Source organism: Streptomyces sp. NBC_01288 (assembly GCF_035982055.1).
GTDB lineage: Bacteria > Actinomycetota > Actinomycetes > Streptomycetales > Streptomycetaceae > Streptomyces.
This window is the reverse complement of the sequence record NZ_CP108427.1, coordinates 569,647-684,989: the sequence shown is the minus strand read 5'-3', so window position 1 is coordinate 684,989 and position 115,343 is coordinate 569,647. Positions and strand designations below refer to the sequence as shown.

Genomic DNA, 115,343 nt, shown 5'->3' with positions numbered 1-115,343 from the left:
GCCATCTCTCTCCGGAAGAGGGGGAGTTGGTCCGAGTGCGCGCACTCCGTGTGTACGGCGACGAGATCCGCGCCCACCGCGTGAGGGACCGCGGCGCCCTCCTCCCGCCCGAGCACGGCGGAGCGTACGACAACAACTACGGCCCGATCTCCCTCTCCTTCCTCGCACAGGCCCACATCGTCAGCGGCGAGGACGTCTTCGCCGAGGACGGGGAGGCGCTGGCCCGCTACATCGACGCCCGCCTCACCAACGGCGGCTTCGACAACGGCGGTCCCCGCTACAGCGAACAGCACTCCGCCTTCGAATCGGTCCTCGGCCTGCGCTACTTCGGCAGCCGTATCGGCTCGGACATCGGCCGCTACCGGGGCGACAGCCGCTGGGCCCGGCACGCGGTCAAGCCCGACGGGGGAGTGGACGGGCACTTCGCGTGGATGCTGGTCTGGCAGATCCAGGACACCACGCGCTGGCACCGCACACCGTCCACGACCGCCGCCCGGCATCAACTCCGTTCGGGAACCGTCTCGGTGGCCTTCGACAGCAAGATGACTCCGTCACTGGTCGAGGCGGACGGTACGTACTACCTGCCCGCGGCCGTGAACCGGCAGCACGGCTTCGGCCCGGTGCTCGACGGCTTCCTGCTGTGCCGCCCGATGGGCGAGGTGCGGGTCCGTGACCTCCAAGTCGACGGCCTGACCGCCAAGTTGGTCACCAAGCCGGTCGTCGGCCGCGACCACGTCCTGCGGCACATCCAGTCCCTGTACGTCACCGACGGCACGCGTCTGTGGATGACGGTGATCCTCGAACGCCTCGACGGAGCACCGTACTTGCTGGCCGGGCTGCCCTACGCGGCGGACGACGGGGGCCGGGTGTGCAGGACGGCCGAGGGCGACGTCACCTCCGCGGGCACCCTGCGTCTCACCCACCCGACCGGCGAGGGCGTCGACCACTTCGACGCCCGCTCCGAACTCACCCAGGAACAGGCGGCGTTCGCCCTCGCCGCCGACCCGCGCGGCTACGGCAACCCCGACGAGGGCTGGAGCCACCTGGTCGGCTCCACGGCACTGGAGGCCGACCCGGCACCGGGCGCGCCGGAGAACCTGCACGTGTTCGCCGTACGGTACGGCCCGGGAGCAGGGGAGTTCACGCCCGCCTTCGAGACCGGCGAGGACGGTCTGACGCTGACCGTCCGCACGGAGGCGTTCACCGCGGTGATCGGCGACCCGGCGGGCGATGCCCACGCCGAGCCGGAGCTGACCCTGCGGGCCTGAGGGCCCCCTCAACTGCCTGCCCGCGCCGCCGAGTTATGCTCCGGCGCGGGCAGTGCACCGACTCGCACGACCAGGTCCGCCCGGTCCCGGGTCGCCGCCACCAGATCGGCGTTGCGCTGATCGGTGCCCGACACCCAGGCCACCGCGGTCTCGTGGTCCTTGCCGAACTCCTCGTGCCGGGCGACGAGTCGGCGGACGCGCTCGTCCTCGTCGACCTCGCAGAACCACACCTCGTCCAGGCACGGCCGTACCCGCGCCCATGAACCCGCCTCCAACAGAAGGTAGTTGCCCTCCGTCACCACCAGCCGCGCGGTGGGCAACACCGGGATCGCACCGGCGATGGGCTGTTCCAGCACCCGCTCGAAGCCCGGCGCGTACACGACCTCGTCGGTCTCCTCGCGCAGCCGCCGCAGCAGCGCCGCGTAACCGGCCGCGTCGAAGGTGTCGGGCGCGCCCTTGCGGGCGCGGCGGCCGAGGCGGTCCAGTTCGACGTCGGCGAGGTGGAAGCCGTCCATGGGGACGTGCGCGACCCATGGTTCTGCGCTGCGCCCGTTCAGCGTCCGCACCAGGCGCTCGGCGAGGGTCGTCTTGCCCGCGCCCGGGCTGCCGGCGATCCCGAGGACGGCACGTCGGCCGGGGACGGCGAGGGCGGTGGCACGGGTGAGGAGGTCGTCGAAAGTCAGCGGCACACGGAGAGTGTGCCATCCGTCTCGGTTGCCCGGCCGGGGCGATGATGTGCGGAAGATCGGGGAGTCGACCGAGTAGAGAGACCATGGAGTGGGGGACAGGAACAGGAGCCGTCCATGACCGACGACGCGACACAGATCCGCACGCTCATCACGGGCTGGGCCGAGGCCGTCCACCGCGGCGACCTCGACCGTGTCATGGCGGACCACGCCGAGGACCTCGTCATGTACGACGTCCCGCCGCCGCACGCCGGCATCCACGGCCTCGCCGCCTACCGCGCCACCTGGCCGCCGTTCTTCGACTGGCAGGCCCAGGGCGCCTGCTTCGACATCGACTCCCTCGACATCACGGCCGGCACGGACGTCGCCTACGCCCATGCCCTGCTCCGGTGCGGCACCCCCGAGGAGTTCGCCGAACACCCCACCCTGCGGCTACGGCTCACGTTCGGCCTGCGCAAGGAGCGGGGCCGGTGGCTGGTCGCGCACGAACACCACTCGTTCCCGCACGACTGAGGCCGGCTGGGCGCTCAGGTCGATTTCCCGATCAACTCGTCGGCGACCCAGCGTGCTGCGCCGGCGGGGTAGGGCGCGGGGAGTCCGAGGACGATGTGGTGGAAGCCCGCGTCGAGCGCCTCGCGGATCGCCGCTCGGGTGGCCTCGGGACGGTCGTAGGAGACGGAGAGGTGGATGGAGCGGGTGATCGTGGCGGGGTCGCGGCCGATCTCGGCGCAGTAGCGGTCGAGGAGTGCGCTGCGGTTCGTGGCGTCCTCTATGTCGCCGCCGGGGATGTTCCACAGGTCGGCGTGCTCGGCGACCACGCGCAGCGTCGCGGCCGAGCGGCCGCCGATGAGGATCGGCGGGTGGGGGCGCTGGACGGGCTTGGGGCTGCCGAACGCTCCGGTGAGGTGGTGGTGGGTGCCGTGGAAGTCGAACGGTTTCTCCTCGGTCCACAGCCGCCGGATCACCGTGCAGGCCTCGGCGAGGCTCGCCACGGCGTGTGCGGAGTCGTGGAAGGGGAGGCCGTGCGCCTCGTACTCCCGCCGGGCCAGTGGATGATCCGGGCGTGAGCCGACGCCGATGCCGAAGTCCAGCCGTCCGCCGGAGACGATGTCGACGGTCGTCGCGATCTTCGCCAGCATCGCGGGCGGCCGGAAGCGGTTGCTCGTCACCATCACGCCGAGGCGGAGTCGCCGGGTCTGCGCGGCGAGGGCGGAGAGCAGGGTCCAGCCCTCGAAGGCCGGGCCGCCCGGGTCGCCGCCGATCGGCATGAGGTGGTCGAACAGCCAGGCGTGCTCGATCGCCGGGACGGTGTCGGCTTCCTGCCAGACACGGAGGAGGTCGGGGTACTTGACCTGCATGGGGGCGGTCATGATTCCGAAGCTGGTTCGGGATGTGCGGGGCATGGCGCCTTCCGCCCTTCGGTAGCGCGTGGTGGCAGGCGTGGCTTGGCCGTCCGGCTGCCGCTCTGGCATCATAGGCAAGCGGAACTGTGTTCCGGAAAACGATACGGAACGGCGTTCCGTTTATCAAGTTCTAGTGGTGGAGGAACTGCGCGGTGGGCGACAACGAGGCGGAAGCGGGCGGCGCGGTCCAGTCCAAGCGGGCCGACGCGCGGCGTAACAAGGAGACCCTCCTCGACGCCGCCGCCAAGGTCTTTGTCGCGTCCGGTGTCGATGCCCCGGTACGTGACATCGCGCGCGAGGCCGGCGTCGGACTCGGCACGATCTACCGGCACTTCCCGACGCGCGCGGATCTCGTCATCGCCGTCTACCGCCACCAGGTCGAGGCCTGCGCCGAAGCCGGTCCGGCGCTGCTGGCGAGCGGTGTCACGCCGTACGCCGCACTGCGTGAGTGGATCAATCTGTTTGTCGACTTCCTGGTGACCAAGCACGGACTCGCCGCGGTGCTGCGGTCCGACACCGCCGGTTTCGAGGCGCTGCACGGCTACTTCCTGGACCGCCTGTTGCCCGTGTGTGCCGAGTTGTTCGACGCGGCCGTCGCCGCCGGTGAAGTCCGGTCCGACCTGACCGCCTACGAGATCATGCGCGGGGTCGGTAACCTCTGTGCCGGGGCGGAGGGTGACGACCGTTATGACGCGCTCCGGCTGGTCGATGTCCTCATCGCGGGCCTGCGGCGCTGATCCCGGCTCGTTCATGTGCAGGTGACCGGCGCGCCACCTCTTGCTCATCCGGTGCTGAGACGTTCACTCTGTCGAAAAAGTTGGCTATACAACTTGGCGAGAGAGTGATGGAGATGTCGCAGTCCGTAGAAGATCTGCCGCTCACCTGGCTTCGGGACAACTGCCCCTGCCCCCGGTGTCGCGACCCGCGCAACGGGCAGAAGCTGTTCCAGATCACCGAACTGCCCACCGGCCTCGCGTTGGACGCCGTGCGGCGGACCGTCGACGGTGTCGAGGTCGACTGGGCGCCCGACGGGCACCGTTCCGCGTACTCCGCGCAGTGGCTGACCGCCAACCGACCCGCCGCCGGAGACGGTTCAGGGGACCGGCGTGGTGAGAACGGCAAGACCCTGTGGGCCGTCGCCGACCTGAACGGTCGTCTCCCCGAGACGAGTTGGGCGGAGTATTTGGGCGACCCGGTGGTCAAGGCGCGGGTGCTGGAGTCGGTTCTCGGGCTCGGGTTCGCGTTGCTGCGTGATGTGCCGTGTCGCGAGGGGCAGGTCCTGGAGGTCGCGGAGACCTTCGGGTATGTCCGTGAGACCAACTACGGGCGGCTCTTCGACGTACGGGTCGAACCTGACCCCAACAACCTCGCCTTCACCGGCGCCCGGATCACCCCGCACACCGACAACCCGTACCGCGACCCGGTGCCCACCCTCCAGCTCCTGCACTGTCTGTCGAACGCGGCAGTCGGCGGTGACTCCGGACTGGTGGACGGATTCAAGGCCGCCGCGCTGCTGCGTGCCGAGGACCCGGAGGCGTTCGCCGTACTGACGCGCACGCCGGTGCCTTTCCAATTCAGCGACGCGCAGACCGAGTTGGCCGCCGACCGGCCGTTGATCGATGTGGACGGCCGGGGCCGGATCCGCGAAGTGCGCTTCAACAACCGTTCCATCGGCACCCTGTTGCTGCCCGCGGCCGAACTGGAGGCCTTCTACCGGGCCTACCGCACCTTCGCCGAGATCACCCTGCGCCCCGAACTCCAGCTGGAATTCAGGCTGTTGCCCGGCGACTGCCTGATCTTCGACAACGTACGGCTGCTGCACGCGCGGACCGCCTTCGAGGAGAGCGGTGCCCGTCACCTCCAGGGCGCCTACGCCGACATCGACGCCCTTGCCGGCACGTTGGCGGTACTGCGTCGTGAACGGGCCGCAGCGGGCGCGGAGTTCGTGGACGAGCTGGCCGAACTCTTCGCGGGCGAGGGTGCGAGCGCCTACCTGGGGGAGGAGGTCACGATGGCGCAGCACATGCTCCAGGCGGCGGCGCGTGCGGAGGAGGCCGGTGCGCCCGACGCGTTGGTCGCCGCCGCGTTGCTGCACGACCTCGGGCACTTCCACGGGCCGGTCACCGGCGAGGAGTTGATGGAGGGCACCGACAACCGGCACAGCCACACCGGGGCGGACCGGCTGGCCGAGTGGTTCGGTCCCGAGGTCACCGAGCCGATCCGGCTGCACGTGGCGGCCAAGCGGTATCTGTGCGCGGTCGAGCCGGGGTACTTCGGCCGGCTCTCCCAGGCCTCGGTGTACACGCTGGAGGTGCAGGGTGGTCCGATGTCTCCGGCTGAGGTCTCCGCGTACGAGGCGAATCCCTACGCGGCCGACGGGGTCGCGGTGCGCCGCTGGGACGACGAGGGCAAGGACCCCGAGGCGCCTACCCCGGACTTCACGCACTTCCGGCCGCTGCTCACGGCCTTGCTGCGGAGCACCTGAGGTCAGGCGTCGTCGGCCGGGCGGCGGGCCAGTGAGCCGGCGGCGGCCGAGCTGTGGACCGTGAAGGCCACGGTGTCCGGAAGGTACCGGTCCTCGGACCATTCGACCGGTGTGCCCGCCGGATCCGTACTGCACCGGCGCTCGCGGAGGAGCGGGTCGCCGGGTCGGCAGCCGAGCAACCGGGCGTCCTCCTCGTCGGCCCGGCACAGGTCGATCGTGTGCTGGGCGTCCGCGATCAGCACGCCCGACTCCTCCAGCGCCACGGTGTGCGACACGGTGTCGGGCGGCAGCTCGGCGATCAACTCGCCCACGGCGGACGGGTATACGGTTCGCTCGATCATCACGGGTCGTCCCGAGAGGGTGCGCAGCCGCCGTACCTCGTAGATCTCCGCCCCGGCCGGCAGGCGCAGGTGGTCCCGCTCGGTCGCGTCGGCGGGGCGGGTCTCCACGGTGACGGTCCGGCCGCCCGGTTCCTCGCCCGTGGAGCGGGCCCAGCGGGTGAAGCTGAGGAGTTCGCCGAAGCTCTGCGGGCGGGGCGAGCCGATCACGACCCGGCGGGTGCCGCGCCGCGAGGCGATCAGGCCCTCGGTGCGCAGAAGGGCCATCGCCTGGCGGACCGTGCCCCGGGAGACGCCGTACCGCTCGGCGAGTTCGCCCTCGGTGGGCAGCCGACCGCCCGAGCCGTAGCGGCCCTCACCGATCTCACGGCCGAGGTCGGCCGCGACCTTGCGGTACATCGCCGGGGGTTTTCCCGTGCCGGCCGGGCCGTCCGTCACCGTGCGCGTCTCCCTGGGTGCCGAGGCCGTCAGTCGTTGTCGGCGTTCTCGGCGTCCTTCTTGTTCTTGATCCGCTCGGCTTCCTTGCGGACCTCGGCCTGGGTGGCGCGCTCCTTCTCCAGCCACTCGGGGCCGTCCTCCTTCAGCGCCTCGATCTGCTCGGTGGTGAGGGGCTCGGTGACCCCGCCGCGCGCGAGACCGGCGATGGAGACGCCGAGCCTGGCCGCGACGACCGGGCGCGGGTGCGGGCCGTTGGCGCGCAGCTCGCGCAGCCACTCGGGCGGGTTGGCCTGCAACTCGTTCAGTTCGGCGCGGGAGACCTCGGCCTTCTGGAACTCGGCGGGGGTGGCCTCTAGGTACACACCCAGCTTCTTCGCCGCCGTGGCGGGCTTCATGGTCTGGGCGGTCTGGTGCGACTTCATACCGTCAAGAGTATCGACCGCGTTCGAGACCTCCGACCACGGCGGGTAACCTTGCGGGGTGACAGGCTCGGAAGCATCCCCCACGTTCCGGCTCGCGTACGTCCCCGGGGTGACGCCCGCCAAGTGGGTGCGGATCTGGAACGAGCGCCTGCCCGACGTCCCCCTCGTCCTCGTACCGGTCCCGGCCGCCGAGGCGGCCGATGTGCTGCGGCGCGGTGAGGCCGACGCCGGACTCGTACGACTGCCGGTCGACCGTGAGGTCTTCAGCGCGATCGCCCTCTACACCGAGGCGACCGTGGTCGTGGCCCCGAAGGACCATGTCGTGACGGCGGCCGAAGAGGTGTCCCTCGACGAACTCGCCGACGAGGTGGTCCTCCACCCCCTCGACGACGTCCTCGACTGGGAACAGCCGCCGGGGGAGGCCGCGTTCGAGCGTCCCGCGACCACCGAGGATGCCGTCGAACACGTGGCGTCCGGCATCGGCATCCTGTACGTCCCCCAGTCCCTGGCCCGGCTGCACCACCGCAAGGACCTCACCTACCGGACCGTCGTCGACGCTCCCCAGTCGGACGTCGCCCTCTCCTGGCCCGAGGACGCGACCACGGAACTGGTCGAGGAGTTCATCGGCATCGTCCGCGGTCGCACGGTCAACAGCACGCGGGGCCGCACTCCGACACCTCCTCAGCCGAAGACGAAGGCGAAGCGCACCGAAACCCCCGCGCGCCGCAAGCCCGCGGCAGGCAAGGCGACCGGCAGGACCGGAAACACCGGCAAGAACCCTCGCGGCTCCTCCGGTGGCACCAAGGGAACCAAGCGCGGCAAGCCCCGCGGCCGCTGAGTGATGGTCGACGAGGTCCGCTCAGGCTGACTCAGCCGTCGAACCCCGCACCACGAGACGCGGCTCCAGCACGACCTGCCTCACGGGCCGCCGGCCGTGCCTCGCCGAGCCGCCTCACCCTGCGCCCCCGGCCAGGAGATCGCGCAGCGCCCTCTCCTCCTCGGGGCTCAGTCCGCTCACGAACTGCTGGAGCGCGCCGATCGGATCCGGACCCCGGTCCAGCGCCTCGTGCATCGCCTCGGCGGTCAACTCGGCCGCGTTCTTCGCCGGCCGGTACGCACCGCGCCGCCCGTCCGCGTCACGCAGGACGAGCCCCTTGTCGTAGAGCCGCTTGAGGATCGTGTGCACGGTGTTGTAGGCGAGCGGGCCGTCGATTCCGGCCTGGATCTCGGCCGGTGTCAGGGGGCGGTCGGTCGCCCACAACGAGGCGAGGACCTCGCTCTCCAGCTCACCGGCGCTGCGCCGCGCCGCCCGGACCTGCGGGTCTCTGCCAGCCATGGCGCTCACCTTACAGCGTGTAGGGCGTAACGTGCCTGGCGTTGGGGCTCTGACCAGGCTCTTCGGCGATATGTGTCGGTTGGTGAGGGCCTTCCCGCGCTCGCCGTGGACGGCCAACGCGGGACCCTTGGCGGTTGCCTCAGCGTGAGGTGAGTTTCCACAGGTGGTCGGCGGTGCCGTTGTCCGACCATTGCAGGACCTGGGCGCCGGAGGTGGTGCTCATCTGGTCGACTCCGAGCAGGAGGCCGCTGTTGTAGTTGGCGATCTTGGCGTAGCCGTTGCGGGCCGGGATGATCTGCCAGAGGTGGTCGGCGGTGCCGTTGTCGCCCCAGATCAGGGCGGTGCCGCCGTTGCCGGTGCGCGCGCTGGTGATGCCCAGCAGCAGGCCGCTCTTCTGGTTGACGATCTTGTAGAGGCCCTGGCCCGCGGCCACGAGGGTCCAGTTCTGGTCGGTGCCGGTGGTGGACGTGGCCTGGACGACCGAAGTGCCTTGCGCGGTGGCCGCGTTGAGGGTGTCCAGGGCGAGGCCGCTGTTCTTGTTGGTGATCTGGTAGCGGCCGGCCAGGGATGTCGAGGTGCCGCTGGGGGTGATCGTCAGGTGGTAGCCGTCGGCGGCGTTCATCGTGACCGGCACGGTGATCGAGCCGTTCGAGACGGCGTAGTCCGCGTCGGAGACGGTGATCGGGCCCGGGGAAGCGGTGGTGCGGCCCGTGTCGGGGCTGTACTCCAGCTTGACGTGGACCGTACTGCCGTAGGCCGACAGGGACGAGAGCCCGTTGACCGTGACGGCGCAGGAGCCGGTGCAGCCGCCGGCGATGACGCTGATCTGGTTGCCCGCGCTGTTGAGGGAGGCGAGACCGTCGATGCCGGTCTGCGCGGGCGGTGTGGTGGTGAGCATGTTCCCGGACATGTCGCCGTACCACTTGTACGTCCAGTAGGAGCCGTTGGGCGAGCCGCCGGTGTCGGTCAGGGTGTCGCCGAGGGTGCCGTAGTGGTTCCAGAAGGCCAGCTCGGCGTCGCGGACGCCCGCGCGCTCGAACTTGGCGGCGTAGCCGATGAGGGCACCCGAGTTGCCCATTTCCGTGGGCGTGCCGTACTCCTCGATGTCGATCGGGCGCGGGCTGATGCCGAGGCTGCTCTCCAGCGAGCGGTAGGCCGCGACATGGGCGGCGATGCCGGAGCTGCCCTGGAGTTCGTGCCAGGCGATGACGTCGGGGACCGTGCCGCTGGCCTTGGCGTCGGTGAGGAACGTGGTCATCCAGGACTGGTTCCACACCGAGTGGCTCGGACCCTGGATCGGGGTTGTGGTGTCCTTGGCGCGGACCTCTTTGAACGTACGGGCCCAACCCGCGTCGAAGGCGCCGGCGTTGGTGGTGTCCCAGGTCCAGTCCGGCTCGTTCCACAGCTCGTACGCGCCGATGTTGGTGGCGCCGGAGGACTTCACCGCGGCTACCTGCTGGTCGACCGCCGAGAGCCAGTTGCTCCAACTCACCCACTGGTAGGGGAAGTTCGGATACCAGTCCGGCATCCGTACGACGACCTCGGCCCCCGCGGCCGCGGCCTTCGGGGTGACGACCAGGGCGTCACCCGCGGGCGCGGGCTCTCCGTTGGGGAGTTGGCTGCCGCCGGGCGCCATCTGGACGAACGTGTTGGGCTTCAGAGCCTGTACGAGGCTGTTGCCGGGGGTGCTCGCACTGGCGAGGCCGTAGAGGCTGCCCGTGCCGACGTGCGTGACGGACCGCAGGGTCTGCGCGGCGTTGACGACCAAGGTGGTGGCCGACGTGGGGGTGGCCTGGGCGGGGGTGCCCGTCAGGACGAGGGCGGTGGTGGCCAGGGCGGTGGCCATGACGGCGGCGCCGACGCGGCCGAGGGGCGCTCTGGGGCGGTGATGGTGGCTCAGGTATGACATCAGCGGCTCTCCTGAGGAAGGGAGGGGGACTTGCCGAGTGCTTGGTGACGGGTGTCGGTTCTGCGTGACGGGCGAACGGGGCCACGGCGGAGCGCGGGCCCGCCCGACCGGTGGGCCCGAGGCGGCCTGCACCGTGGATCAGTCCTTGACCGCGCCGGCGGTCACGCCCGCGGCCACATAGCGCTGGGCGAGGACCAGGAGGACGGCCGCCGGGATCGACGCGACGACGGCGGTGGCCATGATCGCGTTCCACTCCTGGTTGTTGTTTCCGATGTACTTGTAGATGCCGAGGGTGATCGGCCGCCAAGTGCCGCCGCCATCAAGGGTGTTGGCGAAGACGAAGTCGGACCAGGCCCACAGGAAGCTGAAGAGCGACACGGTGACCACCGCGTTGCGACTGACCGGCAGCACGACGGACCGGAAGGTGCGCCAGGTGCCGGCGCCGTCGATGCGGGCCGCGGAGATGAGTTCGCCGGGGATGCCCGACATGAAGGCGGTGAAGATCATCACGCCGAACGGCACGGCGATGGTGGAGTCCGCGACGATCAGTCCCCACCAGGAGTTGAGCAGGCCGAGGTCGAGGAAGATGCCGTAGAAGCCCATCGCCATGACGATGCCGGGGATCATCTGGGCTACCAGCAGGGCGAGTCCGAGGGTTCCGCCGCCCAGGGGGCGCAGTCTGGCCAGGGCGAAGCCGGCCGGGGCGGCGAGGACCAGGGTGAGGGCGACCGTGCCCAGGCCGATGAGGAGGCTGGTGCCGAGGTAGGGCAACTGGTCGTTCAGGACGGCCCGGTAGCCCTCGAAGGTGGGGTGCAGGGGCAGCAGGTCGGGCGGGGTCTTGCGCATGTCCTGCTGCGGGGTGAGGGACACGTTGATCATCCAGTACACCGGGAACAGCATCAGCGCGGTCAGCAGGACGCCGATGACGGTGTAACGACGCCTTCCCGTACGGGACTTCACGCTTCCTGCCTCCTCTGGACGCGGATGTACAGCAGGCCGAAGACGAGCGCGATGAGGATGAGGATGGTGCCGACGGCGGCGCCGGGGCCGAACTTCGGCAGCAGTGTGCCGAAGCCGAGCTGGTACGACCAGGTCGCGAGGGTGGACGACGCGTCGCCCGGACCGCCCTTGGTCATGATCCAGATCAGGTCGAACACCTTGAGCGTGTAGACGAGTCCGAGGAGCAGAGTGATCGCCGACACCGGACGCAGGAGCGGGAAGGTGATGCGGCGGAACTGCTGCCAGACGCCGGCGCCGTCCAGGGACGCGGCCTCGTACAGCTCCGCGGGGATGTTCTGGAGCCCGCTGTAGAGGATGACGAGGTTGAACGGGATGCCGATCCAGATGTTCGCGATGACGACCGAAGTCAGCGCCCAGTCCGGCGAGTTGAGCCAGTCCACCGGGGACACGCCCACGAAGTGCAGGGCGTAGTCGATGACACCGGACTCGCTGTTGAACATCCACGACCAGGTCGACGCCGACACGATCAGCGGCAGCAGCCAGGGGATCAGGAACAGGGCGCGCAGGGTCCCGGCCAGCCGGAAGTGCCGGTTGAAGAAGACCGCGAGGGCGAGCCCGGCCACGTACTGGAACGCGATCGACGCGAAGGTGAAGACCAGGGTGTGGCGCATCGCGGGGCCGAACGTGGGGTCGTCCAGGACGGTCCTGAAGTTGTCGAGGCCGGCGAAGGGCGCGTCACCCTGCACGAACGACCGGACGGTGTAGTCGCGCAGGCTCAGGTCGAGGTTGCGGTAGAGCGGATAGAGGTAGAAGGCGGCGAGGTAGACGAGCAGCGGGGCGATGAAGGCCAGCGCGGTGAGCCGGCTCCTACGACGTTGTCGGCGCCGGAGGTTCGACGTGTTCGTCCGTTGTCCGGTGCCGGTCGCCCGGGACCCGGCCGGGGACCGCCGCGAGTCGCGGTCGACGCGGGCGATGGTCATGGGTACTCCTGGATGCGGGTGGCGTGTCCGGGCCGGCGGTGGTGTCCCGGCGGTGGCGATGCGGTCTCCGGAGATGCGCGGAGGCCGGTGTCAGCCCTTGCTCGCGGCCGTCTGGGCGGCGTCGAGGGCCGCCTGCGGGCTCTTGCCGCCCGACAGGGTGTTCTGCACGGCGGTCCACAACGGCTGGGAGATCGTCGGGTACTTGGTGCCCAGACCGCCGCTGGTACGGCCGCGCGCCGCGGCCACCGCGCCGACCCACGGCTTCAACTCGGGCTTCTGCTTCACCTGTTGGGCCTGCACCTGGGCGGTGGGTGCCACGTACGTCAGGGTCGTGTCGGTGGTCAGCAGGTTCGTCGAGTTGGTCAGGCAGGTGACGATCTTCTTGCTGACGTCGTAGCGGGAGGTGTCCTTCTGCACCGGGACGGTGACGAACTCGCCGCCGGTCGGCACCGGCGCCGAACCGCCGTTCTCCCCGGGGATGTTGAGGACGCCGTACGGGAAATCGGCCTTGTCCGCGTTGCCGAGCTGCCAGGTGCCGTTCTCGCTGAACGCGTAGTCGCCGGTGGCGAACTCCTGCCAGCTGGTGGTCTGGGTGTTCTGGAGCACGTCCTTCGGCGCGTATCCGCCGTCGACCCACTGCTTCCACAGCGACAGCGCGGCGACGCCCTTGTCCGAGTCGAGCTTGGTGAGGTCGCCGCCCGCGCCCCAGAACCACGGCAGGAACTGGAAGCTGCCCTCCTCCGTGTTGATCGCGGAGAACGTGATCCCCTTCTTGCCCGCGGACTTGACCTTCTTCAGGGCCGCCGTGAGCGAGGCCCAGTCCTTGACGGACGCGGGGTCCACGTGGGCCGCGGTCAGGATCTTCTTGTTGTAGTAGAGCGCGAGGGTGTTGGCGCCGATCGGTACACCGTAGGAGGCGTTGTCGATGACGCCCGCGCCGAGGATGTTCTTCTGGATCGACGACGTGTCGAGGCCGAGGTCGCTCGTCTTGTTGAGGATCCCCGCCTCCACGAGCGTGGAGACGACCGGATTGTCCACCAGCATCACATCGGGGGCGTTGCCCTGCTGGGCGGCGAGCAGCGCCTTGTTTCCGAGGTCCGTGGTGTCCATGCTGGTGCGCTTGACCTTGACCCCGGCGTCCGTGCCGCACTTGGTGACGAGCTTGCCCCACGCCGAGGAGGCGTCGAACTGCGGGTACGGGTCCCAGAAGTTGTACGTCCCGCCGGCCTTCCCGGAACCGGACGCGGAGGAGTCGGAACCGCCCCCGCAGGCGGCGACAGAGGTGAGCGCGCCGACGGCGGCTATGGCGGTGAGGAGGATGCGGCGGGTGTTTCTCACGGTGACCTCGTTGTCTTGGTGCGGCTCGTAGGAGGGAGGCAGAGGGTGGAGGCGGCGGGTTCAGGAGGTGGGCAGCCAGACGCGCATGGCGCCGTCCCGGCGGTTGGCCCACGCGTAGTAGGGGATCGCGGTGAGCTCGACCGGATCGCCGGTCGGAGCGGCGTCGGGTGCCGGGGCCCGGTACGGCCACCAACTCCCGTCGTCCGCAAGGCGCCTGCGGTATCCGGCCGCGACGACGGTGGTGACCCCGCCGAGCAGATCCGGGCGGTGCTTCACGGCGAGCGGGCGTGCGGTGTCGAGAACGATGTCGTCCAGGCCGCCGCCGGGGACGTCCACTTGCTCCAGGCAGTACACGAGCGGCCCGCGCTCGATCGCCGCACAGCCGCGCACGGCGTCCACCCGCGGGTCGGCGGCGGTCAGCCGGGGTTCGAGCACCAGCTCCAGGACGACCGAGTCGCCCCGCGCCCAGGTCCGTTCGAGGCGCAGCCACCCGTCCTCGACCGGCGCGTCCGTCTGGTCGTACGACAACTCCCCGACGCGCACCCGGAATTCACGGCACCACTGCGGGACGCGCAGGGACAGGGTCCACGGCCGGTCGGGGGTGTCCTCGACGGTGAGGGCGATGGTGCCGTGCCAGGGGTAGTCGGTCTCGGCGCGGACGGACATCCCGCCGTAGGAGTAGCGGCCGGTGATGAACTGGTGGATCTGTAGGCCCTGTTCGTCGCCGGACGCGAGGTAGTGCTCCAGCGAGGCCAGCAGTCGCATCACGTTCGGCGGGCAGCAGGCGCAGCGGAACCAGCGGGTGCGGCGAGCCGACTGGTCGCCACCGGGGTCGGTGTGGCCGTCGCGGACCTGGAGCGGGTTGACGTACAGCCAGCGCTCGCCGTCGAGCGAGACTCCGGCCAGGAAGCCGTTGTACAGGGTGCGCTCGATCAGGTCGGAGTAGCGGGCCTCGCCGGTGAGCAGGGCCAGGCGCCAGCTCCACTGGACCGAGGCGATGGCGGCGCAGGTCTCGCAGTAGGCACGCTCGTTGGGCAGTTCGTACGGGTCGCCGAAGTCCTCCTCGTCGTGGTGCGCGCCGAGGCCGCCGGTGAGGTGGGTCTTGGTGGCGGTCATCGCCTGCCACAACCGCTCGCCCGCTGCCCGGAGTTCGGCGTCACCGGTCTCGGCCGCCAGATCGGCCGCGGCGGCCAGCAGGTACAACTGCCGTACGGCGTGGCCCTCCACGGTGTCCGCCTCGCGCAGCGGTACCCGGTCCTGGCAGTACGCCTCGCCGCCCAGCAGGCCGTGGCCGAAACGGTCGACGAAGTAGCCGGCCAGATCGAGGTAGCGGCGCTCGCCGGTCTCCCGGTACAGCTCCACCAGGGCTGTTTCCACCTCGGGGTGGCCGTCGATGCCGTCGATCTCCTTGCCGCTGCCGGGCGGGCCGAACACGGAGTCGATATGGTCGGCGAACCTGCGGGCCACATCCAGGAGTTGGGGCCGGCCGGTGGCCCGGTGGTGGGCGACCGCCGCCTGGATGAGATGGCCGGCGCAGTACAACTCGTGGCCCCAGCGCAGGTCCTTGTACCGCTCGCCCCCCTTGACCAGTTGGAACCACGTGTTCAGGTAGCCGTCGGGCTGCTGCGCGGCGGCGACCAGGGCGATGATCCGGTCGACCTCCAACTCCAGCTCTGCGTCGGGCTGTTGGGCGAGCTGCCAAGCGGCGGCCTCCAGCCACTTGTAGACGTCCGTGTCCACGAACGGGTACGCGCCCCGGAACTCGCCCTCGACCGTGCCCGCCGCCAGCCGCAGGTTGTGCAGATTCCCCGCCGACTCCAGCAGTCCGGGGCCCTGCGGGAGCGATACACGCGCGTTCACCTCGCGGCAGGTGCTCCAGAAGCCGGCGCGCACCTCGACCGCGGCGGGCGCGAGTGCGGCCTTGGCGCCCGGTCCGGGGCGGACCGGTCCGGTGGACGTGGCTGCCTGTTCGGACGGGGCCGGGGCCGAGGAGGAAAGCGCGGTGGAACGTGGGCGGGGCATGGCTCTCCGGAGAGGTAGGCGGGAAGCGGGACGGGGACCCGGCGTGCGACGTGCGTCAGGGCGTCCCTGAGGTCGGACGGGCGTTGCTCCGTCTCTCGAACCCGTTTAGGAAAACGTTTTTCTGCCGGGAAAGGTAGGAACGGGACCGAGTGCGCGTCAAGAGGTCTGCGCGAACATTCTCTTCGCCTGGTCGGGGCTGGCCAGCTGCCGCGAACGGTGTCAGGATGCAGCAGTCGACGTCCTCTAGGAAAAGGGTTGCGCGTGACCGCCGTTCCAAGTCTTCCGCCCACCGGGCGGGCGAAGCTCGCCGACGTGGCCAAGCTGGCCGGTGTCAGTGTCGGGACGGCCTCAAAGGCGCTGAACGGCAGCGGGAGCATGCGCCCGGAGACCCGGCAGCGGGTCCTGGACGCCGTCGAGGAGCTCGGCTTCCGGCCCAATCAGCAGGCGCAGAGCCTGCACACCGGCCGCAGCTGGACCGTCGGGCTGATGACGACGGACGGGATCGGCCGCTTCAGCACGCCCGTCCTGCTCGGGGCCGAGGACGCGCTCGGCGCCGGAAAGATCTCTGTGCTGCTGTGCGACACTCGCGGCGACGCCATCCGCGAGCAGCACCACCTGCGCAACCTCATGGACCGCCGGGTGGACGGCATCATCGTGACCGGCCGAAGGACGGACCCGCGCCCGCCGCTGAAAGGCATCGAGCCGATCCCGACGGTCTACGCGCTCTCGCCGTCCACCGACCCGGACGACATCTCCGTCGTGTCCGACGACCGGAGCGGAGCCCACCTGGCCATCGAGCACCTGCTGGCCACCGGCCGCACCCGGATCGCGCACATCACCGGCCCGGCCCACCACGCGGCGGCCCGTGACCGCGCCCGACACACCCTCGACCAGTTCAAGCACTCCGCCATGGAACTCGCCACCGGCCGGGTCCACTTCGGGGAGTGGAGCGAGGCGTGGGGCCGCCGCGCCGCCGAAGCGGTCCTGCGCACCTCACCGGACACGGACGCCTTCTTCTGCGGCAACGACCAGATCGCCAGAGGCGTCGCCGACGCGCTGCGCGAGAACGGCCTGGACGTCCCCGGCAGCGTGTCGATCGTGGGGTACGACAACTGGGACGTCATGGCCCTGGCCTCCCGTCCACCCCTCACCACCATCGACATGGACCTCTCGGAGGTCGGCCGCCGGGCCGCCCTCCTGCTGCTGGACGCCATCGACTCCGAGCCGGCGCGCGGACTGCACAGCGTTCCCTGCCGACTCGTCGTTCGCGAATCCACCTGAGTTCTTTGGCGAGTTGGGATCCTGCGAGCAGTTCCGGACGTCAGTCGTACTTGCGCGCAGGTGCCGTGGACCAGCCGCTGAGGGCGCCGCGCAGTGTGGCCACGAGGCGGGACGCCGTCTCGTCCTCGGTGGTCCGGCGGAGGGGTTCGGTGAGCGACTCCGCCTGGGGAGCGAGGTGGCCGGTGTTCTCGCGCAGCCGCTCCAGGTAACCGCGGTGCGAGCGCGTCTGGGCCATGGCGGTGCCGTGTTCGAGGACGAGCGATACCTGGTGACGGGACACCGTTTCGAGGTGCTGCATGCCCCGGGTGGTCTGCTCCGCGCTGAAGTTCCGTAGTTCTGAGCCGACTTGGGCGCGGAAGGCGTGCAGGACGTCCTGGACGGGGGAGAAGTGCAGGTAGGCCGCCTCGGCGCGCTTGGCGATCTCGGTCAGGCTGACGGGAGTTGGTGAGTTCTCGAACAACTCCGCGGCGTCCTTGATGAGTTGCCTGCGGTTGCGCCCGCTGAGTGTCACTGCGCATGGGTCGACTCCCCGTTCGCGTCGCGGCGGTGTTCAGCGCAGGACCGAGAGGCCGTGGGGCAGACGACGGACGCCCCCGGGACGCGAGCCGCCGGAGCGGAACCCGCGCGGACAAGCCTCCCGGGGTGTGACGCCCTCGATCGCGGCCGGGTGGGTCAGCGCAGTCCGGCGAAGAGGTCGTTCTCGGGTAGGGCCGCGTCGGTGGTGTCCTGGACGCGGACGAAGGTCTCGACGCCCATCAGCTCGCCGAACCTCTCCTTGCCCAGCTTGAGGAAGAAGATGTTGTCGCCCTGACTGGCGTGCGCGGCCAGCGAGTCGAACTTCTGGCCGCTGAACGCGGTGGTGTCCACCCAGGTGGTGATCTCGTCGTCGGGGAGGCCCATCTTGGCCATCTCGGCGGCCTCGGCGGGGTCCGGCTCCGGCATCTCCGGATGGAACTCGCGCATGATCTCGCCGAACCGCCGCATCCCCGAGCGGGGCATCGTCGTCCAGTACACCTTCGGTGTCAGCCCGCTCATCTCCACCGCCGCCATCGTGATGCGGTGGGCCTGGATGTGGTCGGGGTGGCCGTAGAAGCCGTTCTCGTCGTAGGTGACGACCACATCGGGTCGGTAGTGCCGCATGAGGTCGGCGAGCCGGGCCGCGCCTTCCCGCACGGGGGTCTGCCAGAAGGATCCGGGGGCGTCGTTGCTCGGCCAGCCCATCATTCCGGAGTCGGCGTAGTCCAGCGTCTCCAGATCGCTGATCTTCAGGACGTCACAGCTCGCTTCGAGTTCCTGACGGCGCATGACGGTGACCGCAGCCGGGTCGTGGCCGGGATCGCCCGGCTTGACACCCCCCGGTCCGTCACCGCAACTGCCGTCGGTACACGTCACGAGCACCGTGCGGATGCCTTCCGCCGCATACCGCGCGAGGACCCCTCCGGTGCTGGTGGCTTCGTCGTCGGGGTGGGCGTGCACAGCCATGAGCGTCAAGGGCCGGTCAGTCATGAAAAAGTCCTCCTGCGGAAATACGTCGTGGTTCGAGTGCGCGGCGGGCGTACCGCGATCCCGGGGCCCGGAACCCGGTGGGGCGGACGACCTTGTGGTCTCCGTGTTCCCCGCCCGTGCGGCGCCGGTCCCTCGACGGGTGCAACCGTGGCGGATGGACCGGCTGTTCCCGGCGTGACCGTTCGGCACTCCGGACGTCGGCGTTTCGACGCGATCAAGGTACAGGCACGCCCCGCATGTCCTGGCGCCACGCCGGAAGTCGTCCTCCGACATCCGACCGGGGTTTTCGACAACGATCCCGGCCGCCCGAGGGAGCGGGCCGGGGCGCAGGCCGCCTACGGCCGCTGGCCGGTGGCTTTGGGGGCGGGGACAGGATGTCCGGTGGGCCGGGGCGCGGTCATGTCGAGCAGGAGCAGGGCGTCGTGGTCGGAGCTGCCGGGTTCCGCGGTGTAGACGGTGATGCGCTGGCCGGGGGTGCCTTCGATGTGCAGGGACTGCGAGGTGAGGGTGAGGGTGCCGACCTGGGGGTGGTGGAACGTCTTCTGCACGGGCTTGCGTCCGGTCACCTCGTAGCGCTCCCACAGCCCGGCGAAGTCGGGGCTTTTCAGCAGCAGTTCGCCGACGAGATTGGTGAGGTCGGGTGCGTCCGGGGCGGTGCCGGCGATGGCGCGCAGGCGCGCGACGCAGCCGGTGATCTGCCGGTCCCAGTTGTCGGCGAACAGGTCACGGGCCGCTGGGTGCAGGAAGAGATAGCGGGCGAGGTTGCGGTGCTTGGCCGGCCACTCCTCCAGGCCCGCGTACAGGGCCAGACCGCCGGGGTTCCAGGCCAGCACGTCCGTGCTGCGGCTCATGACCAACGCCGGGTTCGGGCGCAGGGATTCGATCAGCAGCTTGAGATGGGGGCGCACGGTACGGCTGGGCGCGGGCGGCGGTTCGGGGGCGTAGCGGGCCGCGCGGGCGGCGAGCTCGCGCAGGTGCTGGTGCTCCTGGTCGTCCATGTGCAGGGCGCGGGCGAGCGCGTCGAGGACGGCGGGGCTGGGGCGGGTCTCCTTGCCGCGTTCGAGCCGTACGTAGTAGTCGATGCTGATGCCGGAGAGGGTGGCCAGCTCCTCGCGGCGCAGGCCGGGGGTGCGCCGGATGCCGGCGCCGACCGTGAGGCCGACGTGTGCGGGGCTGGTCTGGGTGCGGCGGGCGCGCAGATAGCGGCCCAGCTCGGCGCCCTCGCTGTGCGCGCTCTCGGATGGCATGACTCCAGTCTCACCCGCACCCGTTCCGGTGAGCCGGTGGGAGGGGGGTCCTGTCACTACCCCCGAAGATCCCGCCCTGCCACGGGGGCCCCGTCCGGGCGAAGCTGAAGGGGCAAGACACCGACGCCCCGGATCCCGCCGGGGGCCCGACAGACACGAGTCGCCGGGCAGGGCGGGAGTGAAGGCACCGGGCGGCGCCACGACGCGGAGAGGACGACATGCGTTACATCAAACTGCGTGACCTGGAGGTTTCCCGGATCGGCCTGGGCGCGATGGGAATGTCCCACGCCTACTCCGGCTCCGGCACCGACGATGCCGAGTCGATCAGGACCGTGCACCGCGCGCTGGAGCTGGGCGTCACGCTCATCGACACCGCCGAGATCTACGGCCCGTACACCAACGAGGAGTTGATCGGTCGGGCGCTGAAGGGGCGCCGGGACCAGATGGTGCTGGCCACCAAGTTCGGCATGGTCTCCCACGGCGGAGAAGGTACCTGGAACGTGGACTCCAGCCCGGCGAACATCCGTACCGCCGTCGAGGGCTCCCTGAAGAGGCTGGGCACCGACCACATCGACCTGTACTACCAGCACCGGGTCGACCCGAACACGCCGATCGAGGAGACCGCCGGCGCGGTCGGTGAGCTGATCGCCGAGGGCAAGGTGCGCGCCTTCGGTCTCTCGGAGGCCGGCCCGGACACCATCCGGCGCGCGCACGCCGTCCAGCCGGTCACCGCGGTGCAGTCCGAGTACTCGCTGTGGACCCGCGGGATCGAGGAGCGCGTCCTGCCCGTGCTGCGGGAGCTGAACATCGGCCTGGTGCCGTTCTCCCCGCTCGGCCGCGGCTTCCTCACGGGCACGGTGCGCTCCCTCGACCAGTTCGACAAGGACGACTTCAGGCGCGACAACCCGCGCTTCACGGGCGAGAACTTCCGGCGCAACCTGGCGCTCGCCGACGAGGTCAAGGCCCTGGCCGACGAGGTCGGCGCCACGCCCGCGCAGGTCGCCCTGGCCTGGCTGCTCGCCCAGGGCGACGACATCGCCCCGATCCCCGGCACCAAGCGCGTCACCCGGGTCGAGGAGAACACCGCCGCCGACGCCGTCACCCTGACCGCCGACCGGCTCGACCGGCTGAGCAGTCTGCCGCCCGCCGCCGGTGACACCCACACCGAGGCCCAGGCGCGCCTGCTCGAACGCTGACCTTCCGCACCGCCCCCCCCGCATTCCCCGTTTGGAGTAGTGCCTCTCATGCGCGCAGCCGTGATGTACGGAGCCGGAGACGTCCGTGTCGAGGACCGGCCCGACCCGAAGATCGTGAAGCCCGCCGACGCCGTGGTGCGGGTCGTCGCCGCCTGTGTGTGCGGCAGCGACCTGTGGCCCTACCAGGCGATGCCCGCCACCGACACCGGGCGTCCCATGGGACACGAGTTCCTCGGCGTCGTCGAGGAGACCGGCACGGACGTGACCGGTCTGAAGACGGGCGACCTGGTCGTCGCCCCGTTCACCTACAGCGACAACACCTGCGACTACTGCGCCAAGGGCCTGCACATCTCGTGCCGCAACGGCGGCCGCTACGGATTCGACGGTGTCGACGGCGGGCAGGGCGAGGCCGTCCGCGTCCCGTACGCGGACGGCACGCTGGTGAAGCTGCCGGTGGCCGCCGACTCCGCGCTGCTGCCGTCACTGCTGGCGCTGTCGGACGTGATGACCACCGGCCACCACGGCGCCGTCACCGCGGGCGTCGGCCGCGGCGACGCGGTGCTGGTCGTCGGTGACGGCGCGGTCGGCCTGTGCGCGGTGATCGCCGCGAGGCGGCTCGGGGCCGAACGGATCGTGCTCGCCGGCCGCCACGAGGCCCGCACCGACCTGGGCCGCGACTTCGGCGCCACCGACGTGGTCGCCGAGCGGCGCGAGGAAGGCATCGCCCGCATCCGCGAGCTGACCGGCGGCGTGGACAAGGTCATCGAGGCCGTCGGCACCCGCCAGGCACTCGACACCGCCCTCGGCGCGGTCCGGGACGGCGGCACCATCAGCCGCCTGGGAGCGCCCCAGTACGAACTGGGGCCGCTCGGCCGGGCCGAGTTCATGCGCAACATCACTCTGACCGGCGGTGCGAGCCCCGCACGCGCCTACATCGAGCAGCTGCTGCCGGACGTCCTCGACGGCACGATCGCCCCCGGCCGCGTCTTCGACCAGACCTTCACCGTCGACGGGACACCCGACGCCTATCGGGCCATGGCCGACCGCCGGGTCCTCAAGGGACTCATCACCCCCTGACCCAGCAGCCGCGCCCGCACAGCAAAGGGACGTCCCCCATGCGGTACGTGACCCTGAACAGCGGCATGGAGATGCCGCTTCTCGGCTTCGGCGTCCCGGACGGTGCCGCCGCGAGCGCCTCAGGTCCGGTGCTGCTTCCGGTATCCGTCCAGGACGTCCTGGCGGAGCAGGAAGCCGAAACCGGCGGACTCCAGCCGTAGGCCCAACTGATCGGCGCTGAGGCCGAGTTCGGCCGCGGTGTCCGCGAGGTGCCAGTCGTGGGCGGCGAGTCTGCTGAGGAGGTGTCCGCGGCGGACCTGGCTCTCCGAGAGGCGGAATGTCTTGAGGTAGGTGATCCGGCCGCTGTCGTCGGTGATGGCCTCGCCGATGTGGTTGCCCTGCTTGGGGCGGAACCGCGGCAGGAAGCGGGAGAGGGTGAAACGCCCCATCCGGTGGACCGACTGCCAGGTGTGCTCCTGCTCCAGCAGCTCGGCCGCCATGGTGGAGTCGTGGAACTGGGCCCAGCCGCGCTCCTGTTCGGCGACCGCCGTGCGCAGATCGGCCAGGGAGCGGATCCCCGCGTCGGGGACACGGGCCCAGAAGTCCTGTACCGGCGGCATCAACAGGGCGTAGTGGTGGATCAGTTCGCCGTACAGGTCCTGGAGGAGCGACGAGTGCAGCGCCCGGTAGTCCTCGGGATGCGGGACCACGAACGAGGCCGCCAACGCGTCCGAGACGTAGACCAGCACGCCGCACTGGCCGGGGTGGATCTCGAAGACGCGCAACGCGTCGGCGAGACCGCGCACTTCGGCACCCGCGTAGGCCTCCTCGACGCGCGGGGAGAGGCCTTGGCGGATCGCGCGCTGCGACCATTCCTCCCAGGCGATCGTCGGGCCGCCGAAGTGCAGTGCCAGGTAGCCCTCCAGCGCGAGGTGCATGGGGAGGAACCGCAGGCGGTGCTTGGCCTCGCGGCGGGCCATCCTGCGGTGGATGCGCAGGCCCATCGTGGCGGTCGGCACCGGGTCGGCGTCGGCGGAGAGCTGGGTGCCGTAGGCGGCCGCCGGTGTGCCGTCGCCGGTCCAGGTGGCGACGAAGCCGTGCGGGACGTAGGAGACGTAGGCATGCCGCGGGCCGACCTCGACGATGCCGACCGTGTCGCCGTAGAGGCGCGGGTTCAGACGGAGGTCGACGACGGGCTCGTCGCGTACGAGCGGTACGAGGCGGACGCCGCCCCAGACCTGGGAGGGACGGGTGGCCAGGCCGGTCAGGTCGAGTGTCGTCATCGCGACCGCTCCTGGTGGGTGGCGTCGAGCATGCGGGTCGCCCGGGTGTCCATGTAGGTGATGAGTTCGGCCAGGCCGGTCCGGCCTTCCGCGAACTGGGCGAGTTCCACCAGCGCGGGCAGGTCCTCGGCGTCACGGACACCGGCGGTGGGCACGGTCGGGGACAGCCGCCGTACGTCGAAGTCGGCAGCGTCGTAGACCGGGTTGAGGTGCACGACGCTGGTGCGGCGCTCGGGGTCGAGCCGGGTCCTGAAGACGCGCAGCACCTCACCGGCGAGGCCGGGAGGCGCGTTGTCCCAGCCGTCGGAGACGATCACCAGTCGGGACGGCGCGGTGTCCAGCGCGTCCAGGATCCGGCGGCCCAACGGCGTCGGACCGTACGGACGGGCCAGCAGCGCGTCGGTCAGCCCGGACGTCCACAGCCCGGTGTAGTCGTCGGCGAGGGCCGCGAGCAGATGGTGGCAGGCCAGGGCGACGGCCAGTGGCCGACGTCGCTTGTGGACCGAGCCGAAGGTGGAGAAGCTGTCGTCCAGTACGGCGGTGACCTTGCCCCAACTTCCCCGGTGCCGTCCGGCGACCCGGCCGGCGGCCGATTCCAGGGCGTGGGTCAGCTCGGCGCGCCGGAGCAGACGATCCTCGACCGGCAGCGACAGCACATAGGTGGCCAACCGGGTCAGCGGCATCCGGGCCAGGTCCGCCGGTGTCCCAGTGACGCCGATCCGGTGCGCGGATTCCCGCAGCCGTAGGGTCTCCAGGCGGGTCATCCGCGGGGCGATGCGCTCCAGGAACACCTTCCGGGGGATGCCGTGCTTGGCGGCGAAGCCCTCGGCGGCCGTGTAGGGCAGCTCGTACAGTGCGGCCTGCTCGTAGTGCGCGCGGCGCCAGGTCTCCAGGAGGGGTGCCTCGTACCGCTTGCGGGTGTGGGGCGCGAACACGAACGTCCCCAACTCCTCGGTGGCGGGCGCGAGATGGGCGTGACGAAGGGCCCGCTTGAGGCCGCCGCGGTACTTCACGGCGTCGAACGCCGCGTCCGGGCGGGCGGACAGCCAGTCACGCATGATCGCGCGGCAGCGACGGTTGTTCACCCGGGCCCGGCGCAGGGCGTCGAACAGCCCGTACACGCGCTGCGGCGGCAGTGTCGCCAGCCGGGCCGCGATCAACCGGCCCTCGCTGCGCCGCTGGTCGGCGGTGGCCTCACCGGCGGTCTCCAGCAGGTGCCGGATGACGAGGACCGCGTTGTGGTCGTTGATGTCGAGCGCGAGAACACCGGAATACAGGTCTCGGTAGTTCCCCAGCATGTACGCGTGGAGAAAGTCCAACGACAGCCGCTGCTCGCCCGCGTCGCTGTGGAATTCGCGCTGGCCGGTGGAGGTGATCGCCGCGTTGACGAAGAGCAGGACGTCGTCGGCCGCGATGAGGTCCCCGTACGAATCCATCCGACTCTTCCCCCGTGGCTGTCCCCGTAGCTGTGGACGCCGGCCGGGGAATGGGGGTACGAGCTGCGAATCATTGCTTCATAGGCAGGTTCCGGAAGTCGCACCGGAGTCCCGCGGCCGGCCCCAGGACCGTAACAGAGCTGGCCACAAGCCCTCCACCGGCTTTACTAGGGTGTTGTGGTGACTGTTGTCGAGGCTGTGGCACGTGTACGAGTCGGTGGCGGGCGGAAGGTCGGGCGGTTGGTCTGCCATCCACGGCTTCCTCTCGTCGCCGGCCTGGAGTCGGAACGTCCGGTGGTCCACATCTGGGACTGCGGTGCGGGTCGGTTGCGTGAACTTGCCTCTGTCGCCGCCGAGTTGAGTGGGTACGACGAGGCCGTCGACCGGAACCGGGCGCGGGAATCGCCCGCTGTGGCCTGGCATCCGCACGAGCCGCAGCTCATGGTGGCGGGCGCGGGCAGGGTGGTGCGGTGGTCCCCGGCCGAACCCGCCGAACCTGCCGAACCTGCCGAGCTGAACGGGCCTCCCCGTACGGCCTGTTACCGCGGTCTGGCGTTCAGCCCGGACGGTCGGACGCTGTGGGCAACGCCGTCGTCGGGCGACGAGGACAACGCGTGGGAGAGTTCCGACGTCCTCGATCCGGTGTCGGGGACGGTCGGTTCCGGCCCGCGTTGGGACACCGGGATCGCGGAACATCCTGGTGGCGGACTGGTGGCGACACTGCGCAGCGATCAGGGCGCGACGTACGTGCTCTTCGCGCGGGTCGACCACGAGACCGCGCCCGCCGCCGCGATGCGGGTGCTGCGCCGGGCGTTGATCCTGGACGTCGACGGGTACGAGACGCCGGTCTTCAGCGCGGACGGACGCCACCTCGCCGTTCGAGGCAACGCGTACGAGAACTCGCTGGAGGTGTTCGCGTTCCCCTCGCTGCGCCGCGTCCTGGCGACGACGCTCGGCGAGCCCAGCCCGGGATACCCCTACCCGCAGGAGTGGCTCGACGGGATGCGCGCCTGGTCACGGCAGAACATCGCGTTCGGGCCCGAGCCCGGCGTGCTCTGGGTCGGAACGCCCACCGGGACTCTCATCGAGGTCGACCTCGAAACGGAGGCCGCGGTCGCGCACGACGTACTGGCCGGCTCCCCGGTCTCCGGGCTGAGCCGCACGGCGGCAGGCGAACTCGTCGTCGCCGGCGCGGGAGGCGACCTTGTCCTCCTGTCCGTGCGCGGCGACTCCCCGAAGATCCGAGGCCCGCACTCCGATACGGCGAGGGCCGCGGTCACCGCGTTCTTGGACGCCACCTCCGAGGTCCCCGAGGTTCCCGACGGCGACGACCTGGAGAACCACCTCGTGGTGACCGACGGGACCCGCACCTGGGAATCGGACGATCTGGCGACAGTGGACACCGCGACGGAAGCGGATCCGACCTGGCTGCGAATCCGCGCAGCGCTCAACAACGCACGCGATCAGGCCAATTGACCGCTGGGAAGGACACCTGCGGCTTCGCCCCGGAAGTGGACCTGGAGAGCGCGGGGGCCTCCGCCGAGGAGCCGTGCAGCGTGCGGGGCCGTCAGTCGCTTGGCTGAATCACAGGCCGCAGTTCCGTCTGCCGCGAGGTAGTTTGTCCATGTTTTCCCTGGCTCCCGCCTTCAGAACCACTGGCTGTAGGGTGCAGGAAACCCTACAAACTGTAGGGGGATGGGTGGGCAATGTCCGACAGCGCGTACGCCACACTCGCCAGGACGCGACGGCTCGGACCGCCGACCGCGTCCCGCCGCTCGGAGTACCCGCTCGCGGCCGTGGCGGGTGCCTTCACCCTGGCCCAACTGGTCCTCGTACGGCCCGGGTTGGGCCTCGGCTGGGACGAGACCGTCTACGTCAGCCAGCTCAGCGCGCACGCCCCCGCCGCCTTCTTCAGCGCACCCCGGGCCCGCGGCATCTCGCTCCTGGTCGCCCCGATCACCTCCTGGTCCTCGTCCACCACCCTCCTCCGCGTCTACCTCGCCGTCCTCTCCGGCCTGGCCCTCTTCCTCGCACTCCGCGCCTGGCGCGGCCTGTTCCCGGTCCGCGTCCTCGCCCTGGCGGGCGCCCTGTTCGCCTCCCTCTGGGTGACCCTCCTCTACGGCCTCCAGGCCATGCCCAACTACTGGGTCGCCGTGGGCGCGCTCGCCGCCGCGGGCTGCTGCCTGCGCGCCCGGGCCGACCGCTCCGACCGGGCCGCCCTGTGGGGCCTGGTGGCGAGCGCGTCCCTGATGGCGTGGATGAGGCCGACGGACGCGGTCTGGGTGACGCTGCCACTGCTGGCGTTCCTCGTGGCCGTCCGTCACTGGCGCCTGCTCGTCGCCCTCCTCGCCGGGCTCGCGTCCGGCGCCGTGGAGTGGGTGATCGAGGCGTACGTCAGTTACGGCGGCCTGACGGAGCGGTTGCACGAGGCCTCGGCGATCGAGGGCGGACTGGGCTGGAATGTCGCGGTCCTCGACCAGTTGCGCAGCCTGGGCGGACGCGCGCTGTGCCGCCCGTGCACGGCGGAGATGCCCAACCCCGTGGTCGACGTGTGGTGGCTCGTGCTCCCCGTACTCGCCGTCGTCGGTCTGGTCGTCGCGGTCCGCGCGCGGCGCACGACGGCCACCGCCGTCCCCCTCGCCTGCGCCGCGACGGCCGCCTTCCCGTACCTGTTCATGATCGGATACGCGGCTCCCCGCTTCCTCCTGCCCGCCTACGCGCTGGTGGCGATCCCGGTCGCCGACGCGCTGATCCACCTGGTCACCAGACCCACCGGAGCATGGCGCCGGCTCGCGGTGACTCTGCTCGCGATCGGCCTCGCCGGTCATCTGGCGATCCAACTCGCCGTCCTGGAAAGGACGGTGGACCGCACGAACACCCAGCACCGCGACTGGTCCCGCACCGCCGCCGAACTCCACCGCCTCGGCGTACGCAAGCCCTGCCTGCTCACCGGCCAGGACGCCATCCCGATCGCCTTCTACACGGGCTGCGCCTCGGCCGCGACCGGGGGCCACAACGCCAACACGTCCCGCACGACCCTCGACCGGACGGCGCGCCGCATGCCCGTCGCCGACATCACACCGGTCGGCAGCCGCCCACCCGCGTACGCCCGCGACTGGCCCGCCCACCGCTACGACGGCCTGGACCTCCGGGTGGCCCCGAGCACGGAGGGCGGTGACGACGGATGACGGCACGGTTCGCCTCTGTCCCGACGGCGATGCGCGGGCGGGTCTTGCACTGTGGCGCGCTCGACCTCCGTGTCGTCCCGTTGCCGGGGACGGGTTGGAGGGGCACGGCGGAAGGGTCTGCTTCTGACCCGACGACGATGCGCGGGCAAGTCTGCTGCTACGGCGCGCTCGGTTTCCGTGTCGTCCCGGAGCCGGGGACGGGCCGGAGGGGCGTGACGGCAGGGTCCGCCTCTCTCCCGAAGACGACGCGCGGGCATGTCTGTCGCTACGGCGCGCTCGGTCTCGGCGTCGCCCCGGCCCCGGTGGATGGCGGCGGCGCATGACGGCACCGCCCGCCCCCACTCCGACGACGACTCCCACACCCACCCGCCGCCGACGCGCCTACTGGCAGACCGCGTTGACCCTCGCTGTCCTGGTCGCGGTCGTCTGTATGGTGCGGCGGCACTGGCCCGTGCTCGCGAGCGGGGCCGGGCGGCTGGCCGCCGCCGACCAGGGGTGGATGTTGGTGGCCGCGACGGCCGCGCTCGGGACGTGGGTGTCCTCGGCGGTCGCTCAGCAGGGTGCCGTGCCCCAACGGCTGCCCGGGAAAAGGCTGGTGGCCTCGCAGCTCGCCGCGTCCGCCGCCAATCATGTGCTGCCCGCCGGGCTCGGCGCCGGTGCCGTCAATCTGCGGTTCCTGATGCGCTGCGGGCTGCCGGTCGGCCGCTCGGCGAGTGCTCTCGCCGTGAAGGCGACCGCCGGTGTGGCCGTCCGGATCGTGCTCATCGGCGTTCTCGCCGCGGTCTGCCCGGGTGTGCTGCGCGTCCCTGACATCTCCGTGGGCGTGGTGGGCGTCGTCCTCGCGGTCGTCGTGCTCGTCGCCGTGTTGCTCAACTGCCCGTTGTGGCCCCGGTGTCGGCGCGCCCTCGGCACGGTGCTGACCGACATCCGGGCCGTGCACGTCCGGCCGCACCGGGCGGCTGCCCTGTGGGGCGGCTCGCTGGCCTTCGCCGCGCTGAACTGTCTGGTGCTGATCTGTGTCACCCAGGCCGTCGAACTGCCCTTGTCCCCGGCCCGGGTCGCGCTCCTGTATCTCGCGGCAAGCAGTGCCGCCGCGCTGCTGCCGACACCGGGCGGCATCGGATCCCTCGACGCCGCGCTGGTGTTCGCGCTCACCGCTTCGGGGATCACGGCGTCGGCCGCCGCTTCCGTCGTCCTCGGCTACCGGCTGCTCACCGTGTGGCTGCCGCTGATCCCGGGCCTGTTGGTCCTCGGGGTGCTGGTCCGGCGCAAGGCACTCTGACCTCAACCGCGTTTCCCGCCCGGCCGGTTCAGGTAGGACTGCGGTATCCGGCAGCGCGCGAGGGGGAGTTGTATGGCTGAGTCTGAGACGAGTGGCCGGTTGGCTGACGAGTTCTTCACTCCCGGGACCTCATCCTTCACCGAGTTCCTCGCGGCACACCGGCCCGCACTGCTGCCGACCCGCCGTCCCCTACCGGAAGGCGTCCGCGTCGGCGCCGATCAATTCCCGCACGGCACCACGGTGTTGGCCCTCTCCTACCGAGACGGCGTGCTGATCGCAGGCGACCGCAGGGCCACCATGGGCAACGTCATCGCGCAACGCGACCTGGAGAAGGTGCACCCCGCGGACGACTACACCGCGGTCGCCTTCGCCGGCACGGTCGGGCTCGCCGTCGACATGGTGAAGCTGTACCAGGTCGAGCTGACGCACTTCGAGAAGATCGAGGGCACCCCGATGACCCTCAACGCGAAGGCCACCCGCCTCGCGGGACTGCTCCGCCAGAACCTCGGCCAGGCCATGCAGGGCCTCGCCGTCGTACCGCTGCTCGTCGGCTACGACCCCGCCGCCCCCGAAGGCGCCAAGGGCCGTATCTTCACCTTCGACGTCGTCGGCGGCACCTACGAGAAGTCGGACTTCCACGCCGAGGGCTCCGGCTCCCCGTACGCCAGAGGCTCTCTCAAGAAGCTGTTCCACAAGGGCATGTCCCGGCGCGACGCGGCCCTTGCCGCACTTCAGGCCCTGTACGACGCGGCCGACGACGACTCGGCCACCGGCGGCCCGGACATCAACCGCCGTATCTTCCCCGTCGTCTCGGTCCTCACCGAGGACGGTTTCGAGCGGCTGCCCGAGCCGGAGACCGAGGCCCTGACCCGCGAGATGGTCGAGCAACGCCACAGCCACCCGGACGGACCGACCGTCGCGCCCTGAGCGACCAGGGTGGCTGTGGCATCCGGTCAGACGGCGGGAGCGGGGGCCGGGTTGCCGTAGTAGGCGTCGGGGCCGTGTTTGCGGGTGTAGTGCCGGGCCAGCAGATGCGGGGGCGGCGGGGCCGTCGGGGACAGGGCCAGGGTGTTGATGGCCATTTCGGCTACGGCCTCGCAGATGATCGCGTGTTCCAGGGACTTGCGGGCGGTCGCGCCCCAGGTGAAGGGCCCGTGGTTGGCGACGAGGGCGGCCGGGACCTCGGTCGCCCGTTGGTCGTCGCCCTTCAGCATGTCGACGATCACCCGTCCGGTGTTGTACTCGTAGTCCTTCGCGCACTGGTCGGCCGTGAGGTCCGGGGTGCACGGGACGGGCCCGTTGAAGGTGTCGGCGTGGGTGGTGCCCAGCACCGGTATGTCACGGCGGGCCTGCGCGAAGGCCACCGCGTGAGGGGAGTGGGTGTGGGTGACACCGCCGATGGACGGGAACGCGAGGTAGAGGCAGCGGTGCGTCTCGGTGTCGGTGGAGGGGCGGAGGTCGCCGTCGACCACCTTGCCGTCGGACAGCCGGACGGTCACCAGATCGTCGAGGACGAGGTCCTCGTAGGGCACCCCCGAGGGCTTGATGACGAAGACCCCCGCCTCGCGGTCGACGCCGCTCACATTGCCCCAGGTCAGCGTCGCCAGACCGACCTGGGGGATGGTCAGATTGGCGTCCAGTACCTCTTGCCGCAGGCCGTCACGCACTCGCGCGGTCATCGGTGTTCTCCTTGCAGATCGATCAGGATCACGGGTGTCACAGGGCCTGGGCGAGCCGGTGATAGGCGGCGTTCCAGCGGATCTCCTTGGTGAACTGCCCGGTGCTGGTGGTCTCGTCGATGGTCAGCAGCTCCACGCCGGCCATGGCCGCGTAGTCCGTCAGCGTCTCGGTGTCGACGGCCGAGCTGAGCACGGTGTGGTGCGGGGCGCCGGCCAGCAGCCAACTCTCGGCGGACTCCGCGAGCGAGGGACGCGGCTTCCACACGGCCCGGGCCACCGGCAGGCGGCGCAGGGGCTCGCTCGGGGTGACCACGTCGACCGTGTTCGCGGTCAGCCGGAAGCGGTCGCCCAGGTCGGAGAGGCCGACGACCACTGCGGGGCCGGGGGCCGCGTTGAAGACGAGGCGGACCGGGTCCTCACGGCCGCCGATGGACAGGGGGTGGATCTCGCAGCTGGGGCGGTCGGCGGTCACCGAGGGGCAGACCTCCAGCATGTGGGCGCCCAGGATGCGCGGGGTGCCCGGGCCCAGGTGGTAGGTGTAGTCCTCCATGAAGCTGGTGCCGCCGGGCCGGCCCGCGCCCATGACCTTCATCGTGCGCAGCAGCGCCGAGGTCTTCCAGTCGCCCTCGCCACCGAAGCCGTAGCCGTCGGCCATCAGGCGCTGGACGGCGAGACCGGGCAACTGGCGCAGCCCGCCCAGGTCTTCGAAGTTGGTGGTGAACGCGGTGAAGCCGCCCTCGGTGAGGAAGGTGCGCAGGCCGATCTCCTGGCGGGCCGCGTAGAGGAGGGAGTCGTGGCGGATGCCGCCGGGGCGCAGCGCCGGGACCACGTCGTACAACTCGACGTACTCGGCGGCGAGTTCGGCGGCCTCCTTGTCCTCGACCTCGTCCACGACGGCCACCAGGTCGTTGACCGCGTACGTGTTCACCGAGTAGCCGAACCGCAGTTGGGCCTCCACCTTGTCGCCCTCGGTCACGGCGACATCGCGCATGTTGTCGCCGAAGCGGGCCAGCTTCAGGGTGCGTGAGGCGTGTCGGCCGACGGCGGCACGGGCCCAGGCCGCTACGCGCCGCACGACCCTCTGGTCGGTGGCGTGACCGGCGACGATCTTGCGGTCGATGCCGAGCCGGGACTCGATGTGCCCGAACTCCCGGTCGCCGTGGGCCGCTTGGTTGAGGTTCATGAAGTCCATGTCGATGCTGGGCCACGGCAGCGACAGGTTGTACTGGGTGTGCAGATGCAGCAACGGCCGGTCCAGGGCGCTGAGTCCGGCGATCCACATCTTGGCCGGCGAGAACGTGTGCATCCACACGATCACGCCCACACAGGTGTCGGAGGCGCTCGCCTCCTGGCACAGCCGGCGGATCGCGTCGGCGTCGGTGAGGACCGGCTTCCACACGATCCTGACCGGGATCTTTCCCGGGCCGCCGAGGATCTCGGCGATGCTCCGGGACTGTTCGGCGACCTGGTGCAGGATGTCGTCGCCGTACAGGCCCTGGCTGCCGGTGAGAAACCAGATCTCCTGGTCGGGGTAGGGCGTGGCGTTGCTGTCCATGAGGGTGCCTTTCAAAGGGAGTTGACCACCGAGCGGGGGAGGTGTGCCGCTCAGGCGGAGGCCTCGGCGCGGAGGTGGCGCAGCCGGTGCATGACCTCGTTGGCGCCGCGGCCGAAGTAGTCGTGCAGGAGCCGGTATTCGGCGTAGAGGCGGTCGTACGCGGCGGCCCGCTCGGGGTCCGGCTGGTACACGGCCGGGCGGGCCTTGGCCATCGCGTGGGCGGCGGCCCGGATGTCGGGGTACACGCCGGCCGCGACCGCCGCGTGCATCGCCGAGCCCAGTGCGGGGCCCTGCGTCGAGTCGATGACACCGAGGGGGAGGCGGGTGACGTCGGCGTAGATCTGCATCAGCAGCGGGTTCTTCATCAGGCCGCCCGCGACGATCAGTTCGCGCACCGGCACGCCGGACGTCTCAAACGCCTCGATGATGGTGCGGGTGCCGAAGGCGGTCGCCTCCAGCAGAGCCCGGTAGATCTCCTCGGGGCGTGTGGAGAGAGTCAGCCCGACCAGGACACCGCTCAGGTCGTGGTCGACGAGCACGCTCCGGTTGCCGCTCTGCCAGTCCAGAGCGATCAACCCGTGCTGGCCCACCCGCTGTTCGGCGGCCAGTGCGGTGAGGTGCTCGTGCGGGTCGCGGCCGAGCGCGGCGGCCTCCTCGGCGTACGACGCCGGGAACCCGGTGCGCACGAACCAGCCGAAGATGTCGCCGACGCCGCTCTGTCCGGCTTCGTAGCCCCAGAGCCCAGGCAGGATGCCGCCCTCGACCACCCCGCACATGCCCGGCACTTCGGCCCACTGGTCGCTGCTCATCACATGGCAGGTGGAGGTGCCCATGATGGCGACCATCCGGCCGGGTTCGACGGCGGTGGCCGCGGGGGCGGTGACATGGGCGTCGACGTTTCCGACGCACACGGCGATGCCCTCGGGCAGGCCCGTCCACGCGGCCGCCTCCGCGGTCAACCCACCGGCGCGGTCGCCGAGTTGGCCGATCGGCTGGTCCAGCTTGTCGATCACGAAACCGGCGAAGGCGGGGTTGAGCGCGGCCAGGTACTCGGAGGAGGGGTAACTGCCGTCCTGGAGCTGGCCCTTGTACCCGGCGGTGCACGCGTTGCGGACGTAAGTGCCGCTGAGCCGCCAGACGATCCAGTCGGCGGCCTCGATCCAGCGGTCGGTCAATTCGTAGAGCTCGGGGTCCTCTTCGAGCAGTTGCAGCGCCTTGGCGAACTCCCACTCCGAGGAGATCTTCCCGCCGTACCGCTGGAGCCAGGGCTCCTTGCGGGCGGCGGCCAGGGCGGTGATGCGGTCGGCCTGGGCCTGTGCGGCGTGGTGGCGCCAGAGTTTGACGTAGGCGTGCGGGCGGCCGGTGAGGTCGGGGAGTTCGCACAGGGGCGTGCCGTCGGCGAGGACCGGGAGGACCGTGCACGCGGTGAAGTCCGTGCCGATACCGACGACTTGGTCCGGGCGCACGCCGGAACGGGCCAGTGCCTCGGGTACGGCGATGCGCAGGACGTCGATGTAGTCCGAGGGCACCTGGAGCGCCCAGTCGGGCGGCAGCGGGGTGCCGTCGGGGAGGGTCCGGTCGAGGACGGCGTGGGTGTACGGGTGCTCGGCGACGGCCAGTTCGGCGCCGTCGGCGACACGGACCACCACGGCCCGCCCGGACAGCGTCCCGTAGTCGACTCCGATGACGTAGGTGTCGGGATGGGTGTGTTCGCTGTTCTCGGCGTTCACCACCGGGCCGCCCTTCTGTTCTATATTTCAGTCATTGTTCGACATGTCGAATGTAGTGGAGAATGAATCTCTGGGATGGAACCCCCGGCCGGGGCCCGGCACAAGTGCCCGGGCCCCGACCGGAGTCGGCGGTCAGCCGGAGACCGGCGCGACCGTGATGCGGTCGATGTTGGGTGCGTAGGCGCTCGCGTTGGCGAAGCTGATCGTGTTGGTGCCGGCCGTGAGGGTCACCGGGACGGGCAGGTCCCAGTAGCTGGACCAGCTGTAGTTGTTGCGGAACATGACGGTCTGCGCGGTACCGCCGTTGACGGAGATCTGGGCTGCCCGGGAGACGACGTTGGTGTTGTAGTTCCCGGAGCCGGAGACCTGGTCGTTGGCGTAGCGGACGTTCATGACGTACCGCCCGGCGCTGGCCGCGGTCACCTGGAAGGTGAGCGTGTTGGCCGAGCCGTTGCCGACGTAGCCGACGTACTTGCCGCCCGAGGCCCAGCTGTCCGAGGTGGCGGCGGCGGTTCCCGCGAGGGTCGCGCTCTCGGCCTCGTAGGCGGAGACGCCCGTGGTGTCACCGCTCGCCGCCACGCGCAGATCGCGCACGGTCAGCGTGGTGGAGCCCGAAGTGGCCGCCGTGATGCGGTTGTTGCCCGCCGACAGGTACAGCCGCGAACTCTTGTCGGTCAGCGTGCCGCTCGTGGAGGCCAGCGTGACGGCGGTCGCGCCGTCCAGGGTGAGGGTGCCGGACCCGTTGGAGGAGTAGTCGGTGTGCACGGTGTAGTAGCCGTCGGTCGGCGCGTAGACGTCGAAGGCGGCCGAGGTGCCCGAGGTCAGGGCCAGCGCACCGGCACCCGTCGTACCGGACGCGGTGTAGTTGTACGTCGGCGAACCGGTGATGTCCGCGTACGTGGCCGGGTAGGAAGTGTCCGCGCTGGAGGCCGGGGTGAGGTCGATCTTGTCGAGGGTGACCTCGTTCGTGCCCTTGGCCAGAGTGATCGTGTGCGTGCCCGCCGTCAGGGACACGGAGGCGCTCGCCGTGGAGCGGTAGGTCCAGTTCAGCGTCGGCGTGTAGGTGACCGTCTGGGAGGAGCCGCCGTCGACCGTGAGGGTCTGGGTCGCCGGGCCGCCGGACTGGTTGCCGTAGAAGACGTTCAGGTTGTACGTGCCCGCGGTGGGAGCGGTGACGGTGAAGGCGACCTTGCTGTCCGACTGGTTGAGGCTGCCGACGTCCTTGGTACCCGAAGTGGCGTACCCGTAGGCGTTGGTGACGCTGCCCTGGGTGTAGACGGTGCCGTCGGTGATGGTCGCGCTCTCGGCCTCGTACGACGCCGTCGCCGGGGTGCTCGCGGCGGTGGGCGTGCCGGTGCCGGCCGGGTTGACGACGATGCGGTAGGCCGACATCGGGTCGAGGCCGGCCAGCGGGACGGTGATGCTGCCGTCGGAGGCGACCGTGTACGTGCTGCGGGCGAGCACCGTCGGCGCCGGGCCCGCACCCTCGTAACCGCTCCAAGCGGTGCGCTCCACCGAGACGTTGACGGTGCTGCCGAACGACGACGGTATGTTCTTGATGACCGTGTTCGCCGAACCGGAGGTGCCGCCGCCGAGGAGGACCTGCGCCTGCTTGCGACCGGTGTCGAGGGACGCGATGCCCTGGAGCGTGTCGGTGACGTTGGCCTGCGGCGGGGTCACCTTGGTGGTCTGGCCGGTGAGGCCCGCGTACCAACGCAGCAGCCACCAGTCGCCGTTGGGGATGTTGGTCTGGCTGACGTTGCCGTCCAGGTTCCCCGCGATGTCCCAGTACGCCTGGTCGGCGTAGACCTTGTTCCGCTCGAACATGGACATCCACTGGACCATCTGACCCGGCACCGAGAGGTCGCGGCGGTCGCCGTACTCATTGATGTTGACCGGGCGGGCGGTGATGCCCGCGTTGGTCTCGATGGTGCGGTAGGCGGCGAGGTTGCCCTCGAAGTTGGAGAGGGAGGTCGGGTCCAGCTCGTGCCAAGTGGTCATGTCCGGCAGGACGTTGTTGGCCTTGGCCCACGGGTAGAAGTCGCCCATGAGACGGGCGTCGTAGTGCGTCTCGTTCGGGCCGGCGATGCGCGCGTTCGGGATGATCGAGCGGATCTTGTTGTACACCGTCGTCCAGTCGCTCTCGAAGCTGGCGAGCGCGCTCTGGTACGTGGCGGTGGTCGAACTGCCGAGCCCGGTGTACCAGTTGCCGTCCGGCTCGTTGAACGGTACCCACACGAACGTGCTCGCGTCCGAGCGGGCCGCGACCTTGGTGACCATCGTGGTGACCTTGGTGAGGTAGTCGCTCAGCCCGAGGTTCTCGTACGGCCACGAGGCGTAGATGTCCTGCATGTAGATGAGGTTGTCGCCGCCGCCACCGCGGGCGAACTCCGGCTGCACGACCAGTGCGTCACCGTTCGGGTGCTGGGTGCCGTCGGGTGCCTTCTGGGCAATCGACGTCATGTGCAGGGGAGTTACCAGGTTGTCGCCGGGGACTCCGTCGTCGCTGAGGCCGTACAGGGCGCCGTTGGCTCCGTGCATGACCGCGCCGGTGGTGGTGCCGAGGTCGACGCTCAGCGTCGGGGTGGCCGCCTGCGCGGCGGGGACGGTCAGGGCCGTGCCCAGGAGGGCGGCGGTCACCACGGTCACGCCCATGAGGGCGCGAACGGAACGGGATCTACGGGGTGTTCGAGGCATGGCTGTCCTCCTCCTCCCGCGGCGTTGCGGGAGGCTGTCGGGTACTTCGGGGTGACCGGGGCGGCTCAACAGGCCCGGCCCGGGGGCTACTTGACGGCGCCGCTCGTGATGCCGGAGACGATGCGGCGCTGCGCTATGACGAAGACGAGGACCATGGGGAGGCTCATCATCACGACGTAGGCGAAGATCAGGTGCCAGTTGTTGAGGTACAGCTGGGCGTTGGCGACCTGGTAGAGGTTGAGCGGCAGGGTGGCCTTGTCGCCTCCGCCGAGGACGAAGAAGGCGTAGAAGATGTCGCTCCAGGCGTAGAGCATCACCATGATCGTGGCGGTGGCGATGACCGGGCGCAGGAGCGGCAGGATGATGCGGAAGAAGACGCGGATCGGGCCCGCGCCGTCCATGCGGGCGGCCTCCTCCAACTCCTCGGGGAGGGCGCGGATGAAGCCGGTCATGAAGAAGATCGAGGTGGACAGGTACATCCCGGCGTAGACGCCGATCATGCCGGGTCGGGTGCCGGCCAGGCCGAGTTGGCGCAGTTCCATGACGATGGTGATCACCGCGGGCGGCAGCAGCAGGCCGCTGATGCTCAGCGCGTACAGGGTGTTGACCAGGCGGCCCTTGCGGCGGGCGAACACCCAGGCGGCGCCCGCTCCGAGGAGCAGGACGAGGACGACGGACGGGGCGACGACCAGGAGGCTGTTGACGAAGCCCTGGACGATCTTGCCCTCGTCGAAGCTCTGCTTGTAGTTCGCGGCGGCCTGGACGTGGTGCGGCAGCGAGAGGTTGGGCTTGATCGCCTCGGCCTGCGGTTTGAACGAGGTGACCGCGACCAGCCAGAGCGGGATGCCGATGGTGACGCCGGCGATGATCAGGACGACGAGCGGCTGGACCCAGCGCAGCGGGCGCCGGTGCGCGGGGGCGAACGCGGTAACGGTGGTCACTGGTTGTTCTCCCTGCGGCGCAGGCCGACGATGACGGGCACGGCGAGGACGACGACGATGAGGAAGAGCACCAGGCTCATCGCGGACGCCTGCGCGTACAGGCCCTGGCCGAAGATGCGGAACATGTAGATGTTGAAGACCTCGGTCTCGCTGCCGGGACCGCCTCCGGTGGTCGCCTGCACGATGTCGAAGGTGTTCATGGAGCCGATCAGCGCGGTCGTCACGTTGAAGGTGACGGCGGGCGCGAGCAGCGGGAACCTCACCGACCAGAAGGTGCGCCACCAGCCGGCCCCGTCGATCCGGGCCGCCTCCAGGACGTCACCGGGCATGCTCTTCAGGCCCGCCAGATAGATCAGCATGGCCAGGCCCATCCACTTCCAGCCGTGGATGAGGGTCACCACCACCAGCGTCCAGGTGGTCGAGCCGAGCCAGGGGGTGTCGACATGGTGTCCCGCGAGCGAGGACAGCACGCTGTTGAGCGCTCCGTCCTGGGCGAGCAGGGCGCGGAAGATGTAGCCGACGGCGAGCGCGGAGATCAGTACCGGGAGGAAGAACACCGCGCGGAAGAAGCGGTTGAAGCGGGTGTCGCGCTCCAGCAGCAGGGCCAGGGCGAGACCGAAGCCGTTCTGGAAGACGGCCACGAGGACCGCGTACTCCAGGGTGATGCGGATGTCACGGGCCATCGACCCGTCATGCAGGATGGTGCTGAAGTTCGACAGTCCCACGAAGCCGATCTGCGAGTGGAACGCCGACCAGTCGGTGAACGGGTAGACGAAGTTCAGCAGATTCGGCAGCAGGAAGAACACGCCGAACACGGCGAGCGCGGGCAGGGCGAACCACCACGGCTGGTTGGCCTTGCCGCGGAGCCGGTTACGACGGGACGGCCTGTCCTGGGCGCTGTCCCGGTCTCGGTCCCGGTCCTTCGCGCGCGTGGCGTCGAGAGCGTCCATCGTGGCGGTGTCCACCACTTTCTTACCTCCGGTACGGCCCCGGGCACGCCGCCGACGGGCGGCCCGGGGGGAAGGGCTGGCTCAGTGGCGCCGGTCAGAAACCGGTGACGCCGCGTGCCTTGAGGACCTGCTTGAACTGGTCCTCGGCAGCTTGGGCGACCTGGAGCGGGGTCTTCTTGCCGTAGATCATGTCGGCGAGCGCGAGGTGCAGGTCCGGGGCGGTGAGCGCCTTGACCTGGAAGACGCCCTGGGCGCTGGACAGGGCCTTGGCCTGGGCGATCGCGGTCTGCGGCAGGCCGTCGGGGTTGGCCACCGAAGGCTCCACCGACACCAGCTTGTTGGCCTTGATGTAGGCCGGGTAGTCCGGGCCGAGCCAGAAGGACATGAACTGCCGGGCCGCGTTCTGCCGCTTGGTGTCACCGGTGTTGAAGGCGACGACGCCGTTCGTCTGGTCCGGCGAGTACTCGGCCTTCGCGGAGCTGTTGGCGATGGGGAACCAGCCGAGCTTCTTGTCCATCTCCGCCGTGGTGGAGGTGGCCTGGATCTCGGACTGGAGCGCGGTGACGTTGACGGCCATCGCGGCACTGCCGTCCATGATCGCCTTGCCCTGGTCGACGAATGTGGCCGTCTTGTAGTTCTTCTGCGCCAGACCGCCGTCGAGGACCTTCGTCTTGTACTTGGTGATCGCGTCGACGATGGTCTTGTTGGTCCAACTGTCCTTGTTCTTGTTGAGGTTGTCCCAGAACGACTGCGGCAGATCCGTCATCTGGGCCTGCACCTGCCACTGGAGCGGCCACTTGTCGCCGCCGACCTCGAAGAACGGGGCCACGCCCGAGACCTTCGACTTGATCTTCGTGGCGTCGGCGAGCAGCTCGTCGTAGCTGCTCGGCATGGTGGTGATGCCGGCCTTCGCGAAGACGTCCTTGTTGTAGTAGACGCCGAGCACGGCGGGGCTGGTGACGATGGCCGCGTAGCGGTGACCGTCGACCTGGCCGAGGGTCTTCTCCGTGGTGCCGAGCTTGGCGACCCAGTCCTCGTTGTCGAGGGTCAGCAGGTTCTTCGCCGGCTGGACGAACGGCAGGGTGCTGCCCGTGGGCTGCCAGAACATCAGGTCCGGCTTGACGCCCGAGGCGAGCTTGGTCGGGACGTTCGACTCGTACGGGTCCGGTATGACCTCGGTGCTGATCTTGGCGCCGGTGGCCTTCTCGAACGCCTCGATGGCCTGCTTGGGCTCCGAGACGCTGTTCTGGGCGACCCACATGGTGAGCTTGACGCCCTTGAGGGAGGCGGTCGGGTTGACCGAACCCTCGGGTGCGGCGGTCGTGGCGCCACCGGTGCTGTCACTGCACGCGGTGGCGGTCAGCCCGAGGACACAGGCGGTGGCAAGGACGGAGACGGCTCTTCTCATGGCGGATCCTTGTTCGTACGCGGAAGGAAGGCAGGGCTGTGCTGCGTTGATGTGCGACGACTGCGGGGAAGACGGCTGACGGATACGGCGAGGGCGGGTACGGCGGACGTGACGGACAGGGCGATGACGGACGTCCGGCTCAGGCCTCCCGTGGCCCCGAGCTCTCCCGGAGGATGAGGGTGGGTTCGGCCGGTACCGGCGCCGACTCCTGCTGATCGGTGTCGAGTTGGGCGCGCAGCAGCCCGAACGCGGCGCGGCCGAGACCGTGGAAGTCCATGCGGACGGTGGTGAGGGACGGGGTGACGAATCCGGAGTGCGGGGCGTCGTCGAAGCCGATGACGCTGACGTCCTCCGGTACCCGTCGGCCCGCGTGATGCAGGGCGCGCAGCACACCCAGTGCCAGGTCGTCGTTGCCGCACAGGATCGCGGTGACGTCCTTGTTCCGGGCGAGCTTCTTCCCCGCCTCGTAGCCGGCTTGGGCGTCCCAGCCCTTGCCGGACGGCGGGGGCGGGGTGATGCCGGCCGCTTCCAGGGCCTGGCGCCAGCCCTCGGCTCGGGGGCCCGCCAGGCGCCGGGTTCCGGTCGAGGCGGGAATCGCTACGTAGTGGACGTTCGCGTGCCCGAGCGACAACAGGTGCTCGGTGGCGGCACGGGCCGCCTCACGGTCGTCGGCCCACACCGCCGGCCGGCCGGGTGTCCGGCCCGGCGCCGGTGCCTCCACCAGCGCCGCGCACGGCACATGTGCCGGTACGCGGTCCAGGGCGGCGGCACCGATGCGGTCGTAGCCGATGACCACCAGGCCGCCACCGGTGTCGGCGGCCGCGGCGATCGTCCGGTCCAGGTCGTCCTCCGGGGTCACCACCCGCACACCGAGCGCGTATCCGGCGGCGCGGGACGCCTCCTCCAGGCCTTGCAGGGTGGCCGCATAGCCGTAGAGGACGGTGTTCGACGTGATGACCGTGACCGATCGGGTGACCCCGCTGGCGAGGGCGAACGCGGTGGCGTTGCGCCGGAAGCCGAGGGTCTGGATGGCGGCGTCGACGCGCTTTCGGGTCTCCTCCTTGACGTTCGGGTGGCCGTTGATGACCCGCGAAACGGTCTGGTAGGAGACGCCTGCGGCAGCCGCGACGTCGCGGATACTGGCGGCTTTCTGCGGCCCCTGAGGGGGGTCGCCGTGGCCGCCGAAGCTTGTGTGACCGGTCACATCCATGCGAGGATTGTGAGCGGTCACAACGTGGGCGTCAAGAGACCGTAACTGGGGATTTACCTTTCGAACACACCGGCCGGAGCGGAGAGTTCCCGCCTGGCGGGTGAGAAGCCCCAGTTCAGCGCCTGTACGAGAGCCGCAGGACCGAACTGTCCCAGAAGGGGAAATTGTGTTGACCAGTGTCGTCGAAACAGCCGAGAGGTCCCGTATCTGGTCGCACCCGGAGCTCGGGTTGCATGCCGTCCTGGACGCCAACGGGTCGGTGAGACTGGGAAATCCCGACCAGGACTGGGATCGCCTGGTCCCCCTCGTCGAGGTCACCGCGACCGGTCACGGGCGCCTGTGGTCGGGGGAGCGTTTCATCGAGACGGCCATCGGCGAGCGCCTGGCCTACCGCAGCCATGACACGCGGACACTGCGGGACGGCGGCCTGGAGCGTACGACGATCCGGCTCGTGGACCCGGTGACCGGACTGGCCGCCGAGGTCACCCTGGAGGCGAGCCCCGGTGCGAGCTTCCTGCGCTCGCGGGTGCGGCTGGTCAACGAGGGTGCCGAGCCGCTCCGGTTGGAGAGCGTGACGACCCTGACCCTCGGCGGGATCACCTCCTCCGTCGCCGAATCCTCCGTTGTCGAGGACGGCCTCGACGGGCTGACCCTGCACTGGGCCGACAACGACTGGCTCGCCGAGTGCCGTTGGCATCAGGCCGAACTCCGCGACGAGGTCGTGCCGTTGAGCCGGTTCGCCCACGGGCGCGAGGGGCGCGGCTGCTTCGAGCGCTCCTCACAAGGGAGTTGGTCCACCGGCCGGCACCTCCCGGTCGCCGCCCTCACCGACCCGGAGGGCAACGCCTGGCTGTGGCAGATCGAGTCCAGCGCGGGCTGGCGCTTCGAGACCGGCGAACGCGAGGGCGGGGCCTACATCGCCCTGTTCGGCCCCGACGACGCCCACCACCAATGGCACCAACTCCTCGCCCCCGGCGAGGACTTCCACACCGTCCCCGCCGTCCTCGTCCGCGCGGAGACCGGCGGCCTGGACGCCGCCTTCGGCACCCTCACGGACTACCGCCGGGGCATCCGCCGCGACCACCCCGACCACCGCACCCTCCCGGTGATCTACAACGACTACATGAACACCCTGAACGGCGACCCCACCACCGAACGGCTCCTGCCGCTCGTCGAGTCGGCGGCGGACGCGGGCGCCGAGGTCTTCGTCATCGACGCGGGCTGGTACGACGACGACGCCCAGGGCTGGTGGGACTCCGTCGGCGCGTGGGAGCCCGCGGCCAACCGTTTCCCGGGCGGCATCCAGGAAGTCCTCGACGCCATCACGAAGCGCGGGATGACCCCGGGCCTCTGGCTCGAACCCGAAGTCGTGGGCGTACGCAGCCCGTTGGCGCAGACCCTGCCGCCCGAGGCGTTCTTCCGGCGCGGCGGCCTGCGCGTCACGGAACACGGCCGGCACCACCTCGACCTGCGCCACCCGGCCGCCCGCGCGCATCTCGACGAGGTCGTGGACCGGCTGGTGGGGGAGTGGGGCGTCGGGTATCTGAAGCTCGACTACAACATCAACATCGGCCCCGGCACCGAGAACGGGACCGAGAGCGCGGGCGCCGGACTGCTCGGGCACCACCGTGCCCACCTCGACTGGATGGCCGGACTCCTCGACCGTCATCCCCGACTCGTGCTGGAGAACTGCGGATCGGGCGGTCTGCGCTGGGACTACGCCCAACTGGCCGTCGCCCAGCTCCAGTCCACCAGCGACCAGCAGGACCCGCTGCGCTACCCGCCCATCACCGCGGCGGCGGCCACCGCGGCCACGCCGGAGCAGGCCGCGGTGTGGGCGTACCCGCAGCCGGACCAGACCTTCGACGAGATCGCCTTCACCCTCACCGGCCCGCTCCTCGGCCGTATCCACCTCTCCGGCTTCCTCAACCTCATGAACGACGAGCAGTTCGACCTCGTCCGCTCGGCGGTCTCCGTCTACAAGGAGGTCCGGGGGGAGATCGGCACGGGGCATCCGTTCTGGCCGCTGGGACTTCCCGGCTGGGAGGACGGGTGGATCGCGCACGGGCTGCGGGGGGCGGAGTCCACGTACGTCATGGTGTGGAGACGGACGTCGGACGACACCGGCCGCGCTCTCACGGTCCCGCATCTGCGCGGTGCCTCGGTGCACGCGACCGTGCTGTACCCGGGGACCTCGGACGCGGGTGTGCAATGGGACGCGGCCGAGGGGCGGTTGACGGTGTCGCTGCCTCGCACCGACACCGCTGTCCTCGTGCGGCTGAGCGCCGGCTGAGTCGTAGGGTCGCCGGCGTCCTTCCGTCCGGTGGAGTCCTCCCGTCCGCTGGGCCGGAGGACTCCACCGCTGTCGTTGCACGGCTGATCCACCGGTGATCGGCATGCGGCGGATTTCGTGCATGTTCCGTCAGAAAAGGGCCTTCAACTGGCAATGCCGGGCTGCGGATGCTTCGTCCGCTTCCCGCCCCTACAGTTCTTGAAGTCCACTTTCGGAGGCGGGACCGATTGTGCAGGTATCCGTGACAAGGCAGATCATCGGCCGACCCGTGAGGGCGTCGAGTTTCGTCGGCCGGCGTCAGGAGACCGCCGAGGTCAAGCGTCTGGTGGGCGCCCACCGGTTGGTGAGTCTGACCGGGACGGGCGGGGTCGGCAAGACCCGGCTGGTGCTGCACGCCGTGCCCCGGCTGGCGCGGGCGTTCGCCGACGGGGTGCACATCGTGCAGCTGGCCGGTGTACGGGATGCCTCGCTGGTGCCGCTCGCCCTGATCGAGGCCCTCAACATCCGTGACGTGTCGGGTCGTTCGCCGGTGCGGGTCCTCGTCGACCATCTCCAGGACCGGGAGACGCTGCTCGTCCTGGACAACTGTGAACACCTGGCGGACGCGTGCGCACGGCTCGTCGAGACGCTTCTCGCGGAGACCGCGGCGGTGCGGGTGCTGGCCACCAGCAGACATCCGCTGGATGTGACCGCCCAACACGTCCTGGAACTACAGCCGTTGGCGACTCCCACGGCGGGCGAGCCGCTGCCGGCGAAACCCGCGCTGGAGTACCCGGCACTGGCCCTCTTCGCCGACCGGGCCGCCGCCGTACTGCCCGGGTTCTCCCTCACCACGGCCAACCAGGACGCGGTGGCCGCCCTGTGCCGTCGGCTGGACGGGCTGCCGCTCGCGATCGAACTGGCGGCGGTACGGATGCGCGCCCTCGGCGTGCAGCAGCTGCTCGACCGCCTCGACCGCCGTTACCGGTTGCTGGCCGACAGCGGGGGCAGTGAGGACACCTTGCCCCGGCACCGCACCCTGCGCGCGGCCGTCGACTGGAGCCATGACCTGTGCACCCGCGAGGAACAGACGGTGTGGGCGCGCGCCTCCGTCTTCACCGGGAGCTTCGACCTGGGCGCGGCCGAGGAGGTGTGCGCCGGTCCCGGGCTCGACCGTGACGAACTGGTGGACGCCGTCGCCGGCTTGGTGGACAAGTCGCTGCTGGTCCGGGACGGCGACGCCGTCCACGCCCGGTACCGGATGCTGGAATCGATCCGGCAGTACGGCCTCGACCGGCTCCGCGAGGACGGCGCCCACGCGGAGGAGGCGGCCCGGCGCCGGGTGCGGGACTGGTGCCTGGACTTCGTCGAGGAGTGCGAGCGGCGCTGGTTCGGCCCCGAGCAGCCGGAGTTGGTCCGGCGGTTGCACGCGGAGTCGGATCTCATCCGCTCGGCGTTCGAGTTCTGTCTGAACACACCGGGGGAGTTGCGGGCCGGGCTGAAGCTGGCCGGGCATCTGTGGTTCTTCTGGTTCGCGACCGGCGCCCTGGTCGAGGGCCGGTACTGGCTGGAGCGACTGCTCGCCGCCGCCCCCGAGCCGACCGTCGCACGGGCCCGCGCCCTGTGGGCCCTCGCCCTGATGCTGCTCAGCCAGGGCAACGCCGGCCGGGCCGCGCCACTCGTCGAGGAGGCCCGCGAACTCGCCCTGCGGCTGGGCGACGAGGCCGAGGTGGCGCACACCTTCTTCGGCCGTGGCGGCGCCTGCCTGATCAGCGGGGACTACGGACGGGCGCGGGCCGTGTACGAGGAGGCGCTCGCCCTCCCGCCGCGCGAGGGCGAGTCGATGAGCCTCGTCGGCTTCAAGTACGTGGAACTGGCCCATGTCCTAGCGATCCAGGGCGAGTTCGACCGTGCGATGGCCCTGTGCGAGGAGTTCCGGCAGGTCTGTCTGACTTACGGCGAACAGTGGATCCACTCCTACCTCCTGCGCATCCTCGCCTTCGCCGAGTGGGCCAAGGGGGACCAGGTGTCGGCCAGGGTCCACGCCCGGGAGTGCCTACGGCTCAAGCGGGCGGTCGGTGATGTGTTCGGCACCGGCATGACGCTGGAACTGCTCGCCGCGGTCCACGCCCGCGACGGCGAGGGCCGCCCCGCCGCCGTTCTGCTGGGCGCCGCCAAACGGATCTGGCAGGACGCGCACGTCGCACTGGACCGCACCCCGTCCCACGGCCCGGTGCGCACCGAGGCCGAGGACGGCGCCCGCGCACTGCTGGGCGACGGATTCAAGAACGCCTACCGCGAGGGCCTCGAACTCACCTCGGACCACGCGGTGGCCTACGCGCTGGGTGAGCGGGAGTCCGCGCCCCGGCCGGTGTTCGACAGCCCGCTCACCCGCCGCGAGACGGAGGTCGCCGAGCTGATCGCCGAGGGGCTGACCAACCAGCAGATCGCCGACCGGCTGGTCGTCGCGCTGCGCACGGCGGAGGGCCATGTGGAGCGCATCCTCAGCAAGTTGGGCTTCACCTCGCGCAGCCAGGTCGCCGTCTGGGCGCAGGCGCGTCGGGTCACCCGCCCCTGATGCCGTACGGCCGTGACGACGTGCGGCCGTGACGACGTACAGCCGCAATGACGTACTGCCGGGACCACGTACTGCAGAGATCACGTACGGCCGCGAACCGAACGAGAAGGAAGGCAGACCGATGGAACACGGAGAACCCACCACACTCACCCGACCCGTCCCACCCGCCCCCTGCGTGAAGCACCACGCCGGCATCCACTCGTCCGACGAGGAGTTCCTGGCGGTGGTGGTGCCGTTCCTCAGGGACGGCATCGTCGCCGAGGAAGAACCGGACCCGGTGGTCATCACCACCCCGCGCAAACTGGACCTGCTGCGGGACGCGCTCGGCCCCGACGCCCGCCAGGTCGATTTCCGCGACTCCGCCCGCTGGTACCGGGGAAGCCCCGCCAACAGCATGGCCACCGCCCTCGACTACTACGTCACGCACGCGAGCCCCGAGGGCCTCCTCCACATGACGGGCGAGCCGGTCTGGGAGGGCCGTTCGCCGCGCCAGATCCCCGAGTGGAAACGGTACGAGGCCCTCGCCACCGAACTCTTCACCGGCGCCCCGCCCGACCTGATGTGCCTGTACGACACCCGGACCGCACCGCCCGACGTCGTCGACGCCGCCCGGCACACCCACCCGACAGAGCTCAACCGGCAAGGTGTTCAACCCAGTTCGCTCTTCACCGAGCCCGCCGTCTACGCGGCCCAGGGCCTCGGCCCGCTGCCCGCGCCGCCGCAGGACGCGGTCGGCATCGGCCTCGACCGGGACCTGACCGCCGGTCACCGGTTCGCGGCGGACCAGGCACGGGCGCGCGGCATGGCACCCGAGGAGGCGGCCCGCTTCGGGCAGGCCGTGTCCGGCGCCACGCGCTACGCGGCCGCCCAGGGCTGCGACCGCGCACACCTGCGGCTGTGGTCGACCCGGCAGCGCATCATCTGCGAACTGCGCACCCCGCGCGGCCGGATCACCGACCCGTTCCTCGGCTTCCGGCCGCCGGGTGCCGAAGTGCGTCCGGAGGACGGGCTCTGGCACACCCGTCAGGTCTGCGAGTTCGTCGACATGAGGTCCGGCGACGGGGCGAAGGAGGGGTGGACCATCCGTATGGAGACGGCCCTCGTATCGGCAGGTTGACGAACCGGCCCGCGGATTCGGGTAGTTCCCCCCGCGCCTCGAAGGGCACGGCGGACGCATGGTGAATACGAGGCCGGGTCTGTTGGCGCACCCGGCCTCGCACCGCACGAACCGAACGCCCCCGGGGTCGAAGGGAAACGACCATGCCGAACGACCGTCCACGCGGCCTGCCGACCGTGGGCGATGGCTGCACCACGATCCTGGGCCCGGGAAAGTCCTCGGTCCGCCAGGCCAGGGAACTCGTCCGGAAACGGCTCGCCGAGTACGGCCTCCAGGACCTGGTGGACATCGCCGAACTGCTGGTCAGCGAACTCGCCACCAACGCCGTCGTGCACGCGGGCGGCCGTTACCGGCTCACCCTGACCCTGGGCGTCGGCATACTGCGGTGCGAGGTCGCGGACGAGCGGCGACACCTTCCCCGGCCGCCGCACCGGCGGGTCGAGCGCGACGACGACCGCGATGTCGACCCCGACAGCGAGAACGGCCGGGGGCTGTTCCTGGTCGACGCGCTGGCCCACCGGTGGGGCAGTCGGCTTGTGGAGGAGGGCAAGGAGGTCTGGTTCGAGCTGGAGATCGACGCATCGGGCGGCGCGGGCCACGACGCGGCGGAGACGGACGTCCACCTCCCGGCACCGGCCCGGCCGCCGCGACCTCAGGAGTCGCAGGGCTGCACCGAGTTGGATCATGAGCGGGCGGACCACCAGTACAGCCCGGACGGCGAGCGCGCCGAGGATCTCGGGCTGCTCGGCTGCTTCGAGGACCTGGGACGGCTCGGTTGCTCCGGAGACCTTGGGCTGCGCAGCCGGTACCGCCCACGGCGAACGGTGCCGGGCACGGAGTCCTGGGCGCCCCGCGGTTCGGCACCGGCCGCCGTTTCCGCCTGAGCACGTCTACCGGTGAGCAGGTCTAGCGGGTCTATAGGCGGGTCCGCTTCCGTGCCGGCCTGGTCGTATCCACCCCGTCGGCTATCAGCCACGTCGGCAACCACCAGGCCGCCGCACACAGGCACACCCCGAGCCAGCCGACGGCGAACAGCCAGCCACCGACGACATCCGTGAACCAGTGCACGCCCAGATACACCCGGGTCAGCCCGACCAGCGCGCCCCAGCAGCCGACGGCCAGGCAGAGCGGGGTTCTGCCGTGCGGGGCGCGCACGGATATCGCGAGGATGACCAGTCCGGCGGTGAGCGCCGCCGTGGTGGTGTGGCCGGAGGGGAAGGACCAACCCGAGGCGTGTCCGGCCCAGTTGCTCAGTGCCGGGCGGGGTCGTGAGATCAGTTCCATCACGCCGTAGCGCAGGCCCTGGCCGGTGGCGAGGCAGGCCGGGGCGAGGGTCGTGGCGAGGAGGCGCTGGCGTGTGGTGCGGCCGGTGAGGAGTCCGGCCAGGATGAGGAGGGCGTACGGGATGACGCCCGTGCCCGTCGCGGTCAGGCCCCGGGCGAACGCCGACGCCACGTCCGGGCGGTGCCCGACGGACCAGGACAGCGCGTCCTCGTCCGTGAACAGCGGAGCGCCCTTGTGCCCGATCACGACCATGCTCAGCACACCGAACGCGGTCCAGGCGCCGAGGCCCACGCTGCCCGCCAGTTCGGCGATGTCCTTGCGGTTCATGACACCAGCAGCGGTCGCAGCCGGGTGGCCGTGATCCGCCGGGTCAGGGACTGCGGCCGTCGCCTCAGCAGCGTCATCGCGCCGAGCGCCAGGAGCGCGCCGACCACCACGCCCGCCACCACGTCGTGCGGATAGTGGACCCCGACCCAGACCCGGGAGGCCGCCATCGCGAGCGCGGCCACGGCGGCGACCGCTCCGAGTCGGCGGGAGACGAAGAACAGGGCGACCGCTGCCGCCGCGGCGATCGTCGCGTGGTTGCTGGGGAAGGACCAGTCGCCCGGTGCCGGGCACGCCTCCAGCGTCACCACGTGCAGGCTCCGGCAGGGTCGGCTCTCCCGCACCGCCGACTTGAGCAGCGAGTCGATGCCGTACGCGGCGACCACGACCACCGGCACGGCCAGCGCCGTCACCGCCGCCTCGGCACCGACCCGGCGCGCCCGCCACCAGCCCATGACCATCAGCACGGCGAACACCACGAGCCCGTACGTCGACCACGCCGAGACCGCGCTGTCCAGCCAACCGGGCGCGTGCTGGGCGGAGTTGACCACATCCGAGTAGGCTTCGCCGTCGATCGACGACCCTTGGAAGGCGACCAGGATCATCCGCGCACCTCCCCGGCCTCGGCGGCGCGGGTGGCCTTGCGGGCGCGGTACACCTCGGCGGCGAGGGGGAGCAGCGACACGACCACGATCAGGGCGACCATGGGCAGCAGGTACTTGTCGACGTTCGGGATCGAGGAACCCAGTGCGTACCCCGCGAGCGTCAGCCCCAGGCTCCACACCAGACCGCCGGCCACCTGCCACAGGGTGAACGTGCGGACCGGCACCCCGAGAGCGCCCGCCATCGGGTTCAGGACCGTCCGCACGACGGGCACGAAGCGGGCCAGTACGACCGCCTTCGCGTAGCCGTACCGCTCCAGCAACTCCTCGGCGCGCCGGGCGCCTTCGTGCAGGCGGGCCGAGCGGCTGCGGGCGAGCAGCGCGCCGCCCGCCTTCCGGCCGAGCAGATACCCGCACTGCGCCCCGGCGAGCGCGCCCACCGCCGCCGCGACCAGCAGGGGCGGCAACGACAGCTTCACGGCTCTGTCGGCGCCGCCGGTGCACAACAGGCCCGCCGTGAACAGCAGGGAGTCGCCGGGCAGGAAGAACCCGATCAGCAGCCCCGTCTCGGCGAACATCACCGCGCCGACGCCCAGCACACCGAAGGCGGCCAGCAGCGACCTGGCGTCCAGCACGTTGACAGCGAGCTGGGAGGCCAGGTCCAGGGGTGTGGTCATCGTCGCGCGCCCTTCCGCCGGTCTGACTACAAACGGTCTGACCGCAAACAGTCTGACTACAAATCTGTAGACGGTCTACTCAACTGTAGACGACCGTGGCGCACGAGAAGTTCCGCACTTTTGCCCGGTCGTTGCCGATTCATGACTGACCGACTACATGCATGTAGTCATGATGGTCCGCGGCGGTAAGGCATGCCTTCGCTAACCAACGTCACGGGGCCGGTACCGGCCGGGGAGGGCTGCTCGACATGTGGGACGACGCGTTTCCGAGCTTTCTGATCGGGCTGAGGGAGGGGCTGGAGGCGGGACTCATCGTCTCGATCCTGGTCGCCACCCTCGTCCGCGCCGACGCCAAGTCCCGGCTGCCGCAGGTGTGGACGGGCGTCCTGGCCGCGATCGCCCTCGCGCTGAGCTTCGGCGCCGTCCTCACCTTCACCGCGGCGAACCTCTCCGCCACGGCCCAGGAAGCCTTCGGCGGTGTCCTCAGCGTGATCGCCGTCGCGTTCGTCACCGCGATGGTGTTCTGGATGCGCCGCTCGGCCCGCACCTTCTCCGGCGAGATCAGGGAGAAGGTGACCGGCGCGCTCGGCATGGGCGCGGGCGTGCTGATGCTCACCTCGTTCCTCGCGGTGGGCCGGGAGGGCCTGGAGACGGCCCTGTTCCTGTGGACCACCGCCCGCGCGGCCGGCGAGTCCGCAGGCCCCCTGACCGGTGCCGGCATCGGTCTCGTCCTCGCGGCGGCCCTGTGCTGGGGCCTGTACCGCCGCGTCCTCAGGATCAACCTGACGAAGTTCTTCACCGCCACCGGTGTCGTCCTCATCGTCATCGCGGCCGGCGTCCTCGGCTACGGCCTGCGCGACCTCCAGGAGGGCGGCGTCCTCCCCGGCCTGACCGCCTACGCCTTCGACCTCAGCGGCAGCGTCGACGCGGGCTCCTGGTACAGCACCCTCATCCAGGGCGTGTTCAACCTGATGCCCACGATGACCTGGCTCCAAGTGGTGGGCTACGCCGGCTATTTGGCAGTGGTGATGCCGCTGTTCGTGCGCGGGGTAAAGGCGAAAGCACCCGAACTCGCGCCTACGGCAATCCGGTTGAGCGAGTCACCCCCGTCATCGCGGCGCCGCCCCGTCTGGGTCGTCCCGGTCGCGGTGGTCGCCGTACCGGCGGTCGTGGCCGGTCTCCTCGTCGCCTTCTCCCGTCCCAAGCCCGCGAGTTCGGAGACGGTGGCCGTCTCCGAGACGCAGTGCGGCAAGGGCTTCACCGCGCCCGACACGGGCCGGCAGACCTTCCAGATGCACAACACCGGTGGCAAGACCGCCGAGGTGTATCTGATCGACCCCGCCACCAACGCGGTCTACGGCGAGGTCGAGGGCCTCGCACCCGGCACCACCCGTGACCTGGTCGCCACCGTCGCGGGCGGCTCGTACGCCTGGCGCTGCGTGCCCACCGGCGCGAAGGCCGTCACCTCCGCCACGGTCCATGTCAGCGGAACGGGAGGCGCGGTGAGGGCGGTCGTCCCCGTCTCCGAGGACGACCTCGCCGTACCCCTCAAGACCTACAAGGTGTACGTCGACCAAGGCCTGGCCACGCTCGTCACCCAGACCCGGCAGCTCAGCGACGACATCGCGGGCAACCACCTCGCCAAGGCGCGCACCGACTGGCTCACCGCGCACCGGACTTACTCCTCTCTCGGCGCGGCCTACGGCACCTTCGAGGGCTTCGACCAGAAGATCAACGGCCGGGCCGACGGGCTGGCCGGGGGAGTCCAGAACAAGGACTTCGCGGGCTTCCACCGCGTCGAGTACGGGTTGTGGCACGGGCAGTCGGCGGCCGAGTTGAAGGTGCCGGCACAGCAACTCGCCATCGCGGTCGTGGGGTTGCGGAAGGCGTTTCCCACTCAGGACTTCGACCCCGGGGACCTGCCGCTGCGGGCCCACGAAATCCTGGAGAACGCCCTCCAGTTCGAGCTCACCGGCGACACCGACGAGGGCAGCGGCACCAACCTCGCGACCGTCGACAGCAACCTCGCCGGCACGCGCGAGCTGCTCACCGTACTCAAGCCGCTCCTCACCAAGGAGTCCCCGAAGCTGCTCCCCGGCGTCGACGCCGACATCGCCCGGCTACAGAAGTTGCTCGACTCGGCTCGCCAGGGCGGCAGTTGGACGCCGGTCGAGCAGTTGGACGGTACGGCGAAGGCTCAACTCGACGGCGCAACCGGGCAGTTGCTGGAAAACCTGGCACCGGTGCCGGACCTGCTGGAGATCAGGAAGTCGGCCTGATGAGCGCGGAGGACAGGCGGGGCGCGGACAGCGCTCGCGGCACCGCGAACACGCAAGGCGACGACGGCACGTGTGGCACCGAGCATCCGCACGGCACCGACGACACGCGCGGTACAGGGGATGCACACGACACCGACGACATGCGCGGCACCGAAAACACCCAGGGCACCGGGAACACCCAAGGTGCCACGAACTTGCAGGGCGACGGAAACACCCGCGGCGCCGACAACACCCGCCGCTCGCAGAGCCCCCTCCCCACCCAGACCCGCCCCACCCAGAACCCCCGCAGTGAAGGGACCCGTCCGATGCAGTCTGCTGAAACCCCGGGCTGTCCGGCCGGAGCCGGTCGTCGCTCCTTCGTGCGGACGGCGCTCGGTGCCGGGGCCGCCGGAGCGGTCCTGGCGGGCGGGGCGTTCGCGCTCGCGGAGACCGGCGGTACGGCTCAGGCGCAGGCCGCGGACGCCACGAACGCCGGCAAGGTGCCCTTCCACGGCACCCACCAGGCCGGCATCCTCACCCCCGCCCCGGCCGCCGCGACCTTCGTCTCCCTCGACGTGATCGCCGACAATCGCGCCGAACTGACCGACCTGCTGCGCACGATCACCGAACGCGCCCGCTTCCTCACCTCCGGCGGCACCCCCGCCGACCTGGGCGTAGGCGCGCCGCCCGCCGACAACGGCATCCTCGGACCGGACGTACCCGCCGACGCCCTCACGGTCACCGTCGGTGTGGGCGCGTCCCTTTTCGACGACCGCTACGGACTCGCCAAGGCCAAGCCGCGCCGGCTGACCCCGATGAAGACCTTCCCGAACGACAACCTGCGCGCCGCCGAGTGCCACGGCGACCTGTCGCTCCAGGTGTGCGGCGCGCGCCAGGACACGGTGCTGCACGCGCTGCGCGACATCGCCCGGCACACCCGGGGCGGCATGCAGATCAAGTGGCGCGTCGACGGCTTCCAGAACACCCCGCGCCCCACCGGCACCCAGCGCAATCTGCTCGGCTTCAAGGACGGCATAGCCAACCCGGACGTCAAGTCCACCCGCGAGACCGACCGGCTGATCTGGGTCGGCGACGGACAGGGCGAACCGGCCTGGGCGAGCGGCGGCAGCTACCAGGTGATCCGGATCATCCGCATGCTCGTCGAGTTCTGGGACCGTGTCTCGCTCAGCGAGCAGGAGCTGATGTTCGGCCGCCGCAAGGACACCGGCGCCCCGCTGGACGGCGCCAAGGAGACGGACATCCCGCACTACGCCAAGGACCCCAAGGGCGCGGCGATCCCGCTCGACGCCCACATCCGCCTCGCCAACCCGCGCACCGCCGCCACGGACACCTCGCGCATCCTGCGCCGCGGCTACAACTACGACCGGGGCATCGACGCCGTCGGCAACCTCGACATGGGTCTGGTCTTCTGCTGCTACCAGCAGGACGTGCACCGGCAGTTCGAGGCCACCCAGACCCGGCTGATCGACGAACCACTCGTCGACTACATCTCTCCGACCGGCGGTGGTTACTTCTACGCGCTGCCGGGCGTGAAGGACGCCAAGGACTGGCTCGGCAGGGGTTTGATGGCGACCTGACCAGGTATTTTCCCTCCCTTTGGGCAAGACCTGCCGTGGTCTTTGCCGACCGTTACTGCGAATGGGTTGCAGGTACGGGAGGATGGCACGAGGTTGCTCGCGGCAACCGCGCAGCCATGCTCGCACCCGTACCTGTACCCGGCAGAAAGGCCCTCCTCGATGACGGCCGCCCCTGAATCCACCTCGACCCTCCCTGTCACGGAAGCGGCTTCGCGGCCTTCGCTCTGGTACCGCGTCCGTACGTCGATGACGCGGCAGGAGTGGACCCGGGTCGGCGGGATGGCCGCCTTCGTGCTGGGGCTGCACGTGATCGGCTGGTTCACGCTCGTGTGGATCGTGGCGCCGGGGCACTACAGCGTCGGCGAGAAGTCCTTCGGCATCGGCATGGGCGTGACCGCGTACACGCTCGGCATGCGGCACGCGTTCGACGCGGACCACATCGCGGCGATCGACAACACGACCCGCAAGCTGATGAGCGAGGGACAGCGCCCGCTGTCGGTGGGCTTCTGGTTCTCCCTCGGCCACTCCAGCATCGTCTTCGGCCTGACCCTTCTGCTCTCCCTGGGCGTGAAGGCCCTGGCCAACCCGGTCCGCGACGACAACTCCCAGCTCCACGACGTCACCGGCCTGATCGGAACGACCGTCTCGGGCACGTTCCTCTACGTCATCGCCGGCATCAACCTCGTCATCATGGCCGGCATCTGGAAGGTGTTCCGCCAGATGCGCTCGGGCCACTACGACGAGGCAGCGCTGGAGGAGCAGCTCAACAACCGCGGCTTCATGAACCGCATCCTCGGCCGCTTCATGAAGTCGATCACCAAGTCCTGGCAGATGTACCCGCTGGGCCTGCTGTTCGGCCTCGGCTTCGACACGGCGACGGAGATCGCGCTGCTGGTGCTCGCGGGCTCGGGCGCCGCGTCCGGCCTGCCCTGGTACGCGATCCTGTGCCTGCCGGTCCTGTTCGCCGCCGGTATGTCGCTGCTCGACACGATCGACGGCACGTTCATGAACTTCGCCTACGGCTGGGCCTTCTCCAAGCCGGTCCGCAAGGTCTACTACAACCTCACGATCACCGGCCTGTCCGTCGCGGTCGCCCTGATCATCGGCACGGTCGAACTCCTGGGCCTGTTCGCGGAGAAGCTCGACCTCCACGGCTTCTTCTGGGACTGGGTAGCAGGCCTCGACCTCAACATCATCGGCTTCCTCATCGTCGGCCTGTTCTTCGCGACCTGGATCGTGGCCCTACTGGTGTGGAAGTTCGGCCGCATCGAGGAGAAGTGGACGGCGAGCCTGGCTCAACCGGCCCAACAGCCTGCGGAATAGCCCCTATTGGGCGGAGTGACGAACCGGACCACTCACGGCCGCACCCCCAACTCCTTCCGCCACTTCACGATCTGCTTCTCCGCATCCCCGGTGTACGACCACGGAGTCGTCGTCGCCCGACGGCCCATCATGGCCAGGATCGGTGTCGAGATGTCCTTCGTGCCCGCGTAACAGGCCGCGTGGGCAAGGTAGTTGAGGTCGCGCAGTTCCCCGGGCGGGAAGGGGCCGTCCTCGCGGGCGGTGATCCAGCGTTGCCAGGTGCGGCGTACGTCGCTGACGGCGCCGTCGTGGGTCCAGTGCTGGCCGAGGCCCACCGCCGCCTGCTGGCCCTGCGCGGCGTCGAGGGCGTAGCGGTACTCCTCGACGCGCGCGTACTGCACCAGCACCGGCAGGGTGCAGCCGGGCGGTGCCACCCCGGCCGCGTCGCGGGCGAAGTCGTACATCAGGCCGTGGCTGCCGTGCCAGCGGGAGGAGTAGTAGTGGAGGACCTGGAGATGGCCCTCGACGCTGTAGGGGTCGCGCCGGTGCAACTCGTCCCACCAGCGGGCGAGTTCCTGGCGTCGTACGCCCGATGGATAGAGACGGGCCACGGAGATCAGGGAGATCCACGGGGTGGGGTCGTCCGGGTACGCCTCCGAGGCCTGGAGGCAGGCCATGACGGCGGCGTCGATACGGTTCCGGTCGATCGGCACGCCCCGGCCCGCCGCGATGGCGATGTTGAACGCGCGGGCCGTCTCCGTCGCCGCGCGCAGCGTGAGCGCGTCGCCGCTGTGCGGCTCGGCGGCCAGCCACGACTCGACCGTCGAACTGCTCGCGCAGGCCTGCGCGAGCGTCCGGACCCGGTGACCCCGGCCGAGCCAGTGCGCGCCGGTGTTCCGCAGCAGGTCCCGCAGACCCTGCCAGCGGCCGATGACGATGTCCTGGCGGGCCGAACTGAGGTACGCGTCCCCGCAGTCGGGGTCGAAGTCGGGGAGGTAGCGGTCTCGCGCCATCGGGGTGCCCCTCAGAAGTCGGTCGGGAGACCCTGATGGACCCGGGACTGTTCGGGCACGAAGTCGTCCGGGACGTAGTCCGTCTCGACGGTGTGCGTCGCGTCGAGGCGTGCGGGGCGGTAGTAGTCGCTGCCCTGCTTCCAGTACCAGAACATGGGGACCAGCCCTACGGCCAGGCCGCCCACGCCGATGGTGATCGCCGCGTCGCTCAGGCTGCTCAGCGACTCGACGAAGATCCAGAACATGAACAGGGCGCCGAACAGCGGCCACAGCCCGCCGAAGAGGAAGTTCGCCGCCGACTTGAACAGCATCTTGCGGTAGGCGACGACCACCGCGAGGCCCGCCAGGCCGTAGTACACGGCGATCTGGAGACCGATCGCCGAGATCGCGTCGTAGAGGATCTCGCCCACCGAACCGAGCGCGTTCGAGGCGATGAACATCACCAGCGCCACCCCGCCGACCACGGTGATGGCGACCCACGGGGTGTTCCAGGTGCGGTGCACCTTGCCCAGCGCGGCCGGCATCGTACGGTCGCGGCCCATCGCGAACAGCGAGCGCGTGACCTGGATGAGGGTGGTCTCCAGGGTCGCGATGGTCGACAGCATCACCGACACGATGAGCAACCTGCCGCCCCAGCCCGGCCACAGCTCGTCACCGAGCACCGCCAGCACGTTGGCCTTGTTGCTCTCGATCTGCCGCGAGGTCAGGATGATGTTCACCGCGATGGTGAACACCTCGAAGAGCAGGAACACGATGCCGACGCCGATCAGGCCCGCGAGTCCGGTCGTACGACGGCTGTTGCGGGTCTCCTCGCTGAGGTTGCTGGTGACGTCCCAGCCCCAGTAGTAGAACGCGGCGATGAGCGCGCCCGACGCGAAGCCGGACACCCCGTCGAAGTGACTGAAGCCCAGCCAGGACCAGTCGAAGGCGCGGGCGTTGTCGGAGTGGACGAGGGCGAACACCGCGAACAGCGCCAGGATGCTCAACTCGACGCCGGACATGAGGAGTTGGGCGCGGACCGTGAGCCGGGCGCCGCCGAGCACCACGAGCAGCATGATCACGAACCACGCGGCGCCCACCACCGTCGACAACGCCGTGTTGTCCGCGAGGCCTTGATCGAAGAGGGACAGGGTCATCGACCCGGCGGGCAGTGACCCGGCGACCATGAAGATGGTCGCGGAGACCACCAGGGCCCAGCCGCTGATGAAGCCCAGAAAGGGGTGCAGGGTGCGGCCCACCCAGGAGTAACTCGCCCCCGCGTTCACGTCGATACGGCCGAGATAGCTGAACGCCAGCGCGATACCCAGCATCGGTATCGCGCAGTAGAGGAGCGCCGCCGGACTGGCCAGCCCCACCGCGCCGACCAGGACCGCCGTGGTCGCGGCCAGCGAGTAGGCCGGGGCGCTGCCCGCCACGGCCATCACCACCGTGTCGAACGTACCGAGGGCGTTGGCCTGTAGCCCTCTGCCCCTGTTGTTGCTCATGGATGCGCTGCTTTCCGTCTTGCACGACGTGGGGGGTTGCGCGAACCGGCCCCGGACCCGGAGATGGGGTGGCCTCGGGTCAGTGGCCGGTCGGAACAACAAATAGGGGGTGGTGGATACCCGTTGAACCGCTGCGTCGGCGGACGGTCACACCGTGTGTGGGTGTGATGATAGCCGTACCTCTTGACCTTTCAAGATTGACCAGCGAGTAATCTCCTGTGAACGGTCAGTCGCCGAGTCGGTCGATCTGCCGCAGTTTGTTGGTCGCGTCGAGGGCGGCGACCTTGTAGGACTCGGCGAGGGTCGGGTAGTTGAAGACCGCGTCCACGAGATAGTCGACCGTGCCGCCGCAGCCCATCACCGACTGGCCGATGTGAATGAGCTCCGTCGCGCCGGTACCGAAGCAGTGCACGCCGAGCAGGGTGCGGTCCGTGGGGGAGACCAGCAGCTTGAGCATGCCGTGCGAGTCGCCGATGATCTGGCCGCGCGCGAGTTCGCGGTAGCGGGAGATCCCGACCTCGAACGGCACGCACTCCTCGGTGAGTTGGTCCTCGGTCTTCCCGATGAAACTGATCTCCGGGATGGTGTAGATGCCGATCGGCTGCCGGTCGTCGATCCGGTGCACCGGCTCACCGCAGGCGTGGTACGCGGCCGTACGGCCCTGTTCCATCGAGGTCGCGGCGAGGGCCGGGAAGCCGATGACGTCGCCGACGGCGTAGATGTGCGGCACCGCGGTGCGGAAGTTCTCGTCGACGTCGATCCGGCCGCGCCGGTCGGCGGACAACCCGGCCTTGTCCAGGTCGAGTTCGTCGGTGAGGCCCTGGCGTCCCGCGGAGTACATCACGGCGTCGGCCGGGATCTTCTTGCCGCTCTCCAGGACGGTCAGCGTGCCGTTGGTGTGCCGCTCGACGGCGGCCACGGTCTCCCCGAAGCGGAAGGTGACGGCGAGGTCCCGCAGGTGGTACTTGAGCGACTCGATGACCTCCAGGTCGCAGAAGTCGAGCATCCCGGCGCGCTTCTCCACCACGGTGATCTTGCTGCCGAGCGCGGCGAACATCGAGGCGTACTCCATGCCGATGACACCCGCGCCGACGATGACCATGGACCGCGGGACCTTGGGCAGGTCGAGGACGTTGTCCGAGTCCATGATGGTCCGCCCGTCGAACTCGACGGTGTCCGGCTGCGCGGGGCGGGTACCGGTGGCGATGACGATGTGCTCCGCGGTCAACAGCCGTTCGTGGCCGGTGATCTCGGTCAACGCGACGGTGTGCGGGTCGACGAAGCGGCCCGTGCCGGCGAACAGGGAGACCTGGTTGCGGGACAACTGGTTGCGGATGACGTCGACTTCACGGCTGACCACGTGCTGCGTGCGCGCGGTGAGGTCGCCGACGGTGATGTCGTCCTTCAGGCGGTAGCTCTGCCCGTACAGATCGCGCTGGGTGAGACCGGTGAGATACAGCACCGCCTCGCGCAGCGTCTTGGAGGGGATGGTCCCGGTGTGGATGGAGACCCCACCGACCATGTCGGGGCGGTCGACGACGGCGACCCGGCGGCCGAGCTTGGCCGCGGCGATGGCGGCCTTCTGGCCACCCGGTCCTGAACCGATGACAAGCATGTCGAAGTCGGGCACCTCCGGAGTCTGTCAGCCGGAGCGCCCTCTCCGAAAGGGTGAACGGGTAACCAGGTGCCGACGAGACGCCTAAGGAAGCAGTTTGTCCAGCGCCGCCGCCCCCTCCGCCTCGATCTTCCGCCGGGCCCACTCCAGATTCTCCGGGGTCACGTCCCGCCCGGCCGCCAGCACCACGTCCTCCGGCGCCACCTCGGTCCCGGTACGGGCGTGCAGCAGGGCATCCGGTGTGGCGCGATCCCCGGGCGGGACGGACGCGCCGGACTCTGACGTCGACATGGGGCCTCCTTCTCGGGACCGGACAGGTCCACCGGCATCGTACGAGTGCCGTGGGTCCCACTCCCACGATTCCCCGCCCGGCTCCTCCCTGCATCCGGAAGAGTGGCCGATCGAGAACCTGAACCCAGGGCCTGCCCGGCGGATCATGTCGCAGACGCGGGGCTCACCGGCGCCGATCAGTTGCTGTTCCTTTTCTGCGACCTGCTCCGCCGGGCAGACCCTAAGCTGGGAACCGGCCCGCGCGGGCCCGAACCAGGGAGGCTGCCGCGATGGTCGAGACCCCGCCCGAGCAGGACACCCCCACCGGACCCGGATATCTGCCCATCGCCGAGCACGGACTGATCGGCGATCTGCGGAGCGTGGCCCTGGTGGGCACGAACGGCACGATCGACTGGTACTGCTGCCCGTCCTTCGACGCCCCGAGCGTCTTCGCCGCGATCCTGGACGCGGAACGCGGCGGCTCCTTCGAGCTGGCCGCCGCCGTGCCCGCGCGCACCAAGCAGTTCTACTTCCCCGACACCAACGTCCTGATCACCCGGTTCTACACCGAGGAGGGCGTCGGCGAGGTCCAGGACTTCATGCCGGTGACCGGGGAGTCGGACGCGTCCGCCCGGCACCGCCTGATCCGGCGCGTGCTGTGCGTGCGCGGCTCGGTGCCGTTCCGGACGCGGGTCGCCCCGAGGTTCGACTACGGCGCCTCGCCGCACACCGCGCGGATGGTCGGCGACGTGGCGCTCTTCGAGTCCGCCGAGAGGTCCCTCGCGCTGACCGCCACCGTCCCCCTGGAGTGCGACGACGTCGACGTGTGGGCCGACTTCAAGCTCGACGAGGGCGAGTCCGAGGTGTTCGCCCTCGACCAGGTCGACGGCGAGGTGACCTCCCGCCCCTGCGCACGGCAGGAGGCCGAGGACGAGTTCGCCTCGACGGTCGCCTACTGGCGCCGCTGGATCTCCCAGTCCCGCTACCGCGGCCGCTGGCGAGAGATGGTCCACCGCTCCGCCCTCACCCTCAAGCTGCTGACCTACGCCCCCACCGGCGCGATCGTCGCCGCCCCCACCACCAGCCTCCCCGAACAGCTCGGCGGCGAGCGCAACTGGGACTACCGCTACGTCTGGATCCGCGACGCCGCCTTCTGCGTCTACGCGCTGCTGCGCCTCGGCTTCACCGGCGAGGCCAAGGCGTTCATGCAGTTCGTGACCCGCTACATCAGCCCCGGCGACGGCAACCCCTCCGGCCCGCTCCAGATCATGTACGGCATCGACGGCCGCACCGAACTCACCGAACGCGAACTCCCGCACCTCGAAGGCCACCAGAAATCCGCCCCGGTCCGCGTCGGCAACGCGGCGTCCGACCAGCTCCAACTCGACATCTACGGCGCCCTGATCGACTCCATCTACCTCTACGACAAGTGGGCCGAGCCGATCTCCAGCGCCCAGTGGGACGACGTGTGCGCCCTGGTCGACTGGGTCTGCGAGAACTGGGACCAGCCCGACGAGGGCGTCTGGGAGACCCGCGGTGGCCGCAAGAACTTCCTCTACTCACGCCTGATGTGCTGGGTCGCGATCGAACGCGCGATCCGCCTCGCCAACCGCCGCGGGCTGCCCGCCAACCTGTCGTACTGGGGCGGCTGCCGCGACACCATCTACCGTCGCATCATGGACCGCGGCTGGTCGGTCAAGCGTCAGGCCTTCGTCCAGTACGAGGGCAGCGACGTCCTCGACGCCGCCCTGTTGATGATGCCGCTGGCGAAGTTCATCGCGCCCACCGACCCCAAGTGGCTCTCCACACTGGACGCGTTGACCGAGGAACTCGTCTCCGACTCCCTCGTCTACCGCTACAACCCGCAGGCCAGCCCCGACGGACTGCGCGGCGACGAGGGCACGTTCTCGATCTGCTCCTTCTGGTACGTCGAGGCCATGGTCCGCGCCGGCCGCGTCGACGAGGCCCGCCTCGCCTTCGAGAAGATGCTCACCTACGCCAACCATCTCGGCCTGTACGCCGAGGAGATCGGCCGTACCGGCGAGCAACAGGGCAATTTCCCCCAGGCGTTCACCCACCTCGCCCTGATCAGCGCCGCGTTCAACCTGGACAAGGCCCTCGGCTGATCCGGCCGGCTTCGTCCGGGCCGCGCAACAAGTGTCACCGAGGTGTCACAGCACACCGAGGCACCACAACTACCGGGGCATGTCTCCTGTCGAACCCGTTGACCGCAACACAATTGATCCACGGGGGAACACATCATGACGAACGTGTCACGCAAGAAGGTCTCCGCCGCCGTCGCGTCCGCGACCTTCCTGCTCCTGGCAGGCGCCGGCATCGTCGCCGCACCCGCCAGCTACGCGGGCGTCCCCGGCGGCACCAGCGCCGTCGACCGCAACAGCGACTTCAACGGGGACGGCTACGACGACGTCCTGATCGGTGCCCCGGACGGCACCGTCGACGGCAAGCAGGGCGCCGGTTACGTCACCGTCCAGTACGGCGCCCCGAACGGCATCGCCACCAACAACACCGTCCCCAAGGGCCACACGGCCGTCATCAGCCAGTCCACGCCCGGCGTCCCCGGCACCTCGGAGACCTACGACTCCTTCGGCCGGGCGATCGCCACCGGTGACGTGAACGGCGACGGCTACGACGACGCGCTGATCGGCGCCCCCGGCGAGGACGAGGGCAGCCTGGAGAACGCCGGCCGCGTCACCGTCCTCTACGGCTCCAAGGCCGGCCTGGGCGCCGAGGCGAACACCTCCTTCACCTCCACCAAGCCCGCGGCGGACGCCCGCTTCGGCCAGTCCGTGGCGGCGGCCCGCTTCACCGGCGCCACCGACGCCGACGAGATGGCCGTCCTGGACGACAACGGCGCCCAGATCTTCGCCTTCCACACCGACATCCTGCACCTGATGGGCACCCTGAACACGACCACGGCCCCCGGCGGCCACCGCATCCAGCCCGCCTACCTCACCACCGGCGACTACGACCGCAACGGCTTCGCCGACCTGGTCGTCTCGGGCTACAGCCCCGACGACGACTACCAGCAGGGCTGGTCGGCCCTCTACGCGGGCGGCGACACCGAGTTGACGTACCGTCAGGACCTGAACGGCGGCCTCGGCACCGCCTCCGGCGACATCAACCACGACGGCTACGACGACCTGGTGGTCGGCCAGCTCAGCAGCGCCGACGACAAGGCGGAGGGGGACGACGGCGGCAAGATCGCCGTCTACTACGGCAGTTCGGAGGGCCCTGCCGGTCCCGCCGACTGGTGGTCGCAGAACTCCCCGGGCGTACCCGGCACTTCGGAGCACGGTGACGCCTGGGGCAACGACCTCTCCGTCGGCGACGTGAACGGCGACGGCTACGCGGACATCGCCGTCGGCGCACCCGGCGAGGACATCGGCACCGTCCAGGACGCGGGCGCCGTATGGCTGTTGCGCGGTTCGGGCAACGGTGTGACCGCGACCGGCGCCCAGTCCTTCGACCAGAACACCGCGAACATCCCCGGCACCGCCGAGGCCGACGACGCCTGGGGCTCCCAGGTCCGGCTGGCGGACACGGACGCTGACGGCCGCAGCGAACTGGTCGCCTCCGCACCCGGCGAGAACGCCGGTGACGGCTATGTCTGGTTGCTCCCGGCCGGCCCCAAGGGCCTGCTCGCCGACGGCTCTTCGCTCTACAGCGCGGCCGACCTCGGCGGCGCGGCCAAGGGGGCGGGCTTCGGGTCGGCGATCGACGAGTAAGCCTTCGGCGACTGAGGGGAAGCAGTGTGACAGCGCCCGTATTGGCTCGGCGGCCGGTGCGGGCGCTGCCCGTCAACCGGGTTGGTCACAGGGCCTGTTCGGCCCAGATGACCTTGCCCGCCGGGGTGTACCTGGTGCCCCAGCGTTCTGAGAGCTGGGCCACCAGGAACAGGCCCCGGCCGCCCTCGTCCGTCATCGCCGCGTACCGCAGGTGTGGTGACGTGGTGCTGCCGTCGTAGACCTCGCAGATGAGGGTGCGGTCGCGCAGCAGGCGGACGCGGACGGGGTCGTTGCCGTAGCGGATCGCGTTGGTGACCAGTTCGCTGAGGATGAGTTCGGTGGTGAACGTCAGCTCGTCCAGGCCCCAGTGGGTGAGCTGACGGGTGACCGAGGCGCGCATGTCGGCGACGGCGGCCGGGTCGGACGGGACGCGCCACTCGGCGATGCGGTCGGCGCCCAGGGCGCGGGTGCGGGCGACGATCAGGGCGATGTCGTCGCTCGGGCGTACCGACAACTCCGAGTCGAGGACGGCCCGGCAGGTGTCCTCGGGGGAGTCGCCGGAGCCGGTGAGCGCGGTGCGCAGCATCTCCAGGCCGACGTCGATGTCGCGCTCCCGGTCCTCGACCAGGCCGTCCGTGTACAGGACCAGCCGGGTGCCCTCGGCCAGCTCCAACTCGGCCGTCTCGAAAGGGAGTCCGCCGAGTCCGAGCGGGGGACCGGCGGGGACGTCCGGGAACTCGACGGTGCCGTCCGGCAGGATGAGGGCGGGCGGGGGATGGCCGGCGCGGGCGACGGTGCAGCGCAGGGTCACCGGGTCGTAGATCGCGTACAGGCAGGTCGCTCCGGTGACCGGGGCGACGCTGTCCTCGGTCGTCTCGTCCTGGTCGATGCGGCCCACCAACTCGTCGAGCAGGCCCAGGAGTTCGTCCGGGGGAAGATCCAGCGCGGAGAAGTTGTGGACCGCCGTGCGCAGCCGCCCCATGGTGGCCGCGGCGTGCAGACCGTGTCCCACGACATCGCCGACGACCAGGGCGACCCGGGCACCGGACAACGGCAGGACGTCGAACCAGTCGCCGCCGACCCCGGACTTCGCGGGGAGATAACGGTAGGCGACGTCGAGGGCGGTCTGTGCGGGCAGCCGGCGGGGCAGCAGACTGCGCTGGAGGGTCACCGCCATGCCGTGTTCGCGGGTGTAGCGGCGGGAGTTGTCGATGGACACGGCCGCGCGGGCGACCAACTCCTCGGCGAGGGCCAGCTCCTCCGTGTCGAACGGCTCCGGCTTGTCGGAGCGCCAGAAGTTCACCACGCCGAGGATGAGGGCACCGGCCCGCAGCGGCACGGTGATCAGCGAGTGGATGCCGTACTCGACGACCTGCGCGGTGCGTTCGGGGTCCTGGGTGAGCCAGCCGGGGGCGTCGCTCAGCCGGGGTTCGACGACTGCCTCGCCGGTGTCGAGGCTGCGTGCCTGCGGGGAGGACGCGATGAACTGGATCTGCTTGCCGACCGGATAGAGCGGGGCGTCGTCCCGGACCCCGGTGTTGGCCGTGCGGCGCAGCTCGGTCCCGGGCTGGGGTTCCTCGCCGCCGAGTACGGCGTCGTAGAGGTCGACCGTGACGAAGTCCGCGAAGCGGGGGACGGCCAGTTCGGCGAGTTCCTCGGCGGTGCGGGTGACGTCCAGGCTGGTGCCGATGCCCACTCCGGCGTCGTAGAGCATGTTGAGGCGTTCGCGGGTGACCTCGGCGCGGCCGGAGAGGGCGCGGAGTTCGGTGGAGTCGCGCAGTGTGGTGACGCTGCCGGCCGGGCCGCCCTTGAGGTCGGTGGGGCGCTGGTTGACGGCGAGCAGGCGGTCGCCGACCCGGTGCACCTCGTCCGTCGCGACCCGCGCGGAGGCCAGCAGCGCGGTCATGTCGGCGTCGAGTCCGAGGTCGAGGACCAGGCGCCCCTCGGCGTTCCCGGGCAGGTCGAGCAGTTGGCGTGCCTCGTCGTTCGCGAGGAGGAGCCGGCCTTCGCCGCCGACGATGATCACGCCCTCCCGTACGGCGTGCAGCACCGCGTCGTGGTGCTCGTACATCCGGGTCATCTCGTGCGGGCCCAGGCCATGGGTCTGGTGCTGGAGACGTCTGGTGACCAGGGCCGTGCCCCCGAGGGCGAGGATGAGCGCCACCCCGGCGGCGGTCAGCAGGAGCGGCAGCTGCTGGTCGGCGGCGCCGCCGACGTTCGCCTTCGTCACCCCGGCCGACACCAGACCCACGACCTTGCCGCCGTCGTCCCGGACCGGGACCACGGCCTGCACCAGCGGTCCGATGGTGCCGGTGAGCTCCTCGGTGACGACGTGCCCGGCGAGCGCGGGGGCGATGTCCCCGACGAACTTCTTGCCGATGCGGTCCGGCTTGGGATGGGTGTAGCGGATCCCCTCGGTGTTCATCACCACGATGAAGTCGACCTTGGACGACTTGCGCGCGGCCTCGGCGCGCGGCTGGAGGATCGCCGTGGGGTCCGCGCCGCGCAGGGCCGCGACCGTGCCCGGCGCGTTGGCGAAGGTCTCGGCGACGGCCACCGACCGGTTGCGGGCCTCCTGGGTGCTGTCGTGCCGCACCTGGAGCACCTGCGCCACCACGGCCGACACGACCAGCAGCAGCACGATCACCAGTTGCAGCATGAACACCTGCCCGGCGACGCTGCGGCCGCCCAGCTTCCCGCCCAGCGGCACTCGCCGGTGTTCGCGCGTCCGACGGGCACGGTCGTGCGGGCGCTGCGCGCGCAGACCGTCGGGGCGGTGGGTCGACCGGGCCCCGGGCCGACCCGTCAGGCGGACCATGTGCCCATGTCTACACTGCCCGACCTCAGGAGGCGAGGGGCGTCACCGGCGGTGACAGGCCGTGGCCGGCCGGGGGTCACGGGTGCCGTCCGGGCTTGGCGCGGCGGGCGGCGAGCAGCAGCGCGATGTCGTCCGGGCGGTCGGCCGCGTGCCGGGCCGTCGCGGTGAGCCGATCGGCGACACCGCCCAGGCCACCCCCGCCGGGCCGCGCGGCGGGCCCGCCCGCCTTCGCGAGGGCGACGCGCAGGGCGGCGATGCCGTCGTCGATGTCGACACCTGGCCGCTCGACCAGACCGTCGGTGTAGAGCGCGAGGATGGAGTCGGGCTCCAGTTGCAGCTCCGCGACCGGGTACTGGGCGTGCGGGTCCACCCCGAGGACTACGCCTCCGGGTATGTCCCAGACGCGGGTGCGGCCGTCCGGGGTACGGATCAGCGGCGGCGGATGCCCGGCCCGCGCGACCCGGACCAGCCCGCTCGCGGGGTCGAGGCGCAGGTAGCAGCAGCTCGCGAACTGCCCGGGGTCGAGGTCGATGAGGAGATGGTTCGTGCCGCTCATCACCTCGTCGGGCGGCCGGTCACCGAGCGCGAACGCCCTTACGGCGCTGCGGAGTTGACCCATGGTGGCGGCGGCCTGGACGCCGTGCCCCTGCACATCCCCGATGACCAGGGCGAGACCGTCACCGGCTTCCACCACGTCGTACCAGTCGCCGCCCACCTCCATGCCCTGGGTGCCCGGCAGATAGCGCCCCGCGGTCTCCACCTGCGGGTGGGCGGAGAGCCGGCGGGGGAGGAGGGCCTGCTGGAGGCCGCGGGCGAGGGCGGCCTCGGAGTCGTAGCGCTGGGCCTTCTCCATCGCATGGGCGATCAGCCCGGCGAGGGCGGTGAGCACCGCGCGCTCCTCGCCGCTGAAGCTGCGGGACCGGTCGAAGCCCAGGATGGCCGAGCCGACCGGGCGGCCGGACGCGATCAGCGGCAGGAACGCGCGGGCGCCCTCCTCCGCGTCCAGGGGGATGCCCGGGTAGGCGTCCGCCAGCTGCTGCATGGAGTCGAAGAAGAGCGGGCGTCCGGTGGTGAGCGTCTCGACGCCGGGCAGCCGGGTGTCGAGACCGACCCCGTCGAACGGGGCGAGGAAACCCTGCGGGAAGCCGGTCTCCCAGGCCAGGTACAGATGCCGTTCCTGGAGCAGATAGATCGCGAGGCGCCGGCCGCCGAACGCGGGCAGCAGCTCCTTCATGACCACCGCGGACACCTGGCGGGCGGTGACCGCCTCCGTCAGCGCGATGGCGAGCACGATCGGCCGGTACAGCGGAGCCAACGAGGTGACGCCGTTGTCCGGACCACCGTCGCCGTCCGCGCGCACGGGCACCAGCGGCAACGGCGGCCCCGACACCCGGGTCGAGGGGGCGACCGTGCACGTCAGCCGGTCCTGGCCCGGATGGACGGCCATCGCCAGCCAGTCGCTCCCGTACGGCTCCTGCCCCTCCTCCCGCTCGTCCGGGCGCCGGACGTGGAAGTGCACCGGCCCCAGCGACAGCAGGGCGCCGCGCAGCTGGTCCTCGCAGCCGATCTGGTTCAGCCAGGGCACGCCCTCCCACAGCGGGCGGCCCAGCAGCTCCTCGCGCGGCCGGCCCAGCAGCTGGGCGGCGCGCGGATTGGCGTAGGTGACCAGCCCCAGCCGGTCCAGGCAGAACACGCCGTCCGGCAGCAGATCGGCCACGCTGTCGGCCATCGGCGCGGAGCCCGGGTCGATGACGACACCGCTGACCGGGTACCCGCCGTCCGGCGGGACGGGCCCCGTGGCGGGCGTCCACAGATCCAGCAGCCGGACCGAACCGTCCGCCGCCCGCACGCGCAGGGGAAGCGGCGGGGGCTTCCCGGCGGCCGTGGCCCGCAGCGCGGCCATGACCTGGTACGTGTCGCCCGGCGCCACGACGTCCGCGAGCGCCTGCGCCGTGCCGGGGAACTCCGCGGGCTCCACCCCCAGCAGAGCGTGCAGGGAGCAGTCGCCGGTCACGGCCGCGGTCTTCGGATCCCACGCGAACCGTGCCATGCGGCCCTCGGGGCGATGCGTGGCGGCCGTCCGGACGCACACGGGCTCGCCGTCCCAGGCGACGTACGGACCGTCCTCGTCCTTGTGCTCGTCCTCCAGCTCGGCCAGCGCCCTGCCCAGCTCCTCGGCCAGCCGGGTCATCCGGTCCAGCCCGGACAGCACCTCGGTGGCGTCCGCGGCGGAAGGCCGCAGCACGGTCAGCACGCCGTACGTCGTCGAACCGCCGATGACGGGGACGTACAGGGACCCGAACTGGAACGGCAGGCTCGCGGCGAACTGCGGATAGCGGCGCATGGTCTCGGTGGCGTTCGGCAGGACCACGTGGACGCCGAGCCGGTAGGCGTCGGCGACGGGGAACTTGCTGTCGACGTGCAGCCGTCCCCAGGGCCGGAACAGCGGCCCGGGCAGCCCCGCCAGCACGCCGAGACGCAGCAGTCCGGGCGTGCTCGACCGCAGGTAGACGCCACCGGAGTGGCCGCCGGCCGCGTCGATCGCCTCCGTCGAGGCGTCGATGAGCAGCTCGGCGAGCCGTCCGGGCGTCCCCTTCTCGCGCTCGGCACTCCCAGTCATCGGGGCTCTACCTCGTCCTTGTGGCGCCGGGTGGGTGACACAGCAAGAATGCGCCAGGACGCGGCCCGGGTCACCTGGGCGGACGGGATGGGCTGGAGAGACACAGGTATCGCCGGTCCGTCGGGGTCTGATGAAGTGATCAAGAGTGACTCAAGTGTGGGTGGGGTCGGGTGCGGGGTGCCGCCGGCGGTGTTGCCGGCTGTTCGGCCGGTGTCGTCGGCTCATGGCGAGGGCCCCTCGGCGTGGGTGCGGAGGGGCGTTTCGCGGGTCAGGCGACGGGCGTGGGTTGACCGAGGGTGGTGCTGCGGTTGCCGTACGGGAGCGTGTTCTTCGCGTGCGGTGTGTCGCGCTGAGTGTCGCGTACGTCGAGGTCTACGGCCCCTGCGTGGTCGGTGCGCCCATGACCGGTCGTCCGGAACCCGGTGGACCTGTCGGTCGTCGACGATTCCACCGGGGCACGGTCGTGCGTCGTCCGGCCGGTGCGCTCGGGTACGGCGAGCGTTCTTCCGGCGGACCGGGGTGTGGCCATGGGGCTGAGCCCTTTCGGATCGACGCGATAAGTAGGCAGGCAGGAAAAGGGAGTTGAGGTCCGACCCGCGTCAGCGATCGGTCCTCGACCCATGGCGTTCAGGATGGCGCAAACTATGCCTCGCGCGGGGCGAATTCGATCTGTTGCCCTCGCCGGAAATGACCGGCCTGCTTCCGATTCGCCGACCATGGCGGCGTCTCCGGCACGGGAACCGCACCGCACAGCCCCCGCCCACCCCACCCACACCCCGATTGTTAGCCTCGGTCATGGCCAGTTTCCCTTTCCCCGTGCCCCGTCACGGTTCGCGATGAGTACGGTCGCCGCCGCCTCCTTCCCGCTCGGCGCCGGGACGACGCTCGCCGAGCTCGCTCAGGACCCGCACGCGCGGCTGGCGCGGCTTCGGGAGAGTGAACCCGTGTCCTGGCTGCCGGAGTTGGACGGGTGGCTGGTGACCCGGCGGGATCTCGCGTTGGGTGTGATGCGGGACGCGGCCACGTTCACCGTGGACGACCCGCGCTTCTCCACCGCTCAGGTAGTCGGCCCGAGCATGCTGTCGCTCGACGGGGAGCGGCACGCCCGTCACCGTGAGCCCTTCACCGCGCCGTTCCGCCCGCGCGAAGTACGGGACGGCTTCGCCTCGTTCATCGAGCGTGAGACCGACCGGCTCGTCACCGCGCTGCGACCGGCGGGCGCCGGTGAACTGCGGCGCGCCTTCGCGGGGCCGCTCGCGGTCGCCGTCGTGACCGAGGCACTCGGGCTGACCGGCACCACCCCGGACACGGTCCTCTCCTGGTACGACGCGATCGTGCGGGCGGTCTCGGACATCACCGCGGGCCACGAAGCGGGAGCCGCCGGCACCAAGGCGTACGCGGAACTGCGCGCCGCCGTCGAAGCCACCGTCGCCGACCGGGGTGGAGCCTCACTCCTCGGTTCCGCCGCCGGACAACTCACACTCCCCGAAGTCGCTTCCAACGCCGCCGTGTTGATGTTCGGCGGCATCGAGACGACCGAGGCGATGATCACCAACGCGCTGCTGCATCTGCTCCGACACCCGGACCAACTCGCCCTCGTCCAGGCCGACATGAGCCTGCTCGACGGAGCGATCGAGGAGTCGCTGCGCCTCGAACCCGGCGCCGCCGTCGTGGACCGCTACGCCACCCGGGACACCGTCCTCGGCGAGGCCGCGATCCGGGAGGGCGACCTGGTCACCGTCTCCCTCACCGGAGCCAACCGCGACCCGGCCGTCTTCCCCGACCCCGACCGCTTCGACGTCCGCCGCGAGAACGCCCGCCTCCAACTCGCCTTCGCCCACGGCCCGCACTACTGCCTCGCCGCCCACCTCGCCCGCCTGGAGACCCGCATCGCCCTCCAGCACCTCCTCGAACGCCTCCCCGCCCTACGCCTCGACCCGGACCGCCCCACCGCCCCGCACGGCCTGGTCTTCCGCAAGCCGCCGACCCTGCACGTGCTGTGGGACGCCACGACGTGATGCCGAGCCGAGCCCTCCGAGGGTGACGTTCCGTCAGGTTCCTTCAGTCGCGGCCCACTTGGCGCTCCATGACGTCCACCAACCGCCCCAGCGCACTCAGCACCTGCTCCCGGTCCTCACCCAGCCCCGCCAACAACTGCACCTCGGCGGAGAGTTGGCGCGGGAACAGATCGTCCACGGCCTTCGCCCCGGCCGGTGTGATGGTCACCAGTGCGGCACGCCGGTCGGCCGGGTTCGGGGTGCGGGCGATGAAACCGCGCTTCTCCAGCTTGCCCAGGGCCTTGCTGACGCCCGCACGGGACAGACCGAGCCATTCGGCTAGGCGGCGGGCGATCACCGGGTCGGTGGCGTGCCGTAGGGGGATCAGCATGTCGACCTCGGGGGCGGTGAGCTCGGCGCCCGCGTAGAGGGGCTCGACCGCCCGGTTCAGGAGCCCGGTGGCGTGCTTGAGCAGGCCGATCAGCTCCATGGGGGAGGTGTCGAGGCCGGGATTGTGCTCGGTCCACTGTGCGCGGACATCGGCGGGGGAGGGCGACATGCGGCTCGTCTTCTCACTTTCTGGACAGGGCCTCGGTAGGCCTTCGTGGGCCTTCGCAGACCCGATCCGCAGGCTTTCATGGGTCTTCACAGGCCGACGAAGGCCTTCACCGGTCCGTCATTGTTAACCAGTGAACCATCGGTTACCGTTATGGTCATGGTATCGCCGTCCCCCTCCAGTCCCGCCGCCGCGAGCGCCACCGCGCCGGCCGACTCCACCGACCCCTCGCGGCGCACAGCCGTCGCCCTGGTCGCCGTCCTCGCCGCGCTGACCGCGGTCGCCCCGCTCGCGACCGACATGTACGTCCCCGGATTCCCCGCGATGGGGGACACGCTCGGGGCGAGCAGCTCCGCCGTGCAGCTGACGATGACCGCGTTCCTGGCCGGACTCGTCGTCGGCCAGCTGCTGATCGGCCCGCTCAGCGACAGCCTCGGCCGCCGCGGACTGCTGCTGTCCGGAACGGCCGCGTTCGCGGTCTTCTCCGTCGCCTGCGCCCTGGCCCCCAACATCGGCGTGCTTACCGGCGCCCGGTTCCTCCAGGGCCTGGCGGGCGCGGCCGGCATGGTGCTGGCCCGCGCCGTCCTGACCGACCGCTTCCAAGGGGCCGAACTGCCCCGCTACTTCGCGGTCCTCTCCCAGATCATGGGCGTCGCGCCGGTCGCCGCACCGGTGCTCGGCGGGGCGATCCTCGCCGTGTCGACCTGGCGCGCGGTGTTCGTCGTACTGACCGTGATGGGTGGCCTGTTGCTGCTCGGCGTGGTCCGCAACGTCCCGGAGACCCTGCCGCCGGAGCGGCGGCACCCCGGCGGGATCACGAACACCTTCCGCGCGATGGGGGAGTTGCTCGGCCGTCGTACGTTCATGGGCTACGTCCTTGTCCTCGCGTTCATCTCGGCGGCGCTGTTCGCCTACATCAGCGGCTCCAGCTTCGTCTTCGAGAACCTGCACGAAGTGTCCGCCACGACGTACTCCCTCATCTTCGCGAGCAACGCTGTCGCCATGCTGATCGCCGGCGCGACCTTCTCCCAACTCGCAGGGCGGGTACGGCTGAACACCCTCCTCGTGGCGGCGGTCGCCGTCGCCGTGGTCGGCGCGCTGGGCCAGGTGCTGCTGGTGCTGACCGTGGGGGAGACCCTCGCCGGAACCTGGATCACCCTGTTCATCACGGCCGGCGGCATCGGCATGGTCTTCCCGTCGACCCTGAGCATCGGCCAGGCCCTCGGCCGCAACGCCCCGGGTGCGGCCTCCGCCCTCCTGGGCGGACTGCAGTTCCTGTTCGGCGCGCTCGCGGCGCCGCTGGTGGGGGTGTTCGGGGAGGACAGTTCGCTGCCGATGGCGGTGATCATGCTGATCGCCGTGGCAGCGGCGGGAGTTGCACTGGTCGGGCTGGCCAGGCCGTGGGAGGGGCAGGGGGAGCCGACAGAGTCGGCGAGGTGACTGACGACCCGTCTGAAGCCTGTGGGCTCCGGCGAGTTCCTTCGTCGGGTCGGCGGGATGCTCAAGGACGGCGATCGGTTGTGGTTCTCGGGTTACGGGTCTGTCCCAACGGACGGTGGCCGCGCGTGAGTTCGCGACGGCGGCGGGAACCGCCGTCCGGGCTTGCCGTTGGGGGAATCCGGCGCGTTGTGCCTGGTGACGGTGGGCGTCGTAGGCGGAGGCGCGTGTAACAGGAATGTCTTATGCGGTGGCTGTGCGGAACGGCCGACCCGGCCGAGCCGCTCTTGATGATCAGAAACGCCCGCTCGTACCGACGATCCGTACCGAGCGGCCGGCACTGACACCACCGATCCTGAGGATGAATCGATGCGCGTTCACAAGCTCACCTTCGCCGCCCTGGCCGTCGCCGCCGGTCTCTCGCTCACGGCCTGCCAGAGCGATGACGCCAGTACGGGAAAGAGTGACGCGTCGTCCGCGCCCACGGCGTCGTCCGGGTCCAACGCGTCTTCCTCGGGCGGCAGTTCGAACTCGGGCAGCTCGGACCAGAGCGGTGCGAAGGCCACCACGGGTACCAGCTCCGGTGGGTCGACCTCCGGCGGCACGGGCACGTCGGCCGGTACCGGCTCCGACGCGAACGCCAAGGCCGGCAAGTGCCGTACCGACGAGCTGGAGGTCACGGCGAAGGACAACACCATCGACGGCGACACCACCCGGACCGTCGTGGTCGAGTTCAAGAACGGCGGCGGCCGGGACTGCACGATCTCCGGGTACGCGGGCGTCGACCTGAAGACCAACGCGGGGACGGTGTCCGCGAAGCGCACCGGTCAGGAGACCACCTCGGCCGTCCTCAAGAACGGGAAGTCGACCTACTTCCCCGTCAGCTACCCGTTCAACAAGTCGGGCGGCTCCGGCGTCCGCGTCACCGGCCTGGTGGTGACCCCGCCGAACGAGACGAAGTCGGTCACCCTCGACTGGCCGGGCGCCGCCACCCTGCCCGTCACGGACGGCTCCGGCTCCTCCGTGACAGTCGGCCCGGTCGGCAGCGCCGGCCAGGGCGGCTGACCCGCACACCCCACCCCATGTCAGCGTGCCGTCCGGGTCGGACACGTCGGCTGTCATTCCTACGCCTGGGGGAGAGCGATCGTCCGGCGGAGGATATTGCCGGTCGGCCCCTTCGGTAGCGCGTCCGTGATCCGTACGGCCCGGGTACTTGTACGGCGCGACCCGGGCCCGCATGAACCCGCGCAGCTCGTCCGCCGTGGCGGCGGCGCCCTGCTTGAGGGCCAGCAGCGTCGCGTTGGAATCGGTGAGGTAGTGCAGGGTCTCGCCGGACTTGAGCAACGGCTTCACGGGTACGACCACGGCGCGGCCCGCAGAATCCCGACGCACAGGACGGCGAAGCCCGGGACGTTCGGTGCCATCAGCCCAACCCGGTCACCGGGATCGCCCCCCGATCCCGGAGCACCGATACCGTCCGCACCGAACTCTCCGCCAGCTCACGGTAGTTGACGGACTCGGATCCCAGACGCAGCGCGATCCGGCCGGGGGCGCGCTCGGCCTGCGCCGCCAGGAGTGCCGCGAGGTTCGCGGACACGGCGGGGTCCGCCGACGAGGTGGGGCTGGAATCGACTGACTCGCGGACCCCCTGGGGGCGTTCGTCACCCGCACACCGGAACTCGCACGCGAGGAAGCCGCCGCGGCGGATCGCCTGCTGGCCCAAGGCCCGCACCCCGAACGCCCGTTGCTCGGTCTGCCGATCGCCTTCAAGGACCTCCAGCCGATCGCGGGCGTCCCCGTCACCAACGGATCGGCCGCGGTCCCCCCGACGACGGCCGACCAGGAGGACGTCCGTGCGGTCGGGCTGATCCGCATCGCGGGCGCGGTCGCCCTTGGCAACACCCACGCACCGGAGTTGGGCATCCCGTGCTGCACCGACACCGCCGTGGTCGGCCGGCCCGCGGTGCCGCCGTACGACACCTCGCGCTGCGCGAGCGGTACCAGCGGCGGAGTGGCCGCCGCCGTCGCGGCCGGGTTGATCCCGGTCGGCCACGGGACCGACGGAGCCGGGTCGATGTGTACGCCCTCGGCCGCCTGCGGACTTGTCGGCGTCACATCCTCACGAGACGTTGTCAGTACGGCGCCCGATATGTCGTTCCTCGGCTTCGTCACGGTCGGACCACTGGCCCGCACGGTCGCGTACGCGGCACTGCTGCTGGACGCGATGGCCGACACCACTCCCACCGGCCTCCACGGCTCACCGTCGCGCAGGAACTACACATCTACTGGCACCTGTCCGAGGAGTGACCTGGTTCGGAGTGACCTGGTTCGCGCACCGGAGTGCCCTTCCTCCCATAGGCCACCCTGATTGACAAACCGGTTCAACGGCGTTGAGACTGACGACGTCGATTCAACGCTGTTGAATCGGTGGTTCCGTCGAGGGCGATGGGTTCGGCGGAGCTGCGCCATCCTTACGAAAGGACTGCGATGCGAGCCGCATATGTACTCGACGGAGAACTTCTCGTCGGTGAGGTCGACAAGCCGACGCCCGGTGACGGTCAGGTTCTCGTGCGCATACGGGCCTGCGCCATCTGTGCGTCCGACCTTCATTTCCTGCGGGGCGGGAAGAAGATGGTCGAGCTGTCCCGTGAACTGGGCGGGCCGTACGCGAGTCTCGACCTGGAGAAGAAGGTCGTCCTCGGGCATGAATTCGTCGGCGAGATCGTCGAATACGGTCCGAACAGCCGCGAGGCGCTGAAGGTCGGCGCGCGTGTGGTGTCCGTGCCGGTCGTGATGACCTCGTCCGGCCATTCCGTCATCGGATTCGACAACAACTATCCCGGCGGTTTCAGCGAATACGCGGTCCTGGACGAGAACTTCGTCCTGGAGGTTCCCGAGAACGTCGACGACGATCTGGCCGCGCTGGTCGAACCCCTGGCGGTAGGCCTTGAGCACGCCCGCTCCGGCGAGCCGTCCGTCGACGACGTCGCGGTGGTCGTGGGATGCGGGGCCATCGGGCTCGGTGTCATCGCCGGGCTGAAACTCGCCGGTGTCTCGGCCGTCGTCGCCGTCGACTTCTCGGAGTCGAGGCGTCAACTCGCCCTGGAGATGGGCGCGGCCGTCGCGATCGACCCGCGGGAGAGGTCGCCGTACGAGCCGATTCCCGAGCTGGACGGTCGGCGTGTGACCCTCGTCTACGAATGCGTCGGTGTGAAGGGGCTGCTCAACGAGATCATCAACTCGGTCGGGTACAACACCAAGATCGTGATGGGGGGATACTCGATGGAGGCGGAGGAGATCTACATCTTCACCGCTCAGAACAAGCACTTGAAGGTGTACTTTGCGTCTGGTGAAACCCCCGATGACATGGCTCTGGCTCTGAAGTCCATCGCCGACGGCACGACCGACGTCAGGCCGTGGCTCAGCCCCGGTCGCATCGGCCTGTCCGGTCTCAAGCGAGCGCTTGAGGACTCGACGCACCCGTCCGCTCCCATCCGAACGATTGTTGATCCCCTGCTGCCATGAGACGACGCCACGACGGGCGCACACGCGTCGACAACCGCTGTGTGCGCCCTGCCGAGCCCACGGTCACCGACGGTGCGCCGTGGTGACCGGCGACGAGCCCACCGCGCGGGACGCCATCTGGCGCGCGGCGACCGCACTCTTCATCGGGCGCGGCTACGGTCTCACCTCGGTGCGGGCCGTAGCCCGCGAGGCGGGTGTCGATCCGGCGCTTGTCCTGCACTACTTCGGTTCGAAGGAAGCTCTGTTCCTGGAAACCATGGCCTCCGCCCTGAAGAACGAGCTGGTTTTCAACGAGCCCGTCGAGCATCTCGGCGAATACTTCATCCGCCACCTTCTCAATTCCGACGACGAACACCGGAGCATTCTTCTGGCACTCGTTCGCGCGAGCGACGCCGACGGAATCCAGGGCCGCCTTCGCGAAGTCCACGAGAACACGTTCGTCGCTCCGCTGCGCGAGCGCCTCACGGGCCCTGACGTCGAGATCCGCACCCGGCTCGCCGGCGCTCTTGTCGGCGGACTTCTGTACGCGCTCTGGGTGGTAGGCGACGAGAAACTCGCCGCCATCGATCACGAGAAAATCGTCGTTCGCTACGGCGCGCTGCTTCAGCAATTGCTCGACCCTGGAGTCTGACAAGGCTGACGGAGTCGGGCTCGACCGGGGTGGCGGCAAGACCAGCGTGTGCGCCGACCTCGCCACACCCTCGGCCTGAGAGTACGACGGACCACACAGCCGTCCTGGCCAACAGGCCGGCGCCCGAAGGGGAGTTGCACCGCCCCACGCATCCCGACGATCTCGATCTCGTTGCGGATACCCGCCCACAAGGCCAACTCCGCCCGGTCCAGGGCAAGATCGGGAACACGTCGGTCGATGCCGAACCACGGGAGCACCCATGCCGAAGCTCGAAGTCAACGGCGCTGTACTCGTGTACGACGACGAGGGTCCCCGTGACGGAGCCGGCGGTGTGCCGCTCGTGTTCATTCACGGGTGGACGGCCAACCGGCATCGCTGGGACGACCAGTTCGCGCACTTCGCGGGTGGGCGGCGGGTCGTACGGCTTGATCTGCGGGGGCATGGGGAGAGCACCGGTGCGGGGGCGCGGACGGTCGGCGAACTCGCCGCGGATGTCGTCGCGTTGCTGGATCATCTGGAGGTCGACCGGTTCGTGCCGGTCGGGCATTCCATGGGCGGGATGATCGCCCAGACCCTCGTCCTGGATCATCCCGAGCGGGTCGAGCGGATGGTCCTGGTCGACTCGATCAGCCGGATGACGTACAGCCGGGCGCGCGGACTGCTGTTGGCGGTGTCCACGCTGCTGCCGTTCAAGTTGTTCGTCGCCGTCAACATCCAGCGCGCCTTCGCCCCCGGCTACCCCAAGGAGAAGATCCGTGAGTACATCGACGCCTCCGCCGCCACACCCCGCGAGGTCGTCATGACCTGCTACGGCGCGATGCGGGCCTTCGATGTGCTGGACCGCGTCGGCGAGATCGGTGCGCCGACGCTCATCCTGCACGGATACCACGACATCCAGTTGCCGCTCTCCCCGATGCTGCGGATGGCCAACGCCTACCCGGACGCGGTCGTGCGGATCGTCGACGCCGGGCACGAACTGCCCGTGGAGAAGCCTGCTCAACTCACCGCGCTGCTCGGGCAGTTCGTGACCGTGCCGGCAGCCTGAGGGAAGACCTCAAGCCGGCCGTACCAACCCCGCGTCGTACGCGAAGATCACCGCCTGTACCCGGTCCCGCGCGCCGATCTTCGCGAGGATGCGGCTGACGTGGGACTTGACGGTGGACTCGGCCAGGCACAGGCGTTCGGCGATCTCGGTGTTGCTCCAGCCGGCCGCCATGACGGTGAGGACCTCGCGTTCGCGGTCGGTGAGGGCGTCCAGGCGGCGGTCCTGTTCGGCGGTGCGGCCGGGCATGCGGTCGGCGAAGGCGTCGATGAGTTTGCGGGTCAGGCCGGGGGAGATGACGGCGTCCCCGGCGGCCACCGCGCGGATGCCGGCGACGAGTTCCTCGGGCAGCGCGTCCTTGAGGAGGAAGCCGCTGGCCCCGGCGCGCAGGGCGGCGTACGCGTACTCGTCGAGGTCGAAGGTGGTGAGGACGAGGACGCGGGAGCGGCCGCCCGACTGGACGATGCGGCGGGTGGCCTCGATGCCGTCCATGCCGGGCATGCGGACGTCCATCAGGACGACGTCGGGGCGGAGTTCGGCCGCCAGCCGGACCGCCTCGCCGCCGTGGGTGGCCTCGCCGACGGTGCTCAGGTCGGGGTACTGCTCGATGAGCATGCTGAAGCCGAGGCGCTGGAGAGCCTGGTCGTCGACGATGAGGACGGTGGTCATGCCGGGTGCTTCTCCGTGAGGTCGGGGGCGGTGGGGAGGGGGACCAGGAGGGCGCGGACGGTCCAGCCACCACGGGAGTTGGGGCCCGCGACGACCTGTCCGCCGTAGAGCGCGGCCCGTTCGCGCATGCCGACCAGGCCCTTGCCCTGTTCGTCGGTGCCGGACGCCTTGTGCGGGCCGGTGTCCTCGACGGTGACGATCACCGCGTCCGGGGTGGCCGTCACGGTGACCTCGACCGTCGTGTTCGGTGCCGTGTGCTTGAGCGTGTTGGTGAGGGCTTCCTGCACGATGCGGTAGACGGCGAGCTGAAGTCCCTGGGCGAGACCGGTGAGTTCGCCCTTGAGGCGGAGGGTGGCGGCGGGGCCCGCGGCCCGCACCCGTTCCATCAGGGCGTCCAGATCGGCCAGTCCGGGCTGGGGCGCGAGCGGGGTGTCGTCGGGTTCGTCGTCGTGGATGACGGCGAGCAGCCTGCGCAGTTCGGCCAGGGCGCCGCGCCCGCTGTCGGCGATGATCCGCAGCGTGTCCGCACCCCGCTTCGGTTTCGCTTCGGCGAGCCCTGCCGCGCCGCCCGCGAGGCCGACGATCACGGCGAGGGTGTGACCGAGGATGTCGTGCATCTCCCGTGCCACGCGGGCGCGTTCGGTCGCCGCGGCGAGCAGGGCGCGCTGGTCGCGCTCCCTCTCCAGACGTACGGCGTGTTCCTGGAGGGCCTCGATGTAGGCGTTCACCAGTTTCGCGGCCAGCCCCAGCGCGGCCATCGACAGGATGGCGACCACGGCGAGGAACGCCAGCACCGGGGTACTGGCCCCTTGGTCCGACCCCTTGAGGCTGTTGAAGAAGATGATCGACACGAAAGTCTGCACGAGACCGTACGTGACGCTGAGGGCCAGCTGGCCGGGAGATCCGAACCGCCCCAGGTTGAGCAGCGCCACCAGTTGCGTGGCGCTCGACCCCGAGTCCACCTCCAGGAACAGGGACAGCTCGGACAGGACGACCAGGAGGACGAAGACCGGCAGTGGCCGCTGCCTCCGCCACAGCAACGGCACGGTGTACCCCGCCGTGATCGCGAGCACCAGTACGAAGGAGGGGCCGGAGTCCTGGGCCGCCCGCACCAGGGCCGGAATGCCGCCGAGGGCGTAGAAGGCGGGCACCCCCCACAGCCTGACCCGCGGATGGGCCACGTCGGCTGCCCGCACCCGCCCCAGCCAGGTGAGCAGCCGGACGACCGACCGGTACTCGGAATCGCCCAGCCTGGTCCGTCCGATCAGGTTCTCGGGCTTGAGAAGCCGGTCCGTCGTCGGCGGTGCGGTCACGGGATACACCCTCCATGGTGCAGGCGGGCCGCCCGCCGGTCCCGGGGGGAAGGGGACCGGCGGGCGGGGGCGGTGTGGTCGACAGGGGCGGCAGCCGTACGTCCGTAACAGGCGTTCTGGTGTGGATCGTACGGCCGCTCCCTCAGCTCTTGCCGGTGCTGACGGGCGACACGGGCGCCCTGTCCGGGCCGGTGGAGCCGTCGTCCGGGGTCTCGGCCAGCAGGTGGCGCAGTTGTTCGCCCTCGACGTCCACGTTGGGCAGCTTCCGGTCGAGCCAGCCGGGCAGCGCCCAGGCGCGCCGGCCGAGCAGGGTCATGATCGCGGGCACGAGCGTCATGCGGACCACGAAGGCGTCGAAGAGGACGGCGGCGGCGAGGCCCAGGCCGATCGACTTGATCAGCGCGACGTCGTCGAGCAGGAACCCGGCGAACACGGAGATCATGATGACCGCGGCGGCCGTGACCACCCGGGCGCTGTGCCGGAAGCCCGCGATCACCGCCTCCGTGGGCTCGGCCCCGTGGACGTACGCCTCACGCATCCGGGTCACCAGGAACACCTCGTAGTCCATGGCGAGCCCGAACACCACGCCGATCATGAAGATCGGCAGGACGCTCACGATCGGCGAGGTCTGGTTGACGCCGAACAGGTCCGCCAGCCAGCCCCACTGGAACACCGCGACCACCACACCGAGTGTGGCCAGCACGCTGAGCAGGAAGCCGAGGGCCGCCTTGAGCGGGACCAGGATCGAGCGGAAGACGAGGAGCAGCAGGATCAGGGCCAGGCCGACGACCACACCCAGGTAGGGGATCAGGGCGCCGCTGAGCTTGTTGGACGCGTCGATGTTCAGCGCGGTGGTGCCGGTGACCAGCAGCTCGGCGCCGGTGTCGTCCTTGAGGGCGGGGCCCCGGTCGCGGATCTCGGAGACCAGGTCGACGGTGGCCGCGCTGCTGGGCGAGCTCTTCGGTACGACGGAGATCAGCGCGACGTCGCCGCTCTGGTTGAACACCGCGGGGCGCACGGCGGCGACGTCGGACAGCTTGCCGAGCTGGGCGACCGCGTCCTGTGCGGCGGTCTTGGCGTCGCTGCTGTTCTGGCCGTCGACGACCACGGTCAGCGGGCCGTTGTAGCCGTCGCCGAAGCCCTTGGAGATCGTGTCGTAGGCGATGCGCTCGCTGGTGCCGGGCGCGGACGTGCTGTCGTCGGGCAGGGCCAGGCGCATCGACAGGGCGGGGATGGCGAGGATGCCGAGTCCGACGACGGAGACGACCAGCATCTTCAGCGGGTTGCGGGTCACGAACCGGGCCCAGCGCACGCCCGCCGCCTCGCCCTTGCCGCCTTCTTGGAGGGCGCGCATCCGGCGGCTGGTGAACCGGCTGCCCATGATCCGCATCCCGGCGAAGCCCAGCACCGCGGGCAGCAGGGTCAGTGCGATCAGTACGGCGACGACGACCGCGAAGGCGGCGCCCAGGCCCATCGTGGTCAGCATGCTGATGCCGATGATGCTCAGGCCGGCCAGGGCGATGACGACGGTGAGACCGGCGAAGACCACCGCGGAACCGGCGGTGCCCAGGGCGCGGCCCGCGGCCTCCTCCGGTTCGTGGCCGTCGCGGATCTCGTTGCGGTACCGGGAGACGATGAACAGGGCGTAGTCGATGGCCACCGCCAGACCCAGCATCAGCGCCAGCGTCGAGGCGCTTGAGCTGAGGTCGAAGAACGCGCTCGCGACCGTGATGGCGGCGACCGCCGTCCCGACCCCGAAGATCGCCGTCAGCAGCGGCAGCCCGGCCGCGAGCATCGACCCGAACGTGATGACGAGCGCCACGGCCGCGATCAGCAGACCGATCAGCTCGGTACTGCTGCTGCCCGCCTTCTCCTGTACGGCGTTGCCGCCCAGGCTGACCGCGAGGCCGGCCTGCTCGCCCTTGTCGGCCACGGAGTGCAGCGCGTCGCGTGCGGCGTCGGTGATGTCGGGCTGGGTCACCTTGTAGGTGACCTGGGCGTAGGTGATGGTGCCGGACTTGCTGATCAGGCCGCTCTGGTACGGGTCGGAGACGTTCGCGACCTGGGGCGCCTTCTTGAGGTCGGCGATCAGCGACCGGACCTCGGTCCGGTCGGCGCCGGAGGCCAGTGTGTGCCCCTTGGGCGCTTCGAACACCACGCGGGCGGTGGCGCCGGAGGCGGATGCCTGCGGGAACTCCTTCTCCAGCAGGTCGATCGCCTTCTGCGACTGTGTGCCGGGGAGGCTGAAGCTGTCGGACGTGCTCGTCGTGGCGTTCATGGCACCGATGCCGACGACCGCCAGGACGGCGATCCACAGCATCAGGACGAGCCGTCGGCGCCGGAACGAGAACCGGCCCAGCCGGTAGAGGAAGGTGGCCATGGGGTACTCCCACCAGGTTCGATAGAAAGTGGAGGGCCTGCGCGACCCACGCCTTCACGCTAGGAGCGGCTTTCCTCGCATCCGCAGCACCGGGGAAGTGAAAGCGGCCGGGGTGACTAGTACCGGGGTACTAGACCCTCTCCACCCTCCAGTCGAGGTGGGGGACCCGCCGGCCGAGGCGCGCGCCTTCCCGTCGAGGGTGGGTGCCGTGATCCGCCCCACACGATCCGGGACAAGAGCCGGTTATGGTGACCAGGCGAATCGAACATGGACAGAACCGGCGGAGGACACCGTGTCGGACGAAGGGCGTCGCATCGCCGGGCGCTACCGGCTCACCGAGCAGATCGGCCGGGGCGGCATGGGCACCGTCTGGCGGGCCGACGACGAGGTGCTCGGCCGCCAGGTCGCGATCAAGCGGCTCCACACCCGCCCGGAACTCTCCGCCGACGAACTCGCCACCCTCTTCGAACGCACCCGCCGCGAGGCCCGGAGCGCCGCCCGCATCGCGCACCCGAACGTGATCGTCGTCCATGACGTCGTGGACGACGAGGGACGCCCCTGCATCGTCATGGAGTACGTCCCCGGCCCCACCCTCGCCGAACTCCTCCAGGACGGCCGGACCCTCCCGTACCAGGAGGCGGCCCGGATCGGCCTGGACATGGTCGCCGCCCTGCGCGCCGCCCACGCCGCCGGTGTGCTGCACCGCGACGTCAAGCCCGGCAACGTCCTCCTCGGCACCGGCGACCGGCTCGTCCTCACCGACTTCGGCATCGCCATGACGGACGGGACGTCGACCCTCACCAAGACCGGCGAGATGGTCGGCTCCATCCACTACATGGCCCCGGAACGCATCCGCGGGCTCACCCCCGGAACCGCCTCCGACCTGTGGGCCCTGGGCGCCACCCTCTACCAGGCCGTCGAGGGACGCCCGCCGTTCCGCCGGGTCACCGCGATGGAGACCGCGTACGCCATCGCCGTGGACCCCCTGGAACCCATGAAGCAGGCCGGACCGCTGGAGCCGCTCATCGAGGCGCTGCTCAGCAAAGAGCCCGCCGAGCGGCCGACGGCGGAACTGACGGAACGGGCCCTTCAGACCGCTTGGTGGGGAGAGTCGACGGCCCAACTGCCCCCGCCCGCCGCCGACTTGGCCGTCACGGGTCCGGACCCGAAGCCTGCGGGAGAGCCCGGCCGCGGGCGGCGGCGGAGTCGCAAGGGGCTCCTCCTCGGGGGGATCGCCACCGCCGTGGCGGCTGCCGTGGCGGCCACGGCGTTCGTGCTGCACGCGACGTCCAGATCCGCACCCGGGCACGCGACCTCCCGGCCCACGACCACGGCCTCCGCGTCACCCCTGCCGGAGGGCTATCACCTCGTCCGGGACTCCCAACTCGGCGTCTCCTTCCCGGTACCGGACGGCTGGACGGCCGGCAAGCGGACGGCGGAGGGGGTCACCTACACCGACGAGACCGGCCTCGCCGGACTCACCATCGGGATCGTCGACCCGGCGGGCCCCGACCCGAGCACGCACTTCGCGGACATCGAGGCCAACACCAAGGTCAACTACCCCTCGTACCGCAGGCTCCGTATGCAGCAGACCACCTTCCGGCAACAGCCCGCCGCCATCTGGGAGTTCACCTTCCAGGGCCGGGTCCGGATGTTCCGCGCCATCGACCTCGGCTTCGGCCGGGAGGGCGGCCGCGAGTACGACATCTACCTCTCGGCCCCGGACGCGAAGTGGGACACCTACCGTCCCGTCTTCGACACGGCCAGGGACGGCTTCGTGACGAGCGCGTCGTAACTCGGCTTCTCACTCCGGGTGTTCGGCGCACAGGCAGCCGACCCCCTTCTCGATCCAGTCTTGTTCGGCCCACTCCGGATGCCGCTCGATCATGAGCGCCCTGACCTCCTCGACGATCGTCTCCTCGCTCAACGCCGAGTCGCGGCGGGCCCACGTCTCGTCCCGCAGCAGCCGCAGATAGTCACGGACGTCCGCGAGCAACTCCGGCCCGCCGACGGCCCCGTGGCCCGGTACGACGACCCGCGCCCCCTCGCCCGCGAGCCGCTCCATCACCGCGAGCCAGCGCGTGCCGGACACATCGGTGTCGTACGGCGGGAACCACGGGAAGATGGCGAACTGCCCCGCCTCCACCAGGTCCCCCGTGAACAGCACGCCCGCGTCCGGCACCCGGATCACCTGGTCGCCCTTGCTGTGCGCCCGGCCGGTGGCCCTCAACTGCACGACCCGGCCGCCCAGTTCGAGGTCGTACGCCTCGTCGTAGACCAGGTCGGGCTCCGGCAGGACGACACCTTCGAGCTGGCGGGCGACCGGTTCGCCGAGTCCCCGGAACATGTCGAGATAGCCCGCGCCCTTCACCTTCAGGTCCTCGGCCTGGGCTCGGTTCACGAGGAACGTCGCCTCGCCCGCGAACGCCTGCGCCCCGAAGGCGTGTTCAGGGTGGAAGTGGGTCGTCGTGAGGTACAGCCTGCGTCCCCTGGCGTACTCGGTCGCGAACGCCAGCACCTTCTCGGCGTTCCGAGGGCCCAGGCCCGTCTCCACGACGAGCACCGCGTCCCGGCCGCCGATGACACCGATGTTGGGCACCAACTGCACCCGCCCGTCGGGCACGACCACCAAGTCCCGTCCCAGTTCCCGGACTTCGGCGATGTGCACGACGGGGTCGTGCGACACCCGGTCGGGCGACACGTGGTCGGTCATGGCGACTCCTCAGCAGTACGGCGATCTCGTCCGCCCACCACTCCACCGCCGGACCCTCGACGGTGTCCAAGACCGATCCTGTACGGTCGATACCGGGTCGGTATCATCGCCGGTCATGGAGCTACGCACGCTGCGCTACTTCGTGGCGGTCGCCGAGGAACTCCACTTCGGCCGGGCCGCCGCCCGCCTGCGGATGACCCAGCCGCCGCTGAGCCGGGCGATCAAACAGCTGGAGACCGAGCTGGGCTGTGTCCTGCTGCTCCGCTCGCCCACGGGGGTGGCGCTCACCCCGGCCGGTGTTCTGCTCCACGAGGAGGCGTGCGCCCTGCTGGCGCAAGCCGACCGGGTGCGGGCCCGCGTGACCGCGCTGGCCGGACCGGTCACCCTGACCGTGGGCACCCTCGCCGACAGCGCGGAGCAGTTCGGCACGCGGCTCGCCGCCGCCTACCGGAAGCACCATCCCGCCGCCCGCATCCTCATCCGTGAGTCGGACCTGACCGATCCGACGGCAGGGCTACGGGCCGGACTCGTCGACGTGGCGCTGACCAGGACGCCCTTCGACGACACCGGCATCACCGCCCGCACCCTGCGCTCGGAACGGGTCGGCGTGGTCCTCCGTACGGACGACCCGCTCGCCCACCGCGACGGCCTGCGCCTGGCCGACCTCGCCGAGCGCCGCTGGTTCCGCTTCCCGGACGGCACGGACCCGGTCTGGCAGGCGTACTGGACGGGCTCGCCGGGCGACGGCCTACACCGTGACGGGCCCGTCGTACGGACGGCTCGGGAGTGCCTACAGTCCGTGCTGTGGAACGGCAACGTGGGCCTGATGCCGCTCGGGCACGCCCTGCCGGAGGGGCTGACGGTGGTGCCGTTGACCGACATGCCGCCGAGCGGTCTCGTCATCGCCTGGCGCGCCGACGACACCACGCCACTGATCCGGTCCTTCGTGCGGATCGCCGAGACCGTGCATCGCACGACGGACCCGGCCCGGGCGGGATAGGGGCCGCGCGACGAGAGGTGGGTACGGATCAGCCGGTGTGCGCGAGCACGCGGGGCAGGGCGATCACGTGGTCGACCGCCGGGATCTGCGCCCGAACCGGGCGGCCGAACTGGGCGGCCGAACCGGACAGCTGCGCCGCCCGCGACCACCGTGTCGCCCGCGACCGGTTCCGGCACGGCGCCGGTGCGGTGGTCGCTGTCCGGTCCACCGGCTTCGGCGACGGCGGCGCGGCTCGCCCGCCGGTCGGGCCTCGGGCCCTCCGGACGCCCTGGTCGGGCCGCGCGTCTCCCACCCGTCGAACCGCGGGAGAGGGCGTGCACCGGTCTTGCCTCCGTGCCCCGCGTCCCGTTACGTTGCGGCAAAGTTACTGGCCAGGTACGCGATGCGGTCCGGCGCATCGGTGTTCGGCGAGCGGAACGGACATCGGGTGACAGGTCGCGGCAAGGGGCAACTGGAGGCGCAGTACGGCCTCCTGACGAGCATCGCCACGGAGGCGGGGGTCTCGCTCAGCACGGTGTCCAAAGTGGTGCACCGGCGCCGGGACGTCGGCGCGCGGACGCGCGAGCGGGTCGAGGAACTCCTCGCCCGGCACGGCTTCGTACGCCCGTGGGAGCGCGATCCCGCGACACCCCGGCAGATCATCGCGGTCTTCCGGGACCTGTCCGGGCCGTACACGCTGGAGGTGGTCCGCGGCATCGTGGACGCGGCCGGCGCGCTCGGCATCGACGTGGTCACCGGGACGACGAGCCGACGGTCGATCTCCGGATGGCTGGAGCAGTGCGTGGCGCTCGGCGCGGCCGGGATTGTCATCGTCATCTCGATGCTGTCCGAGGAGGACCAGCGCCGCATCGTCGAGCAACGGCTCCCGGTGGTGCTGATCGACCCGCTCAGCGCGCCCTCCGAGGACATCCCCAGCATCGGCGTCACCAACTGGAGCGGCGCCCGCGACGCCGTACAGCACCTGCTGGGGCTCGGGCACACCCGGATCGGCATGGTCGCGGGGCGCTCGCACTCCCTGGCCGGGGCCGCGCGCGTGCACGGCTACCGGGCCGCGCTGGAGGAGGCCGGGATCGCCTACGATCCGGCGATCGTCCGCTCGACCGACTTCGACTACGCCGAGGCCCTCGCCACCGCCGGCCAGATCCTCCGCGCCGCCGACCCGCCCACGGCCGTCTTCGCGGCCAGCGACGCACAGGCGCTCGGCGTGCTGGAGGCGGCCCGCCAGCAGGGGCTCGCCGTACCGGACGACCTGGCGGTCATGTCCTTCGACGACACTCTCGTCGCGGCCATGGCCTGCCCGCCGCTGAGCGCCGTACGTCAGCCCTTCGAGGAGTTGGGGCGCGAGGCGACCCGGGTGCTCCTGGAACTCGCCCAGGGCAGGCAGCCCGTGTCCCCGCGCATCGAGTTGGCCACGGAACTCGTCCTGCGGACCTCGACCTCCGTGCGCCGTCCGATCAAGCACGTCAATACCGCGTAAGTGGCAATCCTGCGAAACACTTTCGACACGTGCCGGTGACATTGCGGTGTCGCATCCGAATACTGGCTTCCTGCTCCGCACTCCCATTCCATCCCCCTGGGACCTCCGGAAACTCCGGCACCCCTGGAACGTGGTGCGCGCCTTCCCCCGGTGAAAGGAACGCCGTTGACCAGATCTTGGGCGCGAAAGGCTTTCGCTGCGGCGACCGCCTTCGGCATGGGCGTGGCATTCGCCATCGCCTCCACGACGACCGCGTCGGCCTATCAGCCGAGTGCCGCGAATCTGTATACGGCGACCAACACCGCCGCGTGCAACAAGAGCCCGTGTGTTCTCTACCCGAAGTCGGCCCAGCTGGCGGACGGCCGGATAGTGGCCACCTTCGAGAACGACCAGACCGCTCCGGTCGGCCAGACCCTGCCCGTGTACAAGAGCGACGACTCCGGCACGACCTGGGCGAAACTGTCCGACGTCAAAGCCCCCGCCTATCTCTCCAGCGACTCCAAGTACGCGAAATACACGAGCAATTGGACCAACCCGTATCTCTACGTCCTCCCGCAGAACGTCGGCAGCCTGACCGCCGGCACCCTGCTGCTGGCGAGCATCGTCTCGGGCGACGACTACTACTACCAGGAGCAGAAGGCCGCCAACTCCAGCTGGACGCCCACCAGTGACGGCGACCGCAAGGACGTCGCCCTCGCCCTGTACTCCAGTACGGACGACGGCGCGACCTGGTCCATCCAGAACATCATCACCGCCGGTAGCTGGCAGGGCGGCAGCGCGGGCAGCGTCGGCAGGGTCTCCACGGCCAACACCTACGCGCAGGTCGACCCCGTCTGGGAACCCCATCTCCTCGCCCACAACGGCACGTTGATCGCCTACTACTCCGACGAGGACGACTACACCGGCTACAACACCACCACCGGCGCCCCGACCCTCGACCCGGACAACGCCACGGCGACGGACTCGGGCGGCCAGGTCCTCCTGCACCGCACCTGGGACGGGACCAGTGCAAGTGCCTGGAGTTCACCGGTAGTTGACGTCCCCGGCTCCACGGTGAGCATGGGCAACGGCAAGACGGAGATCGGCGGCGGCCGGCCCGGCATGACGACCATCGCCCCGACGACCGACGGCAAGTGGCTTCTCACGTACGAGTACTGGGGCGGCGGCACCAACGTCCGCTACCGGATATCCGACGACCCGACGAAGTTCTTCTCGGCCACGGACGCCGCCATCACCTCACTGCCCGTGCCCTCCGGCGGGGCCACCCTCTCCACCGGCGGCAGTCCCGTCCTGCTCCCCATGCCGGACGGCCGGATCGTCTACAACGCGGCGGGCAGCGGAGACGTCTGGGTCAACGAGTCCGGGCTCAGCACCGGCACCTGGAAGGAGTACAAGACGTCGATCGCGGCCGGCTACAGCCGCATGCTCCAGTACGTCGACGGCACAGGACGCGTTCTCGTCCTCCAGGCATCCTGGAGCGGAACCAGCGTCGGCCCCGTGAAGTACGCCGAGGTCGACCTCGGCCGCTCCGACGGCGCCTACTACAGCCTCGTCAACCGGCTCACCGGCCAGGTGCTGAGCACCGCGTCCGGCAAGACCCAGGACGCGAACCTCACCGGGAACACCCCCGACCTCGTCCTCGCGGCGGACACCGCGGCCACCACCCAGCGCTGGCACCTCACCGCCAAGGGCAGCAACGTCACGCTGCTCAACAAGGCCGGAGGCCGCGCGGCCGCCATCTGGACCGGCACCGCGACCGCCGGGCAGCAGCTGGCCCAATGGGTCGACGACGGAGCCACCGACAAACAGTGGACCCAGGTAGCGTCCTCGACCAGCGGCTACTACAAGCTCCGCTCGGTCCTCAACACCAGCCTCTACATGACCGGTTCGACCGCGGGCGGCTCCGTCACCGTGGCGGCGGCCACCACCGACGGCTCCCAGGACTGGCAGTTGGTCCAGGACCCGCTCCCCACCGCCTCCACCTTCACCCTGAAGGGCACGAACTCCAGCCGCTGCCTCGACGTCCCGAACGGCGCGACGGGCGTCCAGGTCCAGATCTACGACTGCTCGGGCAACGCCTACCAGACCATCACGCAGACCGCCGCGGGCGAACTCCGCGTCAACGGCAGCTGCTTGGCCGCGAACGGCGACGGCACCACCGCGGGCACCACGCTCATCCTCTGGGCCTGCAACGGAAAGAACAGCCAGAAGTGGGCCTTCCGCGTGGACGGCACCATCGTCAACCGCTCCAACGGCCTGGTCATCGACGTGACCAACTGGGGGACGGCCAACGGCTCGAAGGTCGAGCTGTGGACCGGGCTGGGCAACGCGACCCAGCAGTGGAGCCGCGCCTAGGCACACGACAGAAGCGGCGCCACCGTTGGACACGGTGGCGCCGCTTCGTGTGTGTCCCGCTGCCTACTCCCGCTCGACGCTCACCGGCACCGCGTGGTGCCGCAGGACCGTCGCATCCCTCTCCTCACCCACGAGTCGGATCGCACCGCGCACCGGTGTGTCCAGGCTGGAGGAGCCCGCCTCCAGCAGGATCTCGCCGGGCTCGACGACGCGCGTGCCGGCCAGACCGGTGAAGGCCAGCCGGTCGGTGTGGACATGGAAGCGGACCGTCGCCCGCTCACCGGGTTCGAGGGCCACCTTGGCGAAGCCGAGCAGGGACCGCACCGGCCGGGTCACCTGGGCGACCGGGTCGATCGCGTACAGCTGGACCGTCTCGGCACCCGCGACCGCCCCCGTGTTCCGCACCCGCGCGCTGACCGTGAACTCGCCGTCCACCGGCACCAGTTCACGGTCCGCGCCGAGCCCGTCGATCTCGAAGGTCGTGTACGACAGGCCGTGCCCGAAGGGGAACGCCGGTGTCGGATCGAGGTTGGACAGCCAGCTCTGCCGGTCGCCCAGCGGCGCGTGGAGGTAGGTGTAGGGCTGACCGCCGGGCGTGGTCGGGATCTGCACGGGGAGCTTGCCGCTGAAGTTCGCCTGACCGGCGAGCAGTTGGGCCACCGCACGGCCGCCCTCCTCGCCCGGCAGGAAGACCTGCACCATGGCCGCGGCGGTGGACGCGAACCGGCCCACCGCGTACGGACGGCCACTGCTCACGATCAGGACGACCGGCCGCCCGGTCGCCAACACAGCCTCGACGAGCTCCTCCTGTACGCCCGGCAGACGCAGATCCTCGACGTCACAGCCCTCGCCCGAGGTGCCGATCCCGAACATGCCGGCCTTGTCACCGACGACCAGCACGGTGAGGTCGGCCCCGACGGAGGCCTCCACCGCGGCCGCGATGCCGGAGCGGTCCTCCTCGCGGATCGGGCAGCCCTGCGCGAACTCCCACTCCACACCCGGCAGTTCGGCCGCCAGGACGTGGCGCAGGGAGACTGCCTCGACACCGTTGCCGAGGTCGTCGCGTTCGGCGAGGACGTGGTTGGGGAAGCTGTAGCAGCCGAACATGGTGCGTACGTCGTCGGCGCACGGGCCGATCAGTGCGATGCGGCCGGTGGCCGGGAGGGGCAGGGCACCGTCGTTCGACAGCAGAACGGCGCTCGACTGGGCCACGGCGTGGGCGAGTTGACGGCTCTCGGGCTTGTCGAGGTCCAGTTCGCCGGCGCGCAGGGCGGGCGGGCGCGGGTCCCAGTCGGCGTCGAGCAGTCCGAGGTCCACCTTCTGGCGCAGCACTCGACGCACCGCCCGGTCCACGAACTCCTCGTCCACCAGGCCCTGTTCGACGGCCTGCACGAGGGCGTTGCCGAAGCCGCGCTGGTCGGGCAGCTCGACGTCCATCCCGGCGCGCAGCGCGAGCGCGCCCGCGTCGGGCAGATCGGCCGCGACCCGGTGGGCGTTGACCAGGAAGGGCAGGGACCAGTAGTCGGAGACGACGGTTCCCTCGAAACCCCAGGCGTCGCGCAGGACTTCGGTCAGCAGCCAGCGGCTCGCGGCGGGTGCCTCGCCGTCGATGTCGGCGTACGAGTTCATGACGGACCGCACACCCGCCGCGACGAGGCGTTCGAACGGCGGGAGGATCACGTCGAAGAGTTCGCGGCGGCCCACGTGCACAGGGGCGTGGTTGCGGCCGCCCATCGAGGCGGAGTACCCGGCGAAGTGCTTGAGGGTCGCGTACACCCCGACGCTCTGCAACCCGGTGACATACGCCTCGGCCAACTCGCCCACCAGGTACGGGTCTTCGCCGTAGGTCTCCTCGCAGCGGCCCCAGCGGTAGTCACGGATGACGTCGACGACGGGGGAGAGGCCCTGGTGGACTCCCGCCTCGGCCATGTCGGAGCCGATGGCCTCGCCGACCCTGCGGATCAGCGCGGGGTCGAAGGTGGCCGCCATGCCGAGCGAGGTGGGGTAGATGGTGGCGCCGTAGGCGGTGAAGCCGGTCAGGCACTCGTCGTGGGCCATCGCCGGGATGTCGAATCGGCTCTGCGCCACGACCTGTTGCTGGTGCCGGGCCAGCAGGCGGGCGTGCTCCAACGCGGGCCGGGGCAGGGTGCCGTAGGGGCGGGTGAGCTGGCCCAGGCCGTGCCGGGCGGTCTCGTCGAGGTCGCCGACGCGGCCGAAGTGGTTGCTGCCCGGAGCCACTTCGGGGCCGTCGGCCTCGATGTCCTCCCAGGTGCTGCTCAGTTGCGCGACCTTCTCCGGCAGGGTGAGCCGGGCGAGCAGTGCTTCGACGCGGTCGGCGACGGGCAGGGCGGGGTCGGTCCAGGGGCGGTCGCTCTCCTCCTGGGGGAGGCCGCCGTGGTCGGGCATGGTGGTCGTCATTCACGACTCCTCGGTGTTGCGCGGGCACGCCGACGGGGCCGGGCGCACGGCCCGGCCTACGTGCGGGTGAACTGCCCAGTGGTGGGGGCTACTTGGAGAAACCGGCGGTGAGACCGGCGACGAGCTGACGGCGGGCCAGGATGAACAGGGCCAGCATCGGCAGGGTGGAGAGCACCACCGCGGCCATCGTGGCCGGGACGTCGATGCCGAACTGGCCACGGAACAGGGTCAGTGCCAGGGGCAGGACGGCCTTGTCGCCGCTCTGGGTGAGGATGAGGGGGAAGAGGAAGCCGTTCCAGACCTGGAGGCCGTCGTAGACCGCGACCGTCATCAGTGCCGGGCGGGCCAGTGGCGCCGCGAGCGACCAGAGCATGCGCCAGTCGCCGGCGCCGTCGACGATCATCGCCTCGAACAGCGAACGGGGCACGTCCCGCAGGAAACTGACCAGGATCATCACGGTGATCGGCAGCGCGAACGCGGCCGAGGGCAGGACGATCGCGAGCAGGCTGTCGTAGAGATGCATGCGGATGATCAGCAGGTAGACCGGGATGATCACCGCTTGGAGCGGGATCGCCAGGCCGAGCAGGAACAGGCGGAACGACACGCGGGAGAAGCGGGTGCCGGCGTTGCGGACGATCGAGAACGCGGCCATCAGCGCGACGGCGACGGCGATGACGACCGTGCCCGCGGTGACGATCACGCTGTTGAGCAGGTAGGTGGTGAAGTCGCCGTCCAGGACGGTCCGGTAGCTGTCCAGCGTCGGATGGCTGGGCAGCGCGAGGGGGCTGTCGGAGGTGAAGTCGGACTGGCTGCGGAGGCTGGTGACGACGAGCCAGTAGATGGGGACGACGACGATCGCCGTCCAGAAGAGGGTGGCGCCACTGGTGAGGGTGCGGCGGAGGAACCCGGGAACGGGGTTTCGCCGGGAGGGCTTGGGCGGCACCGCCCGGTGGGTGGGGACGGCCTCCCGCCCGGTGCTGGTGCGGGTCTTGGTCACGGTGGTGCTCACATGCCCTCCTGCTGGCTGTCCATCCGGGTGAAGCCGGACAGGCGGGTGGTCAGCAGCGACAGACCGAGGCCGAAGACCACGAGCAGGGTGGCCACCGCGCTGGCCCGACCCATGTCGTGGGCCTGGAAACCGGTGATGTACATGGAGAGGGGAAGGACGCGGGTCGCGGTGCCGGGCCCGCCGGTGCCGCCCGACAGGACGAAGATCAGGTCGAAGTAGGTGAGCGAGCCGACCAGCATGAGCGTCGTCGACGTGACGAACGTGTACTTCAGCTGCGGCAGCGTGATGTGCAGGAAGCGCGCCACGGGCCCGGCGCCGTCGAGCGCGGCGGCCTCGTACAGGGCGGTCGGGATCTGTCGTATCCCCGCTTGGTAGAGCAGGGCGTGGAACGGCACGAACTGCCAGGCGATCACGAAGATCACGGTGTACAGGGCGAGTTCGGGCGAGCCGAGCAGCGGCTTCGCCAGCCAGTGCAGACCCGGGGTGGCGCCGATGCCGAAGGACGGGTCGAGCAACGCCTGCCAGGTCAGGCCGATCGCCACGGCGGACAGCAGCAGCGGCAGGAAGAACAGCACGGCGAACAGCGCGCGCAGCCTTCCCTTGGGTGCCTGGAACAGGCCGAGCGCCAGGGCGATCGGCGTCTGCACCAGCCAGCTGACCACCATCACCTTGACGGTGAGCCACAGCGACTGCCAGGTGGCGCTGTCGGTGAGGACGGACGTCCAGTTGGCGACGCCCGCCCAGCTGACGGAGCCCAGGCCGTCCCAGCGGGCGACGCTGAGCGCCGCCACACCGACCAGGGGGACGAAACCGAACAGACCGAAGAGGAGCAGGGCTGGGGCGGCCATGAGGAGGCCGCTCCCTCCTCTCCGGCGTACGGGGGTGGTGGTGATGGTCACGACCCCGCCTTGCTCATGTTCACTCCGAACTCCGCGGGCGCGATCTGCCGCAGGAACGACTTGTCGGTGTTGGTCAGCAGCGGGTCGGCCTGGTCGGACGGCAGCGCCTGGTCCCACGAGAGCTGGAAACTCGGGGCCTTGTCCACCAGGTCGTACACGAACGTCAGCCACGCCTTGTCGGACGAGGACTTCACCGCGGCGAGCTTCGAGTCGAGGCCCTTGACCGGCGGGACGCTGCCCGAGGCGAGGTAGGCGTCGACCTGGGAGCCGTTGAGGACGTAGTTCTTCAGGTACGTGAGCGCGTCCGACTTGTTCTTGGACGACTTGTTCAGCGACAGGAAGTTCGACGGGTTGCCGACGATGTTCGACGCGCTGCCCGCGCCGTCGGTCAGGGCCGGGAACGCGGTGTAGCCCAGGTCGCCCTTCTTCAGGAAGTCGGGCGCGGCCTTCGCGATGTTGGCGTACTCCCAGGTGCCCATCACCTCCATGGCGGCCTTGCCCGTGTAGAGCAGCGCGGTCGAGGCGCCCTGGTCGTAGCTGACGGAGGAGGCGTTGTTCCCGAAGGCGCCGGCCTTGGCCAGGTCCTGGAGCTTCTGGTTGGCCTTGGTGACCGAGGCGTCCTTCCAGGCGGCGGCGTCACCGCCGGCGATGTTGCTGAACACACGGGAGCCGCCGGTACGGTCCAGCAGGTACTCCAGGTACATCAGCGTCGGCCACTTGGAGTTGGCCGCGAGGGAGAGCGGGGTCACGCCCTTGCCCTTGAGCTTCTTCACGGCCGCGAGCAGGTCGTCGTACGTCTTCGGGGGCTGGACGCCCGCGTCGGACAGCACCTTCTTGTTGTAGTAGAGGACCACCGGGGCGAGGCCGTTGACGGGCACGCCGTAGACCTTGCCGTCGAAGGTCGCGCTCTGCATCACGCTGTCGGTGTACCGGTCCGTGTTCACGTCCGACGTGTTCAGGACGTCGACCTTGCCGGCCTTGACGTAGTCGTTCAGGGCGCCGCCGCCCCAGTTGAAGAAGAGGTCCGGGGCCTGGTTCGCGCCGAAGGCCACCCGCAGCTTCTGCTTGTAGTCGTCGTTCGCGAACAGCCGCAGGGTGATCTTCGCGTCGGCGTGGTCCTTGTTGTACGCGTCCACCGACTGCTTGAGGATCAGCTGGTCGTTCAGTGCCCACATCGTCAGGCCCTTCGACGACGAGGTGCTGGACGGACCCGAGGACCCGCAGGCGGCAAGGCTCGCGGCGGCGGCCAGGGTGACCGCGGCTGCGACGGCGCGTCGCACTCTCGGGCTTCCGAGATGTCCGGTGACCGGGATTCCCCGCATGGTGTGCCTCTCTTCTTTCGGCATGCCGTAGGTGAGCAAGGCAGATCGAAAACGGAAACCGGCCCGAAAGGCTTTCGGATGCCTCACCGCGGGTCGCCTGCCTGCTGGCCGGGACACTGACACGGAATTCACACCCAGGACAAGCACGGGAAATTCCTCGGTTACGAAAGACTTTCGCGTGTCGGTCAGGGTGATGGCTCTTCGGTTGAGCGTGTCGGGTTCCTCGACGGCACCCGCTCGGGCAACTGGGTTGGCCGGACCCGCCAGTTGAACTCCCCGACCGGCTTCACGGAGCCTCGGCGCCCCGGAGGCTCACCGGAACTCGTGCACCACCCGGATCTCGCCGACGATGTGGGCGTTGAACTCGTCCAGCTCCTCGGCCGGCACCCACAGCTCCAGGATCGTCTTCCCACCCGCCTGCTGGACGGGGTACCGGGTCAGGAACTCCGAGTCCACCTCGAAGCGCGTCACGAAGCCGGCTCCGTCGTGCTTCACGTTCCAGTCCAGCGCGATCCGGATCGCGTAGCCCTCGTTGAGGACCGGGTAGAAGATCGGCTGCTCGGGCAGCCGGGGCGGCCAGGCGCGCCAATCGAGCGCCTTGACCAGGTCCAGCTCCTTGGGGCCGGTCGGGCGCCAGAGGGTGGTGGTCGGTCGCCGGTTCGTCATCGGAGTCGCTCTCTGCGCAGTGGACCAAGGGGTCGGATGGGACGGTATCGGCGCTATGGGCGCCCTGGCCACGGAGTTTCGCCCCCGGCCCGATGCCATCGCGCAACGGGTCGCTACCGTCCGAACGCCCGCGCGGGTGTTGGGATGGGGGCGGCAGAAAGGGGCCGTGGTGGACGGCGACGGGGTTGGTGGGTCAGAGGCGGGGGCGGCGGATCGGTTCGCGCTGGCCGAGCGGGCCGTGTCCGCGATCGGGTCGACGCTCGACGAGCGCAGGACGGCGGCGGAGTGTGCGGGGTTCCTCGTCGACGGGCTGTGCGACGCCGCGGCCGTGGACCTGTTCGCACAGGACGAGGCCCGCCCGGCACCGCACGGCATGCTGCACCCGATGGCGGCCGACGGCCGCAAGGAACTGCTGGACAGCCTGCGGACCGCGCCGCGCGAGGACGTCATGGTCCGCGCCCTGGACGCCGGCCACCCGATCACCACGTCCTTCACCACGAACGACCACGGTGTACTCGCGGCTCTGTCCGTGCCGCTGACCGCCTGGGGCAAGGCCTACGGCGCGCTCCTCGCGATCCGCGAGGGACGGTCGTTCGGCGACGAGGAGGCCGCCGCCGTGCACTACGCGGCACGGCTCACCGCGGCCCATCTGCACCACGCCGTCGAACACCACCGCCTGCGCACCACCGCCCTGAACCTGCAACAGGTCCTGCTCACCGAACCCAGCCGCCCCCACCCCAACGTCGAGATGGCCACCCGCTACCTCCCCGCGGGCACCGGCACCCTCGTCGGCGGCGACTGGTTCGAGGCCGTACGACTGCACTACGGCCGCACTCTCCTCGTCATCGGCGACGTCATGGGCCACGGCCTCGACGCGGCCGTCGACATGAACGCGTACCGCTCGATGCTGCGCTACGTCGCCTCCACCGACCTGCCGCCCCACCGCATCCTGCGCCAGATGGACACCGCCATGTCCGAGGAGCACAACCGCCGCCCCGCGACCTGCCTGCTCGCCCTCCTCGACCCGGACCGCGGTACCGCCGCCTTCTCCAGCGCGGGCCATCTGCCGCCCGCCGTCTTCCACCGTGACGGCGTCGGCGAACTGATCCCCGTCCCCGTCGGCCCACCCCTCGGCACGGGCCTCGCCGACTACGAGATGACCACGCTCGCCCTCACCCCCGAGGACACCCTGGTCATGTTCACCGACGGCCTGGTCGAGCGCCGCGGCGAGGACATCGACGTCTCCCTCGCCCGCCTGGCCCGACTCCGCCTGCACCCCGGCCAGGGTGTCTCCCGCCTCCTCGACGACATCGTGCTGCGCCTCCACGTCCAGGAGGCGGAGGACGACGTGGCCGCGATCGCCGCCCGGTTGCGCCCGAGAAACCCCGCTTAGGGACTTCGCGAACGGGAAGCACGTACGGCACCGGTGTCCCCGGCCGGGCCGGCTCATGTGTGCGCCAGCCGTCCCCCAAGGTTTGGCAACACCCGGGCAACGCGCGGATGTTGCCGGTCACGGCTTGGCCAACCCCTTTCCGCACGTTGGCCGCAAATTCATCGCACGCCCCTGACACCCCATACCGAGACGGGCGGAGAGTGGTCCGAGGTCTGGTCCACGAGATCCCTCGAAGGTCCTCAAGAAGGGGCAATCATGGCCGAGTTGACACGTCGCAGACTCCTGGGTTCCGCCGCGGGCGCGGTGGGCGGCGCCGCGGCACTCTCCCTCCTCCCGCCGAGCGTCCAGAAAGCCGTCGCCGCCGAACCGCCGAAGAACGGCTCGCTGCGCGACATCGAACACGTCGTCATGCTGATGCAGGAGAACCGGTCGTTCGACCACTACTTCGGCACCCTGTCCGGCGTTCGCGGATTCGCCGATCCGCACGCACGCAAACTCGACACCGGGCGCAGCGTCTTCTACCAGCCGGACGCGGTGAACCCGAAGGGCTACCTCCTCCCGTTCCACCTCGACACCCACACCTCCAGCGCGCAGGCCATCCCGTCCACCAGCCACGCCTGGTCGGTCCAGCACCAGGCCTGGAACAACGGCAAGATGGACCAGTGGCTGCCGGCCCACCGCGCGGCCGACGGTGTCAACGGCCCCTACGTGATGGGCTATTACACGCGCGAGGACATCCCGTTCCAGTTCGCGCTCGCCGAGACCTTCACCATCTGCGACAACTACTTCTGCTCGGTGTTCGGCCCGACCTGGCCCAACCGGCTGATGTGGATGACCGGTTCGATCGACCCGGGCGGTACGCAGGGCGGACCGATCATCAGCAACGCCGCGCCGACGCCGTACCGTTGGACGACGTACGCGGAGCGCCTCCAGGACGCCGGTGTCAGCTGGAAGGTTTACCAGGAGGAGGACGACTACGGCACCAACATGCTGGAGCAGTTCGCCTCGTTCAAGAACGCCCAGCCCGGCTCCGACCTGTACGAGCGGGGTGTACGCCCGCAGCCGCACGGCACGTTCGAGGACGACGCCCGCAACGACCGGCTGCCGACGGTGTCGTGGATCTGCCCCACGAGCTACCAGTCCGAGCACCCGGACTACCTCCCGGCCGCCGGCGCCGACTACGTCGCGTCGAAGATCGAGGCGATCGCGTCGAACCCGAAGGTGTGGCGCAAGACCGCGTTCATCCTCAACTACGACGAGAACGACGGCCTGTTCGACCACGTCGTCCCGCCGACTCCGCCCGCGGGTACGGCGAACGAGTTCATCCAGGGCCTGCCGATCGGCGGCGGCTTCCGCGTCCCCGCCATCATCATCTCGCCCTGGACCGTGGGTGGTTGGGTGGCCTCGGAGGCCTTCGACCACACATCGGCATTGCAGTTCCTGGAGCGCTTCACCGGCGTCGAGGAGCCGAACGTCACCGACTGGCGCCGTGACACCTTCGGCGACTTCACCTCCGCGTTCCGCTTCCGCGACGCCCGCCCGCGCTCGCCCCGCCTGCCCGACGACACGGCCGAGCAGCTGGAGAAGGCGAAGGAGGAAGTGGCGACACTTCCGAAGCCCACCCTCCCGGGCGCGGACCAGAAGTTCCCGCACCAGGAACGGGGCCGCCGCCCGCACGTCTGACCAGCCTCACGTGGTGAGCGGCCCTGACCTGTGTCGTCCGGCCAGGGCCGCCCACGCGGCTGAGGTGGTCCGGCTGGGCGTGGCCGGGACCGAGCATCGCGATGTGCACCAGCACCGTCTGACCTGGACCGTTGTTCCGGGCGGCCTCGCCCGTGGCCCTTCGGGCAGGGTCGCCCGCGCGGCAGGGGGGTGGGCTCGGTGTAGCAGGAGCTGAACAGCGCGACGTGCACCGGCTGCGTCTGACCTGGGCCGTTGTTCCGGGCGGCCTCGTCCGTTGTCATTCGGGCGGGGCCGCCCGTGCGGCTGGGATGGTCCGCTGGGCGTGGCCGGGGCCGGGTATCGCGATGTGCACCAGCACCGTCTGACCTGGACCGTTGTTCCGGGCGGCCTCGCCCGTGGCCCTTCGGGCAGGGTGGCCCGCGCGGCAGGGGGGTGGGCTCGGTGTAGCAGGGGCTGAACGGCGCGGTGTGTGCCGGCAGTGTCTGTTCTGGGCTGTGGTGCTGGGCGGTCTCGTCTGTTGTCATTCGGCGAGGACCGCTCGCGCGGCTGAGACGGTCCGCTCGGCCTGGCCGCGGCGAACGGCACGACGTGCACCGGCAGCGTCTGACCTGGATCCCGTGACGGGCGGCCCCGCCCGGCATCATCCGGCCAGAGCCGCCCGCGCCACCGACAGCGCCTGCTCCGCATAGCCGCGACCGAACAGCACCACATGCACCAGCAGCGGAAACAACTGGTGCAGCCCGATGCGGTCGGCCCAGCCCGGGGCGAGTGGTGCGGCTTCCTGATAGCCGGACAGCACCTCGGACAGGTGTGGGCAGCCGAAGAGGTGCAGCATCGCCAGGTCGGTCTCCCGGTGCCCGCCGTGCGCGGCCGGATCGACGAGCCGGACGTGTCCGTCGGCGCCCCAGAGCACGTTCCCGTCCCACAGGTCGCCGTGCAGCCGCGCGGGTGGCTCGGCGGGACCGGCGAGTTGGGGCAACCGCTCGCAGACGCGCTCCACGACCGTCGCCTCGGCGGGCCGCAAGGTGCCCGCGTCGACCGCGCGGCGCACATACGGCAACACCCGTTGCCCGGCATACCAGTTGGGCCACTCGGCGGCGGGCACGTTGCGCATCGGGGCGAGCCCGATGTACGCGTCCGTCGGGCCGCCGGGCGGCGGTGAACCGAAGGCCGGTGCGCCGGAGGCGTGCAGGGTGGCCAGGTCACGGCCGAACCGGACGGCGGCCCGTGCACTCGGGGGGCCGGTGTGGACGTGGTCGGTGACCAGCCAGTGCTCGTCCACCCCGCGCACGGCGGGCACACGGACCGTGCCGGCGTCCGCCAGCCAGCGCAGCCCCGCCGCCTCGGCCCGCACCGCGCCGGGAGCCGTATCGCCCTTGACGATCACCAACTGCCCACCGTCGAGCATGACTTCGGTGACCGCCCCGGACAGCGGACGCTCACCGGCCACCGTGCACCCGGTGAGCCGGGCCGCCGCCGTACCCGGAGTCCCGCTCTCGATCACGGGGCCAGCGTACGGCCGGTCAACGAGTCCCCGACCCACAAGCCGGACTCGTGCAGTACTCGGTCGACCGTCCCCTCCAGCGGGCTCGTCGCCGGGATCACCGTCTCGACGCCGCCGGGCAGCAGGTCCAACGGCCGGTACCACTCGCGGAGTTGATGCTCGGTGACGTCGTCTGCGATGGGCTTCGTGGCATGCCGGGCCAGAGTTTCCTCGAACAGTACGTCGAGGTAGTAGCAGTGCGTGCGGCCCGGGTGGTCGGCGAGCAGGCCCGCCAGCATCTCGCCGTAGTGGGCGAGGTAGAGGATGCCTTCCAGCACGGTGTGGAAACCGTTCGCCAGCGCGTGCCGGACGGTCAGGTCGATCAGGCCGATGTTCGCGCCGCCGGGGATGTCCCGCTCGCGCAGCACCTCGCGCCGGAGGACGTCCTGACGGACCAGGGCGATACCGCGGCCGTACCGCTCACGCAGACCGGTGGCCACCGAGCTCTTGCCGGAGGCGCTGTTGCCGCGCACCACGATCAGTCGGGTGGCGGAGGAGGGCGTTGTCACCGGAGCACCCTACCCACCGGGTGGCACTGAGTGACCGGGTGACCGCAAAGTGCCTCCTGAGACACACCCGGTCTGCTTATATCGTGGGAAAATGGTGTGATAGCGGCGATTGGTGGCAGGGCCATGACGGACGCGGAGATCGACTACGCGGCGGTGTTCCAGGGGCTGCCCGGCATGGTGGCCCTGCTGACCCCCGACCTGGTGTACGCGGACGCCAACGAGGAATTCCTGCGCATGTCCGGCCGCACCCGCGAGCAGGTCGTCGGCCGCTTCCTCTTCGACGTCTTCCCCGACAACCCGAACGACCCCGCCGCCACCGGCATGCGCAACCTGGAGGCCTCCCTGCGCCGCGTCCTGTCCACCGGCGAACGCGACACCATGGCCCTCCAGCGCTACGACGTGGAGTCGACGGCGTGCCCCGGGCAGTGGGACCAGCGCTACTGGAGCCCGGTCAACGCCCCCGTGCTCGACCCCGGCGGCAAGGTCGTCCTCCTCGTCCACCGGGTCGAGGAGGTCACCGAGCTGATCCGGGCCCGCGGCAACTCTGGCGGCAGCCGCACCCGAGTCCTGGAGGCCGAGCTGTACACCCGCGCCCGCGAACTCCAGGAGGTCAACGAACGCCTGCGCAGCGCCCACGCCCGCGAACGCGAGGTCGCCCTGGCCCTGCAAGAGGCGATGCTGCCCACCCGCCGCCAGGGCGCGGGCCACCAGATCGCCGTGCGCTACCGGCCCGCGGTCGGCTCCCTGAACGTCTGCGGCGACTGGTACGACGTCGTCGACCTGGTCGGCGGCAACCGTATCGGCGTCTCCGTCGGCGACATCGTCGGCCACGGCCTGGCCGCCGCCGGCGTCATGGGCCAGCTGCGCAGCGCCCTGAGCGCCACCTCCCGCGTCGCGGACGGCCCTGCCGAGGTCCTCGACGTCCTGGGCCGCTACGCCAACGTGGTCGACGGCGCCGAGTCCGCCACGGTGGTCACGACCTTCGTCGACTTCGACCGCAACACCATCACCTACAGCAGCGCCGGACACCCACCGCCCGTCCTGGTCCACCCCGACGGCCGCGTGGAATTCCTGGACCGTGCCACCGATCCGCCCCTTGACGCCCGCCCCGACCCGATGCCCCGACCGCAGGCCACCACCACGTTCTCCCTCGGCGCCACCCTGGCCCTCTACACCGACGGCCTGATCGAACGCCGCCGCGAGGACATCGACAAGGGCCTGGCCCGCCTCGCCGACTCCCTGGTCCACCACCGGAACGCCGACCCCGAGGCCCTCGCGGACGCCGTACTCCTCGAACTGCTCCCGCACGGCGGCGCCACCGACGACACGGCCCTGATCATCGTGCGGCTCTGACGCGTCGTAGGGCGATCCCGGTCATACGACGATGGAGGTCATCGCCGCCCACAGCAGCGGCGAGTGCTCGATACGGCCGTCCGCGCGCCAGCGGTCGAGCTGCTCGCGCTGCCAGCCGCCGAGGCTCCGCACGGGGTCGTCGTCCTCGTGAGCCGTGTCCACGGCGACGATCGCCTCCGACAACGGCCGTACGGACTGGGGTAGTTGGGCCAGCCGGTGGAACGCGAAGCTGGTCGGCAGCACCCAGCGCGTGGCGGTCACGAGTTCGGCCCCGTTGTACAGCATCGCCGTCGCCAGGCCGAACGACTCGGCGAACCGGAGATCGCCGCCGCTCTCGCAGCCGATGAGGGCGACACGGGGTGGCGCGGGCCAGATCCGTGCGCCCGGTTCGCCGTCCGCGCGCAGGGGGAGCGAGCCCAGCAGCAAGTCCTTGGCGGAGAGCGGCCGGTGGGTGCGGAGCGGCTCGGCGAGGCCGGAGGCGCCCGCGGCGCAGCACAGGTGCAGGGTGCCGTCCTCGCTCTGCCCGCCCTCGACCGGAGCACCGCTCACATGCCCGACGTACATCAGCCTGCGGGCGCCCTTGCGGAGCACCCCGCTGAGCCAGTCCCGGTCCAGGTCCGTGCGACGGAAGGCCTCCGCGGGTGTCGCGACGGAGGGCACGACGGCGCCCGCGTCGAGACGGGCCTGGACCAGCGACAGCAACTCCGGGTCGGAGCCCGGCGGTCCCAGGACCGAGCCGAGCGGGGAGTCGGCGCGGAAGCCGGGGACGCGGGGGTCCAGGACGAGAACGACCGGCCCGGTGTCGGTGTTCCGCCTTGTTGCGGGCGCCGGTCTGCGTGGCCGCAACGACGCCGGTGCGGTGGTCACGACGTCCGCCAGGTCGATGAGCCGTACGTCGGTCCCGTCGTCGACGGCGAGCAGTTCCCAGGGGACCTGGGCGACCCGGGGCGAGGGCTGGATCCGTACGAGGGGACGGCCCGCCCGATCCGCCACCTGGCGTATCTGCGCGGTCAGTTGCTCAGGCCACAGGGCCTCGGCCAGAGTTCGCGCGAGCCGGCGCTCGCTTCCGTGCTCGGCCAGCGCGCCCGAGTCGAACGCCCGCCGTATGCCCTCCGCACCGTCCCCCGCTCCTGGCAGCGCGTCGGTCAACTCCCGTACGGCTTGGTCGACTTCGGTGCCGGGCCCTTGGCCGGTGCCGAAGCCCCGGGCCCCGCCCGCCCACGTCCAGGTCATGAACAGGTCGCCGGCGTCGGCCAGTCGGACCTGGACCACCGGTCGGCTCGTCAGGTCGTCGGTGATCCAGAACGGCACCGCCTCCTCGTGCGCGATCCGCCGGTGATAGCGGAACTCGGCCGCCGCGATGTACTCCTGGAGCGCGACACGGCCCGGGCCCGACTGCGCCGACATCCGCACCTTCGGCGGCGGCGCGACCCGCAGGCCGACCGAGACGGCTGCCTCCGCCGCGACACCGTCGAGCGTCATCGTGCCCTCGGCGTGCTCGTGTCGGGCGTACGACTTCATGGCCGCACTCGGGAAGACCCCCGCGGGCTCTTCGACCGGCTCGGTGGTGGGCGGCGTACGGTCCAGGGCCAACGAGGCGCCCGCGCAACGGTGTTCCGCCAGTTCGAAGAGCAGGCCCTGGTCCTGCCGACGGACCGCGAGACGGAACACCAACTGCATTGCCTCGTCGGCGAGTTCGAGCCACTGGCTGCGGGCGTGGGCGGTCGCGAAGTCGTAGCGCGCCGCCTCCAGGGCCAACGCGGCGGGCAGGGCGAAGGAGAGCGCGGTGTCGATGGACTCCCGCTCGTGATCGCCGTGATCCGTCCGGTTGAGGTTGTCCTCAAGGGTGCGGGCGAGCATGAGGTCGACCTGCGCGCACCGCTCGTAGATCTCCCGCTCCTGGTACACGTCCCGGGCTTCCTGGGCCAGCCGCTTCATCTCGTCGATGTCGCCCCGGTCGTACGCGTGTTGGGCGCCCAGCAGCATGGTGTCGGCGGCGGCGATCGAGGCGCCGAGCCGCTCGAACCGGGACAGGCTCGCGGCCAGCAGGTCCTCCGCGCCGATGGCGTCGCCGCGCCGACCGGCGAGAAAGGCGCGGGCCTGCTCGCAGACCGCGAGGTCGCCGAACCACCGCTGCCGCTCGAAGAACGCGGACGCCTCCGCGAACAGCCGCTCCGCGAGGTCGAGTTCGCCTCGATGCATCGCCGCGTAGGCCCGGTGCGCGAGCAGTGTCCGCTGCCCGCCAGTGTCGCCGATGGCCTGGAAGCGATCCTCCGCGCGGGCGAAGTAGTCCTCGGCGGGGTCGAACCGCCCGGTCGAGGAGCAGATCAGTCCGAGGGCGACCAGGAGCCGCGGGAAGGTCTCCACCGCGGTGGTCGGCGTGGTCGAGAGCAGCGCCGACGCCTGATCCTCGGCCGCTCCCCACTCACCTCGGTCCATCAACAAGTGCACGCGGTTCAGGCCGAGTTCGGAGGTGCGCAGTCCGTCGGGGTCGTCGAACTCGGGCAGTCTGACCGCCGCTTCGTCGAGACAGGCCAGCGCCTCGTCCAGGCGCCCGGTCCTGCGCAGGAGGGCGGCTCCGGCGATCAGCGTCCGCAGCAGCATCTCCAGCCACAGTTGACGGCCGCGCGGCCCCATCGGTGCCGAGGCGATGTCGTCGAGCAGGGCACGGGACCGCTTGTTGGTGTCCTCCGCCCCGGCCAGATCCGTCGCGGCGAGGTGGACACTCGTGATGTCCGCCAGCAGATGCGCCCGCAGGAACCGCACGTCGGGGGAGTCCTCGATGGACTCGGCGAGGGTGAGCAACTCTTCGTAGACGGCGAGCGCGGCGGCGAGATCGGCGGCGAGCTGAAAGTGCTCGGCCTGGGCGAAGCCGCTGTCGAACGGCTCTCCGTAGAGGCGCGTCACTCCGTCGCCCGGGGTGCGGTCCACACCGTCGTCCACCGCGTTGTCCTCCTCGTCCGGCATCCGTCAGTAGTCCTCGTCAGTGGTGGCGGCGGCGATCTCGGCGAGGAACGGCCCGTAAGTGCCGTTGTGCGGGGGCAAGTTGTGCGCGTCAGGCTGTGTCGCTGCCGCGAGGCGTCGCCGGACCAGCGCGCGGATCGAATCGCGGTCGGCACCGCCTTCGGGACCGGGCCCCGGGTCGAACCCCGGTAGCAGCACGCCGAGTTCGATATGCGGGTCCGTCTCTCCGGCGGGGAGGTCCAGGTCAGCCCGGCCGGTCCACACGTCGACGCGCCTGGAGAGGGGTACCCGATTCCTGGGACCGTCGTTCACCCGGACCTCCGCCGCGAGGGGTACGGCGGTGACGGGCGCCGCGATGTGCGCGACGACCTCGACCTCGATCTGCCGTCGGGCGCCGAGTGCGCGGGCGGTCCAGGACACGGCGGTCTCGGAGGCGTCGACGAAGCCGGGCGGGTAGCGGCGCCAGTCGTTGGTACCCGAGCCCCGCGCGATCAACCGGCCGCCCGCGACGAGCGGTTCGCCCGCCGCAAGGGCGTGGTCGTCGCGTCGTACGAACAACGTGACGGGATCGACCGGGGAGCCGTCCGGACGACGGGGCCGATCCAGGGCCGACCGAAGGCGGCGCAGAGCCGGTCCGTCCAACCCGGCGCTGTCCGCCGCGTGGTCCACCGACCGCAGGACGTCTTCCAGTTGGCGTGCCGTGTCCGTCGACGGCGGTGTGGCGTGCCACCGCTGGATCAGCGGGTCGAGGGCGACTTGGTGATCCTCGATCAACTCGGCCACGCAGTCATCGGGTTGAGCACCCTCGTCGTCGAACAACTGCTGGCACTCGTGCGTGAGCGCGGCCAACTCCAGCCCGAGCAGGTCCGGTTGGAGCGCCGGAATCCCGTCCAGGTGCGACGCCGGCCACCACCGCGCAGCCCAGTGCCCGAAGCCGAGCCTGGCGGCGTGGCCCGCGAGGGGAGTCATGTCGGCAGGCACCCGAACAGCGGCCAACTCGCCCGCGGCACAGGCGTGCACGGCACCGGCGACGCGCTCGCCGTAGACCGCCCACAGCCATTGCTGTGCCCGAGCCGCGTCATGTATCTCCGCCACCGGAAGCACCGGGTCTCCGAGGGCGGGCCAGGTCAGAACGGCGCCCGCGACATCGAGAACCGCACGCGTGAAGTCGGGAGCGGCGGCAGGATCAGCAGCGGTGGCAGGATCGGCGGCGATGCGGATCGTGCCGTCATCACCGCGCACGACACGGACGTCGACGGGGCCCCGCGCCATCACGCACTCCTCGACTCGGCCGCCTCGGCCACGGCGGCGGGTGGTGGTGCCGAGGCCGTCAACGTCCGTAGCGCGGACCGGACTCGGGCGCGGTGGTCCATCATCACCGAGCGGGCGACCCCGTCCAGGACCGCCCAGGCCGACGCGGCATCCGCGAGCGGCGCGTCGCGGACGTCCCGCCCGTGCAACCGCACCCAGAGCCGACGCATGTAGGCGGTCCAGGGCGTACGGAGATCCTGGGCGAGGGCGTCCAGGACCCCGCCGTCGGGATCAGGGCGGGGCGATACGGTCATCCGACGGGCGCGCAGGACCGAAGCCTCCCTGCGCCAACGGCTGTTGACGGCTCGGTGCGCGGTTGTTCGGCCCGGCGCGGACTCCCCGATGCCCAACGGGTCGAGCCCGACCGCGAGTTGGCCGCCGAGCAGGACGGCGACGCGCAGAGTCTCGTCGTGCAGGCCGAGCGGAGCGCAACTGCGGCCGACCTCCCGCCCGACGAGTTCCGGCACGGTGAGCAACTCCTCGCGCCGGGCCGACGACTGGAGCACGACGAAGAGCCGCTCGAAGAGCGTGCGGTCCAGCGGCGCGGGCAACGTGGCCGTCGAGGCACTCCGACCGACCTGCGGGCGCGGCGGCAACTCCCGTTCGGTCAGGCCGAGATGGGCCGGAAGATCGTTTCGCTCCCATACCCCGCTCACGTGCGTCCACAGGGCCCGGCCGAGTAGCTCACCGAGTCCCGCCTCGACCATGGACGTGTACGCCGGTGAGTTCCGCGGCCCCTCCGCCCCACCGCAAGCCTCCAGAACCTCACCCGCCAGCGCGACCGCAGCGGCCGTATCGGCGGTCGGAGTCAGCAGGCGACCTTCCCACGCGATGCCCAACTCCACCTCTAGTCCGGCGTGTTGGGCTGTATCCGCCAGATACCGCTTCAGCGCGTCGACCGTACGGCCGCCGTCCGCGTCCGCGACGTCCTCGACGACGGCCCTGGCCAACGCGCCCGCGCTCGCGACGGCGCCGGGTTCCCCGTGCTCGGCGGCCAGTTCGAAGCACCGCTGGAAGTACAGATCCTGGGGGTTGCCCGCCACGACGCCCAGCGCCCGGCGGGTCCGTTTGAGCAGGGTGAACCACTGTGCCGTCGCGACAAGGCGCGTACCGGACTCCCGTATCAGCGCGTCGAGGCGTGCCGCGGGCTCCGGTGCGAGGAAGTCCGCCGCGAGTTCGGGGTGCAAGGTCGGCCTGAGGATCAACGGCAGGACGATCAGCTTGACCGTGCGGGTCAGCGGGGCGCCGCCGGGACCGCTCAGCGATTCCAGCCCCGGCCCGAGGGCGCGCCACGCGCCGTCGATGACCATGGCGCGCGGTCGGCGCGCGCCGGTCGGCTGGCTGGGAAGCGGCATGTCAGGAGCGTACGTGGTCCGAGATCGGGCGGGCGAACCTGGGATCGGTAGGCGACCGGAGCCGCCTAGCGTCCACCGGGACAGCGGGAACCACGGGAATCCACCCCGACCAGAAGGAGCACCGCCATGGGAATCTTCGGGCGTCGCAAGAGCCGCGAGGAGCGGGCCGCCGAGATCGCGGGCCAGGTGGCCAGCGGCAAGGGTTTCTACGGCCGTACGACCCGCGCGTTCCTCGGCAACGAGGACTTCGCCAGGGTCCAGCAGTCGGTCGGCGCGTACAACTCGGGCCTCGGAGTACAGCAGTTGCTCGCCGCGGGAGCGCCGACCACGACCGCCGTCGTCGTGTCGATCAGTGACACCGGCCAACTGGTCAACCACGACCCGGTGGTCGACCTGGTCGTCCAACCGACCGGGAGCACCGACCGGATCACCCTCCACACCATCGTCTCCAAGCTGCGGATACCCCGCGCCGGCGACCAGGTCCTGCTGGTGGCCGACCCCGCGCATCCCGGGAGCTACCTCTACGCCGGAGACGGCGTCGCACCGTGACCCGGACACCGTTCTCCGCAGTGCCGCTGACCGACTCCACCATGCTTGCCTTCGACGGCACCGTGCTGGAGGTCTTCGGCGAGATCGACGCCGGCCGGTACCACATCTGGGAGCAGCCCCGCCTGGAGTTCCGCCCCGGCCGCAGCCGCCTCCTGGTGATCCGCACCCGCCCCAACAGACGACGCCAGAGCGTCTTCTACGACCCACCTCGCCGCGCCGGCCTGCAAGCCCTGGCGGAGCGACTGGAGCGGAGCGGGGCCGGGGTTTCGGAGCTCTGATACACCATCTCCGCCGTGATGGTCGTGTGCGGCCCGGTCACGCTGGGCTTCGCGGTGGTCTTCGGTCCCGTGGGCCTGGGGCTCTGGGGCAACACGGCCGTCAGCCGGGAGGAGAACCGGCGGCTCGACGCTGTCGGGGTCCCGGCGGTCGCCGAGATCACCGACCTGACCGACTTCGAAGGGGACGGAGAGAGTTCCGGCGTCGAGGTGGGTCTGCGCGTCAGCGGGCCGGGACTGCGGGCATTCGAGGCGACCTGGAGACGTACGAACCATCCCGGCCTGCGTGTCGGCCGTCGGCTCGCGGCCGTGGTGGACGCGTCGGGCGGGCGGTTCCGTGTCGAGTTGTGAGCGAGTGCGGAGAGCCAGTGCATTGATCGAGCGACTGCATGGAGGAGGAAGGGCAAATGCGCAGTCATACCAGTGTGTTCACGGGCAATTGTCTGTTCATCGCGGTCTGCTGTTCGGCGGCCCCGTTCTTCCTCGCCGTCGGGTACTCGGCCTGGAGCGAATACCCCGGTTGGCACTGGCCGGCGATCCTGTTCGCCTTCGGGCTGGTCGGTACCGTCATGATCCCCGTCCTGGCGATCACCAGCACGCGCCAGGAATTTCCCCGGATCACGCGCAGACACCCGGTGAAGGGCGAGAGCCACCGGTACCCCGACGACACCTTCGTGATGTTCGCGCCCCGCTCCGAACAGAGCTCGACGCAGGCGCAGTTGGTGCGGGCCGACGTACTGGAGGCGTCACTGGCCCGGTACAACCCCGACGGCGAGTCGACCTTCACGACCCACTACGGCAACTACACGCCCGACGAGTTCACGCCGCTCATCAGGCTCAGGTTGCGGGTGCACGACGCCGAGGAGACCGACGGGACCGGCGGGTTCGAGGTGACGGGGGAGTGGCGGGTGCCGTCCCTGTGCCTCTCGGCGATCACGGCGGGACGCCTGGTCGTCCTCGTCGGCGCCCCGGCCGCTCCGGGGGCTCAGCGAACCGTCACCCCCCACTGGCCGCGCAGCAACCTGCTCTCGGGCACAAGGACCTACCGGGTGATCGACCTCGAAGGCCGAACGTCCCAGGTGACACGGCGAGTTGGCCGCCAGCTCCAGCAGATGCGGATATCCCGGGAAGTCGGAGGCGTCGTCATGGCCGGCGACACAGTCGACCTCCGGCACCTGGACCCGCACACGGCCGCACGCTACGCCGACCTGGCCGACCGGGACCGCGCCGTCCCCGAGGAACAGGCGCCGGTGAGCGAACCGGGCGAGGAAGCACGCCGGCTCGCCGACCAACTCCCGGGCGAGAAGGCCGCGTTCGGCTCGGTCGGCCGACGCTGGTCGCGCCGGGGCGGTGTCCTGGTGCGCGGCCGCTTCCTGGAGATGCGCGCACGGACCACCTTCCAGGACCACGGCCCCGTCCTCGACACGGTCCTGCGCATCCAACCGGCCGACGGCACACCCCCGTTCGACGCCGCCCGGCGACTGACGGTACCGATGGACTACCTGACGGTCCTCCACCGCACCAAGGAGGTCGTCCTCATCGCCAGCCCCAACGGCGTCTCGTACGACGTCGATTGGGGCCGGAGCAGCCTTCTCGCGGGCGTCACCCCGGCCACGGTCGTCGCCCCCGACGGCCAGGGAATCCCGTTGTCGGGACGCCCCGACACCATCTGGGCCCTGATGAACTTGCTCGCGTCTCAAGGCGTTTCGGTCACGTCGCCCGTGCTGGACCTTCGCAAGCGGCGTATGGGCTCGGTGGCGAGTTTGGTGATGCGCGTGGTGAGCGGTTAGCGGAGGCTGCGAGAGCCGACGATCCGGAACGTGGGATGGTCGGCGGGGTCGGGGAGTTGGCGGAAGGTCTCGGCGACGGTGGGGAAGCGACCGAACCGTTCGAGGTAGACGGCGATCAACTGCGGACGCTCATCGGTCGGCACCTCGATCGCCTCGAACTCCTCGGTCACGCCCTTGCGTCGCAGCCGCCCGCTCTTCGCGACACGCAGGTTGCGGGACCACTCGGTGTTGCCGCGGGGCGCGATGAGATAACGCTCCCCGTCGTGTTCGAGGACGGCCACCGGCACACTCCGCAGGCGCCCACTGGTCCGCCCACGAACGCTCAGCGTGCTCAGCACCGATCGCGCGAAGAGCTTGGCCATCCGGTTGCCGATCACCCGTGCTCCCCAGGGCGGGGGCAGATAGGGGGCGCTCATGGGGACCTCCTTGAGGGGCTGTTGACATGTCTTCGGCCGAGCCGACCGGTCTCACCGGGCGGGCCGTCAAGTGCGGCTACGGACAGGACTCCCCGAACTTCACCGCGGAGAACTCAACCGGCTGCCCGCTCAGTTTCGTCCCGGCGGGCGGCTTCTGCGAGCACACCTGCCAGTTCGACTCCAGGAGTACGTAACGCCCTTTGCCGGAGGCGTCCTTGACCGTGATCGACGTACTGGAGCGGAGCGCGTCCCGGGCGGTGTTCACCGACTTTCCCTTGAAGTCCGGCATCGTTCCGCCGGCCGCGGTGGGCGCGGACCGGTCCTTCGCCGGGCAGGTCTCGTCCGACTTCACCGCGCCGAAGTCGAGTTGGGTGTCCGTGGACGTGGTCGTACCGGCCTTCAGGTTCTGGGAGCAGACCTTCCAGTCCCGGTCGAGGATCTGGTGGCGGTCGCGGCCGAGCGAGTCGTGGGACTTGAGGGTGTAGAAGCCCTGCTTCTGGGCGGCGTCCTGCGCGGACTGAAGACCCATGCCCACGAAGTCGGGGACGGTCCTGGTCTTGCCGCCGGTCTTGGCGTTGCTGCCCGTGCTGGTCGCGGTGGCGGTTGAACTACCGCCTGCACCAGTGGTGTTGTGGCAGGCGGTGCCGAGACCGCCGATGACGAGAACGCCCGCGGTGACTCCACCGATGAGCTTCCAGTCGCGCGTCTTCCTCGGAGGTGATCCGGCGGCCCTTGCCGGCTGACCTGGTGGCGTAAATACGGAGTTGGACACGGTACGCCCCTGATGTGTGGATGAAGGGACACTGTGTCAGACGCAGAGTCCCGGCCGCACGCTGCGTGACGAACCGTGACAGGTTTCCGGACGGTGTCCGGCGACGGCAGACTGGGCGGATGGACGCAGGACTCGCCGCGCTGCTGGGCGCCGCTGTCGGCTCCGTCGCCACTCTCGGCGCCGCGATCGTGAGCGGCCGGACACAGACACGGGCTCAGAACGACCAGTGGCGCCGTCAGCATCGCCGCGATGCCTACGCCGGCTACCTCGGCGCGCTCCATGACCGCGACATCGCCATGGACGCCGTACTCGACGCACTGCGTTCGGACGAACCCGAACTGCCCGATGTCGATGAGAAGATACGTCGCTTCATCGCCCTTGCCCGCGAGGTCCATCGCGCCGCCGAAGTCGTGATCCTCGAAGGACCGGACTCTCTCGTGAAAGTCATCGGGCGAGTCGCCGACGCCTCCAGCGGCCTCTCCGAAGTCATGCGGCGGATGGCCGACAACGCTCGCGCCGGGGATGTCACGCGCAGAGCCGAGGACGTGGCCCTTGCCGCCGAGCGAGAGCGAATCCTCTATCAGGAGGTCAGGGCCTTCCGGCTCGCCGCCCGTGGTGTCATCGGCAACACCGCCTGATTCTCGGCTACTTGAGGTGCCGACCCAGGAAGTCGACGATGTGGCCCAACGTCTCCTGGGTGGACCAGGGCAGGGAGGCCGAGGTGTCGCCGGTGAAGGACAGGTCGCCGTGGCCGGCGCCGGTGAGGACGTAGCGGGTGCTGTCGATTCCCTTGGCGCGCAGTGCCGTGTGGAGGTTCAGGGTTTCGCTGGGTGAGACCAGGTTGTCGGCGCTGCCGTGGAAGATGACGAAGGGTGCGGTCTTGGAAGTGATGTGGGTGCTCGGGTCGGCGGCCGCGACCTCGCTGGTGCGGTTGGCGATCGACTTCTTGGTGCCGGGGCCGTAGACCCATTGGGCGGCGTTGTTGCCCGCCGCGTAGTTGGCCTTCTGGGCCGCCGTGTCGTAGTCGGCCGCGAGCTTGGAGAGGTCGGCCGGGCCGAACTCGTCGACCACGCCCTGTACTTGGCTGCTCTGGCCCAGGTTGTCGCCCACGTCGAAGGACTTCTCGCCGTTGGTGGCGCCGGTCATCGCCGCCAGGTACCCGCCCGCGGACTGGCCCCACACGGCGACCTGGTCGGCGTCGATGGAGTACTGGTCCGCGTTGGCGCGTAGGTACCGGATCGCGGACTTCACGTCGGCGACGGCGCCCTTGTACGTGGCGCCGTCCTTGGTGGTGCGGTACTGGATGCTGGCCACGACGTACCCCTGATCAGCGACATAGGTGCGCTGATTCAGGTTGGCCGTGCGGTCCGCCATGACGAACCCGCCGCCGGTCAGGTAGATGACCAGGGGCTTCTTGCCCGACGTGGACGTGGGCACCTGGATGTCCAGCTTCAGGTCGCTCTTCCTACCGTTGGTGGTCGGCGAGGCGTACGTGATGTCGTGCGTGGTGGTGATCCCGGAGGCGGCGCACCGGATCTGGGCACCCTTGGGGTCGATCACCGTGCTGGTGCTGGTGTCCGACTTCTTGATGGTCTTGGCCACGGTGATGGCTCCCGCGTTGCCCGACGGCATTCCGGTGGGCGTCCCTGGGGGCGTTCCGGCACCGGCACCGGATGCGGTCGCGCCCGTAGAGCAGGCGGCCGTCTTCGCGCCGGGGCTGGATGTACCGGCGGCCGAGCTGCTGCCGCCCGAGGAGCAGGCGACCAGGGCCAGTCCCGCGGTGATGGTGACCGTGACGGCGGCGCCGCCCCTCCACCAGCCTGCCCGGGCCTTCCGTTGAGGTGCTGTGTTCTCTCCGCGCATGTCCATGCCCATGTCCATGTCTTCTTCTCCCGCTGACACAATGTGGTAAACGGAGATCGCATCTCCGTTTTGACTCTGTCACCGTAACATCAAACGGAGACGCCATCTCCGCTTTTGTTTCGGGAGTGATCGCGCCGGTACGATGAGCTGGACGATTGGGCATCATCCGGAAGGCGTGACGACTGGCATGGCGGAGCCCGCTGAACCCGGCAGACCGCCGTTGCGGCGCGATGCCGAGCTGAACCGCCGCCGCCTGATGACCGCCGCCCGCGAGGTGTTCCGTGACCGGGGCCTGGCCGCGACCCTCGACGACGTCGCCCGCCACGCGGGACTCGGGGTGGGGACGGCTTACCGGCACTTCTCCAACAAGGAAGAGCTCGTCGACGCGGTCTTCGAGGACATGATCGACCAGGTCGAGGCGTCCGCCCGGGAAGCCGCCGCCGATCCCGACCCGTGGCACGGACTGGCGTCCAGCCTGGAGAAGGTGTGTGAACTCCAGGCGCACGACCGGGGGTTGCGCGAGGTCATGCTCGGCACCGGCAAGGCCGCCCAGCGGCACGCCCTTGTCGACCGGCGGATCAAGCCCCTGGTCGATCCACTGATCGCCCGCGCCAAGGAGCAGGGGGCGCTGCGCCCCGACGTCGAGCACATGGATCTCCCGATGATCCAGCTGATGGTGGCCGCGGTCACCGACCAGACCGGAGAGCCCGACCTGTGGCGGCGCTACCTGCGCCTGCTGCTGGACGGCATGCGCACCCAGCCGGACGGGACGGAACCGCTGCCCCCGGCACCCGAGTTCCGCGGCATCGGACCGGACGTGTCCCCGGCGTAGGTCGAAAGGGGGCCGTAGGCAGGGCAGTTGAGCGACATGTACCGGCAACAGGCCGCCTGTGTCATCGGAGTTGCTGGAGCGAGGCCATGGGGCTGCTCGGGGCGACGCGGTCGAACGTTCCGCTGGAGTGCGCGTTCGGCCGGGGCCTCGCTCCGAGCCCTTCGGGGTGCCGGCGCCTCACTTGTGCCTTGACATCGGATTCCGCCACGTTTTAACTGCTCACATCCCAACCGTCCGTTCGGTCAGTGGCTCGTACGCGGTACGCGGGTGAGGCTCGACGACGATGCCGCCTCGACGCCCGCACAACAGCCGTCCTCATTGCCTCACTCGTAACGATGGCGAGAAAGATGTCCTTCACAGTCGACGACGGGCAGCGCGGCGAGCTCTATCTCGATGTCGACCCGCTGGACCCCCGCCGGCCCCTGCACGCGCAGCTCGAACAGGCCCTTCGGCTGGCCATCCAGACCAGGAGACTTCCCCCCGGGTCGCCTCTCCCGGCCAGCCGTAAGCTGGCG

The 115,343-nt window shown here is 70.4% G+C and carries 94 protein-coding genes (2 of these 94 only partly in view); 42 read left to right on the top strand and 52 right to left on the bottom strand.

Annotated features, from left to right (window positions below):
- On the top strand, window positions 1-1,268 hold the 3' portion of the coding sequence (locus OG194_RS03125; RefSeq protein WP_327399266.1) for a hypothetical protein. The gene continues 571 nt to the left of window position 1, outside the view; only the last 1,268 of its 1,839 coding nucleotides appear in the window; its start codon lies beyond the left edge, outside the window; the stop codon is at window positions 1,266-1,268.
- Between the two features lie 8 nt (window positions 1,269-1,276).
- Here the strand turns inward: OG194_RS03125 and OG194_RS03120 are convergent, their stop codons facing one another.
- Window positions 1,277-1,957 (bottom strand): nucleoside/nucleotide kinase family protein, encoded by a 681-nt coding sequence (locus OG194_RS03120; RefSeq protein WP_327399265.1) that lies wholly within the window; start codon window positions 1,955-1,957, stop codon window positions 1,277-1,279.
- Between the two features lie 114 nt (window positions 1,958-2,071).
- Between OG194_RS03120 and OG194_RS03115 the strand changes: the two genes are divergently transcribed.
- A complete protein-coding gene (locus OG194_RS03115) occupies window positions 2,072-2,467 on the top strand; it encodes a YybH family protein (protein ID WP_327399264.1) in 396 nt (131 codons plus the stop codon).
- Window positions 2,468-2,481: 14 nt separating this feature from the next.
- Here OG194_RS03115 and OG194_RS03110 read toward each other — a convergent pair whose 3' ends face one another.
- Window positions 2,482-3,357 (bottom strand): LLM class flavin-dependent oxidoreductase, encoded by an 876-nt coding sequence (locus OG194_RS03110; protein WP_327399263.1) that lies wholly within the window; start codon window positions 3,355-3,357, stop codon window positions 2,482-2,484.
- A gap of 152 nt (window positions 3,358-3,509) precedes the next feature.
- Between OG194_RS03110 and OG194_RS03105 the strand changes: the two genes are divergently transcribed.
- Entirely contained in the window at window positions 3,510-4,094 is a 585-nt protein-coding gene (locus OG194_RS03105) for a TetR/AcrR family transcriptional regulator (RefSeq protein WP_327399262.1), read from the top strand.
- A gap of 113 nt (window positions 4,095-4,207) precedes the next feature.
- Window positions 4,208-5,842 carry a 2-trimethylaminoethylphosphonate dioxygenase gene (gene tmpA, locus OG194_RS03100; RefSeq protein ID WP_327399261.1) on the top strand — a complete coding sequence of 545 codons (1,635 nt, stop codon included), beginning with the start codon at window positions 4,208-4,210 and terminating at the stop codon, window positions 5,840-5,842.
- Window positions 5,843-5,844: 2 nt separating this feature from the next.
- Here tmpA and OG194_RS03095 read toward each other — a convergent pair whose 3' ends face one another.
- Together OG194_RS03095 and OG194_RS03090 are read right to left on the bottom strand one after the other, a co-directional pair.
- The gene (locus OG194_RS03095) at window positions 5,845-6,618 is read right to left on the bottom strand and encodes a GntR family transcriptional regulator (protein WP_327399260.1); all 774 of its coding nucleotides are present in this window, start codon (window positions 6,616-6,618) and stop codon (window positions 5,845-5,847) included.
- A 29-nt stretch (window positions 6,619-6,647) separates the two neighbouring features.
- Window positions 6,648-7,040, bottom strand: coding sequence for a DUF5997 family protein (locus OG194_RS03090; RefSeq protein ID WP_327399259.1), 393 nt, complete (start codon window positions 7,038-7,040; stop codon window positions 6,648-6,650).
- A 58-nt stretch (window positions 7,041-7,098) separates the two neighbouring features.
- On the opposite strand from OG194_RS03090, the gene OG194_RS03085 reads away from it, so the two are divergent.
- Window positions 7,099-7,878 carry a LysR family substrate-binding domain-containing protein gene (locus tag OG194_RS03085; protein ID WP_327399258.1) on the top strand — a complete coding sequence of 260 codons (780 nt, stop codon included), beginning with the start codon at window positions 7,099-7,101 and terminating at the stop codon, window positions 7,876-7,878.
- Window positions 7,879-7,992: 114 nt separating this feature from the next.
- On the opposite strand, the gene OG194_RS03080 is transcribed toward OG194_RS03085, so the two are convergent.
- The 6 genes from OG194_RS03080 to OG194_RS03055 all read right to left on the bottom strand — a co-directional run bounded on the left by OG194_RS03080 (window position 7,993) and on the right by OG194_RS03055 (window position 15,585).
- On the bottom strand, window positions 7,993-8,376 hold the full coding sequence (locus OG194_RS03080; protein WP_327399257.1) for a BlaI/MecI/CopY family transcriptional regulator: 384 nt from the start codon (window positions 8,374-8,376) through the stop codon (window positions 7,993-7,995).
- Window positions 8,377-8,515: 139 nt separating this feature from the next.
- Complete coding sequence (locus OG194_RS03075; protein WP_327399256.1) at window positions 8,516-10,285, bottom strand: RICIN domain-containing protein; 1,770 nt, start codon at window positions 10,283-10,285, stop codon at window positions 8,516-8,518.
- 138 nt (window positions 10,286-10,423) lie between these two features.
- Complete coding sequence (locus OG194_RS03070) at window positions 10,424-11,245, bottom strand: carbohydrate ABC transporter permease (RefSeq protein ID WP_327399255.1); 822 nt, start codon at window positions 11,243-11,245, stop codon at window positions 10,424-10,426.
- Window positions 11,242-12,225 (bottom strand): carbohydrate ABC transporter permease, encoded by a 984-nt coding sequence (locus OG194_RS03065; protein WP_327399254.1) that lies wholly within the window; start codon window positions 12,223-12,225, stop codon window positions 11,242-11,244. Before OG194_RS03065 ends, OG194_RS03070 begins: the two co-directional genes overlap by 4 nt.
- 90 nt (window positions 12,226-12,315) lie before the next feature.
- Entirely contained in the window at window positions 12,316-13,563 is a 1,248-nt protein-coding gene (locus tag OG194_RS03060) for a sugar ABC transporter substrate-binding protein (protein ID WP_327399253.1), read from the bottom strand.
- Window positions 13,564-13,623: 60 nt separating this feature from the next.
- Window positions 13,624-15,585, bottom strand: coding sequence for a glycoside hydrolase family 127 protein (locus tag OG194_RS03055; protein ID WP_327399252.1), 1,962 nt, complete (start codon window positions 15,583-15,585; stop codon window positions 13,624-13,626).
- Window positions 15,586-15,846: 261 nt separating this feature from the next.
- Between OG194_RS03055 and OG194_RS03050 the strand changes: the two genes are divergently transcribed.
- Window positions 15,847-16,866 (top strand): LacI family DNA-binding transcriptional regulator, encoded by a 1,020-nt coding sequence (locus OG194_RS03050; RefSeq protein ID WP_327399251.1) that lies wholly within the window; start codon window positions 15,847-15,849, stop codon window positions 16,864-16,866.
- Window positions 16,867-16,906: 40 nt separating this feature from the next.
- On the opposite strand, the gene OG194_RS03045 is transcribed toward OG194_RS03050, so the two are convergent.
- The 3 genes from OG194_RS03045 to OG194_RS03035 all read right to left on the bottom strand — a co-directional run bounded on the left by OG194_RS03045 (window position 16,907) and on the right by OG194_RS03035 (window position 19,619).
- Window positions 16,907-17,377 carry a TetR/AcrR family transcriptional regulator gene (locus tag OG194_RS03045; RefSeq protein WP_327399250.1) on the bottom strand — a complete coding sequence of 157 codons (471 nt, stop codon included), beginning with the start codon at window positions 17,375-17,377 and terminating at the stop codon, window positions 16,907-16,909.
- A gap of 161 nt (window positions 17,378-17,538) precedes the next feature.
- Window positions 17,539-18,372 (bottom strand): PIG-L family deacetylase, encoded by an 834-nt coding sequence (locus OG194_RS03040; RefSeq protein ID WP_327399249.1) that lies wholly within the window; start codon window positions 18,370-18,372, stop codon window positions 17,539-17,541.
- Between the two features lie 335 nt (window positions 18,373-18,707).
- Window positions 18,708-19,619 (bottom strand): helix-turn-helix transcriptional regulator, encoded by a 912-nt coding sequence (locus OG194_RS03035; protein ID WP_327399248.1) that lies wholly within the window; start codon window positions 19,617-19,619, stop codon window positions 18,708-18,710.
- Between the two features lie 218 nt (window positions 19,620-19,837).
- Between OG194_RS03035 and OG194_RS03030 the strand changes: the two genes are divergently transcribed.
- Window positions 19,838-20,815, top strand: coding sequence for an aldo/keto reductase (locus tag OG194_RS03030; RefSeq protein WP_327399247.1), 978 nt, complete (start codon window positions 19,838-19,840; stop codon window positions 20,813-20,815).
- Between the two features lie 48 nt (window positions 20,816-20,863).
- Window positions 20,864-21,892, top strand: a complete 1,029-nt coding sequence (locus tag OG194_RS03025) for a zinc-binding dehydrogenase (RefSeq protein ID WP_327399246.1) — start codon at window positions 20,864-20,866, stop codon at window positions 21,890-21,892.
- 119 nt (window positions 21,893-22,011) lie between these two features.
- On the opposite strand, the gene OG194_RS03020 is transcribed toward OG194_RS03025, so the two are convergent.
- Both OG194_RS03020 and OG194_RS03015 read right to left on the bottom strand, forming a co-directional pair.
- Window positions 22,012-23,154: an ARPP-2 domain-containing protein gene (locus OG194_RS03020; RefSeq protein WP_327399245.1), complete on the bottom strand. Its 1,143-nt coding sequence runs from the start codon at window positions 23,152-23,154 to the stop codon at window positions 22,012-22,014.
- Window positions 23,151-24,590, bottom strand: coding sequence for a hypothetical protein (locus OG194_RS03015; RefSeq protein ID WP_327399244.1), 1,440 nt, complete (start codon window positions 24,588-24,590; stop codon window positions 23,151-23,153). Before OG194_RS03015 ends, OG194_RS03020 begins: the two co-directional genes overlap by 4 nt.
- Before the next feature lie 198 nt (window positions 24,591-24,788).
- Here OG194_RS03015 and OG194_RS03010 point away from each other — a divergent pair, with 198 nt between their 5' ends.
- From OG194_RS03010 to prcB, 4 genes are all read left to right on the top strand, one after another.
- Entirely contained in the window at window positions 24,789-26,066 is a 1,278-nt protein-coding gene (locus OG194_RS03010) for a hypothetical protein (protein ID WP_327399243.1), read from the top strand.
- A gap of 230 nt (window positions 26,067-26,296) precedes the next feature.
- The gene (locus OG194_RS03005) at window positions 26,297-27,778 is read left to right on the top strand and encodes a hypothetical protein (protein ID WP_327399242.1); all 1,482 of its coding nucleotides are present in this window, start codon (window positions 26,297-26,299) and stop codon (window positions 27,776-27,778) included.
- 319 nt (window positions 27,779-28,097) lie between these two features.
- A complete protein-coding gene (locus tag OG194_RS03000; RefSeq protein ID WP_327399241.1) occupies window positions 28,098-29,060 on the top strand; it encodes a lysylphosphatidylglycerol synthase transmembrane domain-containing protein in 963 nt (320 codons plus the stop codon).
- Window positions 29,061-29,132: 72 nt separating this feature from the next.
- A complete protein-coding gene (gene prcB, locus OG194_RS02995) occupies window positions 29,133-29,987 on the top strand; it encodes a proteasome subunit beta (RefSeq protein WP_327399239.1) in 855 nt (284 codons plus the stop codon).
- A gap of 26 nt (window positions 29,988-30,013) precedes the next feature.
- On the opposite strand, the gene araD is transcribed toward prcB, so the two are convergent.
- From araD to OG194_RS02955, 8 genes are all read right to left on the bottom strand, one after another.
- Complete coding sequence (gene araD / locus OG194_RS02990; RefSeq protein WP_327399238.1) at window positions 30,014-30,739, bottom strand: L-ribulose-5-phosphate 4-epimerase AraD; 726 nt, start codon at window positions 30,737-30,739, stop codon at window positions 30,014-30,016.
- Between the two features lie 37 nt (window positions 30,740-30,776).
- Window positions 30,777-32,294, bottom strand: coding sequence for an L-arabinose isomerase (gene araA, locus OG194_RS02985; protein ID WP_327399237.1), 1,518 nt, complete (start codon window positions 32,292-32,294; stop codon window positions 30,777-30,779).
- Between the two features lie 50 nt (window positions 32,295-32,344).
- Window positions 32,345-34,027 carry a ribulokinase gene (gene araB / locus OG194_RS02980; RefSeq protein ID WP_327399236.1) on the bottom strand — a complete coding sequence of 561 codons (1,683 nt, stop codon included), beginning with the start codon at window positions 34,025-34,027 and terminating at the stop codon, window positions 32,345-32,347.
- 129 nt (window positions 34,028-34,156) lie between these two features.
- Window positions 34,157-36,721 (bottom strand): CBM35 domain-containing protein, encoded by a 2,565-nt coding sequence (locus OG194_RS02975; protein WP_327399234.1) that lies wholly within the window; start codon window positions 36,719-36,721, stop codon window positions 34,157-34,159.
- Between the two features lie 86 nt (window positions 36,722-36,807).
- Window positions 36,808-37,662, bottom strand: a complete 855-nt coding sequence (locus OG194_RS02970) for a carbohydrate ABC transporter permease (protein ID WP_327399233.1) — start codon at window positions 37,660-37,662, stop codon at window positions 36,808-36,810.
- Complete coding sequence (locus OG194_RS02965; protein ID WP_327399232.1) at window positions 37,659-38,630, bottom strand: carbohydrate ABC transporter permease; 972 nt, start codon at window positions 38,628-38,630, stop codon at window positions 37,659-37,661. The genes OG194_RS02970 and OG194_RS02965 overlap by 4 nt, the downstream gene beginning before the upstream one ends.
- Before the next feature lie 76 nt (window positions 38,631-38,706).
- Window positions 38,707-40,020 (bottom strand): ABC transporter substrate-binding protein, encoded by a 1,314-nt coding sequence (locus OG194_RS02960; RefSeq protein ID WP_327399231.1) that lies wholly within the window; start codon window positions 40,018-40,020, stop codon window positions 38,707-38,709.
- Between the two features lie 139 nt (window positions 40,021-40,159).
- Window positions 40,160-41,230 (bottom strand): LacI family DNA-binding transcriptional regulator, encoded by a 1,071-nt coding sequence (locus tag OG194_RS02955; protein WP_327399230.1) that lies wholly within the window; start codon window positions 41,228-41,230, stop codon window positions 40,160-40,162.
- 169 nt (window positions 41,231-41,399) lie between these two features.
- On the opposite strand from OG194_RS02955, the gene OG194_RS02950 reads away from it, so the two are divergent.
- The 4 genes from OG194_RS02950 to OG194_RS02935 all read left to right on the top strand — a co-directional run bounded on the left by OG194_RS02950 (window position 41,400) and on the right by OG194_RS02935 (window position 48,081).
- Window positions 41,400-43,523: an alpha-galactosidase gene (locus OG194_RS02950; RefSeq protein ID WP_327399229.1), complete on the top strand. Its 2,124-nt coding sequence runs from the start codon at window positions 41,400-41,402 to the stop codon at window positions 43,521-43,523.
- Window positions 43,524-43,764: 241 nt separating this feature from the next.
- Complete coding sequence (locus OG194_RS02945) at window positions 43,765-46,080, top strand: ATP-binding protein (RefSeq protein ID WP_327399228.1); 2,316 nt, start codon at window positions 43,765-43,767, stop codon at window positions 46,078-46,080.
- A 121-nt stretch (window positions 46,081-46,201) separates the two neighbouring features.
- Window positions 46,202-47,197 (top strand): MEDS domain-containing protein, encoded by a 996-nt coding sequence (locus OG194_RS02940; RefSeq protein ID WP_327399227.1) that lies wholly within the window; start codon window positions 46,202-46,204, stop codon window positions 47,195-47,197.
- A gap of 143 nt (window positions 47,198-47,340) precedes the next feature.
- A complete protein-coding gene (locus tag OG194_RS02935) occupies window positions 47,341-48,081 on the top strand; it encodes an ATP-binding protein (protein WP_327399226.1) in 741 nt (246 codons plus the stop codon).
- A 31-nt stretch (window positions 48,082-48,112) separates the two neighbouring features.
- On the opposite strand, the gene OG194_RS02930 is transcribed toward OG194_RS02935, so the two are convergent.
- Genes OG194_RS02930 through OG194_RS02920 form a run of 3 tightly spaced genes read right to left on the bottom strand, consistent with a single transcriptional unit; the run spans window position 48,113 to window position 50,084 of the window.
- Complete coding sequence (locus OG194_RS02930) at window positions 48,113-48,808, bottom strand: phosphatase PAP2 family protein (protein WP_327399225.1); 696 nt, start codon at window positions 48,806-48,808, stop codon at window positions 48,113-48,115.
- A complete protein-coding gene (locus OG194_RS02925; RefSeq protein WP_442811482.1) occupies window positions 48,805-49,410 on the bottom strand; it encodes a phosphatase PAP2 family protein in 606 nt (201 codons plus the stop codon). The genes OG194_RS02930 and OG194_RS02925 overlap by 4 nt, the downstream gene beginning before the upstream one ends.
- Window positions 49,407-50,084, bottom strand: a complete 678-nt coding sequence (locus OG194_RS02920; protein WP_327399223.1) for a DedA family protein — start codon at window positions 50,082-50,084, stop codon at window positions 49,407-49,409. Before OG194_RS02920 ends, OG194_RS02925 begins: the two co-directional genes overlap by 4 nt.
- A gap of 248 nt (window positions 50,085-50,332) precedes the next feature.
- On the opposite strand from OG194_RS02920, the gene efeU reads away from it, so the two are divergent.
- The 3 genes from efeU to OG194_RS02905 all read left to right on the top strand — a co-directional run bounded on the left by efeU (window position 50,333) and on the right by OG194_RS02905 (window position 55,263).
- The gene (efeU, locus tag OG194_RS02915) at window positions 50,333-52,363 is read left to right on the top strand and encodes an iron uptake transporter permease EfeU (RefSeq protein WP_327399222.1); all 2,031 of its coding nucleotides are present in this window, start codon (window positions 50,333-50,335) and stop codon (window positions 52,361-52,363) included.
- Window positions 52,364-52,668: 305 nt separating this feature from the next.
- Window positions 52,669-53,940, top strand: a complete 1,272-nt coding sequence (gene efeB, locus OG194_RS02910) for an iron uptake transporter deferrochelatase/peroxidase subunit (RefSeq protein WP_327406962.1) — start codon at window positions 52,669-52,671, stop codon at window positions 53,938-53,940.
- 159 nt (window positions 53,941-54,099) lie between these two features.
- Window positions 54,100-55,263, top strand: coding sequence for a HoxN/HupN/NixA family nickel/cobalt transporter (locus tag OG194_RS02905; protein WP_327399221.1), 1,164 nt, complete (start codon window positions 54,100-54,102; stop codon window positions 55,261-55,263).
- 32 nt (window positions 55,264-55,295) lie between these two features.
- Here the strand turns inward: OG194_RS02905 and OG194_RS02900 are convergent, their stop codons facing one another.
- The 4 genes from OG194_RS02900 to OG194_RS02885 form a co-directional block, all read right to left on the bottom strand.
- On the bottom strand, window positions 55,296-56,255 hold the full coding sequence (locus OG194_RS02900) for a hypothetical protein (protein ID WP_327399220.1): 960 nt from the start codon (window positions 56,253-56,255) through the stop codon (window positions 55,296-55,298).
- Window positions 56,256-56,266: 11 nt separating this feature from the next.
- Entirely contained in the window at window positions 56,267-57,739 is a 1,473-nt protein-coding gene (locus OG194_RS02895; RefSeq protein WP_327399219.1) for an APC family permease, read from the bottom strand.
- Window positions 57,740-57,965: 226 nt separating this feature from the next.
- On the bottom strand, window positions 57,966-59,369 hold the full coding sequence (gene sthA / locus OG194_RS02890) for a Si-specific NAD(P)(+) transhydrogenase (protein WP_327399218.1): 1,404 nt from the start codon (window positions 59,367-59,369) through the stop codon (window positions 57,966-57,968).
- Window positions 59,370-59,438: 69 nt separating this feature from the next.
- Window positions 59,439-59,645: a hypothetical protein gene (locus OG194_RS02885; RefSeq protein WP_327399217.1), complete on the bottom strand. Its 207-nt coding sequence runs from the start codon at window positions 59,643-59,645 to the stop codon at window positions 59,439-59,441.
- Window positions 59,646-59,914: 269 nt separating this feature from the next.
- On the opposite strand from OG194_RS02885, the gene OG194_RS02880 reads away from it, so the two are divergent.
- Both OG194_RS02880 and OG194_RS02875 read left to right on the top strand, forming a co-directional pair.
- Window positions 59,915-61,750, top strand: a complete 1,836-nt coding sequence (locus OG194_RS02880) for a glycoside hydrolase family 15 protein (RefSeq protein ID WP_327399216.1) — start codon at window positions 59,915-59,917, stop codon at window positions 61,748-61,750.
- A 135-nt stretch (window positions 61,751-61,885) separates the two neighbouring features.
- Entirely contained in the window at window positions 61,886-63,373 is a 1,488-nt protein-coding gene (locus OG194_RS02875) for an esterase (RefSeq protein ID WP_327399215.1), read from the top strand.
- A gap of 85 nt (window positions 63,374-63,458) precedes the next feature.
- Here the strand turns inward: OG194_RS02875 and OG194_RS02870 are convergent, their stop codons facing one another.
- The 3 genes from OG194_RS02870 to OG194_RS02860 all read right to left on the bottom strand — a co-directional run bounded on the left by OG194_RS02870 (window position 63,459) and on the right by OG194_RS02860 (window position 69,340).
- A complete protein-coding gene (locus OG194_RS02870; protein ID WP_327399214.1) occupies window positions 63,459-66,191 on the bottom strand; it encodes a SpoIIE family protein phosphatase in 2,733 nt (910 codons plus the stop codon).
- A 76-nt stretch (window positions 66,192-66,267) separates the two neighbouring features.
- On the bottom strand, window positions 66,268-68,811 hold the full coding sequence (locus OG194_RS02865; RefSeq protein WP_327399213.1) for a SpoIIE family protein phosphatase: 2,544 nt from the start codon (window positions 68,809-68,811) through the stop codon (window positions 66,268-66,270).
- A gap of 268 nt (window positions 68,812-69,079) precedes the next feature.
- Window positions 69,080-69,340, bottom strand: a complete 261-nt coding sequence (locus OG194_RS02860) for a hypothetical protein (protein ID WP_327399212.1) — start codon at window positions 69,338-69,340, stop codon at window positions 69,080-69,082.
- Window positions 69,341-69,647: 307 nt separating this feature from the next.
- Here OG194_RS02860 and OG194_RS02855 point away from each other — a divergent pair, with 307 nt between their 5' ends.
- On the top strand, window positions 69,648-70,829 hold the full coding sequence (locus OG194_RS02855) for a cytochrome P450 (protein WP_327399211.1): 1,182 nt from the start codon (window positions 69,648-69,650) through the stop codon (window positions 70,827-70,829).
- 43 nt (window positions 70,830-70,872) lie between these two features.
- Here OG194_RS02855 and OG194_RS02850 read toward each other — a convergent pair whose 3' ends face one another.
- Window positions 70,873-71,367: a MarR family winged helix-turn-helix transcriptional regulator gene (locus OG194_RS02850; protein WP_327399210.1), complete on the bottom strand. Its 495-nt coding sequence runs from the start codon at window positions 71,365-71,367 to the stop codon at window positions 70,873-70,875.
- A 156-nt stretch (window positions 71,368-71,523) separates the two neighbouring features.
- Here OG194_RS02850 and OG194_RS02845 point away from each other — a divergent pair, with 156 nt between their 5' ends.
- Together OG194_RS02845 and OG194_RS02840 are read left to right on the top strand one after the other, a co-directional pair.
- Window positions 71,524-72,804 (top strand): multidrug effflux MFS transporter, encoded by a 1,281-nt coding sequence (locus tag OG194_RS02845; RefSeq protein WP_327399209.1) that lies wholly within the window; start codon window positions 71,524-71,526, stop codon window positions 72,802-72,804.
- Between the two features lie 366 nt (window positions 72,805-73,170).
- Window positions 73,171-73,866, top strand: coding sequence for a DUF4232 domain-containing protein (locus OG194_RS02840; RefSeq protein ID WP_327399208.1), 696 nt, complete (start codon window positions 73,171-73,173; stop codon window positions 73,864-73,866).
- A 358-nt stretch (window positions 73,867-74,224) separates the two neighbouring features.
- On the opposite strand, the gene OG194_RS02835 is transcribed toward OG194_RS02840, so the two are convergent.
- Window positions 74,225-74,524, bottom strand: coding sequence for a hypothetical protein (locus OG194_RS02835; protein WP_327399207.1), 300 nt, complete (start codon window positions 74,522-74,524; stop codon window positions 74,225-74,227).
- Here OG194_RS02835 and OG194_RS02830 point away from each other — a divergent pair.
- The 4 genes from OG194_RS02830 to OG194_RS02815 all read left to right on the top strand — a co-directional run bounded on the left by OG194_RS02830 (window position 74,450) and on the right by OG194_RS02815 (window position 78,002).
- Window positions 74,450-75,169, top strand: a complete 720-nt coding sequence (locus OG194_RS02830; protein ID WP_327406961.1) for an amidase family protein — start codon at window positions 74,450-74,452, stop codon at window positions 75,167-75,169. The genes OG194_RS02835 and OG194_RS02830 overlap by 75 nt on opposite strands.
- A 119-nt stretch (window positions 75,170-75,288) precedes the next feature.
- A complete protein-coding gene (locus tag OG194_RS02825) occupies window positions 75,289-76,326 on the top strand; it encodes an alcohol dehydrogenase catalytic domain-containing protein (protein WP_327399206.1) in 1,038 nt (345 codons plus the stop codon).
- Window positions 76,327-76,408: 82 nt separating this feature from the next.
- A complete protein-coding gene (locus tag OG194_RS02820; RefSeq protein WP_327399205.1) occupies window positions 76,409-76,957 on the top strand; it encodes a TetR/AcrR family transcriptional regulator in 549 nt (182 codons plus the stop codon).
- A 259-nt stretch (window positions 76,958-77,216) separates the two neighbouring features.
- Window positions 77,217-78,002: an alpha/beta fold hydrolase gene (locus tag OG194_RS02815; protein ID WP_327399204.1), complete on the top strand. Its 786-nt coding sequence runs from the start codon at window positions 77,217-77,219 to the stop codon at window positions 78,000-78,002.
- Between the two features lie 9 nt (window positions 78,003-78,011).
- Here OG194_RS02815 and OG194_RS02810 read toward each other — a convergent pair whose 3' ends face one another.
- From OG194_RS02810 to OG194_RS02800, 3 genes are all read right to left on the bottom strand, one after another.
- Window positions 78,012-78,668 (bottom strand): response regulator transcription factor, encoded by a 657-nt coding sequence (locus OG194_RS02810; RefSeq protein WP_327399203.1) that lies wholly within the window; start codon window positions 78,666-78,668, stop codon window positions 78,012-78,014.
- Window positions 78,665-79,981: a sensor histidine kinase gene (locus OG194_RS02805; RefSeq protein WP_327399202.1), complete on the bottom strand. Its 1,317-nt coding sequence runs from the start codon at window positions 79,979-79,981 to the stop codon at window positions 78,665-78,667. Before OG194_RS02805 ends, OG194_RS02810 begins: the two co-directional genes overlap by 4 nt.
- 142 nt (window positions 79,982-80,123) lie before the next feature.
- The gene (locus OG194_RS02800; protein ID WP_327399201.1) at window positions 80,124-82,361 is read right to left on the bottom strand and encodes an MMPL family transporter; all 2,238 of its coding nucleotides are present in this window, start codon (window positions 82,359-82,361) and stop codon (window positions 80,124-80,126) included.
- Window positions 82,362-82,653: 292 nt separating this feature from the next.
- On the opposite strand from OG194_RS02800, the gene OG194_RS02795 reads away from it, so the two are divergent.
- Entirely contained in the window at window positions 82,654-84,156 is a 1,503-nt protein-coding gene (locus OG194_RS02795; protein ID WP_327399200.1) for a serine/threonine-protein kinase, read from the top strand.
- A 9-nt stretch (window positions 84,157-84,165) separates the two neighbouring features.
- On the opposite strand, the gene OG194_RS02790 is transcribed toward OG194_RS02795, so the two are convergent.
- Entirely contained in the window at window positions 84,166-85,074 is a 909-nt protein-coding gene (locus tag OG194_RS02790) for an MBL fold metallo-hydrolase (protein ID WP_327399199.1), read from the bottom strand.
- Window positions 85,075-85,189: 115 nt separating this feature from the next.
- On the opposite strand from OG194_RS02790, the gene OG194_RS02785 reads away from it, so the two are divergent.
- The 3 genes from OG194_RS02785 to OG194_RS02775 all read left to right on the top strand — a co-directional run bounded on the left by OG194_RS02785 (window position 85,190) and on the right by OG194_RS02775 (window position 89,906).
- Entirely contained in the window at window positions 85,190-86,074 is an 885-nt protein-coding gene (locus tag OG194_RS02785; RefSeq protein WP_327399198.1) for a LysR family transcriptional regulator, read from the top strand.
- Between the two features lie 382 nt (window positions 86,075-86,456).
- Window positions 86,457-87,551 carry a substrate-binding domain-containing protein gene (locus tag OG194_RS02780; RefSeq protein ID WP_327399197.1) on the top strand — a complete coding sequence of 365 codons (1,095 nt, stop codon included), beginning with the start codon at window positions 86,457-86,459 and terminating at the stop codon, window positions 87,549-87,551.
- Between the two features lie 216 nt (window positions 87,552-87,767).
- The gene (locus OG194_RS02775; protein WP_327399196.1) at window positions 87,768-89,906 is read left to right on the top strand and encodes an RICIN domain-containing protein; all 2,139 of its coding nucleotides are present in this window, start codon (window positions 87,768-87,770) and stop codon (window positions 89,904-89,906) included.
- A 63-nt stretch (window positions 89,907-89,969) separates the two neighbouring features.
- On the opposite strand, the gene OG194_RS02770 is transcribed toward OG194_RS02775, so the two are convergent.
- The 5 genes from OG194_RS02770 to OG194_RS02750 all read right to left on the bottom strand — a co-directional run bounded on the left by OG194_RS02770 (window position 89,970) and on the right by OG194_RS02750 (window position 96,220).
- Complete coding sequence (locus tag OG194_RS02770; RefSeq protein WP_327399195.1) at window positions 89,970-92,324, bottom strand: glycoside hydrolase family 3 N-terminal domain-containing protein; 2,355 nt, start codon at window positions 92,322-92,324, stop codon at window positions 89,970-89,972.
- A gap of 88 nt (window positions 92,325-92,412) precedes the next feature.
- Window positions 92,413-93,333 carry a carbohydrate ABC transporter permease gene (locus tag OG194_RS02765; RefSeq protein ID WP_327399194.1) on the bottom strand — a complete coding sequence of 307 codons (921 nt, stop codon included), beginning with the start codon at window positions 93,331-93,333 and terminating at the stop codon, window positions 92,413-92,415.
- Window positions 93,330-94,181 (bottom strand): carbohydrate ABC transporter permease, encoded by an 852-nt coding sequence (locus OG194_RS02760; RefSeq protein ID WP_327399193.1) that lies wholly within the window; start codon window positions 94,179-94,181, stop codon window positions 93,330-93,332. The genes OG194_RS02765 and OG194_RS02760 overlap by 4 nt, the downstream gene beginning before the upstream one ends.
- A gap of 47 nt (window positions 94,182-94,228) precedes the next feature.
- Window positions 94,229-95,512 carry an extracellular solute-binding protein gene (locus tag OG194_RS02755; protein ID WP_327399192.1) on the bottom strand — a complete coding sequence of 428 codons (1,284 nt, stop codon included), beginning with the start codon at window positions 95,510-95,512 and terminating at the stop codon, window positions 94,229-94,231.
- 354 nt (window positions 95,513-95,866) lie between these two features.
- Complete coding sequence (locus OG194_RS02750) at window positions 95,867-96,220, bottom strand: hypothetical protein (RefSeq protein ID WP_327399191.1); 354 nt, start codon at window positions 96,218-96,220, stop codon at window positions 95,867-95,869.
- A gap of 166 nt (window positions 96,221-96,386) precedes the next feature.
- Between OG194_RS02750 and OG194_RS02745 the strand changes: the two genes are divergently transcribed.
- Both OG194_RS02745 and OG194_RS02740 read left to right on the top strand, forming a co-directional pair.
- Window positions 96,387-97,613 (top strand): PP2C family protein-serine/threonine phosphatase, encoded by a 1,227-nt coding sequence (locus OG194_RS02745; RefSeq protein WP_327399190.1) that lies wholly within the window; start codon window positions 96,387-96,389, stop codon window positions 97,611-97,613.
- Between the two features lie 255 nt (window positions 97,614-97,868).
- Window positions 97,869-99,296 carry an alkaline phosphatase family protein gene (locus OG194_RS02740; protein WP_327399189.1) on the top strand — a complete coding sequence of 476 codons (1,428 nt, stop codon included), beginning with the start codon at window positions 97,869-97,871 and terminating at the stop codon, window positions 99,294-99,296.
- A gap of 640 nt (window positions 99,297-99,936) precedes the next feature.
- Here the strand turns inward: OG194_RS02740 and OG194_RS02735 are convergent.
- A complete protein-coding gene (locus OG194_RS02735; RefSeq protein ID WP_327399188.1) occupies window positions 99,937-100,800 on the bottom strand; it encodes a fructosamine kinase family protein in 864 nt (287 codons plus the stop codon).
- Window positions 100,797-101,348 carry an AAA family ATPase gene (locus OG194_RS02730; protein WP_327399187.1) on the bottom strand — a complete coding sequence of 184 codons (552 nt, stop codon included), beginning with the start codon at window positions 101,346-101,348 and terminating at the stop codon, window positions 100,797-100,799. The genes OG194_RS02735 and OG194_RS02730 overlap by 4 nt, the downstream gene beginning before the upstream one ends.
- Before the next feature lie 123 nt (window positions 101,349-101,471).
- Here OG194_RS02730 and OG194_RS02725 point away from each other — a divergent pair, with 123 nt between their 5' ends.
- Window positions 101,472-102,701: a PP2C family protein-serine/threonine phosphatase gene (locus OG194_RS02725; protein WP_327399186.1), complete on the top strand. Its 1,230-nt coding sequence runs from the start codon at window positions 101,472-101,474 to the stop codon at window positions 102,699-102,701.
- A 21-nt stretch (window positions 102,702-102,722) separates the two neighbouring features.
- Here OG194_RS02725 and OG194_RS02720 read toward each other — a convergent pair whose 3' ends face one another.
- From OG194_RS02720 to OG194_RS02710, 3 genes are read right to left on the bottom strand one after another with little or no spacing between them, the layout of a single operon-like run.
- Window positions 102,723-105,668, bottom strand: coding sequence for a CHAT domain-containing protein (locus OG194_RS02720; RefSeq protein WP_327399185.1), 2,946 nt, complete (start codon window positions 105,666-105,668; stop codon window positions 102,723-102,725).
- 3 nt (window positions 105,669-105,671) lie between these two features.
- A complete protein-coding gene (locus OG194_RS02715) occupies window positions 105,672-106,937 on the bottom strand; it encodes a hypothetical protein (protein WP_327399184.1) in 1,266 nt (421 codons plus the stop codon).
- Window positions 106,937-108,331: a hypothetical protein gene (locus OG194_RS02710; protein WP_327399183.1), complete on the bottom strand. Its 1,395-nt coding sequence runs from the start codon at window positions 108,329-108,331 to the stop codon at window positions 106,937-106,939. Before OG194_RS02710 ends, OG194_RS02715 begins: the two co-directional genes overlap by 1 nt.
- 126 nt (window positions 108,332-108,457) lie before the next feature.
- Between OG194_RS02710 and OG194_RS02705 the strand changes: the two genes are divergently transcribed.
- Genes OG194_RS02705 through OG194_RS02690 form a run of 4 tightly spaced genes read left to right on the top strand, consistent with a single transcriptional unit; the run spans window position 108,458 to window position 110,945 of the window.
- Window positions 108,458-108,880 carry a hypothetical protein gene (locus OG194_RS02705; RefSeq protein WP_327399182.1) on the top strand — a complete coding sequence of 141 codons (423 nt, stop codon included), beginning with the start codon at window positions 108,458-108,460 and terminating at the stop codon, window positions 108,878-108,880.
- Entirely contained in the window at window positions 108,877-109,158 is a 282-nt protein-coding gene (locus tag OG194_RS02700; RefSeq protein ID WP_327399181.1) for a hypothetical protein, read from the top strand. The genes OG194_RS02705 and OG194_RS02700 overlap by 4 nt, the downstream gene beginning before the upstream one ends.
- Before the next feature lie 15 nt (window positions 109,159-109,173).
- Window positions 109,174-109,506 carry a hypothetical protein gene (locus OG194_RS02695; protein ID WP_327399180.1) on the top strand — a complete coding sequence of 111 codons (333 nt, stop codon included), beginning with the start codon at window positions 109,174-109,176 and terminating at the stop codon, window positions 109,504-109,506.
- Between the two features lie 56 nt (window positions 109,507-109,562).
- Window positions 109,563-110,945, top strand: a complete 1,383-nt coding sequence (locus OG194_RS02690) for a hypothetical protein (protein ID WP_327399179.1) — start codon at window positions 109,563-109,565, stop codon at window positions 110,943-110,945.
- On the opposite strand, the gene OG194_RS02685 is transcribed toward OG194_RS02690, so the two are convergent.
- Complete coding sequence (locus tag OG194_RS02685) at window positions 110,942-111,361, bottom strand: nitroreductase/quinone reductase family protein (protein WP_327399178.1); 420 nt, start codon at window positions 111,359-111,361, stop codon at window positions 110,942-110,944. The genes OG194_RS02690 and OG194_RS02685 overlap by 4 nt on opposite strands.
- Window positions 111,362-111,437: 76 nt before the next feature.
- Entirely contained in the window at window positions 111,438-112,133 is a 696-nt protein-coding gene (locus tag OG194_RS02680) for a PASTA domain-containing protein (protein ID WP_327399177.1), read from the bottom strand.
- Between the two features lie 119 nt (window positions 112,134-112,252).
- Here OG194_RS02680 and OG194_RS02675 point away from each other — a divergent pair, with 119 nt between their 5' ends.
- Window positions 112,253-112,771: a proline dehydrogenase gene (locus OG194_RS02675; protein ID WP_327399176.1), complete on the top strand. Its 519-nt coding sequence runs from the start codon at window positions 112,253-112,255 to the stop codon at window positions 112,769-112,771.
- 7 nt (window positions 112,772-112,778) lie between these two features.
- Here OG194_RS02675 and OG194_RS02670 read toward each other — a convergent pair whose 3' ends face one another.
- Window positions 112,779-114,014 carry an alpha/beta hydrolase gene (locus tag OG194_RS02670; protein WP_327399175.1) on the bottom strand — a complete coding sequence of 412 codons (1,236 nt, stop codon included), beginning with the start codon at window positions 114,012-114,014 and terminating at the stop codon, window positions 112,779-112,781.
- A gap of 169 nt (window positions 114,015-114,183) precedes the next feature.
- Between OG194_RS02670 and OG194_RS02665 the strand changes: the two genes are divergently transcribed.
- Together OG194_RS02665 and OG194_RS02660 are read left to right on the top strand one after the other, a co-directional pair.
- Complete coding sequence (locus tag OG194_RS02665; protein WP_327399174.1) at window positions 114,184-114,828, top strand: TetR/AcrR family transcriptional regulator; 645 nt, start codon at window positions 114,184-114,186, stop codon at window positions 114,826-114,828.
- A 347-nt stretch (window positions 114,829-115,175) separates the two neighbouring features.
- On the top strand, window positions 115,176-115,343 hold the 5' end (the start) of the coding sequence (locus OG194_RS02660; RefSeq protein WP_327399173.1) for a winged helix-turn-helix domain-containing protein. It continues 183 nt past the right edge of the window; only the first 168 of its 351 coding nucleotides appear in the window; the start codon lies at window positions 115,176-115,178; its stop codon lies off the right edge, out of view.

Coding starts and splice junctions, on each gene's coding strand:
- OG194_RS03115 (WP_327399264.1), top strand. CDS start 2,072: ATGACCGACGACGCGACACAGATCCGCACGCTCATCACGGGCTGGGCC.
- OG194_RS03110 (WP_327399263.1), bottom strand. CDS start 3,357: ATGCCCCGCACATCCCGAACCAGCTTCGGAATCATGACCGCCCCCATG.
- tmpA (WP_327399261.1), top strand. CDS start 4,208: ATGTCGCAGTCCGTAGAAGATCTGCCGCTCACCTGGCTTCGGGACAAC.
- OG194_RS03090 (WP_327399259.1), bottom strand. CDS start 7,040: ATGAAGTCGCACCAGACCGCCCAGACCATGAAGCCCGCCACGGCGGCG.
- OG194_RS03080 (WP_327399257.1), bottom strand. CDS start 8,376: ATGGCTGGCAGAGACCCGCAGGTCCGGGCGGCGCGGCGCAGCGCCGGT.
- OG194_RS03075 (WP_327399256.1), bottom strand. CDS start 10,285: ATGTCATACCTGAGCCACCATCACCGCCCCAGAGCGCCCCTCGGCCGC.
- OG194_RS03065 (WP_327399254.1), bottom strand. CDS start 12,225: ATGACCATCGCCCGCGTCGACCGCGACTCGCGGCGGTCCCCGGCCGGG.
- OG194_RS03055 (WP_327399252.1), bottom strand. CDS start 15,585: ATGCCCCGCCCACGTTCCACCGCGCTTTCCTCCTCGGCCCCGGCCCCG.
- OG194_RS03040 (WP_327399249.1), bottom strand. CDS start 18,372: ATGACTGACCGGCCCTTGACGCTCATGGCTGTGCACGCCCACCCCGAC.
- OG194_RS03035 (WP_327399248.1), bottom strand. CDS start 19,619: ATGCCATCCGAGAGCGCGCACAGCGAGGGCGCCGAGCTGGGCCGCTAT.
- OG194_RS03030 (WP_327399247.1), top strand. CDS start 19,838: ATGCGTTACATCAAACTGCGTGACCTGGAGGTTTCCCGGATCGGCCTG.
- OG194_RS03025 (WP_327399246.1), top strand. CDS start 20,864: ATGCGCGCAGCCGTGATGTACGGAGCCGGAGACGTCCGTGTCGAGGAC.
- OG194_RS03020 (WP_327399245.1), bottom strand. CDS start 23,154: ATGACGACACTCGACCTGACCGGCCTGGCCACCCGTCCCTCCCAGGTC.
- OG194_RS03015 (WP_327399244.1), bottom strand. CDS start 24,590: ATGGATTCGTACGGGGACCTCATCGCGGCCGACGACGTCCTGCTCTTC.
- OG194_RS03005 (WP_327399242.1), top strand. CDS start 26,297: ATGTCCGACAGCGCGTACGCCACACTCGCCAGGACGCGACGGCTCGGA.
- OG194_RS03000 (WP_327399241.1), top strand. CDS start 28,098: ATGACGGCACCGCCCGCCCCCACTCCGACGACGACTCCCACACCCACC.
- prcB (WP_327399239.1), top strand. CDS start 29,133: ATGGCTGAGTCTGAGACGAGTGGCCGGTTGGCTGACGAGTTCTTCACT.
- araD (WP_327399238.1), bottom strand. CDS start 30,739: ATGACCGCGCGAGTGCGTGACGGCCTGCGGCAAGAGGTACTGGACGCC.
- araA (WP_327399237.1), bottom strand. CDS start 32,294: ATGGACAGCAACGCCACGCCCTACCCCGACCAGGAGATCTGGTTTCTC.
- OG194_RS02975 (WP_327399234.1), bottom strand. CDS start 36,721: ATGCCTCGAACACCCCGTAGATCCCGTTCCGTTCGCGCCCTCATGGGC.
- OG194_RS02960 (WP_327399231.1), bottom strand. CDS start 40,020: ATGAGAAGAGCCGTCTCCGTCCTTGCCACCGCCTGTGTCCTCGGGCTG.
- OG194_RS02955 (WP_327399230.1), bottom strand. CDS start 41,230: ATGGATGTGACCGGTCACACAAGCTTCGGCGGCCACGGCGACCCCCCT.
- OG194_RS02940 (WP_327399227.1), top strand. CDS start 46,202: ATGGAACACGGAGAACCCACCACACTCACCCGACCCGTCCCACCCGCC.
- OG194_RS02935 (WP_327399226.1), top strand. CDS start 47,341: ATGCCGAACGACCGTCCACGCGGCCTGCCGACCGTGGGCGATGGCTGC.
- OG194_RS02930 (WP_327399225.1), bottom strand. CDS start 48,808: ATGAACCGCAAGGACATCGCCGAACTGGCGGGCAGCGTGGGCCTCGGC.
- OG194_RS02925 (WP_442811482.1), bottom strand. CDS start 49,410: ATGATCCTGGTCGCCTTCCAAGGGTCGTCGATCGACGGCGAAGCCTAC.
- OG194_RS02920 (WP_327399223.1), bottom strand. CDS start 50,084: ATGACCACACCCCTGGACCTGGCCTCCCAGCTCGCTGTCAACGTGCTG.
- efeU (WP_327399222.1), top strand. CDS start 50,333: ATGTGGGACGACGCGTTTCCGAGCTTTCTGATCGGGCTGAGGGAGGGG.
- efeB (WP_327406962.1), top strand. CDS start 52,669: ATGCAGTCTGCTGAAACCCCGGGCTGTCCGGCCGGAGCCGGTCGTCGC.
- OG194_RS02905 (WP_327399221.1), top strand. CDS start 54,100: ATGACGGCCGCCCCTGAATCCACCTCGACCCTCCCTGTCACGGAAGCG.
- OG194_RS02900 (WP_327399220.1), bottom strand. CDS start 56,255: ATGGCGCGAGACCGCTACCTCCCCGACTTCGACCCCGACTGCGGGGAC.
- OG194_RS02895 (WP_327399219.1), bottom strand. CDS start 57,739: ATGAGCAACAACAGGGGCAGAGGGCTACAGGCCAACGCCCTCGGTACG.
- OG194_RS02885 (WP_327399217.1), bottom strand. CDS start 59,645: ATGTCGACGTCAGAGTCCGGCGCGTCCGTCCCGCCCGGGGATCGCGCC.
- OG194_RS02880 (WP_327399216.1), top strand. CDS start 59,915: ATGGTCGAGACCCCGCCCGAGCAGGACACCCCCACCGGACCCGGATAT.
- OG194_RS02875 (WP_327399215.1), top strand. CDS start 61,886: ATGACGAACGTGTCACGCAAGAAGGTCTCCGCCGCCGTCGCGTCCGCG.
- OG194_RS02870 (WP_327399214.1), bottom strand. CDS start 66,191: ATGGTCCGCCTGACGGGTCGGCCCGGGGCCCGGTCGACCCACCGCCCC.
- OG194_RS02865 (WP_327399213.1), bottom strand. CDS start 68,811: ATGACTGGGAGTGCCGAGCGCGAGAAGGGGACGCCCGGACGGCTCGCC.
- OG194_RS02860 (WP_327399212.1), bottom strand. CDS start 69,340: ATGGCCACACCCCGGTCCGCCGGAAGAACGCTCGCCGTACCCGAGCGC.
- OG194_RS02855 (WP_327399211.1), top strand. CDS start 69,648: ATGAGTACGGTCGCCGCCGCCTCCTTCCCGCTCGGCGCCGGGACGACG.
- OG194_RS02850 (WP_327399210.1), bottom strand. CDS start 71,367: ATGTCGCCCTCCCCCGCCGATGTCCGCGCACAGTGGACCGAGCACAAT.
- OG194_RS02845 (WP_327399209.1), top strand. CDS start 71,524: ATGGTATCGCCGTCCCCCTCCAGTCCCGCCGCCGCGAGCGCCACCGCG.
- OG194_RS02840 (WP_327399208.1), top strand. CDS start 73,171: ATGCGCGTTCACAAGCTCACCTTCGCCGCCCTGGCCGTCGCCGCCGGT.
- OG194_RS02825 (WP_327399206.1), top strand. CDS start 75,289: ATGCGAGCCGCATATGTACTCGACGGAGAACTTCTCGTCGGTGAGGTC.
- OG194_RS02815 (WP_327399204.1), top strand. CDS start 77,217: ATGCCGAAGCTCGAAGTCAACGGCGCTGTACTCGTGTACGACGACGAG.
- OG194_RS02810 (WP_327399203.1), bottom strand. CDS start 78,668: ATGACCACCGTCCTCATCGTCGACGACCAGGCTCTCCAGCGCCTCGGC.
- OG194_RS02800 (WP_327399201.1), bottom strand. CDS start 82,361: ATGGCCACCTTCCTCTACCGGCTGGGCCGGTTCTCGTTCCGGCGCCGA.
- OG194_RS02790 (WP_327399199.1), bottom strand. CDS start 85,074: ATGACCGACCACGTGTCGCCCGACCGGGTGTCGCACGACCCCGTCGTG.
- OG194_RS02785 (WP_327399198.1), top strand. CDS start 85,190: ATGGAGCTACGCACGCTGCGCTACTTCGTGGCGGTCGCCGAGGAACTC.
- OG194_RS02780 (WP_327399197.1), top strand. CDS start 86,457: ATGCGGTCCGGCGCATCGGTGTTCGGCGAGCGGAACGGACATCGGGTG.
- OG194_RS02775 (WP_327399196.1), top strand. CDS start 87,768: ATGGGCGTGGCATTCGCCATCGCCTCCACGACGACCGCGTCGGCCTAT.
- OG194_RS02770 (WP_327399195.1), bottom strand. CDS start 92,324: ATGACGACCACCATGCCCGACCACGGCGGCCTCCCCCAGGAGGAGAGC.
- OG194_RS02760 (WP_327399193.1), bottom strand. CDS start 94,181: ATGGCCGCCCCAGCCCTGCTCCTCTTCGGTCTGTTCGGTTTCGTCCCC.
- OG194_RS02750 (WP_327399191.1), bottom strand. CDS start 96,220: ATGACGAACCGGCGACCGACCACCACCCTCTGGCGCCCGACCGGCCCC.
- OG194_RS02740 (WP_327399189.1), top strand. CDS start 97,869: ATGGCCGAGTTGACACGTCGCAGACTCCTGGGTTCCGCCGCGGGCGCG.
- OG194_RS02725 (WP_327399186.1), top strand. CDS start 101,472: ATGACGGACGCGGAGATCGACTACGCGGCGGTGTTCCAGGGGCTGCCC.
- OG194_RS02720 (WP_327399185.1), bottom strand. CDS start 105,668: ATGCCGGACGAGGAGGACAACGCGGTGGACGACGGTGTGGACCGCACC.
- OG194_RS02715 (WP_327399184.1), bottom strand. CDS start 106,937: ATGGCGCGGGGCCCCGTCGACGTCCGTGTCGTGCGCGGTGATGACGGC.
- OG194_RS02710 (WP_327399183.1), bottom strand. CDS start 108,331: ATGCCGCTTCCCAGCCAGCCGACCGGCGCGCGCCGACCGCGCGCCATG.
- OG194_RS02705 (WP_327399182.1), top strand. CDS start 108,458: ATGGGAATCTTCGGGCGTCGCAAGAGCCGCGAGGAGCGGGCCGCCGAG.
- OG194_RS02690 (WP_327399179.1), top strand. CDS start 109,563: ATGCGCAGTCATACCAGTGTGTTCACGGGCAATTGTCTGTTCATCGCG.
- OG194_RS02685 (WP_327399178.1), bottom strand. CDS start 111,361: ATGAGCGCCCCCTATCTGCCCCCGCCCTGGGGAGCACGGGTGATCGGC.
- OG194_RS02675 (WP_327399176.1), top strand. CDS start 112,253: ATGGACGCAGGACTCGCCGCGCTGCTGGGCGCCGCTGTCGGCTCCGTC.
- OG194_RS02670 (WP_327399175.1), bottom strand. CDS start 114,014: ATGGACATGGGCATGGACATGCGCGGAGAGAACACAGCACCTCAACGG.
- OG194_RS02665 (WP_327399174.1), top strand. CDS start 114,184: ATGGCGGAGCCCGCTGAACCCGGCAGACCGCCGTTGCGGCGCGATGCC.